The sequence below is a fragment of the Noviherbaspirillum humi genome (genome assembly GCF_900188095.1).
Taxonomy (GTDB): Bacteria; Pseudomonadota; Gammaproteobacteria; order Burkholderiales; family Burkholderiaceae_D; genus Noviherbaspirillum; species Noviherbaspirillum humi.
Map to the genome: position 1 here is coordinate 559,375 of NZ_FZOT01000001.1, position 113,445 is coordinate 672,819.

A 113,445-nucleotide genomic window follows, 5' to 3' on the forward strand; every position below is an offset into this window, starting at 1 on the left:
ACCCTTTTCGCGCCGCATGAAGTGCCGCTGCGAAACTTGCGCGACTGGGGCTTATCGAACGTCTATGAAATCTATCCCGTCTGGCGCCATCGCTATGCGCCCGGCGTCACGCGCAATACCGAGCATGTGTTCGGCCTGCAAGTGCCGCGCGGCATTCCTGTCACGCTGGCGCCGCGGGAACACCTGAACCATGTCTGGCTGCCCTGGCGCGAGGCGGCGGACCGCTGCTTCTCGCCGTCGAACGCGGAGGCCATCCTGCAGCTGCCGCGCCATGCCGGGAAGGAACCATGCGCGGTAAAACCGGCCCAAGCAGCAGGTGATGATGCATCCAGAGCAAGGATAGAAAACTAGATGAAGATCCGGATCGCGACTTACAACATCCATAAAGGCGTTACCAGCTTCCGCGCCCAGCCGCGGGTGCATGCGCTGAAGCAGGCGATCAGCACACTCAAGGCCGACATTCTTTTCCTGCAGGAAGTGCAGGGCCGGCACGACCTGTATGCCACCAAGCATGCGATGAAGTGGCCGGATCAGCCGCAGCATGACTTCCTCGCCGGCGAGGAACTCAACTCGGTGTACGGCATGAATGCGATGTATGACCACGGCCATCATGGCAATGCCCTGCTGAGCGGCTTTCCCATCCTTTCCTGGCGCAACCAGGACGTGTCGGACCATGCCTACGAATCGCGCGGCATCCTGCACTGCGTGGTGCAGGCGCCGGCGGCGCAGATCCACTGCTATGTCATCCATCTCGGCCTGTTCGCCCGCAGCCGCAAGCGCCAGACCGAGGCGCTGGTGGAGGCGGTGACCGGTTCCTCGCCGCCGGACGCGCCGGTGATCATCGCCGGCGACTTCAACGACTGGACCAACCAGCTCAGCGACCGCCTGCGCGAAGGGCTCGGCGTGAAGGAAGTGTTCGACGAGGATTTGAGCGCGCGCGGCTTCGGCACCTACCTGCGCCGCATGGCGGGACGCGGCCCGCAGATGAAGCCGGCGCGCACCTTCCCGGCGGCGCTGCCCTGGCTGCGGCTGGACCGCATCTATGTGCGGGGTTTCCAGGTGGAGTCGGCCAAGGTCATGCACGGCGGCGTCTGGACCAAGCTGTCCGACCATGCCCCCATCGTGGCCGATCTGGTGCTGGAACCGGAGATGGTCACGGCCTGAGAGGCTTGCCGGCGTTCAAGGCGGGCGCGTCCCGACGGCGGGTAGAATAGCCGGCAACGATCGTCCGCCGCCAAGGCACTTCCAACCCTATGCGTTCCGTCAGCTTCACCGCCCGAAACGACATCCAGTTGCTCTACTGCGGCGCCGAGTTCTTTCCGGCGCTGATCGCCGCCATCGACGAGGCGCGGCAGGAAATCTATCTCGAAACCTACATCTTCATGCTGGACTCGACCGGTTCCCGGGTGGCGCAGGCGCTGTCCGGCGCCGCCGCCCGCGGCGTTTCGGTCAATGTCGTCAACGACTGGCTCGGCACCGGCCGCCAGGAATCGCTCGCGCTCCATCGAACCCTGCGCGAAACGGGCGTGAATCACCGCGTCTTCAATGCATGGTTCCGGCGCGGCATCGCCCGCAACCATCGCAAGATCTGTGTCGTTGATGGCCGCGTGGCCCTGCTCGGCGGCCTGAACATCAATGACGACATGGTCTCCGACGACGGGCTCAACATACCGCTGCCGGCGCCGCGCTGGGACTTCGCGGTGCGGGTGGTCGGGCCGCTGGTGGCTGCCATTCATGCGGAGGTGCAGGCGCAGTGGCTGCTGATCGGCGATGCTGCCTTGCGCTACCGCTGGGAGCGGTTCCGCGACCGCTATCAAGTGGTGCCGGCCGACGTGGAAGGCCCGGCGATGGCCGGGCTGGTGGTGCGCGACAACCTGCGCAACCGCCGCACCATCCAGAAGGCCTACCTGCGCGCGCTCGGCACGGCGCGGCGCCGGGCACTGCTGGCCAACCCCTATTTCGCGCCGGGGCGCAAGCTGCGCGACGGGCTGGCGGCGGCGGCGCGGCGCGGCGTGGAAGTGACGCTGCTGATCGGCGTCGGCCAGTTCCGCATGCAGGACGCGGTGGCGCATTCCTTCTATCCGAGGTTGCTGAAGGCGGGCGTCAAGGTGGTCGAGTACCGCAAGACCCAGCTGCATGGCAAGGTGGCGGTGATCGACGATGAATGGGCCACCGTCGGCTCCAGCAACTGGGATGGCTTGAGCCTGTTCGTCAACCATGAAGCCAACATCGTGGTGCGCAACCACAAGTTCGCGCTCAAGCTGCGCAGGCATATCGAACAGGCGGTGGCAGAAGGCGTGCCGATCCGGCTGCAGGATTATGTCTCCATTCCCTGGTACCGCCGCTTCGCCTACGGCGCGGCCTATGTGTTCTACAAGGCCGTGCTGCGGGTGCTGACGCTGGGCCGCTATACCGAATAGCAGCGCGAATAGCAGCGCCGTATCTGTCCTGGACAATGAACTTTGGATCATGCCTGCCGTCACTGCCTGCATGGGCATGCGGTCGGGCCCGTGACGTTCGACCGGCCATTTCAAGGAGCAGCCATGGATGTACAGGAACAGGAAAACGATGACCTCGGGAAAGTGGCGGAGCTGGTGCAGGAAATCAAGTTCGCCATGATGACCACCGAGGAAGCTGACGGCACGCTGCGTAGCCGCCCGATGTCCACCATGCAGCTGGATGCCACCGGCAACCTGTGGTTCTTCACCGGCATGGATTCCGGCAAGGTGGAGGAGGCGGAGCAGCACCGGCAGGTCAACCTCAGCTATGCCCGCACCGACAAGCAGGACTACCTCTCCATCTCCGGCACCTGCAGCGTGGTGCGCGACAAGCAGAAGATGCAGGAGTTGTGGACGCCGTGGATCAAGCCCTGGTTTCCGCAGGGACTGGACGATCCCAACCTGGTGCTGCTGAAGGTATCCATCGAGCGCGCCGAATATTGGGATGCGCCGGGCAGCACGCTCAAGCGCCTGTATGGCTTGGCCAAGGGCATCGCCACCGGCAACACCGACGCGCTCGGCGAGAACCGCACGGTGCACAATTGATGATCCCGCCGGGCGGCGCTGCCCGCCGCGTCAGTCGACTGCCGCCGTCAGACTGATTTCCACCGCCGCATTTTTCGGCAGCCTGAACACGCCGACCGAGGTGCGGGCATGGATGCCGGCCTCGCCCAGCACATGGTGCAGCACCGCCGAAGCGGCATCGGCCACCTCGCTCTGCTGGGTGAAGCCCTCCGCCGATTGCACATAAACCGTCATGTGCAAGGCGCGCGAGACCCGGTCCAGCGAGCCGAGCGCCTGCCTCAGCAGGGCCAGGGCACGGATGATGCCGATCTTCGCCGCATGGCGGGCGGCTTCGAGCGTCGCCTCATCGCCGACTCGGCCCGTCACCGCCACGACATCCCCGATGCGCGGAATCTGGCCGCTCACATGCGCCTGCCCGTCGTGGACGATGATGGGCGCATAATCGCCGCCCACCTTGATCGGCGCGGAAAGGTCGAATCCCAGTTCGGCTACCACGGCCACCAATCGGCTTTCCCGTTCCATGCCTATCTCCTGTGATGGTGATTTCGTCATCATGGTAAGCGAGACCGCGCCTTGCCGCCAGGAAGCGGGTATGGGGCCGGGCTTGCGCGCGCCATGCGCAAGCCCGGCCCCAAGCGCCTACAATGGCCTTTTGCGCCATTCGTTTTCACATGACCGACACCGTACGCATCGACAAGTGGCTCTGGGCCGCCCGCTTCTTCAAGACCCGTTCGCTCGCCACCGATGCGGTGGAGCGCGGCAAGGTGCAGCTTGACGGCGATCGCATCAAGCCCGCCCGCAACGTCAAGGCGGGCGACAAGCTCGACATCGACAACGGCTCGACCGAATGGCAGGTGATCGTGAAGGACGTCTCCGACAAGCGCGGGCCGGCGCCGGTCGCCCAGGCGCTGTATGAGGAAACCGAGGAAAGTGTACGCCGCCGCGAACAGGCGGCCGAGCAGCGCCGCTATTTCCGCGAACCCGCATCCCACCTCAAGGGACGTCCCACCAAGCGCGACCGCCGGCTGATCGACAAGTCCGGCGCATGAAACCTGCGCCGCCAGGGTACGCAGCCGTGCCCGGTTGTCGCCGCTAGAAGACTATCTCTAAGTTCCGGTTTGACTTTTGCCCCCCGGTAGATAATAGTACGATCGTTCGTATCAATCGATCGCGGGCCGGCATGCGAGTTCGCTCGATCGCCGCTCCGCAATCGCCGGTATTTTCAGCCATCCATTAACTGATTCATTATGCGCAAAGGCGAACTGACCCGAGCCGCCATTCTCGACGTCGCACTCGATCTCGCGAGCCGCGACGGTCTTGAAGGGCTGACCATCGGCCTGCTGGCCGACAAGATGAACATGAGCAAATCCGGCGTGTTCGCCCATTTCGGCTCGCGTGAAGATTTGCAGATCGAAGTGTTGAAGCTTTACCACCGCCATTTCGAGCAGGACGTGTTCTACCCCAGCATGAAGCAGCCGCGCGGCCTGCCGCGCCTGGAGGCGATGTTCGCCAACTGGGTGCGGCGCGTCTCGGTCGAAATCGCCTCCGGCTGCATCTATATCAGCGGCGCGGTGGAGTACGACGACCGGCCCGGGGCGATACGCGAGGAGCTGGCGGAAATGGTCGGCATCTGGCAGGCGGCGCTGCGGCGCTGCGTGCAGCAGGCCATCGATGCCCGCCATCTGCGTCCGAATACCGATCCCGACCAGCTGGTGTACGAGATGTATGGATTGATACTGGCGCTGCATCACGACGCCCGCTTCCTGAAGAAGCCGGGCAGCGTGCACCGCGCCGAAGCCGGATTCGAACGCCTGATTTCCACCTATCGCAATCCCGACGCGCTGCCGCTGGCCGAGGCCGGCGCCGAATCCCAAACCACCGTCGGCAAGCCATCGTAATCGTCAGACCAGGAGACCACCATGCCCCAATACAATCCGCCCCTGCGCGACATGCAATTCGTGCTGCACGAGCTCTTGAAGGTCGAAGACGAGCTGAAGCAGCTCCCCGTGCATGCCGAGGTCGACACCGACATCATCAACCAAGTGCTGGATGAGGGCGGCAAGTTTGCCGCCGAAGTCGTGTTTCCGCTGAACCGCGTCGGCGACCACGAAGGCTGCCGCCTGAACAAGGAAACCCGCGTGGTGCAGACGCCGACGGGCTTTCGCGAGGCGTACCAGAAATACGTCGAGGCCGGCTGGCCCTCGCTGTCCTGCGATCCGGAATTCGGCGGCCAGGGCTTGCCGATCGTGATCAACAACTCCTTCTACGAGATGCTGAATTCGGCCAACCAGGCCTGGACCATGTATCCCGGCCTGTCCCACGGCGCCTATGAATGCCTGCACGAGCACGGGACGCCGGAACAGAAGGCGCTGTACCTGCCCAAGCTGGTGTCGGGCGAATGGACCGGCACCATGTGCCTGACCGAGTCGCACTGCGGCACCGACCTCGGCCTGCTGCGCACCAAGGCCGAGCCGCAGGGCGACGGCTCCTACCGCATCACCGGCGGCAAGATCTTCATCTCCGCTGGCGAGCACGAGATGTCGGCCAACATCATCCATCTGGTGCTGGCGCGCCTGCCGGATGCGCCGGCGGGAACCAAGGGCATCTCGCTGTTCCTGGTGCCGAAATACCTGCCCGACGCCGCCGGCAATCCCGGCGAGCGCAACCCAATCTTCTGCGGCGCGCTGGAAGAGAAGATGGGCATCCACGGCAACTCCACCTGCCAGATGAACCTGGACGGCGCCACCGGCTGGCTGATCGGCGAGCCGAACAAGGGCTTGAACGCAATGTTCGTGATGATGAACGCCGCCCGTCTCGGCGTCGGCATGCAGTCGCTCGGCTTGACCGAGGTCGCCTACCAGAATGCGGTGGCCTACGCGAAGGATCGGGTACAGATGCGCAGCCTGTCCGGTGCGAAGGCGCCCGACAAGCCGGCCGACCCGATCATCGTGCATCCCGACGTGCGCCGCATGCTGCTCACCGCCCGCGCCTTCGCCGAGGGCGGCCGCGCCTTCAGCTCCTACGTGGCGCTGCAGATCGACCGCGAGTTGAACCATCCGGACGAGCAGGTGCGCAAGGACGCCGCCGACGAAGTGGCGCTGCTGACCCCGATCATCAAGGCCTTCCTCACCGACAACGGCTGGATCGCCACTTCGGAAGCGATGCAGGTCTACGGCGGCCATGGCTTCATCGCCGAATGGGGCATGGAGCAGTTCGTGCGCGACGCCCGCATCAACATGATCTACGAAGGCACCAACACCATCCAGTCGCTCGACCTGCTGGGCCGAAAGATCCTGATGGACAACGGCGCCAAGCTGCGCAAGTTCGGCGCCAAGGTGCAGGCCTTCGTCGAAGAGAACGGCACCGACGAGGCGATGTCCGAGTTCGTCACGCCGCTGGCCGACCTGGGCGAGAAGCTCACCAAGCTGACCATGGAAATCGGCATGAAGGCCTTCCAGAATCAGGACGAGGTCGGCGCCGCCGCCGTGCCCTACCTGCGCGTGGCCGGTCATCTGGTGTTCGCTTTCCTGTTCGCGCAGATGGCGAAGATCGCGCTCGAGAAGCAGGACTCCGGTGACGATTTCTACAAGGCCAAGCTGGCGACGGCGCGCTTCTATTTCGCGCGCCTGCTGCCGGAGACGGCGATGCTGATCCGCCAGGCGCGGTCCGGCGCGGCGAATGAGATGGGGATGGCGGAGGCGTGGTTTTGAGCCGCTGCAACTTGAACACTTATTTAAAATTGTAAAGAAAGTCCCCTCCCTTTCAAGCGGAGGGTTAGGGGCGTAGCAGGGGTTTCGCGGAGCACTGCTCCGCGCCTGCGCAGCCAGCAGCGCTTGCAAGCGCTGACGGCTTCGCAGGCGGACAGCATGCTGTCCGGATTACCTGCTGCGCCCCAACCCTCCCCCTGAGGGGGAGGGAGCTTCCTTGATGGGTAAGCGCTAATTCGGTGCCTGCAAACGGAACAATGTTGTAGGTACAGCACGCAGCCCACAAATTCCCTGCTTCGCCCTCAACAAGTGCGAACCAGACAAAGAGGAGATTCCATGTCCAATTTCATCGTCAAGAAAGTCGCCGTGCTCGGCGCCGGCGTGATGGGGGCGCAGATTGCCGCCCATTGCGTCAATGCCCGGGTGCCGGTGGTGCTGTTCGACCTGCCGGCCAGGGAAGGCGCCAAGAACGGCATCGTCCAGCGCGCCATCGATAACCTGAAGAAGCTCAATCCCGCGCCGCTCGGCAACAAGGACGATGCCGCGCTGATCGAGGCTGCCAATTACGAGGACAACCTCGACCTGCTGAAGGGCTGCGACCTGATCATCGAGGCCATCGCCGAGCGCATGGATTGGAAGCACGACCTGTACAAGAAGGTCGCGCCGCACATCGGCCCGAACGCCATCTTCGCGTCGAACACCTCCGGCCTGTCGATCACCGCGCTGTCGGAAGGCTTCGATGCCGACCTGAAATCCCGCTTCTGCGGCGTGCATTTCTTCAATCCGCCGCGCTACATGCACCTGGTGGAGCTGATCCCGACCGCCGCCACCCGCCCCGACATCCTCGACCAGCTGGAAGGCTTCCTCACCACCACGCTCGGCAAGGGGGTGGTGCGGGCCAAGGACACGCCCAACTTCATCGCCAACCGCGTCGGCATCTTCGGCATGCTGGCCACCATCCATGAGGCGGAGAAATTCGGTCTGTCCTACGACGTGGTCGACGACCTGACCGGCGCCCGCCTCGGCCGCGCCAAGTCCGGCACCTTCCGCACCGCCGACGTGGTCGGCCTGGACACCATGGGCCACGTCATCAAGACCATGCAGGACAACCTGGCCGACGACCCCTTCTTCGCGGTCTACAAGACGCCCGATACCCTGGCCAAGCTGATCGGCGCCGGCGCGCTCGGGCAAAAGACCGGCGCCGGCTTCTACAAGAAGGTGGGCAAGGATATCCAGCGCTTCGATCCGGCCAGCGGCAACTACGTCCCGGGCGGCAAGAAGGCGGATGACCTGGTCGGCCGCATCCTGAAGGAAAAGGATCCGGCCAAGCGCATGAAGGCGCTGCACGACTCCACCAATCCGCAGGCGCAATTCCTCTGGTCCATCTTCCGCGACGCCTTCCACTACATCGCGGTCCATCTGGACACCATCGCCGACAATGCGCGCGACGTCGACTTCGCGCTGCGCTGGGGCTTCGGCTGGAAGACCGGCCCCTTCGAGAACTGGCAGGCGGCCGGCTGGCAGCAGGTGGCGACCTGGGTGAAGGAAGACATCGACGCCGGCAAAGCCCTTTGCAACACGCCGCTGCCGGCCTGGGTTTTCGACGGCCGCGACGGCGTGCATACGCCGGAAGGCTCCTGGTCGCCGTCGCGCCAGGCCTACGTGCCGCGCCTGCAGCTGCCGGTGTACCAGCGCCAGGCTTTCCGCGCGCCGCTGCTGGGCGAGGGCGCCGTGGACGGCAGCAAGGGCGGCACCACGGTATTCGAGGATGAATCGGTGCGCATCTGGCACCAGGATGACGGCGTGCTGATCCTGTCGCTCAAGACCAAGATGCACGTGATCGGCCAGGGCGTGATCAATGGCCTGGCAAAGGCGGTGGAGGAAGCGGAGCGCGGCTACCAGGGCCTGGTGATCTGGAGCGCCGATGCGGCCGAAGGGGGCGCCTTCTCAGCCGGCGCCGACCTGCAGTCCATGCTGCCGGTGTTCATGTCGGGCGGCCTGAAGGCGATCGAGCCGGAAGTCGCCAAGCTGCAGCAGGCGCATCAGAACCTGAAGTATGCGAACGTCCCGGTGGTGGCCGCGGTCGCCGGCCTGGCGCTGGGCGGCGGCGCCGAGCTGATGATGCATGCGGCGCGCCGGGTCGCGTCGATCGAGTCCTACATCGGCCTGGTGGAAGTCGGCGTCGGCCTGGTGCCGGCGGGCGGCGGCCTGAAGGAAGCGGCGGTGCGCGCCGCGGCCGATGCCAAGGGCAACGACATCCTGCAGTTCCTGAAGGATTACTTCACCCATGCCGCCACCGCGGCGGTGTCGAAGTCGGCCCTGGAAGCGCAGAAGATGGGCTACCTGAAGCCGGACGACGTCATCGTGTTCAACCCGTACGAGCTGCTGCACGTGGCCAAGAGCCAGGTGCGGGCGCTGGCCGACGCCGGCTATCGTCCGCCGCGCCGCGCGCTGGTGCCGGTGGTGGGCCGCTACGGTCTCGCCACGATCAAGGCCCAACTCGTGAACATGCGCGACGGCGGCTTCATCTCCGCCCACGACTTCAAGCTCGGCAGCATGATCGCCGAGATCGTCAGCGGCGGCGACGTGGATGCCGGCAGCCTGGTGAGCGAGCAGTGGCTGCTCGACCTGGAGCGCAAGGCTTTCATGGAGTTGCTCGGCCATCCCAAGACCCAGGAACGGATCATGGGCATGATGCAGACGGGGAAGCCGGTGCGTAACTAACGTTCGTTCACTCGAAAACGATCTCCCTCCCCTTCAAGGGGAGGGTTGGGGTGGGGATGGGTTTCTGTCGCGAGTAAAGAAAGTTCTCGACGTGCGGAAGAAACCCACCCTCACCCTAGCCCTCCCCCTGAGGGGGAGGGGAAGACAAGGAGCAAGACCATGACTACCCAACTTCAAGACGCCTACATCGTCGCCGCCACCCGCACCCCGATCGGCAAGGCGCCGCGCGGCATGTTCCGCAACGTGCGCCCGGATGATCTGCTGGTGCGCGCCATCCAGTCGGCCGTGGCTCAGGTGCCCAACCTCGATCCGAAGCTGATCGAGGATGCGATCGTCGGCTGCTCGTTCCCCGAGGGGCCGCAGGGACTGAACCTCGGCCGCATGGCGGTGCTGCTGGCAGGCCTGCCGAACAGCGTGGGCGGCGTCACCGTCAACCGCTACTGCGCATCCGGCATCACCGCCGTCGCCATGGCGGCCGACCGTATCCGCGTCGGCCAGGCCGACGTGATGATCGCCGCCGGCGCCGAATCCATGTCCATGGTGCCGATGATGGGCTTCCATCCGTCGATGAACATGGAGATCTTCAAGGATGAGAACATCGGCATGGCTTACGGCATGGGCCTCACCGCCGAGAAGGTGGCGCAGCAGTGGAAGGTGACGCGCGAGGCTCAGGATGCCTTCGCGCTGGAGTCGCATCGCCGCGCCATCGCCGCCCAGCAGGCGGGCGAATTCAAGGATGAGATGACGCCGATCGAGATCATCGAGCGTTCGCCCAACCTGCAGAGCGGCGAGATCGACACGCGCCGCCGCACGGTGGAACTGGACGAAGGCCCGCGCGCCGACAGCAGCATCGAGGCGCTGGCGAAGCTCAAGCCAGTGTTCGCCGCCAAGGGCAGCGTCACCGCCGGCAACAGCTCCCAGACCTCGGACGGCGCCGGCGCGCTGATCCTGGTCAGCGAGCGCATCCTGAAGCAGTTCAATCTGACGCCGCTGGCCCGCTTCGCCTCCTTCGCGGTGCGCGGCGTGCCGCCGGAGATCATGGGCATCGGGCCGAAGGAAGCGATTCCCGCCGCCTGCCGTGCCGCCGGCATCACCCAGGACCAGATCGACTGGTACGAGCTCAATGAAGCCTTCGCCGCGCAGTCGCTGGCGGTGATCAACGACCTCGGCCTCGATCCGGCCAAGGTCAACCCGATGGGCGGCGCCATCGCCCTCGGCCATCCGCTCGGCGCCACCGGCGCGATCCGCTCCGCCACCGTGGTGCATGCGCTGCGCCGCAAGAACCTGAAGTACGGCATGGTGACCATGTGCGTCGGCACCGGCATGGGCGCCGCCGGCATTTTCGAGCGCGTCTGACCATGGCCTGAGCCGCATCCAAGCCGCATGGTTAGCGTCATGCGGCTTTTTTATTCGCGTTCCAGCAGGCACCCAACCATCGACCAAGCATTCAAGAGGAGACAGCATGGACATTCTCAGCAGCCGCAACGGCGGCATCGCCACCATCGAATTCAACCGCCCGGCGAAGAAGAACGCCATCACCGCCAGCATGTACCAGCTGCTGGCCGACGCGGTAACCGAAGCCGAGCGCGACAGTGCGGTGCGCGTGCTGGTCATCACCGGCAAGCCGGAGATCTTCACCGCCGGCAACGACCTGGAAGACTTTCTCAACAACCCGCCCACCATCGGCGGCGACAGCTCGGTGGGCCGCTTCATGCGCGCGCTGAGCGGCTGCACCAAGCCGGTGGTGGCGGCCGTGTCCGGCGCGGCCATCGGCATCGGCACCACGCTGCTGATGCATTGCGACCTGGTCTATGCTGCCGAGAACGCGAAGTTCTCCATGCCCTTTACCCAGCTCGGCCTGTGCCCGGAATTCGCTTCCAGCCTGCTGTTCCCGCAGATCGTCGGCTATCCGCGCGCGGCGGAAAAGCTGATGCTGGGCGAAGCCTTCGGCGCCCGCGAGGCCTACGAGATGGGCTTCGTCAGCCGCGTCCTGCCGGCGGAAGAACTGCCTAGCTTCGCGCAGGCGCAGGCCGCCAGGCTGGCGGCGCTGCCGGCCTCTTCGCTGCGCGCCACCAAGCGCCTGATGCGCGGCGCCGTGCGCGAGGCGATCGATGCCCGCATGGATCAGGAGAGCGCGCATTTCGCGCAAATGCTGGGCGCGCCGGAAGCCAAGGAAGCGTTCCAGGCCTTCTTCGAGAAGCGCAAGCCGGATTTCACCAAATTTGCCTGATGATCAATCCTCGGGCGGCGGCGGAAATAAAAACCGCTGCTATCCGGTGCGATCCGCCCCGCTGGGCTACAATGCCGCCTCGAAGCAAGCCAGACAGCCGCTGGCCATCGTTGATGGCGGGAGGAAGGTCCGGACTCCACAGAGCAGGGTGACGGCTAACGGCCGTCCGCCGAAAGTCCGCAAGGATACAAGGCGAGGAACAGGGCCACAGAGACGAGCGTATTCAGTTACGGTGAAACGCGGTAACCTCCACCTGGAGCAATCTCAAATAGGCACGCGATGATGTTGCTCGCGGAGCGTGCGGGTAGAGAGCTTGAGCCGTGGAGCAATTCACGGCCTAGAGGAATGGCTGTCATAGCGGCCGGGCGCAAGCCCGTCCGCCGTAACAGAATCCGGCCTATCGGCTTGCTTCACCTCATTCCCTTCACATCGTCGATGACGGCTCCGGCCGTCTGATCCGGCGCACCGCATGCCTCTGCGGGGCGAGCGCCGACACGAGCACTTGCAATGCCTCATCCGGTTGCGAATCTCCGCACATGAAGATGTCGAGCGCCGCGTAGCCCAGCTCCGGCCAGGTATGAGCGGAGATGTGCGATTCCGCCAGCAGCAGCACGCCGGTGATGCCGAGCCCGGGGCCGAAGCCATGGAAATGGCTGTGGAGTATCGTTGCGCCGGCCGCCGTGGCGGCTTGCCGAAGCAGGCCGTCGAGCAGTTCCGCGTCGGACAGCTTCTCGGCCGCCACGCCATGCAGGTCTGCCAGAAGATGCATGCCGCAGCCGGTTCCTGTCTGCAGCCCGGATGCCTCTTGCAAGCGGGTTGCCGGATTCATTTGTGGCCGCTCCCGCCCGAACTGCTGCCATAGCCGCCCGTGGAAGACGATGAACTCCAGGCGCTGCCGCCCCGGCTGGCGCTGCCCGGCGTGCCCTTGAGCAGTTCCTGCCAGCTGGCCACCGACGAGACCAGCGAAATCATCAGCGCGTAGATCACGAACTTGACATTCATTCTTTACCCGCCCCGGCCTTGTCGATGACCCATGCCGGCAGGTAGAGCGCCAGGCTCGTGATCAGCAGATAAGCGCTTACCTTGCCGAACGACATCAGCAGCGGAATCAGGTTGACGATCAGGAGCCCGACGATGAAGTATTTCGCGACTCGCCGGGTCGACGACTTGGCCGGCGCCAGCTTGCCTTTGAACTTGTCGCCGAACCATGCCCGCATCTGGAACGCCGGCGCAGGCACCGAGAGGGACCAGGTCAGTTCGTTCGGGCCCAGTTCGGCGGCCAGCGCCTTGCCGGAAAGATTGAATTCGACAATGCGGTCCGTATCGCCCGCCTTCACCTTCCAGTTGAAGGCGCCAGCGGCAAATACCGTCTTTGCGCGGTAATCGGATGCCTTGCGAAAGCGCTGGCCGTTGAGAACGGCCGTGTCGCCGCCGTCCCAGATCGGCCACTCATCCAGCACCCGCGTCTGGAACCAGCCTTCATCGGTTTCGACCAGCCACAGAAAGCCGCGCTGCGGGTTGAACAGAAGATACTCGGTCCACACGACGCCCTCGTCGTCGCTGCGGCGGAGCAGGCCTATCGTTTCGAAGGTCTTGCCGCTGATGCTTGCCTGCTGCCCGAGTTCGATGGCGGTGGTGGCATCGACGGCCGCCATGCGCGTGGCGGTATCGATCACCTCAGCGGTTCTGCTCGTGGTGTCCACCAGCGACCGGCAACTCGGGCAGACCAGCTGGCGGGTAATCCCCGGCACGAACCGGACGCTGCTGCCGCAGGACGGGCAATCCAGCGGCCGCACCCCGCCTTTCAGCTTGCCGGCGCTATCGCGTATGTCGTCCTCGGCGCGCAGCAGCTGGCAGTGGAGGTCGTCCAGGGTGACAGCCTGGCCCGCATAGACCATAGGGATATCGGCATCGGAATAATCGAGCGTCAGAAAGCGGGAGCCGCTGCGGAAATCCGCCACTCTGGCTTGCCAGCCCGCGCCGACGCGGAAAGGAAGCTCGCCTTCGCCCCCGGTGCAGGCGGCGCTTCGTATGTCGGCCGCCAGATACGCCTGTCCGTGGATGATGAAGGTTTTGCCGGGAATCAGTTCATCGAACGCGGGCAGGGCGCCCGCGCCGGCGGTCTCGAAAGTGAGCGTGAACTGGTTCGAGGCATCCGACAGCCAGCCGCAGCGGCCGTCGTTGAACATCACATGCCACTCGTTCCACAGTCCGCCGTCATAGCGCAGCTGGATCCGGCCGATGACGGTGAATTCCGCGCCCTTGAATACGCCGGAGGTGCCGATCTGGATGGGCGAGTAGTCTTCAAGGACGCTGGCCATGCGGCCCATGTCCCTGACCGCATCACCTTCCCGGTGAACGGTTGCCTTGCAGTATTCGCAAACCGCGATCACCGACGCGGCCGAGCGGAACGACAGCGGAGCGCCGCAAGCGGGACAGGAGGCGTTGAACATGGAGCTGCGGCGATTGACCGGCTAGCCGATCAATTGCTGCAGTACCTTCTGCTTCGCAGCATCGTAGTCGCTTTGCGAGATCAGTCCCTTGTCGAGCAGGGCTTTCAGCTTTTCCAGCCTGGCTTCGGGCGGCTCCTGCGCCGCGGGGGCGGCCGGTGCGGCAGGTGCGGCCGGTGCCGCTCCGCCCATGCCCTGCGTCATGGCTTGCCCGATCGCCATGCCGGCGCTGAGCCCGGCGCCGATGCCGGCCACGCCGCCTTCATTCTGGGCGGCAAGCGGAATCGCTTCGGCCGTCTGGAACTTGGTGAAGCCTTCCATCTTGCCGGCGCTCAGGCCGCCCTTCATGCCGGCGCCGATGCGCGCATCCAGCGCCTGCTGCAATTCATCGGGCAGGCTCACCGTGCCGACATTGAATTCGTCGAGCGCCAGCCCGTAGCGGGAAAACGCCAGGCTCAGGTCGCCCTTGACCTGCTGCGCCATGAGGCTCTGGTTGGCCGCCATGTCCAGGAACGGGATGCTCGACGCGCCGAGCGAATTGGCCATGGTGGCGAGCATGATGCCCTGCAGCTGGGCTTCGACCTCGTCGCGGGTGTAGATCTCGCGGGTGCCGCTGACCTCGGTGTAAAAAGCCCTCGGATCGGCGATGCGATAGGAGAACATGCCGAAGGCGCGCAGCCGGATCGCATCGAAATCCTTGTCGCGGATGGTGATCGGCTGCGGCGTGCCCCATTTGCGGCCGGTCTGGATGCGGGTGCTGAAAAAATAGACATCGGCCTTGAAGGGCGACTCGAACAGCCGGCTCCAGTTCTTCAGGTCGGTCAGCAGCGGCAGGGTCCGGGTCGTCAGCGTGTAAGTGCCGGCGCTGAAGACGTCGGCCAGCTTGCCTTCGCTGACGAAGATGGCGACCTGGGAGTCGCGCACGACCAGCGTGGCGCCGTTCTGGATCTCCATGTCCTGCATCGGAAAGCGCCAGGCCAGCACGCCTTCGCTGTCCTCGGTCCATTGGATGACGTCGATGAACTGCTTCTTGATGAAAGAAAAGATGCTCATGGAGATTTCCTTTGGCTTCGGTTCAGGAGATGCAGGCGGCGTTGATGGCGCCGACGGCAAGGGAAGTGACGCCCAGCATGGCGCCGAAGGCCACGTTGTTCGACTCGATATGGTCCTTGGACATGGACAGCATGCGGGCGGCCACGATATACGTCATCAACTGCACCAGCAGCGCCGCGATGGACCAGGCGATGAAGCCTGGTATTGCCGAGGTGTGGAGGATGCAGGAGGCAATGGTGAGGGAAAAGCCGAGCAACGCGCCGCCGAAGGAAAGCGCGGCGGCCACATTGCCTTCGCGAATGAGCTGGATCTCATCGAAGGGCGTCACGCGCGTGTACACCGCAAAGAACAGCACGAGCAGCAGGCCGGAAAGCAGCAGATAGACGATGTAGTTTGCGAATCCAGCCAAGGCTCACCCCCTTGATGAGGCAGGAAACTAGATGGCAATATACAAATGGCAAGGGTCTTTGTCCACCCAACTCATGCGCCATGTGGTTTTCGACGGCGCGGTATGTTGCATGTCGCCAGTTCCGGGGCAGGGGCGGTTGGCACGAAGCTTGGTACCGGCGGCATGCCGGCAATAACAGCTTGTGAGGGCGCAACTGCATGGCCAGGCATATTCTCATCTTCTCCGTCTTCGTCGTTGCCTCCTGCGGCCTTGCCTATGAGCTGATCGCCGGCGCCCTCTCCAGTTATCTCCTGGGCGACTCCATCTTCCAGTTTTCCACCATCATCGGCTGCTACCTGTTTGCCATGGGCATGGGAGCGCACTTTTCGAGGCATGTGCGGGACCAGGATGTGCTGTCGCGCTTCGTCGATCTGGAATTGGCCATCGGACTGATCGGCGGCTTGTCGGCGGCGCTGCTGTTTCTGACCTTCGCCTGGAACGGCGCGCCTTTCCGCATCATGCTGTATCTGCTGGTGTTCTCCATCGGCGCTCTGGTCGGGATGGAAGTGCCGCTGGTGATGCGGGCCCTGAATGCGCGGCAGACGGCTTTCAGCGAGCTGGTCAGCCGGGTGCTCACTTTCGATTATCTCGGCGCCCTGGCGGTCTCGCTGCTCTTTCCGCTGGTGCTGGCGCCGCGGCTGGGCCTGGTGCGTACCGCCTTTCTGTTCGGCATGCTGAATGTCGGCGTGGCGCTCTGGACCATGCGGGTGTTTCGCGCCGAGCTGTCCGGCGTCGTCGGCCGCATGCTGAGGGCAGGGGCGACGGGTTTCGTCCTGCTGCTGGGTTTCGTGCTTTCGGACCGCATGGTGCACTGGGGCGAACGCGGCATGTTCGGCGACGAGATCGTGTACGCCACGTCCACGCCCTACCAGCGCCTGGTCCTCACGCGCTGGAAGGACGATCTGCGGCTCTACATCAACGGCAACCTGCAGTTCTCCTCCCGCGACGAATACCGCTATCACGAAGCGCTGGTGCATCCGGCGCTGGAGCGATTGCCCTGGGCGCGCTCGGCGCTGATCCTGGGCGGCGGCGACGGCCTGGCGCTGCGCGAGGCGCTCAAATACCCGAACATCAAGTCGGCGACGCTGGTGGACCTGGATCCGGCCATGACCGACGCCTTCCGCAACCGCGAGGAACTGGCCGCGCTGAATCAGGGTTCATTGCGCGATCCGCGCGTGACGGTGGTGAATGCCGATGCGGCGCAATGGCTGCAGCAAAACGACACGGTGTTCGATGCCGTCATCGTCGACTTTCCCGATCCATCCAGTTTCGCGCTCGGCAAGCTGTACTCGGTGCCTTTCTATCGCCTGCTGCTCAGGCATGTCGCGGCGAACGGGCTGGTGGTGGTGCAATCCACCTCGCCATTCTTCGCGCCGCATGCCTACTGGACCGTCGATGCCACCCTGCGCGAAGCCGGCCTGCGCACCACGCCCTACCATGCTTATGTGCCTTCCTTCGGCGAGTGGGGATTCATCATCGGCGCGCCGGAGACCGGCCGCGACGCCTACACGCCGCCATCCGGCTACCGCCTGCCGCTGCGCTTCCTGAACGCGGACACCACGCGCGAGATGTTCACCTTCCCGCCCGACATGAAGCGGATCGAAATGCCGCCGAACCGGCTCAACACGCAATCGCTGGTCCATGAGTTCGAGCAGGATTGGCGCAGGTTCATCCGGTGATCAACCGTCGCGTCTTCATGCTCGGCATGGGCGCCGCCGCGGCCGCCAGCGCCGGCGGCTATTGGCGGCTGCGGGAGGCGCCGACCGTGGTGCATGCGCCGGGCAAGTCGGAAGGCCATGCATTGCGCGATCGACGCCGCCTGCCGCCAGCCTCGGAGGTCATCGAAACCGATGTGGTCATCCTCGGTTCCGGCATCGCTGCATTGACGGCGGCATGGAAGCTGAACCGGGAAGGCTGGCGCAACTTCCTGATGATCGACGGGCCGCAGCCTTACGGCAATGCCGCCGCCCTGGATGCGCATGCAGTGCCTTGTCCGACCGGCGCGCATTATCTGCCCCTGCCGGGACCGGAATTGATCCATGTGCGGGAAATCCTGCGCGACCTCGGCGTGCTGCTGCACGGGATGGCCAACGAGCAGCCGGTCTACGACGAACGCTACCTTCTCCATGCGCCCGAGGAGCGCCTGCTGTTCAATGGACGCTGGCAGGAAGGCATCCTGCCGAAGGAAGGCGTGCCGCAAGCCGAACTGGAAGAGCATGCGCGCTTTTTCCGGCTGGTCGAGCAGGGGAAGGCGGCGAAGGGAATGGATGGCAGGCCGGCCTTCGCCTTCCCGATGGCGAATTCATCGATGGATGCTTCCTGGCGCGCGCTCGACCGGTTGAGCATGAAGGCATGGCTCGACGAGCGCGGCTTCCGTTCGCCGACCCTGCACTGGTATGTGGACTACTGCTGCCGCGACGATTACGGGGCGGCCTACGGACAGGTATCCGCCTGGGCCGGCATGCATTATTTCTGCAGCCGGCATGGCCGCGCGCAAAATGCCGCCGACGGGGCATGGCTGACCTGGCCCGAGGGTCTGCATTTCCTTGCTGCCGGGCTCGATCGCGCTGCCGGAGCGCGCCGGCGGCCCGGCATGGCCTGGGAACTGTCCGAGCGCGGCCGCGGCGTCGAGGTGCTGTGCGCGGAATTGGCCGATGGCCGGCCGAAAAGCTTTCTGATCAAGGCAAGGAGGGCGATTTGCGCCATGCCCCTGCATGTCGCCGCCGGCATCATGCCAGGCCTGCAAAGCTACGGCTTCGATGCGGCGCTGCATCTGCCGAGCCATGCGCCATGGATGGTGGCGAATTTTTTGATGAACCAGTTTCCCGAGGAGTTGCCGGCCGCGCCGCTATCCTGGGACAACGTCGTGTTCGGCGGCCGCGGCCTGGGATATGTGGTGTCCACCCATCAAGACATTCGGGTGTCGCCGCCGGCGAAATTCGTCTTCAGCGCCTATCACGCTTTCGGCGGTCAGCCCCCCGGACAGGTCAGGCGCTGGATGGAAAGCGCTGCGGCTGCCGAATTGCTGGACGTGGCCGGAGCCGATCTGCGCGCCGCCTATGGTTCGCGGCTCGCCGGGTGCGTGGAAAGGGTGGATATCACCTTGCGCGGCCATGCCATGGCTTGTCCAGGCGTCGGCTTTTTGGGCAATGCCGGCTTGCGGGCGTTGCGCGCTGCGGACGGCCCGGTGCTTTTCGCCCATGCCGACCTCAGCGGCTTTTCCGTCTTCGAGGAGGCATCCTGGTGGGGGTACCAGGCTGCCGTGCGCCTGCTTGCCGCATAGAAGAAATTGCCGGCCGGCACGGCCGTCCGGCTGGCCGGCGCGCAAGCGGGTTTGCTTGCGGCGGCTCAAGCGCTCCGATTCCCCACGCAGTAAAGTGAAGTCCCTCGAGCCTGCTGGCCGTGGGAAGGAACAGGCGCAGCGATGGATAGCCGTTCCGAAATAGCGGCCTTACGGCGGCCGCCACTTCGGCCGGTAATTCGGAACAGCCCTCGGCTGCGGGCATTCCTTCCCACGACCAGCCGGCTTGAACCCGGACACCGCAAACGAAAACGCCACCCTCGGGTGGCGTTTTTCATTTCAGCTGCCTCAGCCTTTCGGCTGGCCCGATCAGGCCGGGTACAGGCGGGCTTTTTCCTGGTCTTCGCTGGCATTGCCGCGGGCGGCACGGGTGGCCTTGCCTGCCTTGGCGGGAGCAGTCACGGCATGGGTAGCTTCGCCGCTGTTGGCGGACAGTTCCGCGGGGTTGCTGGCATAGGCCTCGTTCAGCTCGGCGCGCACTTCGGCGCGGGTCTTGCCGAAGGGGACGTTCGACGCCGCGGCGGGGAATTCACCACTCAGGGCACCGATCGCTGCCGGGTTCTGGGCGTAGGTCTGGGCCAGTTCGGCGCGCACTTCGTCACGGGTCTTGGCTTGGCCGGCATCTGCGGCAACGGCGGAACCAGCAAGGGCAAACAGGGCAACGGTGGCAAGGGCACGGAGTTTCATGTTGTTCTTCCTTTACTCAACGGTTTTAGGGATGCCGGGATGTCGGCTTCGCGGGCGGTTGCGCCTCATCGATGAAGCACAGTGTAGTGTTTCTCCCGCCGGTGAAAAACCGCGTCTTTGGAAATGCATTATTCCTAAAAGTGGAAATATATGCGTTTTTGGCAAGGCTGACCGGCAGCGATGCCTGTTGGGCATGTCGTTCTCGAGGGGCGCTTGCCCGGGCACTGAACGCTTTCGCGCAAATCCAACGGCCCTTACCTGACCGAAGTCATGCCTCGTGATTTATCGAAGGAAACAAAACACATGTGTATATCTCAGAGGAAACCTTCAGAATGTTTCCTAAGTGCTTAATAATTCACGGAAATCATGTTTTGTGTTGCACTAACGAAATCTCCTAAGTCATTGACTTCATTGGAAAAAATAGCATTTTTCCCATGGGATATTACTTGACCGCAAAAGGTGCATCCTCTAAAGTGGGTGGCGGTGTGAAAAAGTGTGGTTTTGTGGGAAAAATTACCACGCAAAGCCGCAAGCAAACCAACCATAACCTACGTCAGGGCAGGGTTCTCCAAAGTGTTCCAGGGCGCGTCAGCACTGAATCTCGATGCCAAAGGGCGGATGACCATCCCGTCCAAGCATCGTGACGCCCTGACCGTCCAATGTGAAGGCCGCATCACCTTGACCAAGCATCCGCATGGCTGCCTGCTGTTCTTCCCGCGCCCGGTATGGGAAGTGCATCGCGAGCAGATCGCCGCGTGGCCGATGTCGGCACGCGCCTGGCAGCGGATTTTCCTGGGCAATGCCTGCGATGTCGAAATGGATTCCGCCGGCCGCATCCTGATCGCTCCCGAACTGCGCAGCGCAGTCGGTCTGAAGCGCGATGTGATGCTGCTCGGCATGGGGAGCCATTTCGAGATCTGGGATGCGGACAAGCTGGCCGAGAACGAAGCTGCAGCCGTGGCCAACGGCATGCCCGACGTACTGAACGATTTTTCCTTCTGACGCACGAGATGAGCAACCAGGAAGCGGTGCCCGCAGGTCAGCACCGGACAGTGCTGTTGGAAGAGGCGGTGGATGCGCTGGCGATCGAAGGCGCGCGCGCCGACGGCGTCTACGTCGACGGCACTTTCGGCCGGGGCGGCCACAGCCGCCTGCTCCTGCAGCGGCTCGGGCCGCGCGGACGGCTGATCGCCTTCGACAAGGACCCGCAGGCGATCGCCACCGCCCAGGAAGTGAAGGATGCGCGTTTCGAGATCGTGCACGACAGCTTCGCCACCATGGCGCAGGCCTTGTCGGCGCGGGGCGTGACGCAGGTGGACGGCGTGCTGCTCGACCTCGGCATTTCATCGCCGCAGGTGGACGACCCGGCGCGGGGCTTCAGCTTCCGCCATGACGGTCCGCTCGACATGCGCATGGACACCACGCGCGGCCTGTCGGCGGCGGAGTGGCTGGCAACGGAAACTGTTGAAAACATCGGAAAGGTGATCAGGGACTATGGGGAAGAACGGTTTGCTTTTCAGATTGCAAAGGCGATTGCAGCTCGCAGGGCAGTCGAGCCAATTTCAACCACACGACAGCTTGCCGATCTCGTGGCAGGCGCCGTCAAAACCCGTGAAAAAAACAAGGATCCGGCCACTCGCACCTTTCAGGCTGTCCGTATTCACATCAATCAGGAACTTGAAGCACTCGAGATAGGGCTCGACGCCGCCGTGGAGCGCCTGGCCATGCACGGGAGGTTGGCTGTGATCAGCTTTCACTCGCTGGAAGACCGCATCGTCAAGCGTTTCCTGGCTGCCCGCGCCACCGTGCAGCAGCCGGACCGCCGCCTGCCCATCCGAGCCGCCGACCTGCCGCAACCCGATCTCAAGCTGATCAGCAAGATGAAACCTTCAGACGCCGAAATCGCCGCCAATCCGCGCGCCCGCTCCGCCATCATGCGCGTGGCGGAACGCATCGGCGCGCGCGCCAACGGAGGCGCGCGATGAGCGGCAAGCTGAGCTTCCTGCTGACGGCCGGCGTGGTCGGCTGCGCCCTGTCGCTGGTGAATGCCCAATACCAGGCGCGCCAGCTGTTCATCGAGCTGGAGCGCGCCCAGGCTGCCGCCAAGCAGCTCGACCTGGAATGGGCGCAGCTGCAGCTGGACCAATCCACCCTGGGCAAAAATGCGCGCATCGAGGCCAGCGCCCGGCGCGATCTGACCATGGTGCCGGTAACGCCCGCCCGCACCCAGTACCTGACCCTGGGAGAGGTCAAATAATGCGCCCCACCTCCCGCACCGCCGCCGGCCGCGGCGTCCAGTTCAGCGCCAGCCCGGTGCTGGCCCTCAAGCTGCCGGTATGGCGCTCGCGCCTGGTGCTGTTTGCCCTGTTCAGCGCTTTCGTGGCGCTGATCGGCCGTGCCCTCTGGCTGCAGGGCTTGTCCAAGGAATTCCTGCAGAAGCAGGGCGCCTCGCGCTATGCCCGCACCCTGGAGCTGCCCGCCACCCGCGGCCGCATCACCGACCGCAACGGCCAGGTCCTGGCTTCCTCCCTGCCGGTGAAGGCGATCTGGGCCATTCCGGAAGACGTGCTGGAGGCGCCGGCGGAAAAGATCCGGGCGCTCGCCAAGCTGCTGGAGATGAGCGAAGCCGACCTGCGCAAGAAGCTGGATTCTGACCGCACCTTCGTCTACCTCAAGCGCCAGGTGGAGCAGGAGACGGTCGATGCCATCCTCAAGCTCGGCATCGCCGGCATCGAGACCCGCAAGGAGTACAAGCGCTTCTATCCCGAAGGCGAAGCCATGGCGCACATCGTCGGCTTCACCAACGTGGAGGACGCCGGCCAGGAAGGCATGGAGCTGGCGTTTCAAAAGGATCTGGCCGGCACCGTCGGCAGCCGCCGCGTCATCAAGGACCGCCTCGGCCGCATCGTCGAGGACATCGGCTCCATCCGCGAGCCGCGCGACGGCAAGGACCTGACCCTGTCCATCGACAGCAAGCTGCAATACATCGCATTCAGCCATCTGAAGGAAGCGGTGGAGAAGCACAAGGCCAAGGCGGCCGGCGCGGTGGTGCTGGACGTGAAGACCGGCGAAGTGCTGGCCCTGGTGAACCTGCCGACCTACAACCCGAACAACCGCTCCATCCTGACCGGCGCCCAGCTGCGCAACCGGGTGCTGACCGATACCTTCGAGCCCGGCTCGACGCTCAAGCCCTTCACCGTCGCTTTGGCGATGGAGACCAAGCGGGTCACGCCCAATACGGTGATCCAGACCGCGCCCGGCAAGATGACCATCGGCACCGCCACCATCGGCGACGCCCATCCGCACGGCGCGCTCACGGTGGCCCAGGTGATCGAGAAATCCTCCAACGTCGGCACTGCCAAGATGGCGCTGCAGATGCAGCCGCAGGAAATGTGGGATCTGTTCACCACCGTCGGTTTCGGCCAGCAGCCCAAGCTCGGCTTCCCGGGCGCAGTCGCGGGCCGGGTGCGTCCGGCGAAGTCCTGGCGTCCCATCGAGCAGGCGACCATGAGCTACGGCCACGGCATTTCCGTGTCGCTGATCCAGCTGGCGCATTCCTACATGATCTTCGCCCGCGACGGCGACATCATTCCGCTCTCCTTCAGGAAGCTGAACGAGCCGCCGGTCGGGCAGCGGGTGATCAGCCCGAAAACCGCGCAGGACATGCGCGCCATGCTCGAAACCGTCACCGGCCCGGGCGGCACCGCGCCCAAGGCGCAGATTCCGGGCTACCGCGTCGGCGGCAAGACCGGCACCGCCTACAAGCTGGTCAACGGCCGCTACGCCAGCAAGTACGTCGCTTCCTTCGTCGGCCTGGCGCCGGTGTCGAACCCGCGCATCATCGTCGCCGTCATGGTCGACGAGCCGACCGGCGCCCACTACGGCGGCGAAGTGGCGGCCCCGGTGTTCGCCTCGGTCTCCGCCAACGTGCTGCGGGCGATGAACGTGACCCCGGATTCCTCCGTCACCAACATCATCATCCCCAAGGATGCGGTGCAGGAGAGCCTGTGACCAACGACGCCATGGACCTCGCCGACATCCTCGACTGGCTGCGCCGCGAAGCGCCGAACGCCCAGCTGGCGTCCGATTCGCGCGCGGTGAAGCCGGGCGATGCCTTCCTTGCCTATCCCGGCGACAGCGCCGATGGCCGCGCCTACATCGCCGGCGCCATCGAGCGCGGCGCCGCCGTGGTGGTGCACGAGTCCGCCGGCTTTGCGTGGGATGCGGCATGGAACGTGCCGCATCTGGCGATTGCCGACCTCAAGCGCCGCGCCGGCGACATCGCCGCCGCCTACTACGGCCGACCGGATGCGCAGATGCTGACCATCGGCGTCACCGGCACCAACGGCAAGACTTCCTGCACCCAGTGGCTGGGCAAGGCGCTGTCGGCGCTCGGCCAGCCGGTGGCGGTGATCGGCACCCTCGGCGTCGGCCTGTACAAGAAAGGCGCGGCCGGACAGTTTCAGAGCACCGGCTACACCACGCCGGACGCGGTACTGCTGCAGCGCCAGCTGGCGCAATTGAAGGACGCCGGCGCGCAGGCGCTGGCGATCGAGGCGTCCTCGATCGGCCTGCACCAGGGCCGCCTGAACGGCATGCATTTCGATATCGCGCTGTTCACCAATTTCACCCGCGACCATCTCGATTACCACGGCGACATGGCGGCCTATGAGGATGCCAAGCGCATGCTGTTCGACTGGCCCGGCCTGAAGCATGCGGTGCTGAACCTGGACGACGCGATGGGCCTGCGCCTGGCCGATTACCTGAAGCGGGCGCGGTCTGAAGTCAACCTGATCGGCTATGCCGCCAACGAGGTGAAATTCGACGGCATGCTGCTGCGCGCCGCCGACATCCGGGCCGCGCACGAGGGTACGGTGTTCCACCTGCATACCCCGGCCGGCACGGCCCAGGTCAAGCTCAATCTGGTCGGCGCCTTCAATGTCAGCAATGTGCTCGGCATCGTCGGCGTCATGCTCGCCAACGAGATCGGATTGCCGGCGGCGATCAATGCGGTCGAAAGCCTGACCCCGGTGCCGGGACGCATGCAGCAGCTCGGCGGCAAGGATGCGCCGCTGGTGGTGATCGATTACGCCCACACGCCGGATGCGCTGGAAAAGACGTTGTCCGCGCTGCGCCAGGTGGCGCGCGACCGCAACGGCAAGCTGTGGTGCCTGTTCGGCTGCGGCGGCGACCGCGATCCCGGCAAGCGGCCGCAGATGGGTGCCACCGCCGAAGCCGCTGACGAAATCGTGCTGACCAGCGACAACCCGCGCAGCGAGGAGCCGAACGCCATCCTGGCCCAGATCAGGGATGGCATCGCCGCGGAACGCCGGCCGGCGGTGCAGGTGATCGAGGACCGCGCCACCGCCATCCTGTGGACGGTGCGCCATGCGGCCCGCGCCGACGTGGTGCTGCTGGCGGGGAAGGGCCATGAAACCTATCAGGAGATCAAGGGCAAGAAGCTGCCCTTCCTGGATGCCGACCATGCCGCGCTGGCGCTGGCTTCGCGTGCAACGATGAAAGGATCGAGCTGATGAAATCATCGCTTGCCGAACTGCAGCCCCATATCGCCGGCGCCGCCATGACGGCCGATGCCGCCTTCGAGGGCGTGTCCACCGACAGCCGCACGGCGGCCGCCGGCAGCCTGTTCGTCGCCCTGCGCGGCGAGCGCTTCGATGCCCACGACTTCCTCGACGAGGTGGTGGCGCGCGGCGTCGCCGCGGTGGTGGTCGACCGCCCCATGCCCGGCCTGAAGGCGCCGGCCCTGGTGGTGCCCGACACCCGCGCCGCGCTGGGCCGCATCGCCGCCTTCTGGCGCGGCCGCTTCGACCTGCCGGTGATCGGCGTCACCGGCAGCAACGGCAAGACCACGGTCAAGGAAATGATCGCTTCCATCCTGGCGGCGCATTTCGGCGCCGACCATTGTCTCGCCACCCGCGGCAACCTGAACAACGACATCGGCGTGCCGCTCACGCTGTTCCGCCTGCAGCCCGCGTGCCGCGCCGCCGTCATCGAGCTCGGCATGAATCATCCGGGCGAGATCGCGCAGCTGGCGGCGATGGCTTGGCCGACCGTCGGCCTGGTCAACAATGCGCAGCGCGAGCACCAGGAATTCATGGCCAGCGTGGAAGCGGTGGCCGAGGAAAACGGCGCGGTGATCCGCGCGCTCGGCAGTCAAGGCGTGGCGGTCTATCCGGCGGATGACACCTATGCAAGCCTGTGGCGCGGCTATGCCGCCGAGCGCGGCTGCCGCAGCCTGACCTTCGGACTGAGCCCCGATGCCGACATCAATTGCACCTACGCAGCGAACGATTTCGGCAGCGACCTGTCCATCACGGCCAACGGTGTGCGCTTCGGCGTAAGGCTGTCGGCGGCGGGCGAGCACAACGTGCGCAACGCCCTTGCCGCAACGGCATGCACGCTTGCCATCGGCGTGCCGACACAGTCCATCGTGCGCGGCCTGGAAGCCTTCGCCCCGGTGAACGGCCGGCTGCAGCGCAAGCAGGCCAGGAGCGGCGCCCTGGTGATCGACGATACCTACAACGCCAATCCGGATTCGGTGCGGGCGGCCATCGACGTCCTTGCCAGGGCGATCACGCCGCGGCAGCTGGTGCTCGGCGACATGGGCGAAGTCGGCGACCAGGGCCCGCAGTTCCACCGCGAGATCGGCGCCTATGCGAAAGCGCAGGGCATCGAGCGGCTGCTGACCCTAGGCGAGCTGGCCGCCGATGCGGCTGACGCCTTCGGCGCGGGCGCAGAACATTTCGCCGATATCGATGCGATCGGCAAGGCGGCGGAGCAGTTCGCCGTCGCAGGAACCACGACCCTGGTGAAGGGCTCGCGCTTCATGAAAATGGAGCGCGTGGTCAAGCGCCTGGTCGAGGAAGCAACACCCCAACACGTACAGGAAGTTCATTAAATGCTGCTCTGGCTGGCACAATATTTTCAACAGGACGTCGGAGCGCTGCGGGTGTTCGGCTTCATCACCTTCCGCGCCGTCTTCGCCACCCTGACCGCGCTTGCCATCGGCCTGATCTTCGGGCCGGCAGTGATCCGCATGCTGACCCGGCTGAAGGTCGGCCAGGCGGTCCGCACCAACGGTCCGCAGACCCATCTCGTCAAGACCGGCACCCCGACCATGGGTGGCGCGCTGATCCTGCTTGCCATCGCCATTTCGACTTTGCTCTGGGCCGACTGGAGCAACCGCTTCACCTGGGTGGTGCTGATGGTGACGCTCGGCTTCGGCGCCATCGGCTGGGTGGATGACTACCGCAAGGTGGTGTATAAGAACCCGGACGGCATGTCTTCCCGCGAGAAGTACTTCTGGCAGTCGCTGATCGGCATCGTCGCTGCGATCTACCTGGCGTTCTCGGTGTCGGCGCCGACCAACACCAAGGTCTGGCAGCTGTTCCTGGCCTGGGTGCAGTCGGGCTTCAACATCGACCTGCCGCCGAAGGCCGACCTGATCGTGCCCTTCTTCAAGACGATTTCCTATCCGCTCGGCGTGTGGGGCTTCATCGGCCTGACCTACCTCGTCATCGTCGGCTCCAGCAACGCGGTGAACCTGACCGACGGCCTGGACGGCCTGGCGATCATGCCGACCGTGCTGGTCGGCAGCGCCCTCGGCCTGATCGCCTACCTCACCGGCAGCACGGTGTACGCGAAATACCTGTTCATCCCCTACATCCCGGGCGCGGCGGAACTGATCGTGTTCTGCGGCGCGCTGGCCGGCGCCGGACTCGCCTTCCTCTGGTTCAATGCCCATCCGGCCCAGGTCTTCATGGGCGACGTCGGCGCCCTGGCGCTGGGCGGCGCGCTCGGCACCATCGCAGTCATCGTGCGCCAGGAGATCGTGCTGTTCATCATGGGCGGCATCTTTGTGGTGGAAACCCTGTCGGTGATGCTGCAGGTGAGCTACTTCAAGTACACCAAGAAGCGCTATGGCGTCGGCCGCCGCATCCTGCTGATGGCGCCGCTGCACCACCATTTCGAACAAAAGGGCTGGAAGGAAACGCAGGTGGTCGTGCGTTTCTGGATCGTCACCATGATGCTGGTCTTGTTTGGACTCTCGACCCTGAAGCTGCGCTGATGAACTACCAAGGCAAACACGTTCTCGTCCTCGGGCTCGGCGAATCCGGCCTGGCGATGGCGCTCTGGCTGGCCCGTTGCGGCGCCGGCCTGCGCGTGGCCGACACGCGCGAGGCGCCGCAGCGCCTGGACGCGCTGAAGGCTGCCGTGCCGCAGGCGGAGTTCCGCGCCGGCGCATTCGACGCCGCGCTGCTCGACGGGATCGATTTCATCGCCGTCAGCCCGGGCCTGGCGCCGGAGCGCGAACTGGCGGAGCTGTTGCCGGCCGCCCGCGAGAAGGGCATCCCGGTATGGGGCGAGATCGAATTGTTTGCCCAGGCGCTGAGCGCGCTGCGCGAAGCGCAGGGCTATCAGCCGAAAGTGATCGCCATCACCGGCACCAACGGCAAGACCACCGTCACCAGCCTGACCGGCCTGCTGTGCCGCCGCGCCGGCCTGACGGTGCAGGTGGCGGGCAACATCAGTCCGGCGGCGCTGGACGTGCTGCGCGCCGCGCTTGACGAAGGCAGCCTGCCCCAGGTCTGGGTGCTGGAACTTTCCAGCTTCCAGCTGTTCGCTACCGACAGCCTGCAGGCCGACGCCGCCACCGTGCTCAACCTTACCCAGGATCACCTCGACTGGCATGGCGACATGAAGGCCTATGCCGACGCCAAGGCCCGCATCTTCGGCAAGGACACAGTGCGGGTGCTGAACCGCGACGATGCCCTGGTCATGGCCATGGCCGCATCGGGCGCGCGCCAGATCACCTTCGGCGCCGGCGAACCGGGCCAGCCCGACTGCTTCGGCCTGGCGGAAGAAAACGAGATGCACTGGCTGTCGCTGGCAGTGCCGCTGGAAGAGGGCGAGAAGCGCCGCCGCCGCAAGGACAGCAGCAACGAAGTGGCGGTGATGGTCAATCGCCTGATGCCGGCCGACGCGCTGAAGATTCGCGGCCGCCACAATGCGCTCAATGCGCTGGCGGCGCTGGCCCTGTGCCGCGCCGTCGGCCTGCCGCTGGCGCCGCTGTTGCATGGCTTGCGCGAGTACCAGGGCGAGCCGCACCGGGTGGAATTGGTGGCCAACGTCGGCGGCGTCGATTACTACGATGACAGCAAGGGCACCAACGTCGGCGCCACCGTCGCCGCCCTGGTCGGGCTCGGTTCCATGCAGCATGGCGGCAGCCGGCTGCTGCTGATCGCCGGCGGCGACGGCAAGGGCCAGGATTTTGCGCCGCTGGCGGAGCCGGTCGCCCGCCATGCCCGCGCCGTGCTGTTGATCGGCCGCGACGCCGGCGCCATCCGCGCCGCGGTGCAGGATGCCGGTGTCGAGCTCATCGATTGTCCGACGCTGGAAGCGGCGGTGGAGAAAGCAGCCGCCCTGGCCCAGCCGGGCGACGCGGTTCTGCTGTCCCCGGCCTGCGCCAGCCTCGACATGTTCCGCAACTACGCCCATCGCGCCGAAGTGTTCGTTGCAGCGGTGCGCGAGGCGGCCCTGGCCCGCGGCGAGGTGATCGCATGAAATTCGCCCTGCCATTCTTTTCATCCGATGCCGCGCCGCGCCCGGCGCAGGTGCAGCGTTCGCGCATGATGGAGTACGACCAGCCGCTGGTGTGGGTCGTGGTGCTGCTCATGCTGTTCGGCATGGTGATGGTGTATTCGGCCTCGATCGCGCTGCCGGATTCGCCGAAGTATGCCGCCTACCGGAATTCTCATTTCCTGGTGCGGCAGGCGGCATTCATCGGCACCTCGCTGGTGGCCGGGCTGGTGGCTTTCCGCATTCCGGTGAAGACCTGGCAGCGCTGGGCTCCCTATCTGTTCGTCGGCACCCTGGTGCTGCTGGTGCTGGTGCTGGTGCCCGGCATCGGCAAGGGCGTCAACGGCGCCAAGCGCTGGCTGTCGTTCAAGGTGTTCAACCTGCAGCCGTCCGAGATGATGAAATTGTTCGTGGTGCTGTACGCCGCCGACTACACCGTGCGCAAGCAGCAGTACATGCACAAGCTCACCAAGGGCTTCATGCCGATGACGGCGGCGATCGGCTTCGTCGGCCTGCTGCTGCTGCTCGAACCCGACCTCGGCGCCTTCGGCGTCATCGTCTGCATCGCCATGGGCATCCTGTTCCTCGGCGGGATCAACGGCATCTGGTTCGGCGGCATCGGCGCCACCCTGGTCGGCATCTTCACCCTGGTGATCGTGCTGTCGCCCTGGCGCCGCGAGCGCATCTTCGCCTATCTCAATCCCTGGGAAGAACAGAACGCGCTCGGCAAGGCATACCAGCTGTCGCATTCGCTGATCGCCTTCGGCCGCGGCGAGCTGTTTGGCGTCGGCCTCGGCGCCAGCGTGGAAAAGCTGCACTACCTGCCGGAGGCCCATACCGACTTCCTGCTGGCGGTGATCGGCGAGGAACTCGGCTTCGTCGGCGTGTTCGTGGTGATCCTCATGTTCTACTGGATCGTCAAGCGCGCCTTCGAAATCGGCCGCCAGGCGATCGCCATCGACCAGACCTTCGCCGGCCTGGCCGCCAAGGGCATCGGCATCTGGATCGGCGTGCAGACCTTCATCAACATGGGCGTGAACCTCGGCCTGCTGCCGACCAAGGGCCTGACCCTGCCGCTGATGAGCTATGGCGGCTCGGGGGTGCTGCTTAATTGCGTCGGACTGGCGATGTTGCTAAGAATTGACTACGAAAATCGTGTGCTCATGCGCGGAGGCCGCGTATGAAAAGGCTGCTCATCATGGCGGCCGGCACCGGCGGGCATATCTTCCCCGGGCTGGCGATCGCCCGCACCATGCAGGAGCGCGGCTGGGAAGTGTCCTGGCTCGGTACCCAGCATGGCATGGAGCAAGACATCGTGCCGAAGCACGGCGTGCCGATGGATGCGATCGACTTCGCCGGCCTGCGCGGCAAAGGCATGGCGCATACCGTGCGCGGCGTGTTCCGCATGGCAGGCGGCCTGGCGAAGTGCTTTTCCATCATCGGCCGGCGCCGGCCGGACGTGGTGCTCGGCATGGGCGGCTACGTCACCGTTCCTGGCGGGCTGATGGCGCGCCTGCGCGGCAAACCGCTGGTGCTGGTGAATGCCGACGCCGGCCTGCTGCTGTCCAACAAGACCCTGGCGCCGCTGGCGAGCAAGGTGCTGTTTGGATTCCCGGCCGATTTCGGCGCCGCTGCCGGCAAGGCGGTGGTATCGGGCAACCCGGTGCGTGCCGAGATCCTGGCCTTGCCGGAACCGGCGCAGCGCTATGCCGGCCGCAGCGGTCCGCTGCGCCTGCTGGTGGTCGGCGGCAGCCTCGGTGCCAAGGTGCTCAACGAATCGGTGCCGGCGGCGCTGGCATTGCTGCCGAAGGAAGCGCGGCCGGTGGTCACCCACCAGTCCGGCAAGCAGCACATCGACGCGCTGCGCGCCGCCTATGCGCAGGCCGGCGTGGACGCGGAAGTGGTCGACTTCATCAATGACATGCCGCGCCGCTATGCCGAGGCCGACCTGGTGATCTGCCGCTCCGGCGCCATCACCGTGTCCGAGCTCACCGCAGCGGGCGTGGCGAGCGTGCTGGTGCCTTTCATCGCCTCCACCACCTCGCACCAGCGCGACAATGCGCAATGGATGGCGGCGCAGCAGGCGGGCATCCACCTGCCGCAGGGCGAGCTGAGCGCGCAGCGCCTGGCGCAGCTCCTGCAAACCATGACGCGCGAATCCTGCCGCGCCATGGCCGAAGCGGCTTACCGCCTCGGCCGGCGCCAGGCCAACGACGCGATTGCAACCGTTCTGGAAGAAGTCAGCAACACATGAAACACAAGGTCAAGAACATCCATTTCGTCGGCATCGGCGGCTCGGGCATGAGCGGCATCGCGGAGGTGCTGCTCAACCTCGGCTACAAGGTGTCCGGCTCCGACCTCGGCAGCAATGCCGCCACCCTGCGCCTGCGCGAGCTCGGCGCCAAGGTGACCGTCGGTCATGCCGCCGCAAACATCGAAGGCGCGGATGCCATCGTCACCTCCACCGCGGTGCGCGGCGACAATCCGGAAGTGGTGGCGGCGCGCGCCAAGCGCATTCCCATCGTGCCGCGCGCCATGATGCTGGCCGAGCTGATGCGCCTGAAGCAGGGCATCGCCATCGCCGGCACCCACGGCAAGACCACCACCACCAGCCTGGTTTCCTGCGTGCTGGCCCAGGGCGGGCTGGACCCGACCTTCGTCATCGGCGGACGCCTCAACAGCGCCGGCGCCAATGCCAAGCTCGGCGCCGGCGACTTCATCGTCGCCGAGGCGGACGAGTCGGACGCTTCCTTTCTCAACCTGTCGCCGGTGATCGAGGTCATCACCAACATCGACGCCGACCACATGGACACCTATGACCACAGCTTCGCCAAGCTGAAGCAGGCGTTCATCGAGTTCACCCAGCGCCTGCCCTTCTACGGCGTGGCCATCATCTGCATCGACGATGCCAACGTGCGCGAGATCATGCCCTTCATCTCCAAGCCGATCATCACCTACGGCTTCCATGCCGAAGCCCAGGTGCGGGCGGTGGATGCGAGGGCAGTCGACAGCCACATGCATTTCACCGTGCTGCAGGAAGGCTATGCGCCGCTCGAGGTGAAACTGCACCAGCCGGGCATGCACAACGTGCAGAACGCCTGCGCGGCCATTGCCATCGCGCGCGAGCTCGGCATCGACGACTGCGCCACCCAGAAGGCGCTGGATGAATTCACCGGCGTCGGCCGCCGCTTCAGCCGCTACGGCGAGGTGGCGCTCAAGGATGGCGGCTCCTTCACCCTGGTGGACGACTACGGCCACCACCCGGTGGAGACCGCCGCCACCCTGGCCGCCGCCCGCGGCGCCTTCCCGGGCCGCCGCATCGTGCTGGCCTTCCAGCCGCACCGCTATACCCGCACCCGCGACCTGTTCGAGGATTTCGTGAAGGTGCTGTCGAGCGCCGACGCGCTGGTGCTGGCCGAGGTGTATGCCGCCGGCGAGCAGCCCATCGTCGCCGCCGATGGCCGCGCGCTGGCGCATGCGCTGCGCGTTGTCGGCAAAGTGGAGCCGATCTTCGTTGAAGACATCAACGACATGCCGCAGACCATCCTCGACATGGCGCGCGACGGCGATGTCGTCATCACCATGGGCGCCGGCTCGATCAGCGGCGTTCCCGGCAAGCTGGCAGGAAAGCATTGAGAAGCGAATGACCATGAAAAACCAATTCGGAAAAGTCGGTGTGCTGTTCGGCGGTCGTTCCGCCGAGCGCGAGGTATCGCTGATGTCGGGCAAGGGCGTGCTGCAGGCGCTGCGCGCCAAGGGCATCGACGCCCACGGCTTCGATCCGGCCGAGCGCAGCCTGGGCGACCTGGCGGCGGAGAAGTTCGACCGCGTGTTCATCGCGCTGCATGGCCGATACGGCGAGGACGGCACCCTGCAGGGCGTGCTGGAACAGCTCGGCGTGCCCTACACCGGCTCCGGCGTGATGGCGTCGTCGATCGGCATGGACAAGGTCATGACGAAGCGCATCTGGAGCAGCCACGATCTGCCGACGCCGCGCTTCGAAGTGCTGGATGCGGCCGGCACCTCGGCCGACGACCTGCGCCGCGTCGCCGCCGAACTCGGGCTGCCGCTGATGCTGAAGGCGCCGCACGAGGGCTCCACCATCGGCATCAGCAAGGTCACCGCGCCGGCGGAGCTGGGCGACGGCTTCTCGCTGTGCGCCCGCTACGACGACGTGGTGCTGGCGGAGGAATTCATCACCGGGCGCGAGCTGACGGTGCCGGTGCTCGGCGCCGGTCGCCAGGCCCGCGCGCTGCCGATCGTCGAGATCCGCGCGCCGCAGGGCAACTACGACTACGAGCACAAGTACTTCAGCGACGACACCCAGTACCTGTGCCCGGCGCCGCTCGATGCCGAACTGACCCAGCGCATCCAGTCGCTGGCGGTGCGCGCCTTCAATGCGGTCGGTGCCGCCGGCTGGGCCCGCGTCGACTTCATGCTGCGCGCCTCGGACAACGAGCCGTTCCTGCTGGAGATCAACACCTCGCCCGGCATGACCGGCCATTCGCTGGTGCCGATGGCGGCCAAGGCGGCCGGCGTGAGCTATGAAGACCTGTGCGTGGAAATCCTGGCGTCGGCGGATCTCGATCTGAAGCCGACCGCCGACTGGAAACCGGTTTGACGGAAGGGGAAAGCGACCACCATGTGGCATGACGTCCGGATGATGAATGCAACCACCAATGCCTTGCTCGGCCTGCTGGCGCTGTGCCTGCTCGCCTCCGGCGCCTGGTGGCTGGCGCAGCGTCCGATGTTCACGCTGCGCGCAATCCAGATCGATGCGGTGGAGGTGGAAGGCCTGCGCCACGTCAGCGCGTCGACGGTCAGGAACACGGCGCTGCCGCGCATTCGCGGCAACTTCTTCACCGCCAACCTGGACCAGGTGCGGCAGGCGTTCGAGTCGGTGCCCTGGGTGCGCAAGGCGGCGGTGCGGCGGGAATGGCCGAACAAGCTGATCGTCACGCTGGAAGAGCATCAGGCGCTGGGCACCTGGGGCGAGGACGGCAAGCTGCTGTCGGTGAAGGGCGATGTCTTCACCGCCAACTTGGCGGAAGCGGAGGACGATGGCGACCTGCCGGAGTTCGCCGGCCCGGACGGCAGTGAAAAGGATGTGGTGGCGCGCTACCGCGACTTCGCGAACTGGTTCGGCGGCATCAAGCTGGCGCCGGAAGCGGTGCGCCTGTCGGGACGCTATGCCTGGTCGGTGCGGCTGGACAACGGCATGACGGTGGAGCTGGGGCGGGAACAGAGCAAGTCGACGCTGAAGGACAGGGTGGACCGCCTGGTGGCGATCTATCCGCAGCTGGCGGCGCGGCTGGCGGACAGTATTGAAAACGTGGATATGCGGTATCCGAACGGGCTGGCGCTGAAGGCGCGCGGCCTGAAGCTCGGCGCCGAGGGAAAGAAAAAATAAGCGGAAGAACATGACAAAAGACGCAAAGAACCTGATCGTCGGCCTGGATATCGGCACCTCCAAGGTGGTGGCCGTGGTGGCCGAAGTGATGCCGGACGGCCGGCATGAAGTCATCGGCCTCGGCCAGCACGAGTCCAAGGGGCTCAAAAAGGGCGTGGTGGTGAACATCGAAGCCACCGTCGAGTCCATCCAGCGCGCGCTGGAGGAGGCCGAGCTGATGGCCGACTGCAAGATCAAGAACGTCTACACCGGCATCGCCGGCAGCCACATCCGCAGCTTCAATTCCAGCGGCATGGTGGCGATCAAGGACAAGGAAGTCACCGCCACCGACGTCGCCCGGGTGATCGAGACGGCCAAGGCGGTGAACATCCCGACCGACCAGCAGCTGCTGCATACGGTGCCGCAGGAGTTCATCGTCGACAACCAGGAAGACGTGCGCGAGCCGATCGGCATGAGCGGCATCCGCCTGGAAGTGAAGGTGCACATCGTCACCGGCGCTGTGTCGGCGGTGCAGAACATCGTCAAGTGCGTGCGCCGCTGCGGCCTGGAAGTGTCGGACCTGATCCTGCAGCCGATGGCCTCGGCCGACGCGGTGCTGACGCCGGATGAAAAGGAACTCGGCGTGGTGCTGATCGACATCGGCGGCGGCACCACCGACGTGGCCATCTTCACCGAAGGCGCGATCCGGCACACGGCGGTGATCCCGATCGCCGGCGACCAGATCACCAACGACATCGCCATGGCGGTGCGCACGCCGACGGCGGAAGCGGAAGAGATCAAGCTGCGCTTCGGCGTGGCCAAGCAGGTGCTGGCCGATCCGGGCGAGTCGCTGGAAGTGCCGGGCCTGGGCGATCGCGGCTCCCGCACCCTGTCGCGCCAGGCGCTGGCGGCGGTGATCGAGCCGCGCGTGGAAGAGCTGTTCGCCCTGGTGCATCAGGTGGTGCGCGAATCGGGTTACGAGGAAGTGCTGTCGTCCGGCATCGTCCTCACCGGCGGCACCGCGATGATGCCGGGCATGGTGGAACTGGCGGAAGACATCTTCCTCAAGCCGGCGCGCCTCGGCGTGCCGGAGTACAGCGGGCAGCTGGCGGACGTGGTGCGCAGCCCGCGCTACTCCACCGTTCTGGGTTTGTTGTTGGAAGCAAAGAAGCAGTACCTGCGCGGCCATATCGTCACTCGCCAGGATGGATCGGTGAAGGCGGTGTGGCAGCGCATGAAGGAGTGGTTCCTGGGCAATTTCTGAGTCTTCGTTTTACCGTCGTTTTACAGCCGTATCAAAAACTTTAAGCCATCAAGAACTGCAGTTTCTAGTTGTTAGTCGCCACACCGCGTGGTGACTATCGACTAAGAACTGCGCAACTGAAAAATAGGGAGTGAGTCAACATGGAAATCGACATGATCGATAATGCAACCCTCGGCACCGTGATCAAGGTGGTCGGGGTCGGCGGCGCAGGCGGCAACGCGGTGCAGCACATGATCAACAAGGGCGTGTCCGGCGTGGAGTTCATCGCCGCCAACACCGACGCCCAGGCGCTCAAGCAGTCGAACGCCAACAACGTCATCCAGATCGGCGAATCCGGCCTCGGCGCCGGCATGAAGCCGGAAGTCGGCCGCCAGCTGGCCGAAGACTCGCGTGCCCGCATCGAGGATGCGCTGCGCGGCGCGCATATGGTCTTCATCGCCGCCGGCATGGGCGGCGGCACCGGCACCGGCGCCGCGCCCATCGTGGCCGAAGTCGCCAAGTCGCTCGGCGCCCTGACCGTGGCGGTGGTGTCCAAGCCCTTCTCCTACGAAGGCGCGAAATGCATGGAGATCGCCGAGCAGGGCCTGGAAGAGCTGAGCCAGCACGTCGACTCGCTGATCGTCATCCTCAACGAGAAGCTGGAAGAGATCTACGAAGACGACAGCATGATGGAGTGGCTGCAGCATGCCGACGACGTGCTGAACAATGCCGTGGCCGGCATCGCCGAGATCATCAACGTCCCGGGCCACATCAACGTCGACTTCAACGACGTCAAGACCATCATGGGCGAGCAGGGCAAGGCGATGATGGGTACCGCCACCGCTTCCGGCGTGGACCGCGCCCGCATCGCCGCCGAGCAGGCGGTGGCCTCGCCGCTGCTGGACGGCATCGACCTGTCCGGCGCCCGCGGCGTGCTGGTCAACGTCACCGCCAGCCGCAGCCTGAAGGGCAAGGAAATCAAGGAAGTCATGGCCACCGTCCGCGCCTTCGCCGCGCCGGACGCGTCCATCGCCCAGGGCATCGCCTACGATGACGGCATGGGCGACGAGCTGCGCGTGACCGTGGTCGCCACCGGCCTGGGCCGCGGCCGCAAGAACGTGCAGCTGGTCCAGACCCCGATGCTGCGCACCGGCACCCACAACGAGCCGATGATGGCCAATGCCCACGCCCAGCAGGGCATGAACATGGGCGCGGCCTCTTCCTCGATGAGCACGCTCAAGCAGCCGGCCGTCTGGCGCCGTGAATCGGCGTCGGAAACCGTGCGCGCGCTCGAGAAGAACGGGATGGAAACCTACGACATCCCGGCTTTCCTGCGCAAGCAGGCGGACTGACAAGCCGATTTCCGCCTTGCTGGAAGCATCGCGTGATGCTTCCAGCAAGAAAAAAGGGAAACAGGCATACTGCGGCTAAGCCGCGCCCTCGCGGCGCGGCTTTTTCTTTGCGCCCGCGCGCATCATCCACCAGTCAATATTCGAGAGGACCGCATCATGACCATCAAAGTCGGAGACCGCCTGCCGGAAGGACGCCTGTCCGAGTTCATCGACGTCGAAACCGAAGGCTGCTCGCTCGGCCCCAACCATTTCAACGTCGCCGATCTCGTCAAAGGCAAGAAGATCGCCATCTTCGGCCTGCCCGGCGCCTACACCCCGACCTGCTCGGCCAAGCATGTGCCCGGCTACGTCGCCAACGCCGACGCGCTCAAGGCCAAGGGCGTGGACGAGATCTGGTGCATCTCGGTGAACGATCCCTTCGTCATGGGCGCCTGGGGCCGAGATCAGAAGGCCACCGGCATCGTGCGCATGATGGCCGACGGCAATGCCGACTTCACCAAGGCGCTCGGCCTGGATGCCGACTTCAGCAAGAACGGCATGGGCACCCGCTCGAAGCGCTATTCCATGCTGGTGGATGACGGCGTGGTGAAGCAGCTCAATCTGGAAGAGATTGGCAAGTTCGAAGTGTCGAATGCGGAGACCCTGCTCGGCCAACTGGGCTGAAAACGCCAACTGGCATCACAGTGAAACGGCGCTGCGGCGCCGTTTTTCGCATCCGCGCCCGCCATTGCATCGAGCCGCCGATTGAGCCAACTTAAGGGCGCCGCATCCAGAGCCTTGCCCGCCAAGCCGAACTGTCAAAATGGCGGTTCGGCGGACCAGGGCAAAACCAGGACAAGAGCGGGGCGGGCGTCGGGCCGGCGCCGCATGGGGCGGGGCGACAGATGAAGCAGATGGATTTTCCGGATCGATTTCCAGGGGCCAACCCGATGCGCGAGCAAGCAGGAGATCTTCAGTGCGACATGCTGATCGTGGGCGGCGGCGTCAACGGCGCAGGCATCGCCCGCGACGCCGCCGGACGCGGCCTCTCCGTGGTGCTGTGCGAGAAAGACGACCTTGCCGCCCATACCTCGTCCGCCTCCACCAAGCTCATCCACGGCGGCCTGCGCTATCTCGAGACGTATGAATTCGGCCTGGTGCGCAAGGCGCTGGCCGAGCGCGAGGTGCTGCTGCGCAGCGCGCCGCACATCATGTGGCCGCTGCAGTTCGTCATGCCGCACGACGCCGGACAGCGGCCGGCCTGGCTGATACGCGCCGGCCTGTTCCTCTACGATCATCTCGCCCGGCGCGAACTGCTGCCTGCCTCCGGCGCCATCGACCTGCGCCGCCATGAAGCCGGCGCGCCGCTCAAGCCGGCGTTCGAACGCGGCTTCATCTATGCCGACGGTTGGGTGGACGATGCCCGGCTGGTGGCGCTCAATGCCGTGGATGCCTCGGAGAAGGGGGCAGTCATCCTGACCCGCACCCGCTGCGAACGGCTGCAGCGCGAGGGCGGTCTCTGGCGGGCGCAGCTCGCGCGGGCCGACGGCAGCCGCATCGAAGTGGCGGCCCGCAGCGTGGTGAACGCGGCCGGCCCGTGGGCCGCCGACCTGCTGCAGCAAGCCAGGCCGCAGGGAGCGCAAAGCGCGCTGCGGCTGGTGAAGGGCAGCCACATCATCGTGCCCAAGCTGTTCGATCATCCGCATGCCTACCTGTTCCAGCACCCGGATGGCCGCATCGTCTTCGCCATTCCCTACGAACACGCGTTCACGCTGATCGGCACCACCGACATCGAGTACCGCGGCGATCCGAATCAGGTGTGCATCAGCGAGGAAGAGGTCGGCTACCTGTGCGGCCTGGCGCAGCGCTACTTCCGCCAGCCGGTGCGCGCCGAGGACGTCGTCGCCACCTATTCCGGCGTGCGTCCCCTGCTGGACGATGCGTCGGCGAATGCCTCGGCGGTGACGCGCGACTATCGGCTGCAACTGGATCGCGACGGCGCGCCGCTGCTCTCGGTCCTCGGCGGCAAGATCACCACCTTCCGCAAGCTGGCGGAGCAAGCGGTGGACACGCTCGCGCCCCTGCTCGGCTGCGCGCGGCCGGCATGGACGGAAAAGGCTTGCCTGCCGGGCGGCGACATCTTCGGCCCCGTGCCGAACAACCGCGCGGTGCAGGAGTTCGACGGCTACCTGCGCAGCCTGCAGCGCCGCTATGCCTGGCTGCCGCCGGCGCTGGTGGCGCGCTATGCCCGCGCCTACGGACGCCGCATCGAACTGCTGATGGAAGGGCGCGCCGAACCGGCGCAGATGGGCGAGGAAATCCTGCCCGGCTTGTATGCCGCCGAAGTGGATTACCTCATGCGGCGCGAGTTCGCCGGCTGCGCCGATGATATCCTGTGGCGGCGCTCCAAGCTCGGCCTGCATCTGCCGGCCGATGCGGGGTCCAGACTGGATGCCTGGATCGCGGCGCGCGCCGGCGCCACCGTGCTGGCGCCCGCCGCCAACGCCGTGCGCTGAGCGCTTCGCTTCACGGGGGAGACCATGAACAAATACATCCTGGCGCTGGACCAGGGCACCACCAGTTCGCGCGCCATCCTGTTCGGCCATGACGGGCGCGTGCGTGCCATCGCGCAGCAGGAGTTCCCGCAGATATTTCCCCAGCCCGGCTGGGTGGAGCACGACGCCGGCGACATCTGGCGCAGCCAGCTCGCGGTGGCGCAGGAAGTGCTCCGGGAGTCGGGCGCCGACGCCGCCGACATCGCCGCCATCGGCATCGCCAACCAGCGCGAGACCACGCTGCTGTGGGACCGCAGCACCGGCAAACCGGTCGCGAATGCGATTGTCTGGCAGGACCGCCGCACCGCCGGCATCTGCGACGCGCTGCGCGAAGCCGGCCATGCGGAGCGCATCCGCCAGAAGACCGGCCTGGTGATCGACGCCTATTTTTCCGGCACTAAGCTGAAATGGCTGCTCGACAACGTGCCCGGCGTCCGCGCCCGCGCCGAACGCGGCGAACTGGCCTTCGGCACCGTCGATGCCTGGCTGGTGTGGAAGCTGTGCGGCAGGCATGTCACCGATGTCAGCAATGCCTCCCGCACCATGCTGTTCGACATTCATGCGCTGGCCTGGGATGAGGAACTGCTGCAATGCCTGGACATCCCGCCTTCGGTGCTGCCGGCGGTGGTGCCGAGCAGCGGCGAAGTCGGCCGCAGCGACCCGCAATGGTTCGGCGCTTCGATTCCGATCGCCGGCATCGCCGGCGACCAGCAGGCCGCCACCTTCGGCCAGGCCTGCCACCAGCCCGGCATGGCGAAGAACACCTACGGCACCGGTTGCTTCATGCTGATGCATACCGGCGATCGCGCGAAAGCCTCTCACAACAACCTGCTGACCACGGTCGGCTGGAACCGCAGCGGCGTGCCCGGCGCAGAGTATATGCTGGAGGGCAGCGTCTTCATGGCCGGCGCGGCGGTGCAATGGCTGCGCGACGGCCTGGGCATCATCCGCAGCGCCGAAGAGGTGGAGGAACTCGCCGCCAGCGTGCCGGATACGGGCGGCGTGGTGATGGTGCCGGCCTTCGCCGGCCTCGGCGCGCCTTACTGGGATGCCTATGCGCGCGGCACCATCGTCGGACTGACGCGCGGCAGCACCAAGGCCCACATCGCCCGGGCGACGCTGGCGGCCATCGCCTACCAGACCGCCGACGTGCTGGAAGCGATGCAGAAGGATGCGGAAATCGGCTTGACCGAACTCCGCGTGGACGGGGGAGCCGCCCGAAACAATCTGCTGATGCAGTTCCAGGCCGATGTGCTCGGCGTACCGGTGGTCCGTCCCAAGGTCACGGAAACGACGGCGCTCGGCGCGGCTTATCTGGCGGGACTGGCAGTCGGTTTCTGGTCTTCCCGGGAAGAAATCGCCGCCCAGTGGCAGGTCGACCGGCGCTTCGAACCGGCCATGGCGGCGGCGGAGGCGCGGCAGCGCCTGGCGACTTGGCGGCGCGCGGTCGACAGATCGCGGGAATGGGCCGTCCCCGAGTGACGGCCTATCGGTGAGCTTTCCGGATTGGCGTTGTTTGAGTTTTGAATCGGCGATTTTTTGCCGTCGCCTAATCCCAACAGGGAAGAGCAGTCTTACTTCCGGTAACAAATGACCCGCGGGTTGGTTGTTATAATCGGCCAATGCTCAAACAACGTACCGTCAAACAACTTGTCAAGACGACAGGCGTCGGGCTCCATTCCGGCACCCGGGTCGACCTGACCTTGCGTCCCGCCGCGCCCGATACCGGCATCGTCTTCCGGCGCGTCGACCTCAACCCGCCGGTGGAACTGCCGGCCAATGCGGTCGACGTCGGCGACACCCGCATGGCATCAACCCTCGACAAGAGCGGCGCCAAGGTGTCCACCGTGGAGCACCTGATGTCGGCCTGCGCCGGCCTCGGTATCGATAACCTCTACATCGATCTGACGGCCGAAGAAATCCCGATCATGGACGGTTCGGCTTCCACCTTCGTCTTCCTGCTGCAGCAGGCCGGCGTCGAAGAACAGAATGCGCCGAAAAAATTCATTCGTGTCAAGAAGCCGGTCGAAGTTCGGGAAGGCAAGGGCGCCCAGGAAAAATGGGCGCGCCTGGAGCCGTACAACGGTTTTCGCCTGAAGTTTTTCATCGAGTTCAATCATCCGGCGGTGGACAGCACCGGCCAGATCGCCGAGATCGATTTCGCCGAGGATTCCTACGTGCGCGAAATCGCCCGCGCCCGCACCTTCGGCTTCATGCAGGACGTCGAAACCCTGCGCGGCATGGGGCTGGCCCGTGGCGGCTCGCTGGAGAATGCGATCGTGATGGACGAATACCGCATCCTGAATCCGGACGGCCTGCGCTACGAGAACGAATTCGTGCGCCACAAGATCCTGGACGCCATCGGCGATCTTTACCTTGTCGGCATGCCGCTGCTGGCCAGCTATACCGCCCACAAGTCGGGGCATGGCTTGAACAATCAGCTGCTGCGCGCGCTGCTGGCGCAGCCGGATGCTTATGAAATCGTCACTTTCGAGAACGAAGCCAAGGCGCCGCACGGCTATATTCGTGCTGCTGCACCGGAGTGGGCGCTTACCTGACGGCATCCTGATCGATTGCACCTGCGGGCGCCGAGTCAGGCGCCCGTTTTTCTTTGGGCTGCCGCGCTACTTGTTGCCGATGTGACGCATCAGCATGGCTTCCAGCGCCGCCTTGAGCTGCTGGTTCTGCGGCGTATCTTCCAGCGAACCATGCAGGTCCGCCAGTGCCGATACCGCCTGCTCCGGCAGCGCCAGGGTTTTGCGGGGCGGGGCTGGCGGCCGGAAGTTTTTCCCGAACTGAACCTTCAGCCGAATCACCTCGACGCGCCAGCCGCGCCGCGTCAGGTCTTCCTGCAGCTTGGGCAGCATTTGCCGCAGCCGCGCGGAGAGGGAGGCGTTCGGCACAGCCAGCACCAGTTCGCCGCGGTCGAAATGGATGACCGAACAAGCCTCGAACGCCGGCGGCAGCAGGCTGCCGATGTCGCGCTGCATTTCCGCCATGCGCGACGCGGCGGGCAGCAGGGTGGCCAGCTTGTTGTCGGCATTCAGGAATTCGGTGACGCCCTTGTAGGTGGGGGAAGCCTTGTAACGCACGGTGTGGTCGCCTGCAAAATCGGTAGACAGCATTATCGCAGCAGTGGCTGGCCGGCGGCAAAACGCTTGCGCCGAGCCATGCCGGAAAGAACCGCCCGAAATCAGGAATGACCCACGCAAATCTTTCGTCCGGTCAAATCCCGCCCTGGCCTAGGCTGCCATACCACCATGATAGAATCGGCGATTTGGCTGGCGCTGTTTTTCTGGCATGTGCCATGAGAGGCAGACCGACCGGCCCGAGGCGCATCGGCGCCGATAACCAACTCAATTGAGATAGGCTTTAGATCCAAGCATGTCCTTACTGACCCAGATTTTCGGCAGCCGCAACCAGCGACTGATCAAGCAGTACCAGAAAACCGTGCGCGAGATCAACGCGCTCGAACCGGCGATGGAAAAGCTATCCGATGCGGAGCTGCAGGCCAAGACGCCGCAGCTCAAGGAGCGTGTCGCCCAGGGCGCTTCCCTCGACGACATCCTGCCGGAAGCTTTCGCCGTCTGCCGCGAGGCCAGCCGCCGGGTGCTGAAGATGCGCCACTTCGACGTGCAGCTGATCGGCGGCATGGTCATCCATTACGGCAAGATCGCCGAGATGGGCACCGGCGAGGGCAAGACCCTGATGGCGACCCTGGCCGCCTATCTGAACGCACTGTCCGGCAAGGGCGTGCACGTGGTGACGGTCAACGATTACCTCGCCCAGCGCGACGCCGAATGGATGGGGCGCCTGTACGGCTGGCTCGGCCTCACCACCGGCATCAACCTGTCGCAGATGGACCATGCCGCCAAGCAGGCCGCCTATGCCGCCGACATTACCTACGGCACCAACAATGAATACGGCTTCGATTATCTGCGCGACAACATGGTCTATGATGTGCGCGACCGGGTGCAGCGCGGCCTGAATTTCGCCATCGTCGATGAAGTTGATTCCATCCTGATCGACGAAGCCCGCACGCCGCTGATCATTTCCGGCCAGGCGGAAGACCATACCGAGCTGTACGTCAAGATGAATGCCTTGCCGCCGCTGCTGACGCTGCAGATCGGCGAGGAAACGCCGGACGGCAAGGGCAAGATTGAGGTCCCGGGCGACTACACCAAGGACGAGAAGTCGCACCAGGTGCTGCTGACCGAAGCCGGCCACGAGAAGGCGGAGCAGATCCTGACCCGCATGGGCCTGCTGCCGGAAGGGGCTTCGCTGTACGACCCGGCCAACATCACCCTGATCCACCACCTGTACGCCGCGCTGCGCGCCCACACGCTCTATCACCGCGACCAGCACTACGTGGTGCAGAACAATGAAGTCATCATCGTCGACGAATTCACCGGCCGCCTGATGGTCGGCCGCCGCTGGTCGGAAGGCCTGCACCAGGCGGTGGAAGCCAAGGAAGGCGTGAAGATCCAGAACGAGAACCAGACCCTGGCCTCGATCACCTTCCAGAATTATTTCCGCATGTACGCCAAGCTGGCGGGCATGACCGGCACCGCCGACACCGAAGCCTACGAGTTCCAGGAGATCTACGCCCTGGAAACCGTGGTGATTCCGCCGAACCGTCCGAGCCAGCGCAAGGACCGCCAGGACCAGGTCTACAAGACCGCCCAGGAACGCTACAACGCGGTGGTGGCGGATATTCAGGATTGCTACGAGCGCGGCCAGCCGGTGCTGGTCGGCACCACCTCGATCGAGAATTCCGAACTGCTGTCGAAGATCCTGACCCAGGCGAAGCTGCCGCACAACGTGCTCAACGCCAAGCAGCATGCGCGCGAGGCGGAGATCGTGGCCCAGGCCGGTCGGCCGAAGATGGTCACCATCGCCACCAACATGGCGGGCCGCGGCACCGACATCGTCCTCGGCGGCAATGTCGACAAGCAGATCCAGCTGATCGAGGCCGACGAAAGCCTGTCCGACGCCGACAAGCAGCAGCAGGCGCAAAAGCTGCGCGATGAATGGCAGTCGCTGCACGACCATGTGGTGTCGGCCGGCGGCCTGCACATCATCGGCACCGAGCGTCACGAGTCGCGCCGCATCGACAACCAGCTGCGCGGACGCGCCGGCCGCCAGGGCGACCCGGGTTCTTCCCGTTTCTACCTGTCGCTGGACGACCCCCTGCTGCGCATCTTCGCCGGCGACCGCGTGCGCGCCATCATGGACCGCCTGAAGATGCCCGAAGGCGAGCCGATCGAGGCCGGCATCGTGACCCGTTCCATCGAGTCGGCGCAGCGCAAGGTCGAGGCCCGCAACTTCGACATCCGCAAGCAGCTGCTCGAATACGACGACGTCGCCAACGATCAGCGCAAGGTGATCTACCAGCAGCGCAATGAACTGCTGGAAGCGAACGACATCACCGACATGATCGCTTCGCTGCGCGCCGGCGTCTTCACCGACCTGTTCCGCAGCTTCGTGCCGGCGGAATCGATGGAAGAGCAGTGGGACATCAAGGGTCTGGAAGCGGCGCTGGCAGCCGACTGGCAGCTCGAGGTGCCGCTCACCAAGATGCTGGAGGCGGAGCCCGACCTGACTGACGAGGAACTGCTGGAGCGGGTGCTGAAGGCGGCCAACGATACCTACGAAGCCAAGCTGGCGGTGGTGGGGAAGGAAGCTTTCGCCGGCTTCGAGCGCAGCGTCATGCTGCAGAGCATCGACACTCACTGGCGCGAGCATCTCGCCGCGCTCGACCACCTGCGCCAGGGCATCCACCTGCGCGGCTATGCCCAGAAGAACCCGAAGCAGGAGTACAAGCGCGAAGCCTTCGAACTGTTCGGCCAGATGCTGGATCTGATCAAGAACGAAGTGGTGCGCATCATCATGACGGTGCGCATCCAGTCGCGCGAGGAGATCGACGCCGCCGAGGAGCAGCTGTCGCAATCCCATCTCGCCAACGTGCACTACCAGCATGCCGACTTCGACCCCAACGCCGCGCCGGAAGAACTGCTGGCGCCGGTGGCGGAAGCCGGCGAGGGCGCTGCCGGCCAGACCATGGTCAACATGCTGCCCAAGGTCGGCCGCAACGATCCCTGCCCTTGCGGCAGCGGCAAGAAGTACAAGCAGTGCCACGGCAAGCTGGCCTGAAGTCAGCCTTCTGGCAATGTGGAAGGGCAGGGCGACCTGCCCTTTTTCTTTGCCGCGCCTGTTTGCGGCAGACGTGCTTGAATTAACCAATCCGCCAAGCGCGATTACAATAGCGCTCTCGTTTTCCATTTACCTTACCCGCCATGGCCGTCAATCTTCCCCTTCCCGAAGCTGCTGAACTGAAACCCGTTGCCGGCATCGAGCTTGGCCATGCGGAAGCCGGCGTGCGCAAACCCGGCCGCAAGGATCTGCTGGTGATGAAGCTGGCGCCGGAAGCCACCGTCGCCGGCGTGTTCACCGCCAACCGCTTCTGCGCCGCCCCGGTCCAGGTGTGCAAGGCGCATCTGGAAGGCATGCGCCTGTCGGGCGCGCCGATCCGGGCGCTGGTGATCAACACCGGCAATGCCAATGCCGGCACCGGCGAAGCCGGCCTGGCAGCCGCCAACGAGACTTGCACGGCGCTGGCCGGCCTGCTCGGTTGCGAGCCGGCGCAGATCCTGCCGTTTTCCACCGGCGTGATCCTGGAGCCGCTGCCGGTCGACCGCATCAAGGCTGGCCTGCCGCAGGCCATCGCCAATCTCCAGGGCGACAACTGGCTCAACGCCGCGCATGCCATCATGACCACCGATACCCAGCCGAAGGCGGCTTCGGCCAGCGTGGTCATCAATGGCAAGACGGTGACGCTCACCGGCATCAGCAAGGGCGCCGGCATGATCAAGCCGAACATGGCGACCATGCTCGGCTTCCTCGCCTTCGACGCCAAGGTGGCGCAGCCGGTGCTGGACCGTCTGGTCAAGCAGGCGGCGGACAAGTCCTTCAACTGCATCACCATCGACGGCGATACCTCGACCAACGATTCCTTCATCATCATGGCCACCGGCGCCGCCGGCGTCGAGGTCAACGACATCGACAGCCCCGAGTATGCGCAGCTGGCCGAGGCGGTGATCGCGCTGTCGCAGAAGCTGGCGCAGATGATCGTGCGCGACGGCGAAGGCGCCACCAAGTTCATGACGGTGCAGGTGGAGCAGGGACGCAGTGCCGATGAATGCCGCAAGATCGCCTATGCCATCGGCCATTCGCCGCTGGTGAAGACCGCATTCTACGCCTCCGATCCCAACCTCGGCCGCATCCTGGCCGCCATCGGCTACGCCGGCGTGGACGACCTCGACGTCTCGAAACTGGATCTGTACCTGGACGACGTCTGGGTCGCCAAGTCGGGCGGCCGCAACCCGGATTACCAGGAAGCCGATGGCCAGCGGGTGATGAAGCAGAGCGAGATCACCATCCGCGTCAAGCTGGCGCGCGGCGATGCCTCCGCCACCATCTGGACCTGCGACCTGTCCCATGACTACGTCAGCATCAACGCCGACTATCGTTCCTGATCCGCTTTCCATCACGGTCCCCGGCGCGAAGCCGGGACCGATCGACGACTCCATCATGACCCAACTCGACCAATTCCTGGCGCGCGCCGAAGCGCTGCTGGCCCGCATCGAAACCATCCTGCCGCAATCCGTCGCCGAGCCCGACTGGACCGCCTCGGTCGCCTTCCGCTGGCGCCGGCCGAACGGTTCCGCGCGCGGCTACCTGCAGCCGGTGGCGCATGTGGCTCGCATCGCTCTGCAGGACCTGCACAACATCGACGCCCAGAAGCAGCAGATCGAACAGAACACCCGCCAGTTCGTGCACGGCAAGCCGGCCAACAATGTGCTGCTCACCGGTGCGCGCGGCACCGGCAAGTCTTCGCTGATCAAGGCTTGCCTGAACCAGTTCGCCGATCAAGGTTTGCGCCTGATCGAGGTCGACAAGGACGACCTGGCCGACCTGCCCGACATCGTCGATCTCGTCGCCAATCGTCCGGAACGCTTCGTCATCTTTTGCGACGACCTGTCGTTCGAGGAAGGCGAGGGCGGCTACAAGGCGCTGAAGGTGGCGCTGGACGGCAGCATCACCGCGCAGTCGGACAACGTGCTGATCTACGCAACGTCGAACCGGCGTCATCTGATGCCAGAAAAGATGTCGGACAACGCCGGTTACACCCACACCGAGGACGGCGACCTGCATCCGGGCGAGACGGTGGAGGAAAAGATTTCCCTGTCGGAGCGCTTCGGCCTGTGGGTGTCGTTCTACCCCTTCCGCCAGGACGACTATCTCGACATCGTCGCCCACTGGCTGCGCCACTTCGGCTGCGCCGAGGATGATATCGAGGCCTCCAAGCCGGAAGCCCTGCGCTGGGCGCTGCAGCGCGGTTCCCGTTCCGGACGGGTGGCCTGGCAATTCGCCAAGGACCATGCCGGCAAGATCGCCGAAGCCGGGCGCTGAGCGGAAGCGTGATGGCTGCCGAAAAGACAAAGCCGGTCGACGTCGCCGTCGGCATTCTGATGCAGCCGAACGGCGATGTGCTGCTCGGTCAGCGCCCGCCGGGCAAGCCCTATCCCGGCTATTGGGAATTTCCTGGCGGGAAGGTGGAGGTGGAGGAGTCCATCCTCGAGGCGCTGAAGCGGGAATTCATGGAGGAACTGGGCATCGAGGTGTTGTCGGCCCAGCCATGGTGCTGCGTCGAGCATGTGTATCCGCATGCCCATGTGCGGCTGCATTTCTACATCAGCCGCGAGTGGCGCGGCGAGCCGCAAAGCCTGGAAGGTCAGGCGTTCGCCTGGCAGGGCAGCCTCGGCGTCGAGCCGCTGCTGCCGGCGACGATTCCGCTGATCGAATGGCTGGATCGCCTGCGTTATCCCTCCGCCTGATCAGTCCTGCCGTTCAACGCGGCGGCAGGCCGTCGTCTTCGAAATCCTTGGGTGGATTCACCGCCGGGATGGTGTACTTCTCCTCGGCCCAGGCGCCGAGATCGATCTGCTTGCATCGCTCCGAACAAAAGGGCCGGTACTTGCTCTTCTCCGACCACTCGACCTTGTTGCCGCAGGTCGGACAATCCACCATGGTTGGCATGTAACACCTCCGAAATCGCGCGCTGAAAACGCTGCTGTTTGAGGGGCGTTATTTTATCCGGTTCAGAAATTGCAGAGCGTGAGTTCGAACGGCACGTCGCTCTCAACGGGCTTGGCCTTGAGATCGGTGCCCTGGGAGGTGAAGCGCACCCAGAGCATGTACTTGTTGGCCGAAATCTCCGGCGTGGCGCCGAGGCTTTCGTCGATGGCCAGACGCAGCATCTGGTAGCTTTTTCCCTGCAGCATCTGCTGGTAGCTGCCTGCCTGCGCCACGATGCCGACCGAGCGGCCGGACTCGCGCAGCAGGCGCAGCACGAGGCCGATCGCATCGAACAGCGGCGCCATCGGCGAGAACCAACCGGTGATGTCTTCGAAGCGCTGGCGCGGCGGACGCTGCTGCCAGGCATAGTAGGAGGGCAAGTCGAATTCGCAGGCGCCGCCGGGAATGATAGTGCGGCCGCGTATGCTCATCAGCCATTCATTGTCGCGGATGTTCTGGCCGGTCTTGCCCTGCGCCGCGACCAGCGCCGCTGTGGCGCGGTCGAGGTCGGACAGCACGGCGTCGAGCCGTTCGGTTTGGACGTTGGGATTGGAGCGGAAGCCGAGCAGGGTCTGGCGCTGGCGCTCCAGTTCCTGCAGCAGATCGGACTTGAGATCGGCGCGGCCGGCCACCTCAAGCATCTCGAAGATGGTGGAGAGGGCAATGTGATGCTGATACGGATGTTCCTGCTGAAGGAAGAAGACGAACTTTTCGTACAGGTCTTCCAGCCGCAGCAGCGTGCGAATACGCTCGTTGAAAGGGTATTCGTAGACGATCAAAATGGCTTCTCTCTGTAATTTGCCCGGCGATAATTATGTGATTCTGAACGAAGCAATGAAAAATTACAAATAAGTGCTAGGCCGATTTCCCAGATAAAGAAACATACTGCGCATGCAGCCTGTCGACCTCGTTTTCGAGCCTGCCCGGGTCGCCATCATTGACGATGACATCATCGGCCGCCGCCAGCCGCTGCGCGCGCGACGCCTGGGCCGCCATGATGGCGCGCACCTCCGCCTCGCTCAAGCCGCTGCGCTGCATCACGCGTTCGACCTGCAGACTTTCCGGACAATCCACCACCAGCACCCGCGATACCCGCTGCCGCCACGAACCGGATTCGACCAGCAGCGGCACGACGAAGATGGCATAAACGCCCCGTGCTTCCCTTGCCTGGCGCTCGGTCTCCGAGCGGATCAGCGGATGCAGGATGGCTTCCAGGCGGGACTTCTCAGCTGGGTTGGCAAAGACATGGCTGCGCATGCGTGCCCGATCCAGCGCGCCAGTCGCGGTGAGGAACTGCGGACCAAAGGCATCGCGGATGGCGGGGATCGCCAGGCCATCCGGCTGCGTCAGCCGATGGGCGATCAGGTCGGTATCGATGAGTGCTGCACCGCGCGCTGCGAACAGATTGGCCACGGTGGTCTTGCCGCTGCCGATGCCGCCGGTGAGGCCGATGGAAAACCGGGATGCGAGAACGGACGTTTCGGATGGGGAAGTCAAAGCGGAAGGCCGAGATAGGCTTGAGCGATGGATTTCCCGAAGAATAACGCAATCATGCCGGCGGCGGCCAGATAGGGACCGAAGGGAATCGGGTTTTCGCGGCCATGCTTGGCGAACAGGATCAGCGCGATGCCGACCAGGGCGCCAACGAGGGATGAAAGCAGAATGATCGCCGGCAGCATCTTCCAGCCCAGCCAGGCGCCGAGCGCGGCGAGGAGCTTGAAGTCGCCATAGCCCATGCCTTCCTTGCCGGTGACGAGCTTGAACAGCCAGTAGATGCTCCACAAGACGAGATAACCGGCGGCAGCGCCGATCACTGCCTCGGACAATGGCACGAAGAAGCCGTTGAGGTTGACCAGCAGGCCTGCCCACAGCAGGGGCAGGGTGAGGTCGTCCGGCAACAGCTGGGTGTCGGCATCGATGAAGGTCAGGGCGATCAGCAGGTAGGTGAACAGCAGCGCCGCCAGTCCGGTGTAGCCGGTGCCGAAATGCCAGGCGACGGCAGCCGACAGCACGCCGGTCAGCGCTTCCACCATCGGGTAGCGCAGCGAGATCGGCGCCTTGCACTCGGCGCATTTGCCGCGCAGGATGGCGTAGCTCAGCACCGGGATGTTTTCCAGCGCGCCGATCTTGTGGCCGCAGTGCGGGCAGGACGAGCGCGGCGTCATCAGGTTGTAGCGGTCGGCGTGCGGCAGGGGCTGTCCGCTTTCCTGGGCAACGTAGTTCTCCGACTCGCGCTGCATCATGCGTGGCAAGCGATGGATGACGACATTCAGGAAGCTGCCGATCAGCAGGCCGAAGACGCCGATGAAGATGGCGGCTGGCACGCTCGCCGGCGCCTGGAACAGGAAAATATCGAACATCAGACCACCGATCCCAGCTTGAAGATGGGAAGATACATCGCCACCACCAGCCCGCCGATGAGCACGCCCAGCACCACCATGATGATCGGCTCCATCAGGCTGGAGAGCGACTTCACCGCCTCGTCCACTTCCTCTTCATAGAAGTCGGCCACCTTGCCGAGCATCTGGTCGAGCGCGCCGGATTCCTCGCCGATCGCCACCATCTGCGTCACCATATTGGGGAAGACATTGGCGTTCTGCATGGCCGTCGTCAGGCTGGTGCCGGTGCTGACCTCGGTCTGGATCTTTCGCGTGGCCTCCGAGTACACCGCGTTGCCGGAGGCGCCGCCGACCGAGTCGAGCGATTCCACCAGCGGCACGCCGGCGGCGAACATGGTGGAAAGGGTGCGGGTCCAGCGGGCGATGGTTGCCTTGCGGATCACGGCGCCGAAGATGGGCGCCTGCAGCAGCGCGCGGTCCATGAAGTGCTGCACCGGCACCGAGCGCTTCCAGGCCTGGAAGAACAGATAGAGCGCGCCGCCGACGGCACCGAAAATCAGGTACCAGTAGCGAACGAAGAAGTCCGAGACTGCCATCACGAACAGCGTCGGCGCCGGCAGGTCGGCGCCGAAGCTCTTGAACACTTCCTTGAATGCCGGGACCACCCAGATCATAATCACCGAGGTGACGATGAAGGCCACCACCATGATGGAAATCGGATAGAACAGCGCCGACTTGATCTTGCCCTTGATGGCGAGCGTCTTTTCCTTATAGGTGGCCAGCCGTCCGAGCAGATCTTCCAGGATGCCGGCCTGCTCGCCGGCGGAGACCAGGTTGCAGAACAGGCTGTCGAAGTACAGCGGGAACTTGCGGAAAGCCTGATTCAGGCTGCTGCCGGTTTCGACGTCGGCCCGGATGTCCTGGATCAGCTTGGATACCGAAGGATTGGCGCTGCCCTTGGACAGAATGTCGAAGGCCTGCAGCAGCGGCACGCCGGACTTCATCATGGTCGCCAGCTGGCGCGAGAACAGGGTGATGTCTTTCTCGGTAATCTTCTTGCCGCTGCGGAAGGTCTTCTTTTTGATCTTCGTGACAAGGATGCCTTGCCGGCGCAGCGTGGCATTCACCACCGCTTCACCCTGGGCGCGCAATTCGCCGCTGACGCGCTTGCCGGCCTTGTCCTTGCCTTCCCAGGCGAAGACGCTTTCCTTTACGCCGCCAGCGCCGGCGATCTTCCGACTTGCCGTAGCCATTGTTGCCCTCTTTTCTATTCGTTGGTGCAGCCCAGAATTTCCTCCAGGCTGGTCAATCCCTGCTTCACCTTCACCAGTCCGGCTTCGCGCAGCGTCTTCACGCCGTCGCGCCGGGCCTGTTCCTCGATCTCCAGCGCCGTGCCATGGGCGAGGATGATGCGTTCGATGTTTTCGCTGATCGGCATGATCTGGTAGATGCCGACCCGGCCCTTATAGCCAGTGCCGTTGCAGCGTTCGCAGCCGACCGCCTTGTAAGGCGTCCAGCCGTCATCGATGTCGGCTTCCCGGAAGCCGGCTTCCAGCAGGGTTTCCTGCGGAATGATGGTGGGCTGCTTGCAGCTGCATAGCCGGCGCGCGAGGCGCTGGGCGGTGATCATGATCACCGAGGAGGCGATGTTGAATGGCGCCACGCCCATGTTCATCAAGCGCGTCAGCGTCGATGGCGCGTCGTTGGTATGCAGGGTGGAAAACACCATGTGGCCGGTCTGCGCCGCCTTGATCGCGATGTCGGCGGTTTCGAGATCGCGGATCTCGCCCACCATGATAATGTCCGGATCCTGGCGCAGGAAGGCCTTCAGCGCGACGGCGAAGCTCAGGCCGGCCTTGTCGTTGACGTTCACCTGGTTCACGCCGGGCAGATTGATCTCGGCCGGATCTTCCGCCGTGGAGATGTTGATGCCGGGCTTGTTCAGGATGTTGAGGCAGGTGTACAGGGACACCGTCTTGCCGGATCCGGTGGGGCCGGTCACCAGCACCATGCCATAGGGACGCTGGATTGCGTCGAGCAGCAATGCCTTCTGGTCGGCATCGTAGCCAAGTGCGTCGATGCCCATCTGCGCCTGGCTCGGGTCCAGGATACGCATGACGATCTTTTCGCCGAACAGGGTAGGCAGCGTGCTGACGCGGAAGTCGATGGCCCGGCTCTTCGACAAGGCAAGCTTCATGCGCCCGTCCTGCGGCACGCGCTTTTCGGAAATGTCGAGCTTGGAGATGACCTTGATGCGCGAGGCGAGCTTCTCCTTGATGGCCAGCGGCGGCTGGGCGACTTCGCGCAGCACGCCATCGACCCGGAAGCGAATGCGGTAGAACTTCTCGAAGGGTTCGAAATGCAGGTCGGAGGCGCCCATGTTGATGGCGTCCATCAGGATCTTCTGCAGGAAGCGCACCACCGGCGCATCGTCGACGTCGGCATTGGCTGCATCGACGGGCGCGGCGGCCTCGTCGTCGATCTCGACCTCGAACTCCTCGCCGACCAATTCGTTCAAACTTTGCTCGGCGGTTTGCGTCAGCTTTTCAATCAGGCTGACGAGCACGTTGTGCTCGACGATGACCGGCTCCACCGTCATCTCGGTCTGAAACTTGATCTGGTCCAGCGTCTGCGTGTTGGTGGGATCGGAAATCGCCACCGCCACCTTATTCCCCCGCTTCGACAGCGCGACCACGCGCTGCTTCTGCATCAGCTTCGGGTCGATGATTTCCTTCGGCAGATAGGCCGGGTCCAGTACGCTCAGGTCGAGGAGCGGATAGCCGAAGGTCTCGGCGCAAAAGCTGGCCAGAGAACGGGCATCCAGGCTTTGGGACGCGAGCAGGGCATCGATGAACGTTGTCTTGTCAGCGACTGCCTTCTTGTTGATGGTTTCCGCCTGGCTCGCAGATAAGCGGTTTGCCTGAACGAGTGCTCGGGCCAAACCCGAGACCGGGCTGCTGGTGGCGGAAGGTGATAGCATTGCTGCAATGAAATGATGTGAACTGTCTTTACGGCATGAGGTGCATCAGATCATGCCTACAGGCATCTGATTTGTAAAGATTTTGCAGCTTCCTCTAGGGAAACTATTCAAGCATGCCAACGAATTGTCTGATTTGCGCAGCGCAGACGGGGCAGGGTTGCACGATGGACATTGCACCCAAGAAATTGCATGCCGCTGATCAAAGAGCCCGTAGTGACACGCCTCGGCAACTCATGCAGAGCAATGCAAAGAGTCAGCATGCATGCGAGTCAAGCGACTTCATTTGATGATTGGAAATTTCTTCAAGACCGTGGCTCACGTCGTCGACACGAGCCAGGAAGTGATTGGTCGGGGTGAGAGGATTCGAACCTCCGGCCTCTACGTCCCGAACGTAGCGCTCTACCAGGCTAAGCTACACCCCGATTTCGGTAACTGAAACCCCTTGTTGCTGCTAGTGGTTTCGGTCGACTGCGAAAGCGCACAATTGTATCAGGGAATCCTTGAATTTGCTACCGCTGATTTGGTCAATCGATGCGGCTGCAAGCTGGGCCGCGCGCTCCGCCTGCTGCTTGGTGTAGTCCAGCGCGCCGGAGGAAGTGATGGCGGCAAGGATTTCGGGGAAGCGTTCCTGATCGCCATGCTGGATGCAGTAACGTACCAAGTCGCGCTGAGCCTGTTCGCCGTGCTGCATCAGATAGATCAGGGGCAGAGTGGGTTTGCCTTCACGCAGATCGTCGCCGACGTTCTTGCCGATATCGCCGGCATTGCCCGAGTAGTCGAGCACGTCGTCGATCAGCTGGAAGGCGGTCCCGAGCGAGCGCCCATATTCGGCGGCGGCTTCAATGCCGGCATCGTCGGCGCCGCCGATCAGCGCGCCGAGCTGCGCGGCGGCTTCGAACAGCTTGGCGGTCTTGGAGCGAATCACCTGCAGATAGCGTTCTTCGGTCACGTCCGGGTCGTGCATATTGAGCAGCTGCAGCACTTCGCCTTCGGCAATCACGTTGGTGGCATCGGCGAGGATTTGCATCACCCGCATATTGCCCACCGCCACCATCATCTGGAAGGCGCGCGAGTAGACGAAGTCGCCGACCAGCACCGAAGCGGCGTTGCCGAACATGGCATTGGCCGTCTGGCGCCCGCGGCGCAGCGAGGATTCGTCCACGACGTCGTCGTGCAGCAAAGTGGCGGTATGAATGAATTCCACCACGGCCGCCAAGTCATGATGATGCGTGCCCTTGTATTGGTAGGCATTCGCCATCAGCAGCACGAGAACGGGGCGGATGCGCTTGCCGCCGGCGCTGATGATGTACTCGGAAATCTGGCTCACCAGGGGGACATCGGAGTGGAGCTGCCGGCGGATGACCTGATTCACCGCTTCCATGTCTGCCGCAATGGGCTGGATGATCGGGTTTGAGTTGGCGGACTGTGCTGCGGACAAAATGGATCCTGCGAGATTCGTCGAAAAGTGGGGGGATTATACGATGACATGCCGGATGCCAAGCATGGCAGGCAATCTATCCAGCATGACAAGCATCTACACCATTCGGAAACTGCTCTATCGCGGATTTTGACCTGCCATCTAAGTGCATGTATAATTTGAGGTTTTCCCGAATTGGCGCCAACAAGGGCTGGTCAGGGAGAAAAGTTTCTTTAATCATATTGACGAGGTTTCACATGTACGCGGTCATAAAAACCGGCGGCAAGCAATACAAGGTTGCTGCTGGCGAAAAACTCAAAGTAGAACAGATACCGGCTGACATTGGTTCCGAAATCACTCTCGATCAAGTTCTCGCAGTGGGCGCTGGCGACAGCATCCGCTTCGGTGCGCCGCTGGTCGAAGGTGCCAAGGTCCAGGCTACGGTAGTGGCGCACGGTCGCCACGACAAGGTGAAAATTTTCAAGATGCGCCGCCGCAAGCACTACCAGAAGCGCCAGGGCCATCGCCAAAATTACACCGAACTGCAAATTGTCTCGATCAACGCCTAAGCGCTGATCGAAATTAACCGGATACCAAGGAGTCTTACATGGCACACAAAAAAGGCGGCGGCACTACGCGCAACGGCCGCGATTCCGAGTCGAAACGACTGGGCGTCAAGGTCTATGGCGGTCAGGCCATCAATGCCGGCGGCATCATCATTCGTCAGCGCGGCACCCGCGTTCACCCGGGCGAGAATGTCGGCATCGGCAAGGATCACACCCTGTTCGCGCTGGTCGATGGCAAGGTTCAGTTCAAGACCACCGGCCCGATGAAGCGTCACACCGCGGTTGTCGTCCCGGCCTAAGCCAGCACGATCGCATCAAGGCGCAAGCCTTCCCTCAAAAGGCTCTGCCGACGGTAGGGCCTTTTTAATTTTTGGCGGTAGAAAATGAAGTTCATCGACGAAGCAAAAATTGAAGTGATTGCTGGAGACGGCGGCAACGGCGTCGCGTCGTTCTGCCGCGAAAAATTCCGGCCGTTCGGCGGCCCTGACGGCGGCGACGGCGGCAAGGGCGGCAGCATCTGGGCCGAGGCCGACCGCAACATCAACACCCTGGTGGATTTCCGCTACTCCAAGCTGCACAAGGCGAAGGATGGCGAGAACGGCCGCGGCTCCGACTGCTACGGCAAGGGCGCGGACGACATCACACTGCGCATGCCGGTCGGCACGCTGATCACCGACATCAATAGCGGCGAAGTCATCGCCGACCTGACGGAGCATGGCCAGACCGTGCTGCTGGCCAAGGGAGGCGAGGGCGGCTGGGGCAATATCCATTTCAAGACCTCGACCAACCGCGCGCCGCGCCAGAAGACCGATGGGAAGCCGGGCGAGCGGCGCGAGCTGCGTCTCGAGCTGAAGCTGCTGGCCGATGTGGGCTTGCTCGGCATGCCGAATGCCGGCAAGTCGACCTTCATCACGGCGGTTTCCAACGCCAAGCCGAAGATCGCCGACTACCCGTTCACCACCCTGCATCCGAATCTCGGCGTGGTCCGCGTCAGCCACGAGAAGAGCTTCGTCATCGCCGACATTCCCGGCCTGATCGAGGGCGCGGCCGAAGGTGCAGGTCTCGGCCACCAGTTTCTCCGCCATCTGCAGCGTACCCGCCTGCTGCTGCATATCGTCGATCTGGCGCCGTTCGACGAGGCCGTCGATCCGGTCAAGGAAGCGAAAGCCATCGTCAAGGAACTGAAGAAGTACGATGAATCGCTATTCGACAAGCCGCGCTGGCTGGTGCTGAACAAGCTCGACGTGGTGCCGGAAGACGAGCGCAAGAAGCGGGTCAAGGATTTCATCAAGCGCTTTGGCTGGAAGGGCCCGGTGTTCGAGATTTCGGCGCTGACGCGCGAAGGCTGCGAAGAGCTGATCATCGCCATCTACGAGCATCTCGCCGAGCAGCGCCAGCAGGAGCAGCGTGCCGAGGAAACCCAGATGGCCGAGGAGGCGCGCGGCATCGTTTCGATCGACCCCGACGATCCCCGCTTCAAGATGATCGATTAAGAAGCATCAGGCAGCATTCCCGACCAGGCGCCAGGGAGGGCGGCTGGATCGGTTGACGCAGCGGCACGCAAGCAAAATCATAACAACGCTATGAATTCAGTCATTCAACACGCCAAGCGCCTCATCATCAAGGTTGGCTCGTCCCTCGTCACCAACGATGGCAAGGGCTTGGACATCCAGGCCATCGCGCGCTGGGCGGAACAGATCGCCCACTTGCGCCAGCTCGGCAAGCAGGTGGTGCTGGTCAGTTCCGGCGCGATCGCCGAAGGCATGCAGCGCCTCGGCTTCGACAAGCGGCCGACCGGCGTGCATGAGCTGCAGGCCTGCGCCGCTGTCGGCCAGATGGGCTTGGCGCAGATCTATGAAACCAGCTTCCGCAAACACGGCTTGCACACCGCCCAAGTGCTGCTTACCCATGCCGACCTCGCCGACCGCGAGCGCTATCTGAATGCCCGCTCCACACTGTTCACCCTGCTGAATCTTGGCGTCGTGCCGATCATCAACGAGAACGACACCGTGGTCACGGATGAAATCAAGTTTGGCGACAACGACACGCTGGGCGCGCTGGTGGCCAACCTGATCGAGGGCGATGTTTTGGTAATCCTCACTGATCAGAAGGGCCTGTACACCGCCGATCCGCGGCGCGATCCGGCAGCAGCGTTCGTGCATGAAGCGAAGGCGGGTGATCCGGCGCTGGAGACAATGGCCGGCGGCGCCGGAACGGGCATCGGCAAGGGCGGCATGCTCACGAAAATCCTGGCGGCCAAGCGCGCCGCCACCTCAGGCGCGCATACCGTGATCGCGTGGGGACGGGAAAAGGACGTGTTGACCCGCCTCGCTTCCGGAGAAGCAATCGGCACTCAGCTCACCGCGCAGACGGCGCTGCTGACGGCACGCAAGCAATGGATGGCCGACCACCTGCAGACCGCCGGCAGCGTGACGCTGGATGCGGGCGCAGTACAGAAGCTGACGGCTGAAGGCAAGTCGCTGCTGCCCATCGGCGTGGTTGAAGTCAAGGGGGAGTTCGGTCGCGGCGACGTGATTACCTGCACCGACGACCATGGCCGGGCGATCGCGCGCGGCATGTCGAACTACACCAGCTCCGAGGCGCGACGCATCATGCGCAAGCCGTCATCGGAAATCCTGTCCATTCTCGGTTTTGTCGAGGAGCCGGAACTGATTCATCGCGACAATCTGGTCCTGCTATGACATGGTGCCGCCCACAGGCGGCACAGCGTGTCAGCGCTGAGCGCGCAGACGTTGCACCATTCTCTCCGGCGTACCGGCGATAAGCGAGCCGTCACAGAAGAAATCCCGGGCCAGGGATGCGTGCTGGCGGTTGATGCCGTTGAGGGAAATCTTGTCCCACTGGTCGCGGCGAGATTTCGCCCAGGAACCGTCAGGCCGGCCGATCGCCAGAATCTTTTTCTCGAACGAGCTGCAGCGAATCCCCTCGAAACTGACGTTGGTGGCGCCGGCGGCGCTGCGGCTGACCAAGGTGTAGCGCACCACGCCATCACTGCCGACGGAAATCGATTTGGGATCGACCAGAAAGGTTTGCGTGGCGGTCGCACCGGCGTCGAAAGGAATGAGTTCCGCGGCGACGGGCGGAGCAGGCGGGGCGACCTCCAGTTCGCGCCATACCTTGCCGCCTTCGTCGTCGCCGTCTTCGCCTTCGTTTGGCTGCTGTCCGTGCGCCAGGGCTGCCATGAGCGTCAGGCCGCATACCATGGTGGCAAGCGCCATTCCCTTGCGGCGCGAAGCGGCGAGCGCCGCAGCACCATTAGTGCTCTGTTGAGTCTTGTTTTCTGTCATTCTGGCTTGCTGTTTCCATGCGCGGCCGGTTGCTTTTCCAGGCTTTCGCCCGAGTGGCGGCTGATATGGTTGTGCCTCAGGTAACGAGCGTTCTGGCGCGGCGCGCTCTGTCCGCCGGGGCGAGAAAGAAAGCGCGACAACTCCTGCAGCGCTCTCTGGTAGACTTCGCGCTTGAATTCGATGACCACGTCGAGCGGCACCCAGTAGTCGTGCCAGCGCCAGGCGTCGAATTCAGGATGATCCGTCAGGCGAAGATTGACGTCGCTGTCGCGGCCCACCAGGCGCAGCAGGAACCAGATCTGCTTCTGACCGCGATAATGGCCACGCACCTCGCGCTTGATGAATCGATCCGGCACTTCGTAGCGCAGCCAGTCGCGGGTGCGACCGATGATCTTGACATGCTCGGCCTTGAGGCCGATCTCTTCCTCCAGCTCACGATACATGGCCTGTTCCGGCGTCTCGCCGTACTTGATGCCGCCTTGCGGAAACTGCCACGAATGCTCGCGTACCCGCTTTCCCCACCATACCTCGTTCCGGGTATTGAGCAGGATGATGCCGACGTTAGGGCGGAAGCCTTCACGGTCCAGCATGTTGCACCTCAAAACTTTCTGCGGCTAGACGGCCCCCGTTACATTCATGCCATTTCAGCCGCGCGCGGGCAGCCGGGCAGCCCGGCGGTGCAAGCCCTGCGCGCGAAGTTGATCAATTCTGGAAGTAATGGGGTGCATCAGCCAGCTAATCCTTTAAAATTGAGTCGATTATAACTCTCTCTTTTTAAAAAGAATTCATCGAAATGCGCGCATCACGATTTTTTATTTCCACTCTTAAAGAAGCCCCTTCCGACGCCGAAATCATCAGCCACAAGCTGATGCTGCGCGCCGGCATGATCAAGCGCCTCGGCTCGGGCATCTACAACTACATGCCGATGGGCTTGCGCGTGATCCGCAAGGTGGAAAACATCGTGCGCGAGGAAATGAACCGCGCCGGCGCCATCGAACTGCTGATGCCGGTGGTGCAACCCGCCGAACTGTGGCAGGAAACGGGCCGTTGGGACAAGATGGGTCCCGAGCTGATGCGGGTGAAGGATCGCCACGGTCGCGACTACGCCATCCAGCCGACGTCGGAAGAAGTCGTGACTGACCTGGTGCGCACCGAAATCAAGTCCTACCGCCAGCTGCCGGTCAACTTCTATCACATCCAGACCAAGTTCCGCGACGAGCGCCGGCCCCGCTTCGGTCTGATGCGCGGCCGCGAGTTCACCATGAAGGACGCCTATTCCTTCGACCGCGACGTCGAAGGCATGCAGCGTTCCTATCAGATCATGTACGACGCTTACGTCCGCATCTTCAACCGCTTCGGCCTGCAGTTCCGCGCCGTGGCGGCGGACAACGGCGCCATCGGCGGCTCCGGTTCGCACGAGTTCCACGTGATCGCCGATACCGGCGAGGACGCGCTGGTGTATTGCCCGACTTCTTCCTATGCCGCCAACATCGAGGCGGCCGAGGCGCTGCCGCTGGCGACTTCCCGTCCCGCCGCAACCGAGGCGCTGGTCAAGGCGTCGACTCCCGGCAAGGCGAAATGCGCAGACGTCGCCGAACTGCTCGGCTTGCCGCTGGCGCGCACGGTGAAATCGATCGTGCTCGCCGTGGACGACGAGGAAAAAGGCCCGGCCGGCACTCAGTTGTGGCTGCTGATGCTGCGCGGCGATCATGATCTGAACGAAGTGAAGGCTGGCAAGGTGCCCGGCCTGGCCAACTACCGCTTCGCCAGCGAAGCCGAGATCGTCGACTGGTTCGGCACCGAGCCCGGTTATCTCGGCCCGATTGGCACCCGCAAGCCGGTCAAGGTGGTGGCCGACCGCACCGTGGCCAACATGAGCGACTTCGTCTGCGGCGCCAATGAGGCCGATTTTCACTACACCGGCGCCAACTGGGGCCGCGACGTGCCGGAACCGCTGGTGGCCGACCTGCGCAATGTGGTCGAAGGCGATCCGTCGCCCGACGGCCAAGGCGTGCTCGCCATCCAGCGCGGCATCGAAGTGGGCCATGTGTTCCAGCTCGGCACCCGCTATTCTCAGGACATGAAGGCGACCTATCTGGACGAGACCGGCAAGCCGCAGCTGATGCAAATGGGCTGCTACGGCATCGGCGTGACCCGCATTCTCGGCGCCGCCATCGAGCAGAATTTCGACGACAAGGGCATCATCTGGCCAGCGTCCATCGCGCCGTTCGAAGTGGTGCTGTGCCCGATGGGCTACGACCGCAACGAGCAGGTGCGCGCCGAGGCCGACCGCCTCTACGCCGAACTGCAGGCGGCCGGTATCGACGTCATCCTGGACGACCGCGGCGAACGCCCCGGCGTCATGTTCGCCGACTGGGAGCTGATCGGCGTGCCGCACCGCATCGTCATCGGCGATCGCGGCTTGAAGGAAGGACGCCTGGAGTACCAGGGCCGCCGCGATGCCGCCGCAACGCCGGTCGCCGTGCCGGAGATGGCTGCCTTCATCCAGACCAGGCTGGCGAACGCCTGAGCATGGCGTATGGTTTGACCCGCCTGCGGACGCTGGCCGCGGTGGCCTTGCTGGCGGCCAGCACCCTGGCTTGCGCCGGCAACCAGCGCGAAGAGGCGCTGTCGGATTCCGTCCGGCTCGCTCTGGCCCGCGCCATCAGCGATGCCCGGCCGCCGCAGCCGGCGTTTTCCAACATCGCCGACCGCATCCAGTATCTGAACTGGCTCGGCACCATGTCGGACCGGCTTCGAAAGAAGCTGCCCGACATGCAGGTGCGCCGGGAATTCCTGGAAACCGCCTGGTACGAATCGAAGCGCGCCGGCCTGGAGCCTTCAATGGTGCTGGGGCTGATCCAGGTCGAGTCCGCGTTTCGGAAGTACGCCGTTTCGCCGGTCGGCGCCCATGGCTACATGCAGGTGATGCCGTTCTGGACCCGCGTGATCGGCGACGGCGACCGGCGCAAGCTGTTCCACATGCAGACCAACCTGCGCTACGGCTGCGCCATCCTGCGCATGTATCTCGACATGGAGGGGGGCGATCTATATCTGGCGCTGGGGCGCTACAACGGCAGCCGGGGCCGGCCGGAATATCCGAATGCGGTGCTGGCGGCGAAGCGGCTGTGGGAATTCCCGAGTTGAGGTACCGCGTCGTAACAAGTACGGACGCCGAAAACAAAAACGCCCGCGCGATGCGGGCGTTTTTGTTTGGCCTCTGGAAAGAGGAGGATTATTGCAGGTGGGCCGAAATGAGCTTGGTCATCTCGAACATCGATACCTGCTTCTTTCCGCCAAACACGGCTTTCAGCTTGTCGTCTGCATTGATCATGCGCTTGTTGGCTTCATCCTGCAGCTTGTTCTTCTTGATGTAATCCCACACCTTCTTGGTGACTTCGGTACGCGGCAGGGGATTGGCGCCGATGACTGCACCCAAGGTTTCCGACGGGGTCAGCGGCTTCATGAAGGCGGCGTTGGGCTGGCGCGCGGTTTTCGGCTTGGCGGCCTTTTTCGCTACCGGCTTGGCGGCTGCCTTCTTGGCGGGCGCGGCTTTCTTCGCCGGCGCTGCCTTCTTTGCTACGGGCTTGGCTGCTGCCTTTTTAGCCGGAGCGGCTTTCTTGGCAGGGGCTGCTTTTTTTGCTGCGGGTTTCGCTGCGGCCTTCTTTGCAGCGGGCTTCTTGGCGGCGGTTTTCGCCGCGGTCTTCTTGGCTGTTGCCATCTTAAGCCTCCTTCACAAAGTGTGTGGAATATGCGTCCTATCACGCACCGCTAATAGTGGTGTGGTTTTTATGGCTATGCAAGTGTTTTTTATACGTTTAGACATCATTTTGTCTGCTGCCTGCCACGAGATCTTCAGAGGGAAAACGCGCGTTTTGAAAGCAAAGCGCGGTCCGTCATCAAAAGCGCTCGGCGGCATTGAAGCGGATGCTCATGCAAGGGGCGGGTATTTCTGATCTGGCGCAAGCGCGGAACGCTCGGCGGCGTTGAAGCCAAGGCGGACCGTGGAACAGCCGGGAAGGAGGCACCGGACTTATTGCCGGCGCCGGTCGAGAGGGGGAGATGCGGCCGCCGCTGAAGACGGCCGAGGCGGGAGCGGCTGGCTAGCGCATGCCGCCGTTGGGCATCATGCCCTTCAGGCTGCGCATCATCTTCATCATGCCGCCGCCCTTGAGCTTCTTCATCATCGACTGCATCTGCTCGAACTGGGACAGCATGCGATTGACCTCCTGCACCTGGACGCCGGCGCCGGCGGCGATGCGCCGCTTGCGCGAGGCCTTGATCAGTTCCGGCTTGGCGCGCTCGGCCGGGGTCATGGCATTGATGATGCCTTCCATGCGCCGCACCTGCTTTTCCGCCTGATCCATGCTGGCGCCGCTGGCGGCCTGCTGGAACTGCGCCGGCAGCTTGTCCACCAGGCCGGACAAACCGCCCATCTTCTTCATCTGCGACAGCTGGGCCTTGAAGTCATTCAAGTCGAACTTGCCGCCGCCCTTGATCTTCTGCGCCAGGTCCTGGGCCGCCGCCACGTCGACGCCCTTGCGCGCCTCTTCCACCAGCGCCAGGATGTCGCCCATGCCGAGGATGCGGTTGGCCATGCGGGTCGGATCGAAGGCTTCCAGGCCATCCAGCTTCTCCGCCACGCCGGTGAACTTGATCGGCTTGCCGGTGACGTGGCGCACCGAGAGCGCCGCGCCGCCGCGGGCGTCGCCGTCGAGCTTGGTCAGCACCACGCCGGTCAGCGGCAGGGCATCGTTGAAGGCCTTGGCGGTGTTGATCGCATCCTGGCCGAGCATGGCGTCGACCACGAACAGGGTTTCGATCGGCTTCACCGCCGCATGCAAGGCGGCAATCTCCTGCATCATCGCTTCGTCGATGCCGAGGCGGCCGGCGGTGTCGATGATGAGTACGTCGTGATAATGCTTGCGAGCGTAGTCGAGGGCCGCCAGCGCGATGTCCACCGGCTTGTCGGTCGGCTGGGAAGGGAAGAAGTCGGCGCCGACCTGGCCGGTCACGGTCTGCAACTGGCCGATCGCGGCCGGGCGGTAGACGTCTGCGGATACCGTCAGCACCTTCTTGCGCTGCTGTTCGCGCAGATACTTGGCCAGCTTGCCGACGGTGGTGGTCTTGCCGGCGCCCTGCAGGCCGGCCATCAGGATCACCGCCGGCGGCTGGGTGGCGAAGTTCAACTGCGAGGCATCCGGCCCGAGGTCGGCGCCCATGATGTCCGCCAGCTCCCGCTGGACCACGCCGACCAGCGCCTGGCCGGGCGTGAGGGAGCCGATGACTTCCTCGCCGACAGCCTTTTCCTTCACCTTGGCGATGAATTCGCGCACGGCCGGCAGTGCCACGTCTGCTTCCAGCAGCGCCAAGCGCACTTCACGCAGCATCTCGGCGGTATTGGATTCGGTCAGGCGGGCCTCGCCACGCATGGTCTTGACGACTTTGGCAAGGCGTTGGGTGAGATTGTCGAGCATGGATGTGGATATGGTGAAATGACAAGCGATGCGCCGCGCGGCGATCGGAAAGAGGGCCATTTTACCCGATGAAGCCTGCGCGGTCCGCGCACAGGGCATGCGCGGGCCGGCCTTTCGCCCGGGTATGGAAAGCCCCCGCGCCGCGCCGCCGCTTGAAACCGGAATCGGGTCCCGGGCAGGGATGATGACAGCCGGACATGGTGTAAACTCGAATTCTTTCCCCACCCTCCGGCGCAATGCAAACGATCTTCTTCATCATGGCGGCGTTGCTGTATGCGGTCTGCGCGTTCCTGCCGGCCCGCTTCAAGACGGCGATCTCGCTCGGAACGGCGTTCGGCTGGCTGCTGCATGGCGCGGCGCTCGGTGCCGACGTCATCGTTCCCGGCGCCGTCAGAATCGGCTTCGCGGTCGTGCTGTCGGCGACGCTGTGGGTTTCGGTCGCGGCCTACTGGCTGGAGAACCGGAATTTCTCCCTCGACGGCTTGCGCGTGCTGGTGTTGCCCTGCGCAGCCCTCGCGGTGCTGCTGCCGGCCATCTTCCCGGGCAGCGTGGTGCCCCTGTCGGCCAAGTCCTCGCTTTTCCCCTGGCATATCGCCATCGCCATCCTTGCCTACAGTTCCCTGACCATCGCCGCCTTCCACGCAGTGCTGATGGCGCTGCAGGAGTCGCGCCTGCACGGCCGTCAGGGCGCCGGCAAGGACAGCTGGCTGGATGCGGCGATCGATCGCCTGCCGGCCCTGCTGACCATGGAAAAGCTGCTGTTTCGCCTCATCGGATTCGGCTTCTTCCTTCTCAGCCTGACGGTGCTTTCCGGCATCGTCTTCTCCGAACAGCTGTTCGGCATTCCCTTCCAGTGGGATCACAAGACCGTCTTCACGCTGCTGTCCTGGGCGCTCTTCGGCTTGCTGCTTGCCGGCCGCTATCTGCGCGGCTGGCGCGGCAAGACGGCGCTCAGCTTCACGCTTTCCGGATTCGCCACGCTGCTGCTGGCTTACGTCGGCAGCCGATTCGTGCTGGAAGTCGTTCTGCACCGGAGCCTGGCATGAAGCTGCTGTTCTGGCTGTTGATCGCGGCCCTGGTGGTCGCCTGGTATATGCGGGGCAAATCGCTGGCGAGCCATTCCGGCGGCCGGGGCCGGGGCGCGGCCGGCGCTCAGGCTGACCGGCTCGGCCGGCCCGAGGAAATGCTGGCCTGCGCCCGATGCCAGCTTCATGTGCCGGCATCGGAAGCCCTGTTCGACCTGGCCGGACGGCCCTATTGCTGCGAACAGCATTTCCGCCTCGGAGCCGGGGGCTGATGTCCCTGCTCAGCGGCCTGGGCACCGCCGAAACCCGCGCCGCCTTCTGGCGCCCGCTCCAGACCTTCGGCTTCACCCGCATCGTCATCGTTGCGGTGCTGCTGCTCTTCCTGGCCTTCAACGGCCGCCCGCTGCTCGGCAACGACCAGCCATTCGGGCGTGATACCTACCTGCTATATCTGGCGGCCGCCATTGGCTTCTGGCTGCTGAGCGTTTACCAGCGCCGCTATTTTCTGCTGCAGCTGCTGTTGCAACTGGCCATCGACATCGCCTGCATCACGCTGCTCTACGTCGCCGCCGGCGGCGTGCAGAGCGGGCTCGCCATCCTCTATCTGTTTCCGCTGTGCGGCGGAGCGATTCTGACGCCGCTCGTGCCGGCGCTGTTCCTGGTGTCGGTGGTGACGCTGATCATGCTCGGCGAAAGCGGCTACCAGGTGCTGCTATCGGCCAATGACGTTTCCACTTCCCGCGCCGGCCTGTTCGGCGCCGCTTTCTTTGCCGCCGTCTTCCTCATCAACCGCCTCGCCGGCAAGCTCATCAAGCAGGAAGACCTGGCAGCGCAGCGCGGCCGCGACCTGAGAGTGCAGGAAGCCATCAACCAGCTCATCATCGCCGACATGGAAGACGGCATCCTGGTGACCGGTCCCGAACTGGCGATCTTCGCCTGCAATCCCGCGGCGGAGCGCATGCTCGGTTTGAAGCCCGGCATGGCGCCCGAGTGGAATCTCGACGAAGTGCCCGCGCTGCAACCCATCGCCGATGCCTTCCTCGGCTGGATGAAGCGCGCGGCGGATGGCGAGGACGCCGACGCATCCGCCTTCGTGGTGGTCAAGCCGAGCGAAGAGCAGCCGAACCTGCAGCGCACGACTGTTATGGGGCAGGGCGGGCGACTAGAAATGGCGGCGCACCTGAGGTTGCGCTTCGCCCGGGTTCGTTCCAGTGCCGTGGCGGACGACCGCGCCGTCATTTTTCTGCAGGACATGACCCGCATCGAGAGCCAGGCGCAGGAATTGAAGCTGGCATCCATGGGCCGTCTCACCGCCAGTATCGCCCACGAGGTGCGAAATCCGCTGTCGGCGATCGGCCATGCCGCCTCGCTGCTGAAGGAAGACCTGGTGCTCCCCACTCAGCAGCGACTGCTGAAGATCATCGGCGACAACGTGAGCCGCCTGAACCGCATGATCGAAGACATCCTCAAGCTGTCGCGCAAGGCCCAGATGAATGACGAGGAGCTGCCGCTCGCTTCCTTCCTGCCCCGGCTGCTCGGCGAGTTCGGCGAAACCCAGTCGCTGCCGCCGACGCTGATCGGACTCGGTCCAGTCGGCGGCCATACGGTACGCTTCGACCCGCTGCACCTGGAAGAAGTGCTGGTCAACCTGCTCACCAATGCGCTGCGCTACGCCAGCAAGCGCGACGGCAGCATCCGCATCTGGGCGGTCGCTCAGAAGTCGGGCCGGCTCGAACTGCACGTCCAGGACGACGGCCCAGGCATCGAGCCGAAAGTCAGGGCGCACCTGTTCGAGCCTTTCTACACCACCTCCAGCAAGGGCACCGGGCTCGGCCTCTACCTGGCGCGCGAACTGTGCCTGAACAACGGCGCCATGCTGGATTATGAATATCGCCATGAAAAGCCGGAGGGGCGAGGCGATCATCTGAGCGGCCGCTTCGTCATCACCCTGGTCGCGTCGCAGCCGGCGCTGTCCGGCCACCCATCCCCATGAACATGGTGTGGCGCGCAGCGCAGCGCGCCTACTTTTCCCTCGCTTCGCCTGTTTACATTGGGTAAGCTTGGGGATTGATCGATCCGGGGCCGGCTCCCGGGCTGGATGATTCTTCTATTAATATGAGTTCCCCGCGTATCCTGATTGTTGACGACGAAGCAGACCTGCGCGAGCTGCTGGAAATCACGCTGCTTAAGATGGGCCTCGACGTGGACAGCGCCGACTGTCTCGCCGCCGCCCGCGACAGCCTGGCCTGCCGCGATTACGCGCTGGTGCTGACCGACATGCGCCTGCCGGACGGTTTCGGCATCGACCTGGTGCGCGAGATCGCCCGCATGCCGCGCCATACGCCGGTGGCCGTGATCACCGCCTTTGGCAGCGCCGACAATGCGGTCGCCGCCCTCAAGGCCGGCGCCTTCGATTACCTGTCCAAGCCGGTCGGCCTGGACCAGCTCAGGCAAATGGTGCAATCGGCGCTGCGCATGGATGGCCTGTCGGGCTCATCCGCCGGTTCGTCGCCTTCGGCTTCCGGGAAGTCGCCTCTGCTCGGCGAATCGCCCGTCATGCAGGATCTGCGCGTCCAGATCGCGCGCCTGGCGCGCAGCATGGCGCCGGTTTCCATCCACGGCGAATCCGGCAGCGGCAAGGAACTCGCGGCGCGCGCCATCCATGTACACAGCAACCGCGCCGACAAGCCTTTCATCGCCGTCAACTGCGGCGCCATTCCCGAGACCCTGATGGAAGCCGAATTCTTCGGCTATCGAAAGGGGGCGTTCACCGGCGCCAACGACGACCGCGATGGCTTCTTCCAGGCGGCCAACGGCGGCACGCTGATGCTCGACGAAGTCGCCGAACTGCCCTTGCCGATGCAGGTGAAGCTGCTGCGCGCCATCCAGGAGCGGCGGGTGCGCAAGGTCGGCGCCACGGTGGAGGAGCCGGTCGATGTGCGCCTCATCAGCGCGACCCACCAGGATCTGGAAAAGTGCGTCGCCGACGGCAAGTTCCGCCAGGACCTCTACTACCGGCTCAATGTCATCGAGTTGCGCCTGCCGCCGCTGCGCGAGCGTCTCGACGATCTCGGCATGCTGTCGGAAGCCATCCTGAACCGGCTGGCGCCGGCCGGCATGCGCGCCCGCCTGGCGCCGGAAGCGCTCGACGCGCTGCGCCAGCATGCCTTCCCCGGCAATGTGCGAGAGCTGGAAAACATTCTCGAGCGCGCACTGGCGTTCGCCAACGACGGCATCATCCAGGTCATCGACCTGGGGCTGAAGCCGGTCAGCCAGTCCCTCGCGCCTGTCGTGGCCGAGGCGCGGGAAGTGCCGCAGCCGGCCGTCGCCGCGCCCGTCGAGGCGGCTCCACCGGCGGCGCCCCGGACACCGACGGCATCGGCCGCGCCAGCGCAGGAGGAATTGCCGAACTGCCTGCCCCAGCATCTCGATGAGATCGAGCGCCAGGTGATCCTGAGGGCGCTGCAGCGCACCCGCTTCAACCGTACCCAGGCCGCCGAACTGCTCGGCATCAGCTTTCGCCAGCTGCGCTATCGCATGCAGCGCTTGTCCATCCGCGAGCCGGAATGACGTCCGGCCTGCATGTCGGCGCGGACGGCTGGTGCGCCGGCGCTCTCCACGAACCGTCCCCCAATTTCGACGACCGGGCCGATGGCATGCCCATCGATCTGCTGGTGATTCACAACATCAGCCTGCCGCCCGGCGAGTTCGGCGGTCCCTATATCGCGGACCTGTTCTGCAATCGCCTCGATTGCGACTTGCATCCTTACTTCGATCAGCTGCGCGCGTTGAAGGTGTCGGCGCACTTCCTCGTCCGGCGCGATGGCGCCATCATCCAATTCGTCTCGGCCAATCAGCGCGCATGGCATGCCGGGGCCTCCCGCTTCGGCGACCGGGAGCGCTGCAACGATTTCTCGATCGGCATCGAAGTCGAGGGCACCGATTTCGAACCCTTCGAGCCGGTGCAGTATGCGCGTCTGGCGGAGCTGACCGAGGCGCTTTGCCGGCGCTATGCGCTTGCCGATGTCACAGGCCATGAGCATGTGGCTCCTGGGCGCAAGACCGATCCCGGCCCCTTCTTCGATTGGCAGCGTTATCGGGCACTGGTCAGTGCGACGGCACCGAATGCATCCGCCGCGTTGCAGTTCCCCAAGAGTAACGAATGCTGATTCTGTCAAGCCGACGCAACGCAAATTTGCTGTAAAAAACTTATTGCACACTACGCATCGACCTACTAGAATTAGTTTCACCAGCCCGCCAAACCACTAGATGTAGTACCAAAAACCTGGTATTGCGGCGGCGGCAAGATGCAGAAAGTCAATAATTTCAAGGGTTTCCCTTGCTGAATTAAAGTCGTTCGGCAGTGTCGGCGGGCATACCGTCCACTAGCATCCCCGATTCAGACCCTGCATCCCTGGCTTGCGCCCGTGCGCGAGGCGGCACCCAATTGGCGAACGGCCCACCCTAGGGCTGCTCACAACGACAAACACCCAGCCGAAAAGCTGAGCACAACACAACTAAAGGAGGCTCGATGCACTCTACTCAGGAAGTTTCCGTCAAATCCGCAAACGAACTCGGCATGATCGCTCCCCGCAATCCCGCAGCGCCCGCGACGACGACCAACCTGTCGGTCAATCTCGGCGACTACAAGATCATCCGCCGCAACGGCACGGTGGTCGGCTTCGAGCCGTCCAAGATTTCCATCGCGATGACCAAGGCCTTCCTCGCCGTGAACGGCGGGCAGGGTGCGGCATCGGTGCGGGTGCGCGAGCTGGTCGAGCAGCTGACCGCCAGCGTGGTTTCCGCCCTGGTGCGCCGCCAGCCGGCCGGCGGCACTTTTCACATCGAAGACATTCAGGACCAGGTCGAGCTCTCCCTGATGCGCTCCGGCGAGCATGACGTCGCCCGCGCCTATGTGCTGTACCGCGCCAAGCGCATGGAAGAGCGCGCACAGCAGTCCAAGACCGCTGCCGACACGCCGCAGGTGCATGTGGTGGAAAACGGCGAGCGCCGTCCGCTGGACGTGGCCCAGGTGCGCGACCTGATCACCGCCGCCTGCATCGGACTGGAAAAGCATGTCGATGCCGAAGCCATCCTGGCCGAGACGCTGAAGAACCTGTACGACGGCGTGCCGGTTGAAGAGCTGCACAAGTCCGCCATCCTGGCCGCGCGCGCGCTGATGGAAAAGGATCCGGCCTACAGCAAGGTCACTTCCCGCCTGCTGATGCACACCATCCGCAAGGAGGTGTTCGGCCAGGAAGTAGCGCAGCAGGATGCCGCCGCCGCCTACATCGATTACTTCCCGCGCTTCATCAAGAAGGGCATCGAAGCCGACCTGCTCGATGCCAAGCTGGCTCAGTTTGACCTGCAGAAACTGGCCGAGGCGCTCAAGCCCGAGCACGACCTGAAGTTCGGCTACCTCGGCCTGCAGACGCTGTACGACCGCTACTTCCTGCACATCAACGGCACTCGCATCGAGATGCCGCAAGCCTTCTTCATGCGCGTGGCGATGGGCCTGTCGCTGAATGAGATCGACCGCGAGGCGCGCGCCATCGAGTTCTACAATCTGCTGTCGAGCTTCGACTTCATGAGCTCCACGCCGACCCTGTTCAACTCCGGCACCCAGCGTTCGCAGCTGTCCTCCTGCTACCTGACCACCGTCTCCGACGACCTCGACGGCATCTACGAAGCCATCAAGGAAAACGCGCTGCTGGCCAAGTACGCCGGCGGACTCGGCAACGACTGGACCCCGGTGCGCGCGCTCGGCTCCCATATCAAGGGGACCAACGGCAAGTCGCAGGGCGTGGTGCCCTTCCTGAAGGTGGTGAACGACACCGCCGTCGCCGTCAACCAGGGCGGCAAGCGCAAGGGCGCCGTCTGCGCCTACCTGGAAACCTGGCACATGGACATCGAGGAATTCCTCGACCTGCGCAAGAACACCGGCGACGACCGCCGCCGCACCCACGACATGAACACCGCGAACTGGATTCCCGACCTGTTCATGAAGCGCGTGATGGAAAAGGGCGAGTGGACCCTGTTCTCCCCGAGCGACGTGCCGGACCTGCACGACAAGTACGGCCGCGCCTTCGAGGAAGCCTACCTCGGCTACGAAGCCAAGGCCGCCCGCGGCGAGCTGAAGCTGTTCAAGAAGGTGCAGGCGCTCGACCTGTGGCGCAAGATGCTGTCGATGCTGTTCGAGACCGGCCATCCCTGGATCACCTTCAAGGATCCATGCAATATCCGCTCGCCGCAGCAGCATGTCGGCGTGGTGCACAGCTCCAACCTTTGCACCGAGATCACGCTCAACACCAATGACAGCGAAATCGCCGTCTGCAACCTCGGCTCGGTCAACCTGCCGGCGCACATGGTGGACGGCAAGCTCGATCACGCCAAGCTGCAGAAGACGATCCGCACGGCAATGCGCATGCTCGACAACGTGGTCGACATCAACTACTACGCGGTGAAGAAGGCGCGCGACTCCAACCTGCGCCATCGCCCGGTCGGCATGGGCATCATGGGCTTCCAGGACTGCCTGCACATGATGCGCGTGCCGTACGCCTCCGCCGATGCGGTGGAGTTCGCCGACCGCTCCATGGAAGCAGTGTGCTACTACGCCTACTGGGCCTCGACCGAGCTGGCCGAAGAGCGCGGCCGCTACAGCTCCTACCGCGGCTCGCTGTGGGATCGCGGCATCCTGCCGCAGGACTCCCTCAAGCTGCTGGCGGAAGAGCGCGGCGGCTACCTGGAAGTCGACACCACCGAGAGCATGGACTGGGATGCCCTGCGCAGCCGCATCAAGCAGCACGGCATGCGCAATTCGAACTGCGTGGCGATCGCCCCGACGGCGACCATCTCGAACATCATCGACGTCTCCGCCTGCATCGAGCCGACTTACCAGAATCTGTATGTGAAGTCGAACCTGTCGGGCGAATTTACCGAGATCAACGAGAACCTGGTGCGCGATCTGAAGGCCCGCGGCCTGTGGGATGAAGTCATGGTCGCCGACCTCAAGTACTTCGACGGCAGTCTGGCCAAGATCGACCGCATCCCGCAGGACCTGCGCGACCTCTACGCCACCGCGTTCGAAGTCGAACCGAAGTGGCTGGTCGAAGCGGCTTCCCGCCGCCAGAAGTGGATCGACCAGGCGCAGTCGCTGAACATCTACATGGCGGGCGCCTCCGGCAAGAAGCTCGACGAGACCTACAAGCTGGCCTGGCTGCGCGGTCTGAAAACGACCTACTACCTGCGCACCATCGGCGCCACTCACGCAGAGAAGTCGACCACCCGCGCCGGCGCCCTCAACGCGGTCTCCGCCAACGGTGCGCTGAACGGCGCAGCAGGCGCGGCAGCCGCGCCGGCGGAAGTGCCCGCCGAGGACATCGCCGGTCCGGCATGCATGCTGCGCCCCGGCGACCCCGGCTTCGAGGAATGCGAAGCCTGCCAGTAACCCCGTCGTTGTGACATAGCGCAGGACATGTTCCTGCGCTTACTTGAAGATAACGATCGACTCACTACAATATTCAGCAAGGAAAAATCACATGCTCAGCTGGGATGACGATATCGCTCCTGCCGCACCCGCCGCTCCGCTTCCCAAGCCGGGGCTGAACTCGGTCGCCTCTGCCGTTCCCAATGCGTTCGACCGCCAGGCCGTCAATGTGCAGACGATGCACGGCGCACTGGCGCCCGCCTCCAAGCCCGCCGCGTCGGCCGATGCCGGCGGCCGCGTCAATGCCGTCGACAAGCGCGTCATCAACGGCCAGACCGACGTGAATCAGCTGGTGCCGTTCAAGTACAAATGGGCCTGGGACAAATACCTCGCCGGCTGCGCCAACCACTGGATGCCGCAGGAAATCAACATGCAGCGCGACATCGAGCTGTGGAAGAATCCGAACGGCCTGACCGAGGACGAGCGCCGGCTGGTGAAGCGCAATCTCGGCTTCTTCGTCACCGCCGACTCGCTGGCGGCGAACAACATCGTGCTCGGCACCTATCGCCACATCACCGCGCCGGAATGCCGCCAGTACCTGCTGCGCCAGGCGTTCGAGGAGGCGATTCACACGCACGCCTACCAGTACATCGTCGAGTCGCTCGGCCTCGATGAAGGCGAGATCTTCAACGCCTATCACGAGGTCGCTTCGATCCGTGACAAGGATGAGTTCCTGATCCCGTTCATCGACACGCTGACCAACCCGGAATTTACGACGGGCACGACCGAGAATGACCAGAAGCTGCTGAAGTCGCTCATCGTCTTCGCCTGCCTGATGGAAGGTCTCTTCTTCTATGTCGGCTTCACGCAGATCCTCGCACTCGGACGCCAGAACAAGATGATGGGCGCGGCGGAGCAGTATCAGTACATCCTGCGCGACGAGTCGATGCACTGCAATTTCGGTATCGACCTCATCAACACCATCAAGCTCGAGAACCCGCATCTGTGGACTGCAGAGTTCCGCGAGGAGATCAAAGCGTTGTTTTTACGCGCGGTAGAGTTGGAATATCGTTATGCAGAAGATACAATGCCGCGTGGAGTGCTTGGACTGAATGCACCGATGTTCAAGTCGTATTTGAGATTCATCGCGAATCGTCGTGCACAGCAGATCGGACTCGATCTGCTGTATCCGCAGGAAGAGAATCCCTTCCCCTGGATGAGCGAGATGATCGATCTCAAAAAAGAACGCAACTTCTTTGAGACTCGCGTGATCGAATACCAGACCGGCGGCGCATTGAGCTGGGAATAAAAATCCAATCGCCGATGGCGAGATCAGCAGTAAGTCAGCATCACCGTTTCACCCATATGCAAGTGGAGAGACAAAGGGCCGGAAGCTTCGATCGAAGCGCCGGCCACAAACCGAGAGGCCGCAAACAACTTGATGGACAGTAGACGAGCGACTCGATCCAGTACGCGCAAGCCGCCCAGCCCGCTTATCCCGGGCTCGGCGGCTTTGTCTCTGAAAAAATTCGGTGGCTTCTCCGAAGGACTATCCCAGCGCCGGCCGTAAGGCTGGCGTTTTTTTTGGCTGCATTCGCGGTATAGCTTCCGTTAAGGCGACAACGTCGGGAAGTCGGTGACGCGGGCAGTCAAATGAGGCTGAAGTGCTGCATAGACGAGGGGATGCAGCAGTTCAGCTGGTGCCGAATTCATTAGCGCAAACGCTTTTCATGCTTGTGCCGATGAATAATCCGCAGGAATCATCGCGATGATTAATGCGGGTTTCAACCTTGTAGCTTGATTTTTTCCATCACGTGAAGGAGAAACAAATGGCAACAGCCGCAAAGAAAACCGCCGCCAAGAAAGCTGCGCCGGCCAAGAAGGCCGCCGCCAAGAAGGCGCCGGTAGCCAAGAAAGCCGCCGCCGCCAAGAAAGCTGCACCGGCCAAGAAAGCCACCGCAGCCAAGAAGGCGCCCGTAGCGAAGAAGGCCGCCGCCAAGAAAGCTGCACCGGCCAAGAAAGCCACCGCAGCCAAGAAGGCGCCCGTAGCGAAGAAGGCCGCCGCCAAGAAAGCTGCACCGGCCAAGAAAGCCGCCGCAGCCAAGAAGGCGCCCGTAGCGAAGAAGGCCGCCGCCAAGAAAGCTGCACCGGCCAAGAAAGCCACCGCAGCCAAAAAGGCGCCCGTAGCGAAGAAGGCCGCCGCCAAGAAAGCTGCACCGGCCAAGAAAGCCGCCGCAGCCAAAAAGGCGCCCGTAGCGAAGAAGGCCGCCGCCAAGAAAGCTGCACCGGCCAAGAAGGCCACCGCAGCCAAAAAGGCAGCACCGGCCAAGAAAGCCGCACCGGCCAAGAAGGCCGCCGCAGCCAAGCCGGCAGCTGCTCCCGCAGCGAAGACCGTGCTGAATCCGGCAGCAGCCTGGCCTTTCCCGACCGGCAGCCGTCCGTAACCGGACCTTGCTTGGTGGCCTGATTAACTTCAGGCACAATCCCGTCGTGTGGTGTTACGCTGCACGACGGGATTTTTATTTAGGGAGCTGATGTGCTGCAGAGCATTCTTACCTTGATCGTCGATACCATCGCCGGCGTCCTCGGCGGCGTGCTGCTGCTGCGGTTCTGGATGCAGGTCGTGCGGGTCCGGCCGCCTTCATCCCTGGGTCAGTTCGTCTACCAGCTGACCGACTGGCTGGTGAAGCCGCTGCGCCGGATTTTTCCCGGCGTGGCCGGTTACGACTGGGCCAGCCTGGTCGGCGCCATTCTCGTGATCGTCGCTTCCATCGCCATCGATCTCGCCATCCTCAATCGATTTTCGCCGAGCGGATTGCTGCTGCTGTCTCTGTTGCGCCTGGCGGAGTGGGTGTTCTACGGCTTCATGGGACTGATCCTGATCGAAGCGGTGTTCAGCTGGGTCAATCCCTACGCGCCGATGGCGCCGTTCGTCCGCGCCCTGAATGATCCGTTGATGCGGCCGCTGCGCCGGGTGGTGCCGCCTATCGCCAACATCGACCTGTCGCCGCTGGTGGCGCTCCTGCTGCTGAACATCGGCCTGAAGCTCATCACCTACCTCGTCGTCACGCTGGCCTGAGCAGATGTCATCCTGATGGACCGAAGCGGATGACGTTCTCTGCCTGACGCTGCACATCATGTCCAACGCGAAGCTGACCGGCCTGGCCGGCCTGTCTGACAGTGCCTACAAGCTTCGGCTGCAGCCGCCCCGATCGATGGCAAGGCGAACGATGCCCTGGTGCGTTGCTTGGCAAAGCAGCCCGGATTTCCACGCGCTTCGATCATCGTTGCCCATGGCCATGCGGCAAGACGGAATCTGATCGAGACAAGCGCTTGAGGATTGAACGCTGCCGAGATGGAGAAGCGGCTGCTCGGCAACCCTCGTGAATGAATGGCCGGTGGCTTCCGCCGGTCAGCGAGTGACCTGGCTGATGCCGTTGCGGGTGACGATGCGTACCGGATCGCCGACCCGGAAAACCTCTCCGGATGTCACGCTGTAGGTGCGCAGTTCGCCGCTGTCGAGCTGTACCGTGACCTGAGTCTCGGTGCGGGTATTGGCCGATTTTTCCATCGCGTTGCCGGCCACGCCGCCGGCGATGCTGCCGCCCACCGAGGCCGCCGTGCTGCCATAACCGCTGCCGATGGTGCTGCCCAGCACCGCGCCGACCACTGTGCCCACCATGGCGCCGACACCCCGCGCCGGGTCGGCGATGGTCCTGTCGCGCACCTCGGTGATCCGGCCGACCTGAACCAGGGTGGTGCCCTGCGTCGAGCCGATGACGGCAGGCGGCGCCTCCTGCGTGGCGCATCCGGAGAGTGCCAGCAGCAGCGCCGCCAGGCCGAGTGCATGTCGCATGAATACTCCTCGAACGAATGCCGCGGCCGGCGCGGCGTTTAGAAGCGGTAGCCGAAGTGGCGGTGGAAGCGCTCGTCGATCTCGCCAACCTCGACGCGATGGTTCTGGCCGCCGCGGGACGCGATCTTGATGGAGCCGAGCAGGCTGGACAGGCGGCCGATGGTCGACCAGTCCATGTCGCGCGTCAGGCCATAGAGCATGCCGGCGCGGAAGGCATCGCCGCAGCCGGTCGGATCGATGATGGCATCGGCCGGCACGCAGGGAATGTCGAGGCGTTCCTGGCCGGTGTAGATTTCGGCGCCGCGTTCGCCGCGCGTCACCACCAGCGCCTTCACCCGCTGCGCGATCTGTTCCAGGCTGAGCCCGGTGCGCTCCATCAACAGTTCGGCTTCGTAATCATTGACCGCCACGTAGGTGGCGAGTTCAATGAAGTGCGTCAACTCGGTGCCGCTGAACATCGGCAGGCCCTGGCCCGGATCGAAGATGAAGGGCACGCCGCCCGATGCGCAGTCTTCCGCATGCTGCACCATGCCTTCGCGGCCATCCGGCGCAATGATGGCGATGCTGACCTTGCCGGCGTCGGCGATGCGGTTCAGATGCGACTGTCCCATCGCGCCCGGATGGAAGGCGGTGATCTGGTTGCTGTCGGCATCGGTGGTGATGAAGGCCTGGGCGGTGTAGGCATCGTCGATGACGCGAATGCAGCGGCGGTCGATGCCAAGCTTGTCGAGCCGGTCGGCATAGGATGCGCCGTCCTGGCCGAGCGTCGCCATGATGAGCGGCTCGCCGCCGAGCAGCTTCAGGTTGTAGGCGATATTGCCGGCGCAGCCGCCGAACTCGCGGCGCATCTCCGGCACCAGGAAGGCGACATTGATTTTATGAAGCTGGTCCGCGAGCAGGGCTTCGGAGAAGCGGCCCTGGAAGGACATGATGGAGTCGTAGGCGAGTGAGCCGCAAATGAGGGAGGTCATGGGTCAGCGTGTCGGGTTGGTGGTTGAATCGCGGCTGCGTGATGGCCGCGGGGTCAGGGGTAGAACAGGTAAACCTGGTAGCCGGAAGGCTGCAGCTGCGAGACTTCGAACACCAGCCGCACCGCCTGCTCCGAGCGCGCGGCGAAGCCGTTTTCCGCGCCCTGGCCCCGCGGCAGATATTCCCTGGGACCGAAAACCCGGCGGGCGACCGGCTTGCCATCCGCATCGCTCAGGTTCAGCTCGAGATGCGGCCAGGCTTGCGGCGTACCGCTCTGGTTGCGCAGCATGCCTGTAAAAACATAGGCATGGCTGTCGGCATTCTGTGTCTGCAGTTCGCCCGATTCGATGACGAGGGCATCGATCTGCGCCGGCAGCTCGATGCGGCAGCCGAGCAGCGCGCAGGCGCCCGACAGTGCCGGCGCCATCTGCGGCATGCGAGCGGCAAGCTGATTGCGGAACAGGGCGATGAGCTGCGCGGCGAGGGCCAGCAGCAGCAGCAGGCTGCCTAGCCAAAGTATGACCCGGGTCAGCCGGCCGAAGCGCTGCTTGCGCCGCGCCTGCACGACGAAGCTGGGTTCGTCGTAGCCCGGTTCCGCATTGGCTGCGGTATCGGTCGCCGCCGGCGCCGCCAGCGGTGCTCGTTCCCGGTCGGCCCCGGGCGACGGCCGACCCACGCTCTCATCGGCGGTGGCTGCTAGATCGCCGAATGTATTCTCTTCCCGCTGTTCGACGATATCCGTCGGCGGATCCGTTTCCCGGAAGGGTTCGAGGTTGAGTTCGATGGGCTCGTCTTCAGGCGCGGCAAGTGCCTGCGGCAGATCGTCTTCCAGCGGAGGCAAGGGGGCTGCCGGGCGGATGTCGAGTACGGTGCGTCCGGGCGGCTCCTGCGGGGCGGCGACAGGATCAGGATGAGCGTCATGCGTCTCGCTGGGCGAGATGAGGAGTGAAGAAAGATCCGGCGCATCCGCCGCCATTTCACGGCCGGCTTGCGCGGCGGAGGTGGATGGACTGCCATCCGTCGTGGATTGCGCCGGCGCCTTCTCCGGCGCTTCGGCGGCTTCGGCATCTGGCGCTGCTTGCATGGCGGGTTGCGACGCCTCGGGCGCGGGAGGCGCCGCATCCATCGAAGGCGCAATCGGAGAGGCATCTTTGACCGCTGCCTCTTCCGGCCGGAGCAAGTTCTCGATGCCGTTGAAGATCTGCTTGCACGTGCCGCACCGTACCAGGCCGGCGCGCAGCTTCAACTGGTCATGGGCGACCCTGAATGTCGTATGGCAATGCGGACACCGGGTTGCGAGCGCCATGCCTGGTTATTGGGAAGATGAGCGCTGGCCGCTCAGCGCGACCCAGCCGTCATGCTCGGCCCAGACCGACAGGGCGATGAAGGGCGCATAGGCTGCCGCCACCTCGTCCGCCTGACGCGAAAGGATGCCTGACAGAACCAGCCGGCCGCCAGGTGCGACGCGCGACGACAGCATCGGCGCCATCAGCTTGAGCGGGCTGGACAGGATGTTGGCCACCACCACGTCATAGGTTTCCGGCTGCGCGCCGCCGCCGAATTCCTCCGGCAGGAAGTAAGCGATGTCGCAGCCGTTGCGTTCGCTGTTGTAGCGCGCCGATTCGATCGCCTGCGGGTCGATGTCCACCCCATACACAGGAGAGGCGCCCAGCTTCTTCGCCACCATGGCGAGGATGCCGGAGCCGCAGCCATAGTCCAGCACCGACAGGCCTTGCGGCGCGTTGGCCTCGAGCCATTCCATGCAGAGGCGGGTGGTGGGATGGCTGCCGGTGCCAAATGCCAAGCCGGGGTCCAGTTCCAGAATCAGCCCCGCAGGATCGGGCGCATCGTGCCAGCTCGGCACCACCCAGATGTTCTTGCCGATATGGATGGGCTCGAACTGGGATTGCGTCAGGCGCACCCAGTCCTGCTCCTCGACCTTGCGCAGCACGAAGTCCGGCACCTGCGCCAGGCCGATGGCCTCGGCAGCCTCTGCCACCAGCGCCGCATGCTCGGCGTCTTCCGCCGCCAGCGCGATGACCCGGCTGTGGTCCCACGCTGCCTCGGTCGGCTCCATGCCGGGTTCGCCGAACAGCGGCCGCTCGGCGTCGGTGCCTTCATCGGCATCCTCAACCGATACCGACAGGGCGCCGCTCTCCATCAGCGCATCGGAAAGGGCCTCGGCCTGTTCGCGGGCGACGTTGATGACGATTTCTGTCCAGCTCATGAAGGATGCCTCGTGACGAGCGTTGATAATGCTGCGACCGGGCGCATCAGGCTTTGTTCGCCAGCTTCTGTTCCAGATAATGGATGTTGGTGCCGCCTTCGATGAAGCGGGCGTCCACCATCAGCTCGCGATGCAGCGGGATGTTGGTCAGGATGCCTTCGACCACCATTTCCGACAGCGCGATCTGCATGCGGCGGATCGCCTGGTCGCGGTTGGCGCCGTAGGCGATGACCTTGCCTACCATGGAATCGTAGGTCGGCGGCACGAAGTAGCCGGCATAGGCATGCGAATCGACGCGGATGCCGGGGCCGCCGGGCGGATGCCAGGAAACAATGCGGCCGGGCGACGGCGTGAACTTGAATGGATCCTCGGCGTTGATGCGGCACTCGATCGCGTGGCCGGTCAGCTCGATGTCGCGCTGCTTGAAGCGCAGCTTCTCGCCGGCGGCGACGCGGATCTGTTCCTGCACCAGGTCGACGCCGGTGATCATCTCGGTCACCGGATGCTCCACCTGGATGCGGGTATTCATCTCGATGAAGTAGAACTCGCCGTTCTCATAGAGGAATTCGAAGGTGCCGGCGCCGCGATAGCCGATCTTGCGGCAGGCTTCGGCGCAGCGCTCGCCGATGCGCTCGATGAGCTTGCGCGGGATGCCGGGCGCGGGCGCTTCCTCGATCACCTTCTGGTGGCGGCGCTGCATGGAGCAGTCGCGCTCGCCGAGCCAGATGGCGTTCTTGAATTCGTCGGCCAGCACCTGGATCTCCACGTGACGCGGATTCTCCAGGTACTTCTCCATGTAAACCTCGGGATTGCCGAAAGCGGTGCCGGCCTCGGTCCGGGTCATGGTCACCGCATTGAGCAGCGCGGCTTCGGTATGGACCACGCGCATGCCGCGTCCCCCGCCGCCGCCGGCCGCCTTGATGATGACGGGATAGCCGATCTTGCGCGCAATGCGCACGATTTCCTTCGGATCTTCCGGTAGGGCGCCCTCGGAGCCAGGAACGCAGGGCACGCCGGCCTTGATCATCGCCTGCTTGGCCGAGACCTTGTCGCCCATCAGGCGGATCGATTCGGGACGCGGGCCGATGAAGACGAAGCCGGATTTTTCGACGCGCTCGCCGAAGTCGGCATTCTCGGAGAGGAAACCGTAGCCCGGGTGGATGGCTTCGGCATCGGTGACTTCGGCGGCGCTGATGATGGCCGGCATGTTCAGATAGCTGAGCGCCGACGGAGCGGGTCCGATGCAGACCGATTCATCGGCCAGCTTGACATACTTGGCTTCGCGATCCGCTTCCGAGTGGACGACCACGGTCTTGATGCCCATCTCGCGGCAGGCGCGCTGGATGCGCAGGGCGATTTCACCGCGATTGGCAATGAGAATTTTTTCAAACATAAGTGATGAGTACGGCAGGCTGAAACGTTAAGGGGCCGCGGAGGCGCGCCCAAGGAAGCGCTCAAAGGCGCCACGGCGGGCGCGAACGGGATCGCGCGCCGGTTTAGCCAATGATGAACAGCGGCTGGCCGAACTCGACCGGCTGTCCGTTTTCCACCAGGATTTCCTTGATCACGCCAGAGGCGTCGGCGTCGATTTCATTCAGCAGCTTCATCGCCTCGATGATGCACAGGGTGTCGCCTTCCTTGACGGTGCTGCCGACCTCGACGAACGCCGGGCTGCCCGGAGCGGAAGCGCGGTAGAAGGTGCCGACCATTGGCGACTTGACGACATGGCCTTGCGGTTCGGCGGGCGCGGCGGGTGCCGGCGCCGCGATGGCGGCTGGCGCCACAGGAGCAGAAGCAGCCTGCGGCAGCGCTTGCGGCTGCATCATGACAACCTGACCCGCTGCGCCAGCGGAGGATTTGACGATCCTGACCTTGCTTTCGCCTTCCGTGACTTCCAGCTCAGCGATATCCGATTCGGCGACCAAGTCGATCAAGGTCTTGAGTTTGCGTAAATCCATGAAAGATCCTCAGAAATGAGTGGTGATGCAATCGATTCGATTGCCGCAATTATATGCGGTTGCCAAACCGACCAGAAAATTACAGTTTCTTCAATGCGTATTCGATGCCGAGGCGGTAACCTTCGACGCCAAGGCCGCAGATCACGCCGGTCGCAATGCCCGACAGGTAGGAGTGGTGCCGAAATGCCTCGCGCTGATGCACGTTCGAGATATGCACTTCGATGAACGGGATGGCGACCCCGGCCAAGGCATCGCGCAAGGCGACGCTGGTATGGGTGAGCCCAGCCGGGTTGATGACGATGGCATCCACGCCTTCCGTGCGGGCGGCGTGAATACGATCGATCAAGGCACCTTCGTGGTTGCTTTGGAAGAAGTCGAGCTCGGCGCCTGCCGCTTTTGCCTGAGCAATGGCCGCCTGTTCGACGTCAGCCAGCGTCGTGGAGCCGTAGACGTGCGGCTCACGCGTTCCTAGCAGATTGAGATTGGGACCATTCAGCAAAAGCAGTTTTTTTGCCATGGAGATAAAACTCCGTTTGACGACGATGGCGCATTTTGCCGTCAAATGATGATGATTGGCAAGAAAAAATGACCTTTTTATGAAAGCTTCTGCAAATCCCGGCGGAGTTCGTCAAGTTTCAGCCGTCCGAGGTAGCTCTTCTTGACGGTGCCATCGCGGCCTATCAGGACGGTGTAAGGCAGGCCGCCCGCCTTGTTGCCGAACTGGCGGGACAGCTCCGTGCCGGTCATGCCGGCGACATAGAGAGGATAACCGATCCGGTACTTTTCGGAAAACTGGGCGATATTGGTTGGCGAATCGATGCCGATGCCGATGATCTCGAACCGGTTCTTGTCGAGCTCCTGGTGCAGCGCTGAAAGCTCCGGCATTTCATCGACGCAGGGCACGCACCACGTTGCCCAGAAATTCACCACCACGGCCTTGCCTTTCAGGCCAGCCAATGCCTGCTGCTGTCCCTTCGGGTCCGGCATGGACTGGGCATACAGGTTGGCCACGGCACTGTCGGCCGCGGCGGCAGGCTCGGTATGGCGGCTGGCCAGCAGGGCGCCGCCGCCCGCGAACAGCAGCCCGACGAACAGAAAGGCGAGGGTGTTTTTCTTCATGGTGTTCCGGGAGCCTCCGACTCCTGTATCAGCTTGCGCACACTGTCGATGCCCGCGCGCTCCTGGCGACCGCCGGCCTGCTGCCTGACCGCGCCGCGCAGATCGTCGGCGGCATAGACGGAGAGATGCACGCCTTCGTTGTGCCAGAGGAAACTGATGGTTTCCACCGGCTCCGCATGCCCCTTGAAATGGGCGCGCTCCGAGACTTCGAAATCGACGTTCTTGTTCAGCAAAAATATTTCGACATCCTTGGCGCTGTCGGTGAACAGCTGCAGATGAATGTCGGAATGGTCGCCCGCCGTGCCGTTGAGGACGGCGCCGGTCAGATAAGGGGAGAACTGGGCCATGTCTTCCATGATGCGCAGCGCCGCCCTGCGCAAAGCCAGCAGGCGCGCCGGCTGCGTGTCGCCGAAGAACAGCTCCTGGTAGGCGCGGACCTCGTCCTCGATCTGGGCGTTGTCCGGCATGACGTTGCCGCGCACCTTGGCGTTGCCGAGGATCTGCTTCACCGCCTTGCGCTTGGCGGTGGCATAGTCGGCGCCGTCTTCCGCGATCAGGCGGGCTGCCGCAGCGGCTATCTCGGCGCGCAACAGTTCGGTGTCAGAAGAATAATGACTCATGGCATTCATCATACCTTGTAAGGCGCGGCGACGCGGCTCGGGTAAAATCGCGCTATCTCGTTTCGACTCAGCACAATGCACATCCACATTCTCGGCATTTGCGGTACCTTCATGGGCGGCCTTGCCGTCCTGGCGAAGGAAGCAGGCCACCGCGTCACCGGCTGCGATGCCAACGTCTACCCGCCCATGAGCACCCAGCTGCAGGCCCAGGGCATCGAGCTGATCGAAGGCTTCAGCCCGGACCAGGTCGCACTCAAGCCGGACCTCTTCGTCATCGGCAACGTGGTGTCGCGCGGCAATCCGCTGATGGAGGAAATCCTCAACCGCGGCCTGCCCTACGTCTCCGGACCGCAATGGATAGGCGAGCACATCCTGCAGGACAAGTGGGTGATGGCGGTGGCCGGCACCCATGGCAAGACGACCACTTCCTCCATGCTGGCCTGGATACTGGAAGAGTGCGGTTACGCGCCAGGGTTCCTGATCGGCGGCGTGCCGATGAACTTCGGCATTTCCGCGCGCCTGTCCGGCGGCAACGGCGACTCGCCTTTCTTCGTCATCGAAGCCGACGAGTACGACACCGCCTTCTTCGACAAGCGCAGCAAGTTCGTGCATTACCGGACCAAGACCGCGATCCTGAACAATCTCGAGTACGACCATGCCGACATCTTTCCCGATCTCGGCGCCATCGAGACCCAGTTCCATCATCTCGTGCGCACCGTGCCAGGCGTCGGCCGGCTGATCGTCAACGGCCGCGAGCCGGCGCTGCAGCGGGTGCTCGCGCGCGGCTGCTGGAGCGAGAAAGAGTTCTTCGGCGCCGCCGATTCCGGCTGGACGCTGAACGAGCGTGCCGACGGCAGCTTCGACGTCATCTTCAATGGCCAATCCCAGGGCCGGGTCGAATGGAGCCTGACCGGCGAGCACAACCGGCTCAACGCCCTGGCCGCCATAGCCGCCGTGCGCCATGCCGGCGTGGCGCCGGCGCAGGCGATTGCGGCGCTGGGCAAGTTCGAGAACGTGAAGCGGCGCATGGAAGTGCGCGGCGTGGTCAAGGGCATCACCGTTTATGACGACTTCGCCCATCATCCCACTGCCATCGCCACGACCGTCGCCGGTCTGCGGCGCAAGGTTGGCTCCGCCCGCATCGTCGCCGTGCTGGAGCCGCGCTCCAACACCATGAAGCTTGGCACCATGAAGGAAGCGCTGCCGGCCAGCCTGACGGATGCCGATGTGGTGTTCGGCTATGGCGCCCGCGAAGGCAAGGATGCGCTCGGCTGGGATCTCGGCCAGGCGCTGGCGCCGCTCGGCGAGCGCGCCGCCGCCTTCGATGACATCGGCTCGCTGGTGGCGGCGATCGCCGCCCAGGCCCGCAGCGGCGACCACATTCTCGTGATGAGCAATGGCGGCTTCGGCGGCGTGCACCAGAAGATACTCGACGCGCTGGCGCGATGATTGTTTACCTGCACGGCTTCCGGTCATCGCCGCAATCCTTCAAGGCGCGGCTGATCGGCCAGCGCCTGGCGGAAATCGGCCTGGCGAACAGCTATGCCTGCCCGCAGCTGCCGGCTTCGCCGCAAGCGGCGATCGCCCTGGCGCGGGAGTGCATGACCGGCAAGCCGGCGCAGGAAGTCACGCTGATCGGCTCCTCGCTCGGCGGCTATTACGCCACCTGGCTGGCGGAACAGACGGGGTGCCGCGCTGTCCTATTGAACCCCGCAGTGCGGCCGCCGCGCGACCTGGAAAAATACGTCGGCGTCACCACCGCCTATCATTCCGGCGAGCCGTTCGAATTCAAGCGCGAGCATGTGGATGAACTGAAGGCGCTGGCGGTCGAGCGCATCACCCGGCCGGAACGCTATTTCCTGATCGCCGCCACCGGCGACGAAGTGCTCGACTGGCGCGAGATGACGGCGCATTACCCGGGCGCGCGCCAGCAGGTTATCCAGGGCAGCGACCACGGCCTGTCCGACTTCGCCGCCTACCAGGACGACGTCCTCGCATTCTGCGGCATCCGCCTGCCGCAGTCCTGACGGCTGCCAGCGGCTGCTGCTGCCATCCATCAACAAGTGATTTATCGATGAACCTATTCTTTGAAGAGTCCGGCGATTTCAAGGCCGGCGCCGTCCTTTCCCAGCAGGGCGAGGCGTACCAGGTGGAGACGCATACCGGCAAGCGCACCAAGGTCAAGGCCAAGGACGTGCTGCTGCAGTTCTCCGCGCCGGAGCCGGCCGAGCTGCTGGCCCAGGCACAGGTGGTGGCAGAGGAGATCGACCTCGACTTCCTGTGGGAAGTGGCGGGTCAGGAGGAATTCGGGTTCAACGAACTCGGCACCGAGTATTTCGGCCATGCGCCGCAGCCGCAGGAAGCCGCCGGCCTGGTGCTGCGCCTGCATGGCGCGCCGATGTACTTCTACCGCAAGGGCAAGGGCCGCTACAAGGCGGCGCCGGAAGATTCGCTGAAGGCGGCGCTGGCCGGCATCGAGAAGAAGAAGCAGCAGGCGCTGATCCAGGCGCAGTATGTCGACGAGCTGAAAGCCGGACGCCTGCCGGAGCCAATGCGCGCCATCGCCCTGCAGCTGCTGTTCCGTCCTGACAAGAGCAGCATCGAATACAAGGCGCTGGAAGCGGCCTGCGCCGAACTCCATACCAGTGCGCAGCAGCTGATGCTGGCCACCGGCGGCATCAAGTCGCCGAAGGAGCTGCACCTTTCCCGGTTCCTGTTCGAGCATTTCCCGCGCGGCACCGGCTTTCCCGCCGTCGCGCTGCCGTCCGCGCCGGCGTTGCCGGTGGCCGAGGTGCAAGCCTTCTCGATCGACGACGTCACCACCACCGAAATCGACGATGCTTTCTCGGTGCAGGCGCTGGAGGGCGGCAAGTTCCGCATCGGCATCCACATCGCCGCGCCGGCCCTGGGCATTCAGCGCGGCGATGCCATCGACGCCATTGCCCGCCAGCGGCTGTCCACCGTCTACATGCCAGGCGACAAGATCACAATGCTGCCGGATGCGCTGGTGGAGAAATTCACACTGGGCGAAGGCCGCGACTGTCCGGCCTTGTCCCTGTACGCCACCATCGACAGCGCCGACTGGTCGGTGCTCTCCACCGAGACCCGGGCCGAGGCGGTGCCCATCGCCGCCAACCTGCGCCACAACGACCTCGACGAACTGGTGACCGAGGAAGCGCTGGCCGCCGGCGCGGGCGAATATGCGCACAAGGCCGATATCGCCGTGCTGTGGCAATGGGCGCAGGTACTGGAGAAGGGGCGCATGGCCAAGCGCGAAGCCTTCGGCCTGAAACCGGAGCAGAACAACCGGGTCGACTTCAACTTCTACGTCGAGGATGACGTCGTCACCATCACCCGCCGCAAGCGCGGCGCGCCGCTCGACAAGATCGTGGCCGAGCTGATGATCTTCGCCAACAGCACCTGGGGCAAGCTGATGCATGACCAGGGCGTGCCCGGCATCTACCGCGCCCAGGGCGGCGGAGGCGGCTGGGCCAACCGCATGCAGGTGCGCATGCTGACCCACGCCGCGCCGCATCAGGGCCTGGGCGTGGACCAGTACGCCTGGAGCACCTCGCCGCTGCGGCGCTACACCGACCTGGTGAACCAATGGCAGATCCTGGCCTGCGTGCAGCACGGCGTGACTGCGCCGCTGGCGGCGCCTTTCAAGCCCAAGGATGCCGACCTGTTCGCCATCGTCTCCGCCTTCGATGCCGCTTATGCCGCCTATGCCGATTTCCAGTCGAACATGGAGCGCTACTGGTGCCTGCGCTGGCTGGCCCAGGAAAACGCGCGCCAGGTGGAAGCGGTGGTGCTGAAGGAAGAGATCCTGCGCCTGGTCGACATACCGCTGGTGATCAAGCTGGCCGGCATGCCGACGCTGGCGCGCGGCACGCCGGTGCGGCTGGATCTGATCCGCTGGGACGAGGTGGAGCTCGGCGTCGAGGCGCGCCTGCTGGAAGTGGTGCAGGCAGCAGCGCCGCCCGAAGCGGAAGCCGCTGCCGCCGATAGCGAACCCGATGCGGAAGTGGTATCGGAGTGACACGCGGCGGGGCAGGCGCTGGATGGCGCGTCCGCCTGGCGTAAAATGCCCTTGCCATCCACCGCCAACTTCCTGTTGTTGACATCTTGACCTTCATGCAGCAAAACCGCGGCCTCACCATTGCCATCGCCATCTCGGTGCTGTTGCACGGCGCCCTGCTGGCGGTGCGCTTCGCCGCCCCCGAGGCCTTCAAGTTCAAGCCGGCCGATCCCGGCCTGGAAGTCATCCTGGTCAATGCCAAGCATGACCGCAAGCCGGCCAAGGCGGAGGCGCTCGCCCAGTCCAACCTGGATGGCGGCGGCAATGCGGATGCCGGCCGCGCCAAGTCTCCGCTGCCCGACATGCGCAAGCACGAGAATGGCGAAGGCATGAAAGCCATGCAGCGCCGCATCCAGGAACTGGAGCAGCGGCAGCGGCAGCTGGCGCAGGCGGCACGCAAGACGCCGATGAAGACGCCGCCGGCCGGCGAAGCCGCGCCGCCGCGCGAGGCGCCGCGTCCCGAAGCGCGCGACATGGTCGACAGCGCCAGCGAAATCGCGCGCCGCGAAGCCGAGATCGCCAAGCAGCTGGAGGACTACAACAAGCGTCCGCGCAAGACCATGATCTCGCCGAGCACGCGCGAGGTGGGCTACGCCATGTATTACAACGCGCTGCGGGAACGCATCGAAAAGGTCGGCACGCTAAATTTCCCGCAGCAGGATGGCCGCAAGCTCTACGGCGAACTGGTGCTGTCCATCCCGATCTTCCAGGACGGCAGCATCTACGAGAAGGAAGGCGGCATCACGGTCGACAAGTCGTCCGGCAATCCGGCGCTGGACGAGGCCGCCAAGCGCATCGTGCGCCGCTCCGCGCCCTTCGGGAAATTCCCGCCCAACATGCGCTCCAGCGACAAGGATGACGTCTGGGTGCTGGTGACGAATTTCAAATTCACCCGCGAAGGCGCGCTCGAAGCCAACCTGAAGGGCGGCGGCTGAGCGTCCTGCAGCCCAGTGCCCAAGCGCATGAAGCGTGACAGGCGTTGAGCGCATGCATTATATTGACGCGTCCCGGCAGCGCCGCTGCCGGGTTCGACAGCATCCCGCGCCGCATCCGCGCTTATTCGATTCCGAGTCATGCCAGATCGTTACGTCGTCATCGGTCATCCGATCGCCCACAGCAAGTCCCCCGAAATCCACGCCAGCTTTGCCCGGCAGACCGGCCAGGACATCGTGTATGAACGCCTGCTTGCGCCGCTGGATGGCTTCGCCGCCACCGTGCGCGCTTTCATCGGCGAAGGCGGGCGCGGCGCCAATGTCACGGTGCCGTTCAAGCTGGAGGCGCATGCCCTGGCCGACCGCCTGACCGAACGCGCCCGCGCCGCCGGCGCGGTCAACACCCTGGCCTTCGATGCCGACGGCATCCTCGGCGACAACACCGACGGCATCGGCCTCGTGACCGACATCGTGCGCAATGCCGGCATGTCGCTGCGGGGCGCGCGGGTGCTGCTGCTCGGCGCCGGCGGGGCGGCGCGGGGCGCCCTCCTGCCGCTGCTGCAGGAGGCGCCGGCGGAACTGGTCATCGCCAATCGCACGGTGGACAGGGCGCATGCCCTGGCACAGTCGTTCGCCGGTCACGGCCCGATCAAAGGCTGCGGCTTCGGGGAGGCGAAAGGGCGCTTCGATGTCGTCATCAATGCAACCGCCTCCAGCCTGGCGGACGACCTGCCGCCGATCGCTCCGGAGGTTTTCGAGGAAGGCACCCTGGCCTACGACATGATGTATGGCAGGCAGCCGACGCGCTTCATGCAGTTTGCCTCCGCCCAGGGCGCGCTCAGCCGCGACGGCCTCGGCATGCTGGCGGAGCAGGCGGCCGAAGCCTTCGCTCTCTGGCGCGGCTTGCGTCCCGCTACCGCGCCGGTGCTGGCGCAACTGCGCGCCGGCATGGCGGCATGAAGCTTTTCAAGCGCCTGCTGCTGTGGCTGCTGCTGGCGCCGGTGATCGCGGTGCTGCTGATGCAGCTGTATTTCTTTGCCCTGATCTGGTGGTGGGTCGACCACAATCCCGGCTCCACCAGCTTCATGCGCCAGCAGCTGGCGGTGCTGCAGGAAAAGAATCCGGGCGCGAAGCTGCGGCACAAATGGGTGCCCTACGACCGCATCTCGAATCATCTCAAGCGCGCCATCATCGCCGCCGAGGACTCCAACTTTTCCGAGCACGAGGGCGTGGACTGGCAGGCGATGCAGAAGGCCTTCGAAAAGAATTCGCAGAAAGGCAAGGTGGTCGCCGGCGGCTCCACCATCACCCAGCAGCTGGCGAAGAACCTGTTCCTGTCCGGCGAGCGCAGCTATCTGCGCAAGGCGCAGGAAGTGGTCATCACCTACATGCTCGAATTCTGGATGGACAAGGAGCGGATCTTCGAGATCTACCTCAATGTCGTGGAATGGGGCAACGGCGTGTTCGGCGCCGAGGCCGCCGCCAATTACTATTACGGCATTCCGGCGGCCAGCCTGGGCCCGGCCCAGGCGGCGCGCCTGGCGGTGATGCTGCCCAAGCCGCGCTTCTATGACAAGAACCGCAATTCCCCTTATCTTGCGCGCCGCACCGATCTGATCCTGCGCCGCATGAGCGCGGCGGAGCTGCCCTGACCCTTCCGAACGCGGCGGCATGACCGAAGTCACGGCCTCCGGTCATTTTGCCGCAATGCAGCGATCAACCCTTGCTTGCCCCTGTCTAAGTCAGTACACTTGCGCTGTTTTCATTTCCGGAGACCCGTCTTGGGGAGTCCCAGTAGAACTCGTTTGCTGTCAGCCAACGGCTATCCGGCAAGAGTGCGCTAACCCAGGCTTGTCCTCCAGCGCCGCTTGCCAGACCCTGGTAGGTGGGCGCATCCCGGCCGGCATTCTTCGGCCCGCGTTCCCCTGATTTTCATGTCATTGCAGGTCGCAGCGCCTGCGATATGGCCATGCGTCCGCCGGCGCCATGGCCGGGAGAACCTATGATCAATGTATTCGTCTTGCAGAACGGCCGCCTGAGCCAGGTGAATGTGGAGAGCCGCGATGATCTGCTGAACATCGCGCCGGTATGGGTGGACCTGACCGACCCGACCGAGGAAGAACGGGCCCTGGTGAAAAGCGCGTACGACGTGATCCTGCCGGGCGAAGACGAAGTCAAGGACATCGAAGCCTCAGCCCGCTACTACGAGGCGGAGAACGGCGACCTGCACCTGCGCACCGATTTCCTGATCGAGGAAGAGGACGGCCCGTCGCGGGTGGTGACGGTGGCCTTCATCCTGGCCAAGGACATCCTGTTCTCCATGCATGCGGAGGACCTGCCGGTGTTCCGCCTGGTGCGCCTGCGCGCCCGTTCGCGGCCGGGCTCCATCACCGACCACAAGGATGTGCTGCTGGATCTCTACGCCACTGACGCCGAGTATTCGGCCGATGCGCTCGAGACTATGTACAACACCCTGGAAGAAGTCAGCCGGCGCGTGCTGCAGAAAGAGCTGACCGACCAGGACGCGGCCGATGCGCTCAATGCCATCGCCCAGGAAGAAGACTTGAACGGCCGCATCCGCCGCAACATGATGGATACGCGGCGCGCGGTCAGCTTCCTGATGCGCGGCCGGCTGCTGAATTCCGAGCAGTTCGAGGAAGGCCGGCAGATCCTGCGCGACATCGAATCGCTCGACGGCCACACCGCCTTCCTGTTCGACAAGATCAACTTCCTGATGGATGCCACGGTCGGCTTCATCAACATCAACCAGAACAAGATCATCAAGATCTTTTCGGTGGCCAGCGTCGCCTTCCTGCCGCCGACGCTCATCGCCAGCATCTACGGCATGAACTTCAAGTTCCTGCCGGAGCTGGACTGGCATTTCGGCTATCCCTTCTCGCTCAGCCTGATGGTGGCAAGCGCCATCGCGCCGTTCTGGTATTTCCGCCGCCGCGGCTGGCTGAAGTAAGCAGGCGTCCTCCTGATACGGAAAGCAAAATGCCCGGCACTGCCGGGCATTTTTCATGGAGACCTGCCTTGAAGCCTTCAGCCTGCAACCTTGCCGAAGGCGCCAGCGGCGGCGCGTATCGTTTCCGCGATCACCGCATCATCGTGCCGGGCCGAGACGAAACCGGCCTCGAAGGCGGAGGGCGCGAGATAGACGCCCGCATCCAGCATCGCATGGAAGAAGGCATTGAAGCGCGCCTTGTCGCACGCCATCATCTGCGCATAGTCCTGCGGCACTTCGGCGGCGAAGTAGAGGCCGAACATGCCGCCAACGGAATCGGCGCAGAAGGCGACGCCGGCTTCCTTCGCCTGCTGCGTCAAGCCATCCGCCAGCTTGCGGGTCTGGGCCGCGAGGCGGTCATAGAAACCCGGCTCCTGGATCAGCGCAAGCGTGGTCATGCCGGCGGCCACCGCCACCGGATTGCCGGACAGGGTGCCCGCCTGGTACACCGGACCGAGCGGCGCCAGATGCTTCATGATGTCGGCGCGGCCGCCGAAGGCCGCCACCGGCAGGCCGCCGCCAATGACCTTGCCCAGCACCGTGAGGTCCGGCGTGATGCCGTACAACGACTGGGCGCCGCCGAGCGCCACGCGGAAGCCGGACATCACTTCGTCGAAGATCAGCAGCGCGCCATGCTGGCTGCAGAGGCGGCGCATGGCTTGCAGGAACTCCGGCGTGGCGCGCAGCAGATTCATGTTGCCCGCCACCGGCTCGACGATCACGCAGGCGATGCTGTCGCCCATCTTCGCGAACACGTCTTCCAGCTGCTGCGGATCGTTATAGTCGAGCACCAGGGTGTGCTTGGCGAAGTCTTCCGGCACGCCGGCCGAGGTCGGGTTGCCGAAGGTGAGCAGGCCGCTGCCGGCCTTCACCAGCATGGAGTCGGCGTGGCCGTGGTAGCAGCCTTCGAACTTGATCACCTTGTCGCGGCGGGTGGCGCCGCGCGCCAGGCGCAGGGCGCTCATCGCCGCCTCGGTGCCGCTCGACACCAGGCGCACCTGCTCCACCGACGGCACCAGGCGGCAGATGGCTTCTGCCATCTCGATCTCGCCCTCGGTCGGCGCGCCGAAGGACAGGCCGCGGGCGGCCGCTTCCTGCACTGCCCGGATCACTTCCGGATGGGCATGGCCGACGATGGCGGGACCCCAGGAACCGATGTAGTCGATGTAGCGCTTGCCGTCGGCATCCCAGAAATACGGCCCTTCGGCGCGGGTGATGAAGCGCGGCGTGCCGCCGACCGAGCGGAAGGCGCGTACCGGAGAGTTGACGCCGCCGGGCGTGGAGCGCTGGGCCCGGGCGAAAAGGGTATCGTTGTTGGAAGTCATGCTGGAGATGGAATCAGAGAGGGGGATCTTCCTGGCGGGCGTCGTTTTCACGCGTCCAGAAATAGCGGTCGGGAAGCAGCCGGCCCATGCCGAGGCGCTGCGCGGCCGCCAGGGAGGCATGGGTGAACTCCTGCGCTTCGAGGACGGCGTCGGGCACGTCCATGCCGTTGGCCAGCATGGCGGCGATGGTGGCCGACAGCGTCGTGCCGGCGCCGCTGAACGGGCCGGCCATGCGCTGCCAGCTGTCGGCGCGTACCTGCCCGGATTCGTCGAACAGGCTGTTGCTCACCTCCTGCACTTCGCCCGGCGTGCCGGTCACAAATACATATTCGCAGCCCATGTCGATCAGGCGCATGGCATCGGCAGCGAGCAGATCGTCGCGCGAGGCCTCGCGCCAGGTTTCGGCCAGGCGCGACAGTTCCACCGCCGAGATCAGCAGCAGCGTCGCCTGCGGAATGAGCAGTTCGCGTACCGCCACCAGCAGGTCCTCGCCTTCCTGGCCCTGGTCGGGCAAGGCGGAAAGAAAGGGGTCGAGGATGAGCGGCACGTCGGGGTAGTCGGAGACCACTTCGGCGATGGCCGACACCGACTCGATACTGCCCGGCATGCCGATCTTGAAGGCGGCCACCGGCATGTCCTCCAGGACCACGCGCGCCTGGTCCGCCACCCAGTCGGCATCGATGGCTTGCATGTCTTCGATGCGGGTGGTGTCGCTGATGAGGATGGATGTCACGACCGACACGCCCTGGCAACCCATGGCGGCGAAGCAGCCCAGGTCAGCCTGGATGCCTACCGCGCCCGTCGGGTCCGCAGGACCGAAGGTCATGATGAGCGGGGGAAGTTGGTTTTGCACGGCTGGTAGATTAAGATAAGCGACTTTGCATTTTACTTGATTGAAGGGCGCGCTACCGTGACCAATAACGAAACATCGAACCAGCCATTTCAGACCTGGATGTGCCTGATTTGCGGGTGGGTCTACGACGAGGAAGCCGGCCTCCCCGAGGAAGGTATCGCGCCGGGTACGCGCTGGGCGGATGTGCCGATGAACTGGACTTGCCCGGAATGCGGCGCGCGCAAGGAAGACTTCGAAATGGTGCCGGTCTGATCGACCGCTTCATGTCCGGCGGCAGCCCTCCCTTGCCGGCGCCGGGCTCATTGCATGAAGACCATCGACCGTGCCACTCTCGCAAGGCCTCGCGTCGAAGTGATGAGCAAACCATAAGCATTTGACGCAAAAACCACGGCGGCTGCGGCAAATCGCGCTACCCATTGCCCCAAAGCATCATGCTTTATGTTACCGTTCACCGGGTTTAGGGCTCGCGACTTCCGAGATGACGTCATGACAACAGCACGAGACAACGCCACGCTCAAGATCATGGTGATCGACGACAGCAGCACCATTCGTCGTTCCGCTGAAATTTTCCTCGGCCAGGCCGGCTACCAGGTCGTCCTTGCCGACGACGGCTTCGACGCGCTGGCCAAGCTGCACGACCACAAGCCGGCGCTGATCTTCTGCGACATCCTGATGCCGCGCCTGGACGGTTACCAGACCTGCGCGCTCATCAAGAAGAGCAGCCGCTTCCATGCCACCCCGGTGGTGATGCTGTCTTCCAAGGATGGCCTCTTCGATCGCGCGCGCGGCGCCATGGTCGGTTCCGACGCCTACCTCACCAAGCCCTTTACCAAAGACAGTCTCATCAAGATCGTGCGCGAGCATACCGAACGCATGCTCGCCGAATAACTCCGTAACAGACATTCCATGGCCATCCAAAAAGTCCTCATCGTCGACGACTCGCCGACCGAGCGTTACTTCCTGACCGACATCCTGGTGAAGAGCGGCTTCTCCGTCTCCACCGCCGAGAACGGCGAAGAAGCGCTGCTGAAGATCAAGGCTGACAAGCCCCATCTGATTCTGATGGACGTGGTCATGCCCGGCCAGAACGGCTTCCAGGTAACGCGCTCGCTGGCGCGCGACCCGGCGACCCAGGACGTGCCCATCATCATCTGCACCAGCAAGGGCCAGGAGACCGACCGCATCTGGGGCATGCGCCAGGGCGCCCGCGACTACATCGTCAAGCCGGTCGATCCCAAGGAACTGCTGGCGAAGATCGGCGCGATCGCCTGACGCGCGACCAAGCATGGCCAACGGCGAATCCGATATCGATACCGGCCGGCGCGGTCTGGCGCCGGAAGGCGGCGCTCGCCGCACCCGCCTGCGCGAATTCCAGGCCGAGCTGATGGAGCGCATGCAGGCGGCCAGCACCGGCCTGCCGCATGCGACGCGCCGCCTCGGTCTCATCGCCGGCGGCCGGCGGTGGCTGCTGAACCTGCAGCAGGCGGGCGAAATCGTTGCGGCCGAGGCCATCACCGAAGTGCCGCTGACCCAGGACTGGTACCTCGGGCTAGTCAACATCCGCGGCAACCTGACCGGCGTCGTTGACCTCGGCCGCTATCTCGGCCTGGAGGCGGTCACGCCAGACAAGCAAAGCCGCATCATCGCTTTTGCGCCCGGCCTGTCATTTCCCTGCGGCCTGCTGGCTTCGCGCGTCACCGGCCTGCGCGACGTGGCCGAGATGACGCCGCAGGACCGCGACCCCATGCTCGATCCGTCATGGGTGGCGCGGCATTACACCGACCGGCTGGAACAGCGCTGGACCGAAATCGACCTGCTGCCCCTGCTGCAGGATCCGCGCTTTCTGCAGATAGGCCGGTAGCGCCCATGCAGCGCACCTTTCCCACCAGCCTCGGCCTGGCATGCGCATCGCGCTGCCGGCGTATGAGTGCTGCGCAAACAGCAACGGCCTGCGCCGACACGCCGCAGGACAATCGCAATCAGGAGACCTGAGATGGCATTCAAACTACCGTTCTTCACCAGGAGCAAGGCGCAGGCGGGCGTGGCGGAAGCGACGGACTTCGCTGCCGACGCCGGCATCGATGCCGGCGGAAGCGCGGTCCTGCAATCGGCGGACGCACCGGCGCAGCCGGCGCGCAAGCGTAAGAAGAAGCAGCGCACGGACGAGTCGGGCCAGAATTCGACCTTCATCGCGGAAGCCCTGGAAAAAACCGGCGACATCCGGCTGCCCCTGATCGGCGCCATGCCCCTGGAGAGCCAGGTGCGGGTGCTGCTCATGGCGCTCGGCATCTCCCTGGTCAGCGGCGCGCTCTCGGTGGCGGTCAATTCGAGCCGGTCCACCCAGGCGTCCACGCTGACCCAGATCGCCGGCGACGCGCTGATGCATTCGCAGCGCGTCGGCAAGGCGGCGCCGAACGCGATCCAGGGCAACGCCGAAGCCTTCAAGCAGCTCGAGGACAGCCGCAAGGAGCTGAACCACGACCTGTCGGTGCTGCTCCAGGGCGGCCTCTACCAGGGCCGCGAGATCGCGCCCGCCGCGGAGTCGCTGGCGCCGGTGCTGACCAATGCCCGCAAGCTGTGGAGCAGCTCCGACAAGGCGGCGGATACCATCTCCAAGATGCGCAAGGAACTCACCGGCTTCGGCGACACGCTGCAAAAGCTCAACGCCCTGTCGCCGGCGCTGCTGGAACTGACCGAGCAGATCGCCACCCTGAAAGCGCAGAGCCAGGCGTCGCCGCGCGAGATTTCCGCTGCCGGCCAGCTGCTGATGCTCACCCAGCGCTTGGGACGCAGCGCCAATGAATTTCTCACCAGCGAAGGCGTGAACAACGAAACCGCCTTCCTGCTCGGCAAGGACACCAACACCTTCCGCGACATCACCGAAGGCTTCCTCAATGGCAGCGACATGCTGCGCCTGAGCGCGGCGAAGGATCCGGATACGCGCGAGAAACTGCAGGAGCTGCAGACCGCCTTCGGCGAGTACCAGAAGCTGGTGGCGAGCATCCTCGGCAACCTGCAGAACTTCAACGCCGCCAAGCAGTCGGAGCAGCTGATCTTTGCCGAGAACGAGAAGCTCAAGCAAAGCTTGGCCGACCTGCAGAAAGCCTTCCGCGACGCCGAGGATTCGATCGGCTGGCCGGTGTGGCTGATGCTGGTCAGCGCCTTCTGCGCGCTGATGGCGGCGGTCGGCATCGCGCTGGTGCTGCTGCAGGACAGCCGCCACCGGGCGCGCGAAGCCGAACTGCGCCGGCGCGAGGCGGACGAGCAGCGCCTGCAGGCACTGCTCAAGGAAGAGGAAGCGAAAGCCACCAACGACCAGACCCAGTCGGCGATTCTGCGCCTCATGAACGAATTGCAGGAAGTGGCCGACGGCGACCTCACGGTGCAGGCGACGGTGTCGGAAGACATCACCGGCGCCATCGCCGACTCGGTGAACTACACGGTGGAAGAGCTGCGCGGCCTGGTCGGCCGCGTGACCCGCACCGCCGAGCAGGTGACCGCCGCGTCCGACCAGGCGCAGGACATTTCCAGCGCGCTGCTGGCCGCATCCCAGAAGCAGTCGCGCGAGATCCAGGAAACCGGCCAGGCGGTGCTCGAGATGGCGGTGCAGATCACCGACGTCTCCCGTTCGGCGAATGAATCGGCGGAAGTGGCGCAGCAGTCGGTGGCCGCGGCGGAAGAGGGCGCCAAGGCGGTGGAAGACGCGATCAAGGGCATGAACGAGATCCGCGAGCAGATTCAGGAAACCTCCAAGCGCATCAAGCGGCTGGGCGAATCCTCCCAGGAGATCGGCGAGATCACCGAGCTGATTTCCGACATTACCGAGCAGACCAACGTGCTGGCGCTGAACGCCGCGATCCAGGCCGCTTCCGCCGGCGAGGCCGGCCGCGGCTTCTCGGTGGTGGCGGAAGAGGTGCAGCGGCTGGCGGAACGTTCGGCCGAGGCGACCAAGCAGATCGGCGCGCTGGTGCGCACCATTCAGACCGATACCCACGACGCGGTGGCGGCGATGGAAAAATCCACCCAGGGCGTGGTCGAGGGCGCCAAGCTGTCGGACGCCGCCGGCGCGGCGCTGCTGGAGATCCGGCGCATTTCGAACCGGCTGGCCGACCTGATCCGCGACATTTCCTCCGCCACCGAGCATCAGGCCACCTCGGCCAACAGCGTGGCGCGCAACATCCAGAACATTCTGACCGTGACCGAACAGGCTCAGGAAGGCACGCAGCAGACGGCGCATTCGATCCGCGAACTGTCGACGCTGGCCGAGGAGCTGAAGAACTCGGTGTCGCGCTTCCGCATCAGCGACTGAGTCGAGCCATGAGCGATGCCGCCGCCCCGGCCCGAGCCGGGCGGCATCCGAATCTTCGAAGAGGTAGTGATGACGCCCCCTAATTCCACTGCATCGCCCATCGATACCGGGCCGCTGTCCTGGGTGCTGGGCGAGATCCGCGAATCGCTGTCGCGCTCCGCCGCGGCGCTGCGCGAGGCCTTGCCGCAGGATGCGGATGCCCGCGCCACCCTGATGCGTCATGCCAAGAACTTCCTGCACCAGGCGCATGGCGCGCTGCAGATCGTCGACATCGACGGCATCGCGGTCATCTCCGAAGCGGTCGAGAGCCTGCTGCAGAAAGTGGAGGGCGGCCAGCTCGGGCTGGACGAGGCGCTGGTCAACGACATCGCCACCGCCTTCCAGGCGCTGACCGAGTATCTCGAAGAGCTGCGCTCCGGCATGCCGCACCAGCCGGTTCGCCTGTTCCCTTATTACCAGGCGCTGATGAATGGCCGCGGCGCCGAATCCCCCCATCCGGGCGACCTGTTCTTCCCCGACCTTTCCACCGCGTTTGCCCCTGAGCCGGCCCGAGGCGGCACGCCGCCCGCCGATCTGTCCAGCCTGCGCGGCCGCTTCGAGCTTGCGCTGCTGGGGTTGATGAAGGCAGACGCCGCAGCGGCGCGCACGCATGGCGCCGCCATGCGCGACGTCATCGCCGACGTCGTGCACGGCCAGTCCGGCGCTAGGGCGCGCGCCTTCTGGCGCGTCATGCAGGGCATGGCCGAAGCGGTCGGCGGCGGGCATGTCGGCGTCGACATCGAGATCAAGCGCCTGTTCGGCCGCATCAACCTGCAGCTGCGCCGGCTGAGCGAAGGATCGGCCAGCCTGGCCGAGCGCCTGCAGCGCGACGCGCTGTTCTTCATCGCGCAGATCGACGATGCACCGCCCGCCATCCGCGAGTTGCAGCAGGCTTACCGGCTGGACGGCATGGTGCCGCGCGACTACGCCGAGCGGCGCTATGGGCGCATCGATCTCGAGGCGCAGCTCAAGGCCAAGGAAAGGCTGGCGCATGCGAAGAGCACCTGGACGCGCATTGCCGGCGGCGAAGCGGCGCTCGCGCCCGCCTTCGAGGCGGACATGCAGGCACTGGCCGAAGCCGGCGCCGGCCTGGGTTCCGAACCGCTGGCCAAGCTGCTGCGCGAGATGTCCGGCATCGCCCGGCATGCCGCCCATGGGATCATCGCCGACAGCATCGGCCTGGAAATGGCGACCGGCCTGCTGTTTCTGGAAAACGCGCTGAACAGCCTGAACCGGCTGCCGGCCGACTTTGCCGAGCAGGCGCAAACCCTCACCCTGCGGCTGCTGTCGCTGGTGGAAGGCCAGCCGGCGGAACAGGCGGCGCCCTGGCTCAACGACATGTCGCAGCAGGCGCAGCACCGGCAAACCATGGCGGTGCTCGGCAATGAAATGCAGTCCAATCTGCGCCAGGTGGAAAAGCAGCTCGATGAATATTTCCGCGAGCCGGCCGCCCAGCACGGTACGCTGCCCGACATCGACCGCATGCTGGGGCAGCTGCAAGGCGTGCTGGCCGTGCTCGACCAGCCCGATGCCGTCGACGCGATCGCCCATGCGCGCAGCCACCTGCGCGCCTTCATCGATGCGCCGGCCTCGACCGAGCCGCCGCTGCATGCCTGCCAGCAGGTGGCGCGCAATGTCGGCGCCCTCGGATTCTTCATCGATGCGATGCAGCAGGATGCGGACGAGGCAAGATCGCGCTTCGTGTTCGATCCGGAAAGCGGCAGCTTCCAGTCGCGCCTGCTCGACCGGCGGGCGCCGGTGCAACCCGTTGCCGCTTTCGAATCCGCCATGCCGGCGGCGCCGCACGATGCAGCACCGGCCGAACCGGCCAGTGCCGAGGAAGACCTGACGCGCTTCCAGCAGCAGTCCGCCACCCTGGCGCGGGCGCTGGGCGAACAGCCCGACGACGCCGATCTGCAGCAGCAGTTGCGCGAATCGCTGGAGCAGATGCGGGTGAACGCGACGCTGGTGGCCGACACCGGGGCGGCAGAACGCGCCAAGGCCGGCATCCGCCTGCTGGATGAGCCCAATGCGGCGCCGGACATGCTGACCGCCATCGTCTCGGCTGAAGAGGCCGGCGCGCCGGAAGCGCGCGCGCCGCTGCCTGCGCCCAGTCTGCCCGAGAGCGAGGATGCGATCGATGCCGAGCTGCTGGAAATCTTCATCGGCGAGGCCGACGAGGTATTGCAGACGGTGCGCGCCGTGCTGCCGCAATCGCGCCATGCGCCGCGCAGCGAGGAACATCTGACCACGCTGCGGCGCGGCTTCCATACCCTGAAGGGCAGCGGCCGCATGGTCGGCCTGACGGCCTTTGGCGAGGCGGCCTGGAGCATAGAACAAGTCCTCAACCTCCGGCTGGCTGACGCCGCCGGCGGCGACGAGGCGCTGTTCCATCTGCTGGAGCAGGCGGAGCAGCTGATGCAGGCCTGGGTCGCCGACCTGCGCGAGACCGGCGCCTCATCCCGTGACGGTGCTGCGCTGATCGAAGACGCGCGCCGCCTGCGCGAAGGCTTGCCGCCCGCATCGCAGGCTGCGGCGCCGGTGGCGCAGGAACTGCCGGCGCTCGAGCTGGGAAATGCCGCCGAGCCGGAACCGGACTTCGCCGCAGCCGAAGAAGACGGCGCCTTGCCGCCGCTGCCGGATGCGCCGACTGAAGCCACGCTGGACGAACTGCCGGTCGAGTTCGGCTTCTCGGCGGATGCGGATGACGTGCCGCTACCGCCGCAAGCGGTCGAGACGACCGCCGAGCCGGTCGACCTGTCGGATGCGCTTGACGCCGACGCCTTCGAGGATGCCCCTGCTGACGTTCCTGCCGGGGTTGCTGCCGAGATTTCTGCACAGATTTCTGCAGAGGAGGCCATCCAGGCCCCCGTTGCAGCGCCCATTGAAGAGCCGGCCGAGGCCGCCCCTGGCACGGTGATCGACTTCCCGCTGCCAGGCGCTTCCACCGCCAGCCAGGATGAAAACATCCGGCGCATCGGCACGCTGGAAATCAGCCTGCCGCTGCATAACATTTATCTGGCCGAGACCGACGAACTGGTGCGGCGCCTGTCGCAGGACATTGCCGAGTGGCGGCATGAGCCGGAGCGGGCGGTGCTGGTGCAGTCGGTGCACGCGGCGCATTCGCTCGCCGGCAGTTCTTCCACCGTCGGCTTCAGCGCCTTGCATGAAGTGGCCTTTGCCTTCGAGATGGTGATGCAGCAGCTGCTGCGCAAGCCGGTGGCGCTGCACGATGCCGACTTCGACCTGCTGGATGCGAACGTCGAGGTGTTCCGCGCCATGCTGCAGAAGTTCAATACCGGCATCATGCCGGAGCGAGAACCGGGCCAGATTCTCCTGCTGCAAAGGCTGAAGGCGGATCTGGAGCAGCGGGCCGCCATGGAGCCGTCCGAACCTGCACGCGAAGCCGACCTGGAGGCGGCGGGGATCGCACCCGATGCCGGCGATGGCGATGACGCCGATCCGGTGCTGCGCCAGGGCATGCATGCGCCGGTGCTGGCGCACGTGGCGGTCGAGGAGCCGGGGGCCGAATCGCCAGGAAGCGATGCGGCGGAGCCGGTGCCGCAGGATGAGCTGGATGCCGACCTGCTGCCGGTCTTCCTGGAAGAAGGCGAGGACATGCTGCGTCAGGTCGGACAGCTGCTGGCTTCCTGGCCGGCCCAGTCCGATGGCGCGGCGGTGCCGCAAGGCTTGCTGCGACTGTTCCATACCCTGAAGGGCAGCGCCCGCATGGCCGGCGCCATGGCGCTCGGCCACCATTTTCACCAGCTCGAAACCCGCATCGAAGCCCTGATGCGCAAGGGTGCGCCGTCGCCGCAGGCCATCGAGGACCTGCAGCAGGCGCACGACTTGGCAATGCAGATGTTCGAGGCGCTGCGCCATCCGGCGCCCGCCGTGATGCCGCAGGCGCCACAAGCACAAGCGCCACAGGTGCCGGCCATGCCTGCGCAAACCCTGCCCGCCGTCCCCACCGCGCCGCCAGCGATTCCGGCGGTCCAGCAGCAGGAAGCCGCCGTCGCCAGAGCAGCCGGCGGCGCCGTGATGCGGGTGCAGGCGGAGGCGCTGGACCGGCTGCTGAACCAGGCCGGCGAGGTTTCCATTTCCCGCGCCCGCCTGGAAAACCAGATCGGCAACCTGCAGCAGTCGCTGTCGGAGCTGACCGAGAACGTCGGCCGGCTGCGCCAGCAATTGCGGGAAATCGAAATCCAGGCCGAAAGCCAGATCGCCTCCAGCAAGGCGAATGCGGCCGACCGCGAATTTGATCCGCTGGAATTCGACCGCTTCACCCGCCTGCAGGAACTGACCCGCATGATGGCCGAGACGGTGAACGACGTCGGCTCGGTGCAGCAGAGCATCAACCGTACCGTCGACCTGGCAACCGGCGACCTGCTGCAGCAGGCGCGCCTCACGCGCGACCTGCAGCAGGACCTGATGCGGGTGCGCATGGTGCAGTTTGCCAGCATCTCCGACCGCCTCTACCGGGTGGCGCGCCAGACGGCGAAGGAGGTCGACAAGCGCGTCAACCTCGACATCCGAGGCGGCACGGTGGAAATGGACCGCGGCGTTCTCGAGCACATGACCGGACCGTTCGAGCACCTGCTGCGCAATGCCATCGTGCATGGCATCGAGTCGCGCGCGCAGCGCCAGGCGCGGGGCAAGGCCGAGACCGGGGAGTTGCTGATCGAGGTGCGGCAGGAAGGCAACGAGGTCGTGATCCGCTTCTCCGACGACGGCCGCGGCCTGGACCTGGCGCGCATCCGCAGCAAGGCCGGCGAGCTCGGGCTGCTGGCCCTGGATGCGCCGGCGGGCGATGCCGAGGTGGCGGACATGATCTTCCACCCCGGCTTCTCCACCGCCGAGCAGGTCACCGAACTGGCCGGCCGCGGCGTCGGCATGGACGTGGTGCGTTCGGAAGCGGTGGCCCTCGGCGGCCGCATCGCCACCACTTCCCGGCCGGGCCAGGGCGTGACCTTCGAAATCCATCTGCCGCTGACCCTGGCGGTGACCCAGGTGGTGCTGCTCTCGTCCGCCGGCAAGACCTATGCGGTGCCGTCAGTACTGGTGCAGCAGGTGCAGCAGCTCCGGGGGCAGGCGCTGGCTTCGGCCTACAACGACGGCGCGCTGCCCTGGCAGGAGCGCCAGGTGCCGCTGCATTACCTGCCGGCCCTGCTCGGCGACGCCGAGTCGGCGCCCCTGGCGCAGCAGTATTCGCCCTGCCTGATCCTCAGCAGCGGCGGCGAGCAGATCGCCATCCATGTGGACAAGGTATTGGGCAACCGGGAAGCGGTGATCAAGAACGTCGGCCCGCAGCTGGCGCGTCTGCCCGGCATCGCCGGCGCCACGGTGCTCGGCTCCGGCGAGATCGTGCTCATCCTCGATCCGGTCCAGCTGGCGCAGCGCGCGCACAAGCAGGCGCTGCGGCCGGCCCAGTCGGAGGCGGGCGCCATCGGCGCCATCGCCGAGCTCAGCGTGTCGCCCGAGACCGCCCAGGAACCGGTGCAGGGTTTGCGCACCCAGCACATCGTGATGGTGGTGGATGATTCGGTGACGGTGCGCCGGGTGACCCAGCGCCTGCTGCTGCGCGAGGGCTATCAGGTGGTGCTGGCCAAGGATGGGGTGGATGCGCTGGAGAAGCTGCAGTCGATCACGCCGAGCGTGATGCTGGTGGATATCGAAATGCCGCGCATGGATGGCTTCGACCTGACCCGCAACGTGCGCGACGACGAGCGCACCCGGCACATCCCGATCGTGATGATCACGTCCCGCACCGCCGCCAAGCATCGCAACTATGCGATGGAACTGGGCGTGAACGCCTATCTCGGCAAGCCCTACCAGGAAGCGCAGCTGCTGCAGCTCATCGCCGGCTACGTCGCCGACGCAAAGATGAATTGATTCGTCCCGCCGGGGCGCCCGCCCCGGCGATTCCATGCGCGGTCAATCCGCGGTTTCCGGCTGCACCTTCTTCACCACCGCATAGCGCGCCAGCGTCCGCTGGCGCGCCTCGTCATGCTGCATCACCGGCAGCGCATAATCCCGCCCGAGCGCGATGCCGGCCGCCTCGAGTTGCGCCGGCTTGGCCAGCCAGGGCGCATGGATCGCCTTGTTCGGCAGCCGCGCCAGTTGCGGCAGGTAGCGGCGGATGAACTTGCCCTCCGGGTCGAATTTTTCCGATTGGGTGACGGGATTGAAGATGCGGAAGTAGGGCTGGGCGTCGCAGCCGCTGGAGGCGGCCCATTGCCAGCCGCCGTTGTTGGACGACAGCTCGAAGTCGTTCAGGTGGAGGGCGAAATACGCTTCGCCCCAGCGCCAGTCCAGTCCCAGGTCCTTGGTGAGGAAGGAGGCCGTCACCATGCGCAGGCGGTTGTGCATGTAGCCGGTCTGGTTCAGCTGGGCCATGGCCGCGTCCACCAAAGGGTAGCCGGTGCGGGCTTCGCACCAGGCGGCGAACAGCTCCCGCGCCGCTTCGCCGTCTTCCCAGCGGATGCGGTCGTACTCCGGCTTGAAGGCCTGGGTGGCCACACGAGGATGATGGTGCAGGATCATGAAATAGAAGTCGCGCCAGATCAGCTCCGACAGCCAGGTGGCGGCGCCGCTGCTGCCGGGCAGGTGCATGGCTTCCAGCGCCCGCCGCGCCAGGGTGCGGATCGATACCGTGCCGAAGCGCAGATGCGTGGAGAGATAGGACGGCCCCTTCACTGCCGGAAAATCGCGCGTCTCGTGGTAGCGGCCGATGCGAGGCAGGAAGTCTTCCAGTAACTTGGCGCCGCCGGACGCGCCGGTGGGCATGCCGAGCGCATTCAGGTTGGTCGGCTCGAAGCCGAGCGCCGCCAGCGAGGGCAAACCGGTCGCCCGCCTTCCCGGCGACGCCAGGCGGTCGGCGTAAGCATCGACCGGATAGGGCTTGACGAAGAAATCGCCGCCTTCATGCAGCTTGCGCAGCCAGGCATTCTTGTAGGGAGTGAACACCGAGAACGGCCGGGCCGACTGCGACAGCACCTCGTCCTTCTCGAAGATGGCCTGGTCCTTGAAGGCTAGCAGGCGCCGTCCGGCTTCCTTCAGCGCGCTGGCCACCGCAGTGTCACGGGCGATGGCTTGCGGCTCGTAGTCATGGTTGACGAAGACGGCGTCCACGCCGAGTTCGCTCGCCAGCTTGGGAATTTCCTGCGCCGCCGCCGCATGGCGCACGATCAGGCTGCCGCCGAGCCGTTCCAGATCGCGGCCCAGTTCCGCCAGCGCGGCCAGGATGAACTCCACCCGGCGGTCGCGGCGCGGCAGCGCATCCAGTATCTCGGTATCGAAGATGAAAGCGCAGTACACCGACCGGCTCTGCTTCAGGGCATGGTAGAGCGCAGCATGGTCGAATGCGCGCAGGTCGCGGCGGAACCAGACGAGCGATTTGTCGAACGATGGCACGGGCTTTCCTCCCTGGAAAGCATGGCGTTCCCGGCCGAAGCGGGCAAGGACGCATGCTGCAATGTTAGAATGGGCATTATGGTAAAGCATGATGTCCGCACGCCGCATACCGGCGAGCCGCCAGGACCGCACCGCTTGCCGCCATCCACTGTTTTCGAATTCCTCTTATCGTGGCCAACGCCGAGCTCAACCTGTCGGATCACTTCCTGATCGCCATGCCGTCCATGCTGGACCCGGTCTTCGGCGGGACGGTGATCTATATCTGCGAGCACAGCGAAAGCGGCGCCCTGGGCGTGATCATCAACAAGCCGACCGACATGACGATGGAAGTCTTGCTCGAGCGTATCGACCTGAAGCTGGAAATCAGCCCCAGCCAGATCGGCGATGCCAAGCCGGTGATGTTCGGCGGGCCGGTGCAGGTGGAGCGCGGCTTCGTGCTGCACGTCCCGCACGGCACCTACTCTTCCACCATGAAGGTGAGCGAGGACGTGGCCCTGACCACGTCCAAGGATGTGCTGGAGGCGGTGGCGTCCGGCCGCGGCCCGGAGCGCATCCTGGTGACGCTCGGCTGCGCCGGCTGGAGCGGCGGGCAGCTGGAGGAAGAGATCAAGCGCAACGGCTGGCTGACGGTGCGCGCCGATCCGGCCATCATCTTCGACCTGCCGGTGGAGGAGCGGTTTTCCGCCGCCATGCATCTGCTCGGCATCGATCCCCTGATGCTGACCGGCGACGCCGGCCACGCCTGACTCGACGGCGGACGGCGGGTGTCAACCGTACTCGGCTTCGATTTCGGCCTGAAGCGCGTCGGCGTGGCGGTCGGCAATACCCTGATGAAGCAGGCCAGTCCGCTGCAGGTGATCCATGCCGCCGGCAACGACGCCAAGTTCGCCGCCATCGCCGCCCTCATCGAGGAATGGCAGCCGGCGCTGTGCGTGGTAGGCCTGCCGATGCATCCGGATGGCGCGGAACACGAGATGACGGTACGATGCCGGCGTTTCGCCAATCAGCTCAACGGCCGCTTCGGCGTCGCCACCGCGCTGGTCGACGAACGCTATTCCTCGGCGGTCCTGTCGCAGCGGCGCGGCGACGTGATCGATGCCGAGGCGGCCGCAATCATTTTGCAACAATACTTCGACGAGCATGACCCATCCCCAACTTGATGCCGAGGCCCTATACCAGGCCCTGGCGCAACGCGTGAAGACCGGACTGGCGTCCGCCTCCGATCCCGCCATCGTCGGCATCCACTCCGGCGGCGCCTGGCTGGCGCAGCGGCTGGCGACCGACCTCGGCCTCGAATCCCGCCTCGGCTTCATCGACGTTTCCTTCTATCGCGACGACTACGCCGAGCGCGGCCTGCATCCGGAAGTGCGTCCGACCCATATCCCGTTCGAGGTGGACGGCGCCACCATCCTGCTGGTGGACGACGTGCTGTACACCGGCCGCACCACCCGCGCCGCCATCAACGAGCTGTTCGACTATGGCCGCCCGGCCAGGGTGCAGCTGGCGGCCCTGGTGGACCGCGGCGGCCGCGAGCTGCCGATCGCCGCCGACTACGTCGCCGAAACCGTCAGCCTGGCCGACGGCCAGCAACTCGTCCTGCAGCAGGCCGACGACGGCCGCCTTTCCCTCACGGTAGATCATGCATAACCCGCAATTGAACAAGAACGGCGAGCTGCAGCACCTGCTCACCATCGAAGGCCTGCCCAAGGCCGTCGTCAACCATATCCTCGATACCGCCTCTTCCTTCGTCGGCATCAGCGACCGCGAAGTGAAGAAGGTGCCGCTGATGCGCGGCAAGAGCGTGTTCAACCTCTTCTTCGAGAATTCGACGCGCACCCGCACCACCTTCGAGATCGCCGCCAAGCGGCTGTCGGCGGACGTGATCAATCTCAACATCGCCGCCTCCAGCACCTCTAAGGGCGAGTCGCTGCTCGACACCATCGACAACCTGGCGGCGATGCATGCCGACATGTTCGTGGTGCGCCATGCCCAGTCCGGCGCGCCGTACCTGATCGCCAAGCACCTGACCCAGACCGGGCAAAACCATGTGCACGTCGTCAATGCCGGCGACGGCCGCCATGCGCACCCGACCCAGGGCCTGCTCGACATGTACACCATCCGCCACTACAAGAAGGATTTCAGCAACCTGACGGTGGCCATCGTCGGCGACATCCTGCACAGCCGGGTGGCGCGCTCCGACATCCATGCGCTCACCACCCTGGGCGTGCCGGAAGTGCGCGCCATCGGCCCGCAGACGCTGCTGCCGGGCGGCCTGGAGCAGCTCGGCGTGCGCGTCTTCACCGACATGAACGAAGGCCTGAAGGGCGTGGACGTGATCATCATGCTGCGCCTGCAGAACGAGCGCATGTCCGGCGCGCTGCTGCCCTCGGCGCAGGAATTCTTCAAGAGCTACGGCCTGACGCCGGAGCGCCTCGCCCTGGCCAGGCCGGATGCGATCGTGATGCACCCGGGGCCGATGAACCGCGGCGTGGAGATCGATTCGGCGGTGGCCGACGGCGCGCAGGCGGTGATCCTGCCCCAGGTGACCTTCGGCATCGCGGTGCGGATGGCGGTGATGAGCATTTTGGCGGGAAACTGAGCAATGAAACTGCATATCAAGAATGGCCGCGTGATCGATCCGGCCAACGGAATCGACGCCCGGCGCGACCTCGCCATCGAGAACGGCAAGATCGTTGCCGTCGGCGCGGCCCCGGCCGGCTTCGTCGCCGACGAGACGATCGACGCCGCCGGCCTGGTGGTGATTCCCGGCCTGGTGGACCTGAGCGCCCGCCTGCGCGAACCGGGCTACGAATACAAGGCGACGCTGGAGTCGGAGATGCAGGCGGCGATCCAGGGCGGCGTGACCAGCCTGGTGTGCCCGCCGGACACCGACCCGGTGCTGGACGAACCCGGCCTGGTGGAAATGCTGAAGCACCGGGCGCGCGGCCTGAATCAGGCCAACGTCTATCCGCTCGGCGCGCTCACCGTCGGCCTGAAGGGCCAGGCGCTGACCGAAATGGCCGAGCTGACCGAAGCCGGCTGCATCGGCTTTTCCCAGGCCGAGTGCCCGATCGTCGACACCACCGTGCTGCTGCGCGCGATGCAGTATGCCAAGACCTTCGGCTACACCGTCTGGCTGCGGCCCCAGGACCCGCACCTCGGCAGGGGCGGCATCGCCCACAGCGGCCCGATCGCCTCCCGCCTTGGCCTGTCCGGCGTGCCGGTGATGGCCGAGACCATCGCCCTGCATACCATCTTCGAACTGGTGCGCACCACCGGCGCCCGGGTGCACCTGTGCCGCATCTCGTCCGCCGCCGGCATCGAGCTGGTGCGGGCGGCCAAGAAGGAAGGCCTGCCGGTCAGCTGCGATGTCGGCGTGCACCATGTGCACCTGACCGACGCCGACATCGGCTTCTTCGACTCCAATGCCCGCGTGGTGCCGCCGTTCCGCTCGCAGCGCGACCGCGACGCCATCCGCCAGGGCCTGGCCGACGGCGCCATCGACGCCATCTGCTCCGACCACACCCCGGTGGACGACGACGAGAAGCTGCTGCCCTTCGGCGAAGCCTCGCCGGGCGCCACCGGCCTGGAGCTGCTGCTCTCGCTCACGCTGAAGTGGGCGCAGGAAGGCAGCGACCGTTCCGACGCTATGCTGGCCAAGGCCATCGGCCGCATCACCCATGATGCCGCGCGCATCATCGGCAAGCCGGCCGGCACGCTGTCCGCCGGCGCCGCCGCCGACATTTGCATCTTCGATCCGGCGGCGCGCTGGAAGGTGGAAGCGGCCAACCTGGCCAGCCAGGGCAAGCACACGCCGCTGCTCGGCTACGAACTCCCCGGCAAGGTGCGCTACACCGTGGTCGGCGGCCATGTCGCGCTGAGGACGGCAGCGCAGCCGGCATGAACGCCGGCGGATTGCGGCGGCGGCTGCGCCTGGCGCGGCTGGCGCTGCACCTCCTGCAAGGATTGCTGACCTGCGCGCTGGTGTTTCCGCTTGCCGGGCAGGCGCAGCGGCGGCGCCTGATCCAGCGCTGGTCGGCCCGGCTGGTGGCGATCTGCGGGCTGGCGGTGTCGCTGCCGGCGACCGCCCATGCCGGCGAGAAGGCGCTGATCGTTTCCAACCATGTGTCCTGGCTGGACATCTTCGTCATCAACGCCCGGGTGCCGTGCCGCTTCGTCGCCAAGTCGGACATCCGCGGCTGGCCGGTGCTCGGCTGGCTCTGCGCCCGCGCCGGCACCATCTTCATTGCCCGCGGCAGGGTGCGCGACGTGCGCCGCATCTTCCAGGATCTCGTGCACAGCCTGCATGCCGGAGACCATGTGGCCTTCTTTCCCGAGGGAACCACGTCGCCGCCGGGCGGGCTGCTGCCCTTCCACGCCAACCTGTTCGAAGCGGCGATCGATGCCGGCGTGCCGGTGCATCCGTACGCGCTGCGCTATCTCGATGGAGAGGGGAATTACCATCCGGCGGTCGACTTCAGCGGCGACACCGGCTTCATGGAAAGCCTGATGCGGGTGCTGGAAGCGCCCGGCATCCGGGTCGAGCTGGTGGATCTGCCGCCGCTCGACACCCGCGGCGCGCATCGCCGCGAGCTGGCGGAGGCGGCGCACCGTGAAGTCGCCTCGGCACTCGGCCTCCAGCCCCGGCAGGCCAGGGCCGGCTAGATCGATCCCGGCACCTGATACTGCGGGCAATCCACCTGCACCACCGACCGGTCTTCCAGGCATACCGCCGTCAGCTTCCCGCCCCACAGGCAACCGGTGTCCAGCGCAATGAGATCGGGGCGCAGCACCAGCCCCAGCGTCGACCAGTGTCCGATCACCACCGGCACCTCCCGCGTGCGGCGGCCCGGCATGTCGAACCACGGCATCAATCCCTCCAGCGGCTGACCATCCTTGTGCACCATGTCCATGCTGCCGTCGGCATGGCAATAGCGGATGCGGGTGAGCGCATTGACGATGCAGCGCAGCCGATCATGGCCCTGCAGGCCGTCATCCCAGCGCGCCGGCGCATTGCCATACATGTGGCGCAGGAAATCCACCCAGTCCGGCCCGCGCAGCATCGCTTCCACTTCCGCCGCCAGATGCAATGTCTGCGGCAGGGTCCATTGCGGCGCCACGCCGGCATGCACGATCAGGTGCCCCTGCTCGTGGATCGCCAGCGACTGGTGCCGCAGCCAGTCCATCAGCTCGTCCCGGTCCGGCGCGTCCAGCACCTCGTGCAGGGTATCGCCCCGGTGCTGGAGCCGGATGCCCTGGGTGACGGCCAGCAGGTGCAGATCGTGGTTGCCGAGCACCACCCGGGCGTCCGGCCCGAGGGCGCGGATGCGGCGTAGCGTTTGCAGCGAATCCGGCCCCCGATTCACCAGGTCGCCGACAAAGATCAAATGCGGCTTTACGGCCGCGGCGTACAACTGGGTGATCAATTCATCGAGCTTGCCTAGGCAGCCCTGTACATCGCCGATTACGTAAGTGGTCATGAAAGCTGGGTGAGTTGATGGGCGGCACGTTTCCTTGTCAGACCACAAGGAGCCGTGAGGCAACGTGCTCTATAAAGAAGTTGTGGCAACGATTGGCATTCCAAACCAAACGCATCCATCATGTTAACCCCGATTATCCTTTCCGGCGGCGCCGGTACGCGGCTGTGGCCGGTGTCGCGCGAAGCGCATCCGAAGCCCTTCATGCGCATCGGCGGCGGCAAATGCCTGCTGCTGCAGACCTTCGAGCGGGCGCAGGCGGTGGCGCCGCAGCGCTCGCCGCTGATCGTCACCAACCGCGAATACCACCTGCGCTCGCGCGACGAGCTGCCGGCCAAGGGCACGCTGCCGCACTACCTGCTGGAGCCGGCCGGCCGCAATACCGCCCCGGCAATCGCCCTGGCCGCGCTGTGGGCGCAGCAGGAGGATCCTGACGCCTGCCTGCTGGTGATGCCGGCCGATCACCTGATCACGAACGTCGCCGCCTTCCGCGACGCCGCCGTGCAGGCCGAGGCGCTGGCGCGCGACGGCTTCCTGGTGCTGTTCGGCATCCGTCCCACGGCGCCGGAGACCGGCTATGGCTATGTCGAGATGGGCGATCCGGTCCGGCAGCAGGCGCAGGCGCATGCGGTGAAGGCTTTCCACGAGAAGCCGGACGCCGCCACCGCCGCCGGCTACCTGGCGCAGGGCAATTTCGTCTGGAACAGCGGCATCTTCTGCTTCCGCGCCGACGTCATCCTGCAGGCGCTGGAGACCTGGCAGCCGCCGCTGATGCAGGCGGCGCGCAGCGTATGGGAAGCCGCCGGCACCAGCGGCGACAAGACAGAGCTGCCGGAAGCCTTCGAGCAGCTCGACAACATCTCCATCGACTACGCCGTGATGGAGAAGGCGCAGAACATCGCGGTGGTGCCGGGCGACTTCGGCTGGAGCGACATGGGCGCCTGGAGCGCCGTCGCCGACACCGTGCCGGCGGATGCCGACGGCAACAACACCAACCGCCCGGACGCCATCCTGATCGACACCCGCCACACCTACATCGATTCCAAGGACCGGCTGGTGGCGGCGATCGGCCTCGACAACATCCTCATCGTCGACACGCCGGACGCGCTGCTTGTCGCAGATCGTGCCAAGAGCCAGGAAGTGAAGCAGGTGGTGAGCCAACTCAAGGCGCGCAATCATGAAGCGCACAAAATCCACCGCACTGCCGTGCGTCCCTGGGGCACCTACACCGTGCTGGGGGAAGGGCAGGGCTTCAAGATCAAGCGCGTGGTGGTCAAGCCCGGCCATTCGCTGTCGCTGCAGATGCATCACCACCGCAGCGAGCACTGGGTGGTGGTGTTCGGCACCGCCAGCATCACCGTCGGCGAGACCACGCGCCTGATGACCCAGAACCAGTCAACCTACATCGCCATCGGCGAAAGGCACCGGCTGGCCAATCCGGGCATCACCGACCTGGTGCTGATCGAAGTCCAGTGCGGAAGCTATCTCGGGGAGGATGACATCGTCCGCTTCTCCGACGTGTATGGGAGGGCCTGACCGGCAAAGGGAAAAGGGCAGGGAAGCCGGTCTCGCAGATCATTTCGAAACAACCAAGGAAATCCGAAACATGCTGATGAAATCCAAACCAAGCAAGGTCGCTCTCATTACCGGCGTCACGGGGCAGGACGGCGCCTACCTGGCCGAACTGCTGCTCAACAAGGGCTACGAGGTGCATGGCATCAAGCGCCGCAGCTCCCTGTTCAACACCGACCGCATCGACCACCTGTACCAGGACCCGCATGAGCCGGAAGTGCGCTTCAAGCTGCACCACGGCGATCTGACCGATTCCACCAGCCTGATCCGCATC

At 64.8% G+C, this 113,445-nt stretch carries 103 protein-coding genes, 1 tRNA gene, 1 other RNA gene and 2 pseudogenes (2 of these 107 cut by a window edge); 73 read left to right on the forward strand and 34 right to left on the reverse strand.

Features of this window, described 5'->3' with window-relative positions; all coding sequences use genetic code 11:
- From nudB to CHB88_RS02720, 4 genes are all read left to right on the forward strand, one after another.
- Positions 1-351, forward strand: the 3' portion of a protein-coding gene (nudB, locus tag CHB88_RS02705; RefSeq protein ID WP_089397723.1) for a dihydroneopterin triphosphate diphosphatase. 216 nt of this gene lie to the left of the window's left edge; 351 of the gene's 567 nt are visible here — the last part of the coding sequence; its start codon lies off the left edge, out of view; its stop codon occupies positions 349-351.
- Complete coding sequence (locus CHB88_RS02710) at positions 352-1,164, forward strand: endonuclease/exonuclease/phosphatase family protein (protein ID WP_089397724.1); 813 nt, start codon at positions 352-354, stop codon at positions 1,162-1,164.
- Between the two features lie 89 nt (positions 1,165-1,253).
- A complete protein-coding gene (locus tag CHB88_RS02715; RefSeq protein ID WP_089397725.1) occupies positions 1,254-2,420 on the forward strand; it encodes a phospholipase D-like domain-containing protein in 1,167 nt (388 codons plus the stop codon).
- 123 nt (positions 2,421-2,543) lie between these two features.
- Positions 2,544-3,044: a pyridoxamine 5'-phosphate oxidase family protein gene (locus CHB88_RS02720; RefSeq protein WP_089397726.1), complete on the forward strand. Its 501-nt coding sequence runs from the start codon at positions 2,544-2,546 to the stop codon at positions 3,042-3,044.
- Positions 3,045-3,074: 30 nt separating this feature from the next.
- Here CHB88_RS02720 and CHB88_RS02725 read toward each other — a convergent pair whose 3' ends face one another.
- A complete protein-coding gene (locus tag CHB88_RS02725; RefSeq protein WP_089397727.1) occupies positions 3,075-3,545 on the reverse strand; it encodes a RidA family protein in 471 nt (156 codons plus the stop codon).
- Positions 3,546-3,694: 149 nt separating this feature from the next.
- Between CHB88_RS02725 and CHB88_RS02730 the strand changes: the two genes are divergently transcribed.
- The 7 genes from CHB88_RS02730 (at position 3,695) to rnpB (ending at position 12,100) form a co-directional block, all read left to right on the forward strand.
- Positions 3,695-4,072, forward strand: coding sequence for an RNA-binding S4 domain-containing protein (locus CHB88_RS02730; RefSeq protein WP_089397728.1), 378 nt, complete (start codon positions 3,695-3,697; stop codon positions 4,070-4,072).
- Positions 4,073-4,270: 198 nt separating this feature from the next.
- Positions 4,271-4,921, forward strand: a complete 651-nt coding sequence (locus CHB88_RS02735; protein WP_089397729.1) for a TetR/AcrR family transcriptional regulator — start codon at positions 4,271-4,273, stop codon at positions 4,919-4,921.
- A 21-nt stretch (positions 4,922-4,942) separates the two neighbouring features.
- Positions 4,943-6,733 (forward strand): acyl-CoA dehydrogenase C-terminal domain-containing protein, encoded by a 1,791-nt coding sequence (locus CHB88_RS02740; RefSeq protein ID WP_089397730.1) that lies wholly within the window; start codon positions 4,943-4,945, stop codon positions 6,731-6,733.
- Positions 6,734-7,066: 333 nt separating this feature from the next.
- Positions 7,067-9,454, forward strand: coding sequence for a 3-hydroxyacyl-CoA dehydrogenase/enoyl-CoA hydratase family protein (locus CHB88_RS02745; RefSeq protein ID WP_089397731.1), 2,388 nt, complete (start codon positions 7,067-7,069; stop codon positions 9,452-9,454).
- Between the two features lie 159 nt (positions 9,455-9,613).
- Positions 9,614-10,810, forward strand: a complete 1,197-nt coding sequence (locus CHB88_RS02750; protein ID WP_089397732.1) for an acetyl-CoA C-acyltransferase — start codon at positions 9,614-9,616, stop codon at positions 10,808-10,810.
- Between the two features lie 106 nt (positions 10,811-10,916).
- On the forward strand, positions 10,917-11,684 hold the full coding sequence (locus CHB88_RS02755; RefSeq protein WP_089397733.1) for an enoyl-CoA hydratase: 768 nt from the start codon (positions 10,917-10,919) through the stop codon (positions 11,682-11,684).
- 81 nt (positions 11,685-11,765) lie between these two features.
- Positions 11,766-12,100: RNase P RNA component class A (rnpB, locus tag CHB88_RS02760), an RNA gene on the forward strand.
- 8 nt (positions 12,101-12,108) lie between these two features.
- On the opposite strand, the gene speD is transcribed toward rnpB, so the two are convergent.
- The 5 genes from speD to CHB88_RS02780 are packed head-to-tail and all read right to left on the reverse strand — an operon-like array spanning position 12,109 to position 15,596.
- A complete protein-coding gene (gene speD / locus CHB88_RS02765; protein ID WP_342745478.1) occupies positions 12,109-12,453 on the reverse strand; it encodes an adenosylmethionine decarboxylase in 345 nt (114 codons plus the stop codon).
- Positions 12,454-12,509: 56 nt separating this feature from the next.
- Positions 12,510-12,686: a hypothetical protein gene (locus CHB88_RS25010; RefSeq protein ID WP_176442291.1), complete on the reverse strand. Its 177-nt coding sequence runs from the start codon at positions 12,684-12,686 to the stop codon at positions 12,510-12,512.
- Positions 12,683-14,137, reverse strand: coding sequence for a DUF4178 domain-containing protein (locus CHB88_RS02770; protein ID WP_089397735.1), 1,455 nt, complete (start codon positions 14,135-14,137; stop codon positions 12,683-12,685). The genes CHB88_RS25010 and CHB88_RS02770 overlap by 4 nt, the downstream gene beginning before the upstream one ends.
- A gap of 21 nt (positions 14,138-14,158) precedes the next feature.
- Complete coding sequence (locus CHB88_RS02775; RefSeq protein WP_089397736.1) at positions 14,159-15,187, reverse strand: SPFH domain-containing protein; 1,029 nt, start codon at positions 15,185-15,187, stop codon at positions 14,159-14,161.
- A 22-nt stretch (positions 15,188-15,209) separates the two neighbouring features.
- Positions 15,210-15,596 carry a DUF350 domain-containing protein gene (locus CHB88_RS02780; protein WP_245844680.1) on the reverse strand — a complete coding sequence of 129 codons (387 nt, stop codon included), beginning with the start codon at positions 15,594-15,596 and terminating at the stop codon, positions 15,210-15,212.
- A 197-nt stretch (positions 15,597-15,793) separates the two neighbouring features.
- On the opposite strand from CHB88_RS02780, the gene CHB88_RS02785 reads away from it, so the two are divergent.
- Positions 15,794-17,314 carry a polyamine aminopropyltransferase gene (locus CHB88_RS02785; RefSeq protein WP_089397737.1) on the forward strand — a complete coding sequence of 507 codons (1,521 nt, stop codon included), beginning with the start codon at positions 15,794-15,796 and terminating at the stop codon, positions 17,312-17,314.
- Positions 17,314-18,918, forward strand: a complete 1,605-nt coding sequence (locus CHB88_RS02790) for an NAD(P)-binding protein (RefSeq protein ID WP_089397888.1) — start codon at positions 17,314-17,316, stop codon at positions 18,916-18,918. Before CHB88_RS02785 ends, CHB88_RS02790 begins: the two co-directional genes overlap by 1 nt.
- Positions 18,919-19,245: 327 nt before the next feature.
- On the opposite strand, the gene CHB88_RS02795 is transcribed toward CHB88_RS02790, so the two are convergent.
- Positions 19,246-19,623, reverse strand: coding sequence for a DUF4148 domain-containing protein (locus tag CHB88_RS02795; protein ID WP_089397738.1), 378 nt, complete (start codon positions 19,621-19,623; stop codon positions 19,246-19,248).
- 573 nt (positions 19,624-20,196) lie between these two features.
- Between CHB88_RS02795 and mraZ the strand changes: the two genes are divergently transcribed.
- The 19 genes from mraZ to lpxC all read left to right on the forward strand — a co-directional run bounded on the left by mraZ (position 20,197) and on the right by lpxC (position 42,299).
- A complete protein-coding gene (mraZ, locus tag CHB88_RS02800; RefSeq protein WP_089397739.1) occupies positions 20,197-20,625 on the forward strand; it encodes a division/cell wall cluster transcriptional repressor MraZ in 429 nt (142 codons plus the stop codon).
- 8 nt (positions 20,626-20,633) lie between these two features.
- Positions 20,634-21,608 (forward strand): 16S rRNA (cytosine(1402)-N(4))-methyltransferase RsmH, encoded by a 975-nt coding sequence (gene rsmH / locus CHB88_RS02805; RefSeq protein WP_089397740.1) that lies wholly within the window; start codon positions 20,634-20,636, stop codon positions 21,606-21,608.
- Positions 21,605-21,880: a cell division protein FtsL gene (ftsL, locus tag CHB88_RS02810; RefSeq protein ID WP_089397741.1), complete on the forward strand. Its 276-nt coding sequence runs from the start codon at positions 21,605-21,607 to the stop codon at positions 21,878-21,880. Before rsmH ends, ftsL begins: the two co-directional genes overlap by 4 nt.
- Complete coding sequence (locus CHB88_RS02815; protein WP_089397742.1) at positions 21,880-23,634, forward strand: peptidoglycan D,D-transpeptidase FtsI family protein; 1,755 nt, start codon at positions 21,880-21,882, stop codon at positions 23,632-23,634. The genes ftsL and CHB88_RS02815 overlap by 1 nt, the downstream gene beginning before the upstream one ends.
- Before the next feature lie 11 nt (positions 23,635-23,645).
- Entirely contained in the window at positions 23,646-25,157 is a 1,512-nt protein-coding gene (locus tag CHB88_RS02820) for a UDP-N-acetylmuramoyl-L-alanyl-D-glutamate--2,6-diaminopimelate ligase (RefSeq protein ID WP_089397889.1), read from the forward strand.
- Positions 25,157-26,542 carry a UDP-N-acetylmuramoyl-tripeptide--D-alanyl-D-alanine ligase gene (locus tag CHB88_RS02825; RefSeq protein WP_089397743.1) on the forward strand — a complete coding sequence of 462 codons (1,386 nt, stop codon included), beginning with the start codon at positions 25,157-25,159 and terminating at the stop codon, positions 26,540-26,542. The genes CHB88_RS02820 and CHB88_RS02825 overlap by 1 nt, the downstream gene beginning before the upstream one ends.
- Complete coding sequence (gene mraY / locus CHB88_RS02830; protein WP_089397744.1) at positions 26,543-27,712, forward strand: phospho-N-acetylmuramoyl-pentapeptide-transferase; 1,170 nt, start codon at positions 26,543-26,545, stop codon at positions 27,710-27,712.
- Positions 27,712-29,208 (forward strand): UDP-N-acetylmuramoyl-L-alanine--D-glutamate ligase, encoded by a 1,497-nt coding sequence (gene murD / locus CHB88_RS02835; protein ID WP_089397745.1) that lies wholly within the window; start codon positions 27,712-27,714, stop codon positions 29,206-29,208. The genes mraY and murD overlap by 1 nt, the downstream gene beginning before the upstream one ends.
- Positions 29,205-30,407: a putative lipid II flippase FtsW gene (gene ftsW, locus CHB88_RS02840; RefSeq protein WP_089397746.1), complete on the forward strand. Its 1,203-nt coding sequence runs from the start codon at positions 29,205-29,207 to the stop codon at positions 30,405-30,407. Before murD ends, ftsW begins: the two co-directional genes overlap by 4 nt.
- Positions 30,404-31,477, forward strand: coding sequence for an undecaprenyldiphospho-muramoylpentapeptide beta-N-acetylglucosaminyltransferase (gene murG / locus CHB88_RS02845; protein WP_089397747.1), 1,074 nt, complete (start codon positions 30,404-30,406; stop codon positions 31,475-31,477). Before ftsW ends, murG begins: the two co-directional genes overlap by 4 nt.
- Entirely contained in the window at positions 31,474-32,859 is a 1,386-nt protein-coding gene (gene murC, locus CHB88_RS02850; RefSeq protein ID WP_089397748.1) for a UDP-N-acetylmuramate--L-alanine ligase, read from the forward strand. The genes murG and murC overlap by 4 nt, the downstream gene beginning before the upstream one ends.
- A 13-nt stretch (positions 32,860-32,872) precedes the next feature.
- Positions 32,873-33,844, forward strand: coding sequence for a D-alanine--D-alanine ligase (locus tag CHB88_RS02855; protein WP_425436047.1), 972 nt, complete (start codon positions 32,873-32,875; stop codon positions 33,842-33,844).
- 21 nt (positions 33,845-33,865) lie between these two features.
- Positions 33,866-34,633, forward strand: coding sequence for a cell division protein FtsQ/DivIB (locus tag CHB88_RS02860; protein WP_089397750.1), 768 nt, complete (start codon positions 33,866-33,868; stop codon positions 34,631-34,633).
- Between the two features lie 10 nt (positions 34,634-34,643).
- Positions 34,644-35,876 carry a cell division protein FtsA gene (ftsA, locus tag CHB88_RS02865; RefSeq protein WP_089397751.1) on the forward strand — a complete coding sequence of 411 codons (1,233 nt, stop codon included), beginning with the start codon at positions 34,644-34,646 and terminating at the stop codon, positions 35,874-35,876.
- Positions 35,877-36,016: 140 nt separating this feature from the next.
- A complete protein-coding gene (ftsZ, locus tag CHB88_RS02870) occupies positions 36,017-37,207 on the forward strand; it encodes a cell division protein FtsZ (protein ID WP_089397752.1) in 1,191 nt (396 codons plus the stop codon).
- Between the two features lie 156 nt (positions 37,208-37,363).
- On the forward strand, positions 37,364-37,870 hold the full coding sequence (locus CHB88_RS02875) for a peroxiredoxin (RefSeq protein WP_089397753.1): 507 nt from the start codon (positions 37,364-37,366) through the stop codon (positions 37,868-37,870).
- A 299-nt stretch (positions 37,871-38,169) separates the two neighbouring features.
- The gene (glpD, locus tag CHB88_RS02880) at positions 38,170-39,702 is read left to right on the forward strand and encodes a glycerol-3-phosphate dehydrogenase (RefSeq protein ID WP_245844681.1); all 1,533 of its coding nucleotides are present in this window, start codon (positions 38,170-38,172) and stop codon (positions 39,700-39,702) included.
- A gap of 24 nt (positions 39,703-39,726) precedes the next feature.
- Positions 39,727-41,223 (forward strand): glycerol kinase GlpK, encoded by a 1,497-nt coding sequence (gene glpK / locus CHB88_RS02885; RefSeq protein WP_089397754.1) that lies wholly within the window; start codon positions 39,727-39,729, stop codon positions 41,221-41,223.
- 140 nt (positions 41,224-41,363) lie between these two features.
- Positions 41,364-42,299, forward strand: coding sequence for a UDP-3-O-acyl-N-acetylglucosamine deacetylase (gene lpxC / locus CHB88_RS02890; RefSeq protein WP_089397755.1), 936 nt, complete (start codon positions 41,364-41,366; stop codon positions 42,297-42,299).
- 66 nt (positions 42,300-42,365) lie between these two features.
- Here lpxC and CHB88_RS02895 read toward each other — a convergent pair whose 3' ends face one another.
- Complete coding sequence (locus CHB88_RS02895) at positions 42,366-42,833, reverse strand: DciA family protein (RefSeq protein ID WP_245844684.1); 468 nt, start codon at positions 42,831-42,833, stop codon at positions 42,366-42,368.
- A 292-nt stretch (positions 42,834-43,125) separates the two neighbouring features.
- Here CHB88_RS02895 and secA point away from each other — a divergent pair, with 292 nt between their 5' ends.
- The 4 genes from secA to CHB88_RS02915 all read left to right on the forward strand — a co-directional run bounded on the left by secA (position 43,126) and on the right by CHB88_RS02915 (position 48,638).
- Positions 43,126-45,894 carry a preprotein translocase subunit SecA gene (gene secA / locus CHB88_RS02900; protein WP_089397757.1) on the forward strand — a complete coding sequence of 923 codons (2,769 nt, stop codon included), beginning with the start codon at positions 43,126-43,128 and terminating at the stop codon, positions 45,892-45,894.
- A gap of 143 nt (positions 45,895-46,037) precedes the next feature.
- Entirely contained in the window at positions 46,038-47,276 is a 1,239-nt protein-coding gene (gene argJ, locus CHB88_RS02905; RefSeq protein ID WP_089397758.1) for a bifunctional glutamate N-acetyltransferase/amino-acid acetyltransferase ArgJ, read from the forward strand.
- Positions 47,277-47,331: 55 nt separating this feature from the next.
- A complete protein-coding gene (locus CHB88_RS02910; RefSeq protein ID WP_089397759.1) occupies positions 47,332-48,213 on the forward strand; it encodes an ATP-binding protein in 882 nt (293 codons plus the stop codon).
- Between the two features lie 11 nt (positions 48,214-48,224).
- Positions 48,225-48,638: an NUDIX domain-containing protein gene (locus CHB88_RS02915; RefSeq protein ID WP_089397760.1), complete on the forward strand. Its 414-nt coding sequence runs from the start codon at positions 48,225-48,227 to the stop codon at positions 48,636-48,638.
- 13 nt (positions 48,639-48,651) lie between these two features.
- On the opposite strand, the gene yacG is transcribed toward CHB88_RS02915, so the two are convergent.
- The 8 genes from yacG to ispB all read right to left on the reverse strand — a co-directional run bounded on the left by yacG (position 48,652) and on the right by ispB (position 55,636).
- A complete protein-coding gene (gene yacG, locus CHB88_RS02920) occupies positions 48,652-48,840 on the reverse strand; it encodes a DNA gyrase inhibitor YacG (RefSeq protein ID WP_089397761.1) in 189 nt (62 codons plus the stop codon).
- A 62-nt stretch (positions 48,841-48,902) separates the two neighbouring features.
- The gene (gene zapD, locus CHB88_RS02925; protein ID WP_089397762.1) at positions 48,903-49,658 is read right to left on the reverse strand and encodes a cell division protein ZapD; all 756 of its coding nucleotides are present in this window, start codon (positions 49,656-49,658) and stop codon (positions 48,903-48,905) included.
- Between the two features lie 76 nt (positions 49,659-49,734).
- Positions 49,735-50,376, reverse strand: a complete 642-nt coding sequence (gene coaE, locus CHB88_RS02930; RefSeq protein ID WP_089397763.1) for a dephospho-CoA kinase — start codon at positions 50,374-50,376, stop codon at positions 49,735-49,737.
- The gene (locus tag CHB88_RS02935) at positions 50,373-51,239 is read right to left on the reverse strand and encodes a prepilin peptidase (RefSeq protein ID WP_089397764.1); all 867 of its coding nucleotides are present in this window, start codon (positions 51,237-51,239) and stop codon (positions 50,373-50,375) included. The genes coaE and CHB88_RS02935 overlap by 4 nt, the downstream gene beginning before the upstream one ends.
- The gene (locus tag CHB88_RS02940) at positions 51,239-52,471 is read right to left on the reverse strand and encodes a type II secretion system F family protein (RefSeq protein WP_089397765.1); all 1,233 of its coding nucleotides are present in this window, start codon (positions 52,469-52,471) and stop codon (positions 51,239-51,241) included. Before CHB88_RS02940 ends, CHB88_RS02935 begins: the two co-directional genes overlap by 1 nt.
- A 14-nt stretch (positions 52,472-52,485) precedes the next feature.
- Positions 52,486-54,198 carry a type IV-A pilus assembly ATPase PilB gene (pilB, locus tag CHB88_RS02945; protein WP_176442292.1) on the reverse strand — a complete coding sequence of 571 codons (1,713 nt, stop codon included), beginning with the start codon at positions 54,196-54,198 and terminating at the stop codon, positions 52,486-52,488.
- Between the two features lie 345 nt (positions 54,199-54,543).
- A tRNA-Pro gene (locus CHB88_RS02950) sits at positions 54,544-54,620 on the reverse strand.
- 29 nt (positions 54,621-54,649) lie between these two features.
- Entirely contained in the window at positions 54,650-55,636 is a 987-nt protein-coding gene (gene ispB / locus CHB88_RS02955; RefSeq protein ID WP_089397767.1) for an octaprenyl diphosphate synthase, read from the reverse strand.
- Between the two features lie 236 nt (positions 55,637-55,872).
- Between ispB and rplU the strand changes: the two genes are divergently transcribed.
- The 4 genes from rplU to proB all read left to right on the forward strand — a co-directional run bounded on the left by rplU (position 55,873) and on the right by proB (position 58,883).
- The gene (rplU, locus tag CHB88_RS02960) at positions 55,873-56,184 is read left to right on the forward strand and encodes a 50S ribosomal protein L21 (RefSeq protein WP_089397768.1); all 312 of its coding nucleotides are present in this window, start codon (positions 55,873-55,875) and stop codon (positions 56,182-56,184) included.
- A 38-nt stretch (positions 56,185-56,222) separates the two neighbouring features.
- Positions 56,223-56,480, forward strand: a complete 258-nt coding sequence (gene rpmA, locus CHB88_RS02965) for a 50S ribosomal protein L27 (protein ID WP_089397769.1) — start codon at positions 56,223-56,225, stop codon at positions 56,478-56,480.
- An 84-nt stretch (positions 56,481-56,564) separates the two neighbouring features.
- Positions 56,565-57,674, forward strand: coding sequence for a GTPase ObgE (gene obgE, locus CHB88_RS02970; protein WP_089397770.1), 1,110 nt, complete (start codon positions 56,565-56,567; stop codon positions 57,672-57,674).
- A gap of 90 nt (positions 57,675-57,764) precedes the next feature.
- Positions 57,765-58,883: a glutamate 5-kinase gene (proB, locus tag CHB88_RS02975; RefSeq protein WP_089397771.1), complete on the forward strand. Its 1,119-nt coding sequence runs from the start codon at positions 57,765-57,767 to the stop codon at positions 58,881-58,883.
- A gap of 30 nt (positions 58,884-58,913) precedes the next feature.
- Here the strand turns inward: proB and CHB88_RS02980 are convergent, their stop codons facing one another.
- On the reverse strand, positions 58,914-59,489 hold the full coding sequence (locus CHB88_RS02980; protein WP_089397772.1) for a CNP1-like family protein: 576 nt from the start codon (positions 59,487-59,489) through the stop codon (positions 58,914-58,916).
- Positions 59,486-60,079, reverse strand: coding sequence for an RNA pyrophosphohydrolase (locus CHB88_RS02985; RefSeq protein ID WP_089397773.1), 594 nt, complete (start codon positions 60,077-60,079; stop codon positions 59,486-59,488). The genes CHB88_RS02980 and CHB88_RS02985 overlap by 4 nt, the downstream gene beginning before the upstream one ends.
- 203 nt (positions 60,080-60,282) lie before the next feature.
- Here CHB88_RS02985 and CHB88_RS02990 point away from each other — a divergent pair, with 203 nt between their 5' ends.
- Positions 60,283-62,019, forward strand: coding sequence for a proline--tRNA ligase (locus CHB88_RS02990; RefSeq protein ID WP_089397774.1), 1,737 nt, complete (start codon positions 60,283-60,285; stop codon positions 62,017-62,019).
- A gap of 2 nt (positions 62,020-62,021) precedes the next feature.
- Positions 62,022-62,636 (forward strand): lytic transglycosylase domain-containing protein, encoded by a 615-nt coding sequence (locus tag CHB88_RS02995; RefSeq protein WP_089397775.1) that lies wholly within the window; start codon positions 62,022-62,024, stop codon positions 62,634-62,636.
- A gap of 88 nt (positions 62,637-62,724) precedes the next feature.
- Here CHB88_RS02995 and CHB88_RS03000 read toward each other — a convergent pair whose 3' ends face one another.
- Positions 62,725-63,210, reverse strand: a complete 486-nt coding sequence (locus tag CHB88_RS03000) for an SWIB/MDM2 domain-containing protein (protein ID WP_089397776.1) — start codon at positions 63,208-63,210, stop codon at positions 62,725-62,727.
- Positions 63,211-63,592: 382 nt separating this feature from the next.
- Positions 63,593-64,966, reverse strand: a complete 1,374-nt coding sequence (gene ffh, locus CHB88_RS03005; protein ID WP_089397891.1) for a signal recognition particle protein — start codon at positions 64,964-64,966, stop codon at positions 63,593-63,595.
- Positions 64,967-65,202: 236 nt separating this feature from the next.
- On the opposite strand from ffh, the gene CHB88_RS03010 reads away from it, so the two are divergent.
- The 10 genes and pseudogenes from CHB88_RS03010 to CHB88_RS25970 all read left to right on the forward strand — a co-directional run.
- Entirely contained in the window at positions 65,203-66,012 is an 810-nt protein-coding gene (locus CHB88_RS03010; RefSeq protein ID WP_089397777.1) for a cytochrome C assembly family protein, read from the forward strand.
- Positions 66,009-66,263 (forward strand): PP0621 family protein, encoded by a 255-nt coding sequence (locus tag CHB88_RS03015; RefSeq protein ID WP_176442293.1) that lies wholly within the window; start codon positions 66,009-66,011, stop codon positions 66,261-66,263. The genes CHB88_RS03010 and CHB88_RS03015 overlap by 4 nt, the downstream gene beginning before the upstream one ends.
- Entirely contained in the window at positions 66,263-67,984 is a 1,722-nt protein-coding gene (locus CHB88_RS03020; protein WP_089397778.1) for a sensor histidine kinase, read from the forward strand. Before CHB88_RS03015 ends, CHB88_RS03020 begins: the two co-directional genes overlap by 1 nt.
- A 122-nt stretch (positions 67,985-68,106) precedes the next feature.
- Positions 68,107-69,561, forward strand: coding sequence for a sigma-54-dependent transcriptional regulator (locus CHB88_RS03025; protein ID WP_089397779.1), 1,455 nt, complete (start codon positions 68,107-68,109; stop codon positions 69,559-69,561).
- Positions 69,558-70,160 (forward strand): 1,6-anhydro-N-acetylmuramyl-L-alanine amidase AmpD, encoded by a 603-nt coding sequence (gene ampD, locus CHB88_RS03030; RefSeq protein ID WP_089397780.1) that lies wholly within the window; start codon positions 69,558-69,560, stop codon positions 70,158-70,160. Before CHB88_RS03025 ends, ampD begins: the two co-directional genes overlap by 4 nt.
- A gap of 410 nt (positions 70,161-70,570) precedes the next feature.
- Complete coding sequence (locus CHB88_RS03035; RefSeq protein ID WP_425436049.1) at positions 70,571-73,438, forward strand: ribonucleoside-diphosphate reductase subunit alpha; 2,868 nt, start codon at positions 70,571-70,573, stop codon at positions 73,436-73,438.
- A gap of 91 nt (positions 73,439-73,529) precedes the next feature.
- A complete protein-coding gene (locus CHB88_RS03040; RefSeq protein WP_089397782.1) occupies positions 73,530-74,726 on the forward strand; it encodes a ribonucleotide-diphosphate reductase subunit beta in 1,197 nt (398 codons plus the stop codon).
- Positions 74,727-75,246: 520 nt separating this feature from the next.
- Positions 75,247-75,861: a histone H1-like DNA-binding protein gene (locus CHB88_RS03045; protein ID WP_089397783.1), complete on the forward strand. Its 615-nt coding sequence runs from the start codon at positions 75,247-75,249 to the stop codon at positions 75,859-75,861.
- Positions 75,862-75,953: 92 nt separating this feature from the next.
- Positions 75,954-76,496 carry a YggT family protein gene (locus CHB88_RS03050; protein ID WP_089397784.1) on the forward strand — a complete coding sequence of 181 codons (543 nt, stop codon included), beginning with the start codon at positions 75,954-75,956 and terminating at the stop codon, positions 76,494-76,496.
- Between the two features lie 117 nt (positions 76,497-76,613).
- Positions 76,614-76,754: pseudogene (locus tag CHB88_RS25970) on the forward strand (DUF167 domain-containing protein); the annotation flags it as partial.
- Positions 76,755-76,829: 75 nt separating this feature from the next.
- Here the strand turns inward: CHB88_RS25970 and CHB88_RS03060 are convergent.
- From CHB88_RS03060 to CHB88_RS03100, 10 genes and pseudogenes are all read right to left on the reverse strand, one after another.
- Positions 76,830-77,273 (reverse strand): outer membrane lipoprotein, encoded by a 444-nt coding sequence (locus tag CHB88_RS03060; protein WP_089397786.1) that lies wholly within the window; start codon positions 77,271-77,273, stop codon positions 76,830-76,832.
- Positions 77,274-77,311: 38 nt separating this feature from the next.
- Complete coding sequence (locus tag CHB88_RS03065) at positions 77,312-78,244, reverse strand: carbohydrate kinase family protein (protein WP_089397787.1); 933 nt, start codon at positions 78,242-78,244, stop codon at positions 77,312-77,314.
- Positions 78,245-78,297: 53 nt separating this feature from the next.
- The gene (locus CHB88_RS03070; RefSeq protein ID WP_176442267.1) at positions 78,298-79,326 is read right to left on the reverse strand and encodes a DUF3426 domain-containing protein; all 1,029 of its coding nucleotides are present in this window, start codon (positions 79,324-79,326) and stop codon (positions 78,298-78,300) included.
- A 117-nt stretch (positions 79,327-79,443) separates the two neighbouring features.
- Positions 79,444-79,548: pseudogene (locus CHB88_RS25975) on the reverse strand (MJ0042-type zinc finger domain-containing protein); the annotation flags it as partial.
- A 6-nt stretch (positions 79,549-79,554) separates the two neighbouring features.
- Entirely contained in the window at positions 79,555-80,469 is a 915-nt protein-coding gene (prmA, locus tag CHB88_RS03075) for a 50S ribosomal protein L11 methyltransferase (protein WP_089397789.1), read from the reverse strand.
- A 46-nt stretch (positions 80,470-80,515) separates the two neighbouring features.
- Positions 80,516-81,862, reverse strand: a complete 1,347-nt coding sequence (gene accC, locus CHB88_RS03080; protein ID WP_089397790.1) for an acetyl-CoA carboxylase biotin carboxylase subunit — start codon at positions 81,860-81,862, stop codon at positions 80,516-80,518.
- Positions 81,863-81,965: 103 nt separating this feature from the next.
- Entirely contained in the window at positions 81,966-82,427 is a 462-nt protein-coding gene (gene accB / locus CHB88_RS03085; protein ID WP_089397791.1) for an acetyl-CoA carboxylase biotin carboxyl carrier protein, read from the reverse strand.
- A gap of 79 nt (positions 82,428-82,506) precedes the next feature.
- Positions 82,507-82,944, reverse strand: a complete 438-nt coding sequence (gene aroQ / locus CHB88_RS03090; protein ID WP_089397792.1) for a type II 3-dehydroquinate dehydratase — start codon at positions 82,942-82,944, stop codon at positions 82,507-82,509.
- Between the two features lie 77 nt (positions 82,945-83,021).
- Positions 83,022-83,546: a TlpA disulfide reductase family protein gene (locus CHB88_RS03095; protein WP_089397793.1), complete on the reverse strand. Its 525-nt coding sequence runs from the start codon at positions 83,544-83,546 to the stop codon at positions 83,022-83,024.
- Positions 83,543-84,175 carry a hypothetical protein gene (locus CHB88_RS03100; protein WP_089397892.1) on the reverse strand — a complete coding sequence of 211 codons (633 nt, stop codon included), beginning with the start codon at positions 84,173-84,175 and terminating at the stop codon, positions 83,543-83,545. Before CHB88_RS03100 ends, CHB88_RS03095 begins: the two co-directional genes overlap by 4 nt.
- A 66-nt stretch (positions 84,176-84,241) precedes the next feature.
- On the opposite strand from CHB88_RS03100, the gene mpl reads away from it, so the two are divergent.
- The 7 genes from mpl (at position 84,242) to corA (ending at position 92,144) form a co-directional block, all read left to right on the forward strand.
- Entirely contained in the window at positions 84,242-85,615 is a 1,374-nt protein-coding gene (mpl, locus tag CHB88_RS03105; protein ID WP_089397794.1) for a UDP-N-acetylmuramate:L-alanyl-gamma-D-glutamyl-meso-diaminopimelate ligase, read from the forward strand.
- A complete protein-coding gene (locus tag CHB88_RS03110; protein ID WP_089397795.1) occupies positions 85,612-86,193 on the forward strand; it encodes a YqiA/YcfP family alpha/beta fold hydrolase in 582 nt (193 codons plus the stop codon). The genes mpl and CHB88_RS03110 overlap by 4 nt, the downstream gene beginning before the upstream one ends.
- Positions 86,194-86,240: 47 nt before the next feature.
- Positions 86,241-88,205: a ribonuclease catalytic domain-containing protein gene (locus CHB88_RS03115; RefSeq protein ID WP_089397796.1), complete on the forward strand. Its 1,965-nt coding sequence runs from the start codon at positions 86,241-86,243 to the stop codon at positions 88,203-88,205.
- A gap of 95 nt (positions 88,206-88,300) precedes the next feature.
- The gene (locus CHB88_RS03120; protein WP_089397893.1) at positions 88,301-89,179 is read left to right on the forward strand and encodes a TonB C-terminal domain-containing protein; all 879 of its coding nucleotides are present in this window, start codon (positions 88,301-88,303) and stop codon (positions 89,177-89,179) included.
- Between the two features lie 138 nt (positions 89,180-89,317).
- Positions 89,318-90,136 (forward strand): shikimate dehydrogenase, encoded by an 819-nt coding sequence (gene aroE / locus CHB88_RS03125; RefSeq protein ID WP_089397797.1) that lies wholly within the window; start codon positions 89,318-89,320, stop codon positions 90,134-90,136.
- Positions 90,133-90,828 (forward strand): monofunctional biosynthetic peptidoglycan transglycosylase, encoded by a 696-nt coding sequence (gene mtgA, locus CHB88_RS03130; protein ID WP_089397798.1) that lies wholly within the window; start codon positions 90,133-90,135, stop codon positions 90,826-90,828. The genes aroE and mtgA overlap by 4 nt, the downstream gene beginning before the upstream one ends.
- Positions 90,829-91,178: 350 nt before the next feature.
- Complete coding sequence (corA, locus tag CHB88_RS03135; RefSeq protein ID WP_089397799.1) at positions 91,179-92,144, forward strand: magnesium/cobalt transporter CorA; 966 nt, start codon at positions 91,179-91,181, stop codon at positions 92,142-92,144.
- A 77-nt stretch (positions 92,145-92,221) separates the two neighbouring features.
- On the opposite strand, the gene hemL is transcribed toward corA, so the two are convergent.
- Entirely contained in the window at positions 92,222-93,508 is a 1,287-nt protein-coding gene (gene hemL, locus CHB88_RS03140) for a glutamate-1-semialdehyde 2,1-aminomutase (protein ID WP_089397800.1), read from the reverse strand.
- Between the two features lie 13 nt (positions 93,509-93,521).
- Positions 93,522-94,361: a bifunctional hydroxymethylpyrimidine kinase/phosphomethylpyrimidine kinase gene (thiD, locus tag CHB88_RS03145; RefSeq protein ID WP_089397801.1), complete on the reverse strand. Its 840-nt coding sequence runs from the start codon at positions 94,359-94,361 to the stop codon at positions 93,522-93,524.
- 99 nt (positions 94,362-94,460) lie between these two features.
- Between thiD and CHB88_RS03150 the strand changes: the two genes are divergently transcribed.
- From CHB88_RS03150 to CHB88_RS03175, 6 genes are all read left to right on the forward strand, one after another.
- Positions 94,461-94,613: a rubredoxin gene (locus tag CHB88_RS03150; RefSeq protein ID WP_089397802.1), complete on the forward strand. Its 153-nt coding sequence runs from the start codon at positions 94,461-94,463 to the stop codon at positions 94,611-94,613.
- A 234-nt stretch (positions 94,614-94,847) separates the two neighbouring features.
- Positions 94,848-95,249 (forward strand): response regulator, encoded by a 402-nt coding sequence (locus tag CHB88_RS03155; protein ID WP_089397803.1) that lies wholly within the window; start codon positions 94,848-94,850, stop codon positions 95,247-95,249.
- A gap of 18 nt (positions 95,250-95,267) precedes the next feature.
- The gene (locus tag CHB88_RS03160; RefSeq protein WP_089397804.1) at positions 95,268-95,633 is read left to right on the forward strand and encodes a response regulator transcription factor; all 366 of its coding nucleotides are present in this window, start codon (positions 95,268-95,270) and stop codon (positions 95,631-95,633) included.
- Positions 95,634-95,646: 13 nt separating this feature from the next.
- On the forward strand, positions 95,647-96,222 hold the full coding sequence (locus CHB88_RS03165) for a chemotaxis protein CheW (RefSeq protein ID WP_089397805.1): 576 nt from the start codon (positions 95,647-95,649) through the stop codon (positions 96,220-96,222).
- 132 nt (positions 96,223-96,354) lie between these two features.
- Positions 96,355-98,670, forward strand: a complete 2,316-nt coding sequence (locus tag CHB88_RS03170; protein WP_089397806.1) for a methyl-accepting chemotaxis protein — start codon at positions 96,355-96,357, stop codon at positions 98,668-98,670.
- A gap of 69 nt (positions 98,671-98,739) precedes the next feature.
- Positions 98,740-104,601, forward strand: a complete 5,862-nt coding sequence (locus CHB88_RS03175) for a FimL-related protein (protein ID WP_089397894.1) — start codon at positions 98,740-98,742, stop codon at positions 104,599-104,601.
- Between the two features lie 42 nt (positions 104,602-104,643).
- Here the strand turns inward: CHB88_RS03175 and CHB88_RS03180 are convergent, their stop codons facing one another.
- Positions 104,644-106,122 (reverse strand): cryptochrome/photolyase family protein, encoded by a 1,479-nt coding sequence (locus tag CHB88_RS03180; protein WP_089397807.1) that lies wholly within the window; start codon positions 106,120-106,122, stop codon positions 104,644-104,646.
- A gap of 170 nt (positions 106,123-106,292) precedes the next feature.
- On the opposite strand from CHB88_RS03180, the gene CHB88_RS03185 reads away from it, so the two are divergent.
- From CHB88_RS03185 to CHB88_RS03210, 6 genes are read left to right on the forward strand one after another with little or no spacing between them, the layout of a single operon-like run.
- On the forward strand, positions 106,293-106,868 hold the full coding sequence (locus tag CHB88_RS03185; protein ID WP_281254975.1) for a YqgE/AlgH family protein: 576 nt from the start codon (positions 106,293-106,295) through the stop codon (positions 106,866-106,868).
- Between the two features lie 18 nt (positions 106,869-106,886).
- Positions 106,887-107,282, forward strand: a complete 396-nt coding sequence (gene ruvX / locus CHB88_RS03190; RefSeq protein WP_089397809.1) for a Holliday junction resolvase RuvX — start codon at positions 106,887-106,889, stop codon at positions 107,280-107,282.
- Positions 107,263-107,769, forward strand: coding sequence for a bifunctional pyr operon transcriptional regulator/uracil phosphoribosyltransferase PyrR (gene pyrR, locus CHB88_RS03195; protein ID WP_089397810.1), 507 nt, complete (start codon positions 107,263-107,265; stop codon positions 107,767-107,769). The genes ruvX and pyrR overlap by 20 nt, the downstream gene beginning before the upstream one ends.
- Positions 107,762-108,721, forward strand: coding sequence for an aspartate carbamoyltransferase catalytic subunit (locus tag CHB88_RS03200; RefSeq protein ID WP_089397811.1), 960 nt, complete (start codon positions 107,762-107,764; stop codon positions 108,719-108,721). Before pyrR ends, CHB88_RS03200 begins: the two co-directional genes overlap by 8 nt.
- Positions 108,722-108,724: 3 nt before the next feature.
- Positions 108,725-110,026: a dihydroorotase gene (locus CHB88_RS03205; protein ID WP_089397812.1), complete on the forward strand. Its 1,302-nt coding sequence runs from the start codon at positions 108,725-108,727 to the stop codon at positions 110,024-110,026.
- On the forward strand, positions 110,023-110,787 hold the full coding sequence (locus CHB88_RS03210; protein ID WP_089397813.1) for a lysophospholipid acyltransferase family protein: 765 nt from the start codon (positions 110,023-110,025) through the stop codon (positions 110,785-110,787). Before CHB88_RS03205 ends, CHB88_RS03210 begins: the two co-directional genes overlap by 4 nt.
- Here the strand turns inward: CHB88_RS03210 and CHB88_RS03215 are convergent.
- On the reverse strand, positions 110,784-111,602 hold the full coding sequence (locus CHB88_RS03215; RefSeq protein ID WP_089397814.1) for a symmetrical bis(5'-nucleosyl)-tetraphosphatase: 819 nt from the start codon (positions 111,600-111,602) through the stop codon (positions 110,784-110,786). The two genes, CHB88_RS03210 and CHB88_RS03215, sit on opposite strands and share 4 nt — an antisense overlap.
- Before the next feature lie 120 nt (positions 111,603-111,722).
- Here CHB88_RS03215 and CHB88_RS03220 point away from each other — a divergent pair, with 120 nt between their 5' ends.
- Complete coding sequence (locus CHB88_RS03220) at positions 111,723-113,135, forward strand: mannose-1-phosphate guanylyltransferase/mannose-6-phosphate isomerase (RefSeq protein ID WP_089397815.1); 1,413 nt, start codon at positions 111,723-111,725, stop codon at positions 113,133-113,135.
- A gap of 70 nt (positions 113,136-113,205) precedes the next feature.
- Positions 113,206-113,445 carry the 5' end (the start) of a GDP-mannose 4,6-dehydratase gene (gene gmd, locus CHB88_RS03225; protein ID WP_176442294.1) on the forward strand. The gene runs 864 nt beyond the window's last position, so 240 of the gene's 1,104 nt are visible here — the first part of the coding sequence; its start codon is at positions 113,206-113,208; its stop codon lies off the right edge, out of view.

Bases quoted from the DNA above. Each gene is read 5' to 3' on its own strand.
- CHB88_RS02710 (WP_089397724.1), top strand. From the start codon at position 352: ATGAAGATCCGGATCGCGACTTACAACATCCATAAAGGCGTTACCAGC.
- CHB88_RS02715 (WP_089397725.1), top strand. From the start codon at position 1,254: ATGCGTTCCGTCAGCTTCACCGCCCGAAACGACATCCAGTTGCTCTAC.
- CHB88_RS02720 (WP_089397726.1), top strand. From the start codon at position 2,544: ATGGATGTACAGGAACAGGAAAACGATGACCTCGGGAAAGTGGCGGAG.
- CHB88_RS02725 (WP_089397727.1), bottom strand. From the start codon at position 3,545: ATGGAACGGGAAAGCCGATTGGTGGCCGTGGTAGCCGAACTGGGATTC.
- CHB88_RS02730 (WP_089397728.1), top strand. From the start codon at position 3,695: ATGACCGACACCGTACGCATCGACAAGTGGCTCTGGGCCGCCCGCTTC.
- CHB88_RS02735 (WP_089397729.1), top strand. From the start codon at position 4,271: ATGCGCAAAGGCGAACTGACCCGAGCCGCCATTCTCGACGTCGCACTC.
- CHB88_RS02740 (WP_089397730.1), top strand. From the start codon at position 4,943: ATGCCCCAATACAATCCGCCCCTGCGCGACATGCAATTCGTGCTGCAC.
- CHB88_RS02745 (WP_089397731.1), top strand. From the start codon at position 7,067: ATGTCCAATTTCATCGTCAAGAAAGTCGCCGTGCTCGGCGCCGGCGTG.
- CHB88_RS02750 (WP_089397732.1), top strand. From the start codon at position 9,614: ATGACTACCCAACTTCAAGACGCCTACATCGTCGCCGCCACCCGCACC.
- CHB88_RS02755 (WP_089397733.1), top strand. From the start codon at position 10,917: ATGGACATTCTCAGCAGCCGCAACGGCGGCATCGCCACCATCGAATTC.
- speD (WP_342745478.1), bottom strand. From the start codon at position 12,453: ATGCATCTTCTGGCAGACCTGCATGGCGTGGCGGCCGAGAAGCTGTCC.
- CHB88_RS25010 (WP_176442291.1), bottom strand. From the start codon at position 12,686: ATGAATGTCAAGTTCGTGATCTACGCGCTGATGATTTCGCTGGTCTCG.
- CHB88_RS02770 (WP_089397735.1), bottom strand. From the start codon at position 14,137: ATGTTCAACGCCTCCTGTCCCGCTTGCGGCGCTCCGCTGTCGTTCCGC.
- CHB88_RS02775 (WP_089397736.1), bottom strand. From the start codon at position 15,187: ATGAGCATCTTTTCTTTCATCAAGAAGCAGTTCATCGACGTCATCCAA.
- CHB88_RS02785 (WP_089397737.1), top strand. From the start codon at position 15,794: ATGGCCAGGCATATTCTCATCTTCTCCGTCTTCGTCGTTGCCTCCTGC.
- CHB88_RS02795 (WP_089397738.1), bottom strand. From the start codon at position 19,623: ATGAAACTCCGTGCCCTTGCCACCGTTGCCCTGTTTGCCCTTGCTGGT.
- rsmH (WP_089397740.1), top strand. From the start codon at position 20,634: ATGAGCAACCAGGAAGCGGTGCCCGCAGGTCAGCACCGGACAGTGCTG.
- ftsL (WP_089397741.1), top strand. From the start codon at position 21,605: ATGAGCGGCAAGCTGAGCTTCCTGCTGACGGCCGGCGTGGTCGGCTGC.
- CHB88_RS02815 (WP_089397742.1), top strand. From the start codon at position 21,880: ATGCGCCCCACCTCCCGCACCGCCGCCGGCCGCGGCGTCCAGTTCAGC.
- CHB88_RS02820 (WP_089397889.1), top strand. From the start codon at position 23,646: ATGGACCTCGCCGACATCCTCGACTGGCTGCGCCGCGAAGCGCCGAAC.
- CHB88_RS02825 (WP_089397743.1), top strand. From the start codon at position 25,157: ATGAAATCATCGCTTGCCGAACTGCAGCCCCATATCGCCGGCGCCGCC.
- mraY (WP_089397744.1), top strand. From the start codon at position 26,543: ATGCTGCTCTGGCTGGCACAATATTTTCAACAGGACGTCGGAGCGCTG.
- murD (WP_089397745.1), top strand. From the start codon at position 27,712: ATGAACTACCAAGGCAAACACGTTCTCGTCCTCGGGCTCGGCGAATCC.
- ftsW (WP_089397746.1), top strand. From the start codon at position 29,205: ATGAAATTCGCCCTGCCATTCTTTTCATCCGATGCCGCGCCGCGCCCG.
- murG (WP_089397747.1), top strand. From the start codon at position 30,404: ATGAAAAGGCTGCTCATCATGGCGGCCGGCACCGGCGGGCATATCTTC.
- murC (WP_089397748.1), top strand. From the start codon at position 31,474: ATGAAACACAAGGTCAAGAACATCCATTTCGTCGGCATCGGCGGCTCG.
- CHB88_RS02855 (WP_425436047.1), top strand. From the start codon at position 32,873: ATGAAAAACCAATTCGGAAAAGTCGGTGTGCTGTTCGGCGGTCGTTCC.
- CHB88_RS02860 (WP_089397750.1), top strand. From the start codon at position 33,866: ATGTGGCATGACGTCCGGATGATGAATGCAACCACCAATGCCTTGCTC.
- ftsA (WP_089397751.1), top strand. From the start codon at position 34,644: ATGACAAAAGACGCAAAGAACCTGATCGTCGGCCTGGATATCGGCACC.
- ftsZ (WP_089397752.1), top strand. From the start codon at position 36,017: ATGGAAATCGACATGATCGATAATGCAACCCTCGGCACCGTGATCAAG.
- CHB88_RS02875 (WP_089397753.1), top strand. From the start codon at position 37,364: ATGACCATCAAAGTCGGAGACCGCCTGCCGGAAGGACGCCTGTCCGAG.
- glpD (WP_245844681.1), top strand. From the start codon at position 38,170: ATGCTGATCGTGGGCGGCGGCGTCAACGGCGCAGGCATCGCCCGCGAC.
- glpK (WP_089397754.1), top strand. From the start codon at position 39,727: ATGAACAAATACATCCTGGCGCTGGACCAGGGCACCACCAGTTCGCGC.
- lpxC (WP_089397755.1), top strand. From the start codon at position 41,364: ATGCTCAAACAACGTACCGTCAAACAACTTGTCAAGACGACAGGCGTC.
- secA (WP_089397757.1), top strand. From the start codon at position 43,126: ATGTCCTTACTGACCCAGATTTTCGGCAGCCGCAACCAGCGACTGATC.
- argJ (WP_089397758.1), top strand. From the start codon at position 46,038: ATGGCCGTCAATCTTCCCCTTCCCGAAGCTGCTGAACTGAAACCCGTT.
- CHB88_RS02910 (WP_089397759.1), top strand. From the start codon at position 47,332: ATGACCCAACTCGACCAATTCCTGGCGCGCGCCGAAGCGCTGCTGGCC.
- CHB88_RS02915 (WP_089397760.1), top strand. From the start codon at position 48,225: ATGGCTGCCGAAAAGACAAAGCCGGTCGACGTCGCCGTCGGCATTCTG.
- yacG (WP_089397761.1), bottom strand. From the start codon at position 48,840: ATGCCAACCATGGTGGATTGTCCGACCTGCGGCAACAAGGTCGAGTGG.
- CHB88_RS02935 (WP_089397764.1), bottom strand. From the start codon at position 51,239: ATGTTCGATATTTTCCTGTTCCAGGCGCCGGCGAGCGTGCCAGCCGCC.
- CHB88_RS02940 (WP_089397765.1), bottom strand. From the start codon at position 52,471: ATGGCTACGGCAAGTCGGAAGATCGCCGGCGCTGGCGGCGTAAAGGAA.
- pilB (WP_176442292.1), bottom strand. From the start codon at position 54,198: ATGCTATCACCTTCCGCCACCAGCAGCCCGGTCTCGGGTTTGGCCCGA.
- rplU (WP_089397768.1), top strand. From the start codon at position 55,873: ATGTACGCGGTCATAAAAACCGGCGGCAAGCAATACAAGGTTGCTGCT.
- rpmA (WP_089397769.1), top strand. From the start codon at position 56,223: ATGGCACACAAAAAAGGCGGCGGCACTACGCGCAACGGCCGCGATTCC.
- obgE (WP_089397770.1), top strand. From the start codon at position 56,565: ATGAAGTTCATCGACGAAGCAAAAATTGAAGTGATTGCTGGAGACGGC.
- proB (WP_089397771.1), top strand. From the start codon at position 57,765: ATGAATTCAGTCATTCAACACGCCAAGCGCCTCATCATCAAGGTTGGC.
- CHB88_RS02980 (WP_089397772.1), bottom strand. From the start codon at position 59,489: ATGACAGAAAACAAGACTCAACAGAGCACTAATGGTGCTGCGGCGCTC.
- CHB88_RS02985 (WP_089397773.1), bottom strand. From the start codon at position 60,079: ATGCTGGACCGTGAAGGCTTCCGCCCTAACGTCGGCATCATCCTGCTC.
- CHB88_RS02990 (WP_089397774.1), top strand. From the start codon at position 60,283: ATGCGCGCATCACGATTTTTTATTTCCACTCTTAAAGAAGCCCCTTCC.
- CHB88_RS02995 (WP_089397775.1), top strand. From the start codon at position 62,022: ATGGCGTATGGTTTGACCCGCCTGCGGACGCTGGCCGCGGTGGCCTTG.
- CHB88_RS03000 (WP_089397776.1), bottom strand. From the start codon at position 63,210: ATGGCAACAGCCAAGAAGACCGCGGCGAAAACCGCCGCCAAGAAGCCC.
- ffh (WP_089397891.1), bottom strand. From the start codon at position 64,966: ATGCTCGACAATCTCACCCAACGCCTTGCCAAAGTCGTCAAGACCATG.
- CHB88_RS03010 (WP_089397777.1), top strand. From the start codon at position 65,203: ATGCAAACGATCTTCTTCATCATGGCGGCGTTGCTGTATGCGGTCTGC.
- CHB88_RS03015 (WP_176442293.1), top strand. From the start codon at position 66,009: ATGAAGCTGCTGTTCTGGCTGTTGATCGCGGCCCTGGTGGTCGCCTGG.
- CHB88_RS03020 (WP_089397778.1), top strand. From the start codon at position 66,263: ATGTCCCTGCTCAGCGGCCTGGGCACCGCCGAAACCCGCGCCGCCTTC.
- CHB88_RS03025 (WP_089397779.1), top strand. From the start codon at position 68,107: ATGAGTTCCCCGCGTATCCTGATTGTTGACGACGAAGCAGACCTGCGC.
- ampD (WP_089397780.1), top strand. From the start codon at position 69,558: ATGACGTCCGGCCTGCATGTCGGCGCGGACGGCTGGTGCGCCGGCGCT.
- CHB88_RS03035 (WP_425436049.1), top strand. From the start codon at position 70,571: ATGATCGCTCCCCGCAATCCCGCAGCGCCCGCGACGACGACCAACCTG.
- CHB88_RS03040 (WP_089397782.1), top strand. From the start codon at position 73,530: ATGCTCAGCTGGGATGACGATATCGCTCCTGCCGCACCCGCCGCTCCG.
- CHB88_RS03045 (WP_089397783.1), top strand. From the start codon at position 75,247: ATGGCAACAGCCGCAAAGAAAACCGCCGCCAAGAAAGCTGCGCCGGCC.
- CHB88_RS03060 (WP_089397786.1), bottom strand. From the start codon at position 77,273: ATGCGACATGCACTCGGCCTGGCGGCGCTGCTGCTGGCACTCTCCGGA.
- CHB88_RS03065 (WP_089397787.1), bottom strand. From the start codon at position 78,244: ATGACCTCCCTCATTTGCGGCTCACTCGCCTACGACTCCATCATGTCC.
- CHB88_RS03070 (WP_176442267.1), bottom strand. From the start codon at position 79,326: ATGCAAGCAGCGCCAGATGCCGAAGCCGCCGAAGCGCCGGAGAAGGCG.
- prmA (WP_089397789.1), bottom strand. From the start codon at position 80,469: ATGAGCTGGACAGAAATCGTCATCAACGTCGCCCGCGAACAGGCCGAG.
- accC (WP_089397790.1), bottom strand. From the start codon at position 81,862: ATGTTTGAAAAAATTCTCATTGCCAATCGCGGTGAAATCGCCCTGCGC.
- accB (WP_089397791.1), bottom strand. From the start codon at position 82,427: ATGGATTTACGCAAACTCAAGACCTTGATCGACTTGGTCGCCGAATCG.
- aroQ (WP_089397792.1), bottom strand. From the start codon at position 82,944: ATGGCAAAAAAACTGCTTTTGCTGAATGGTCCCAATCTCAATCTGCTA.
- CHB88_RS03095 (WP_089397793.1), bottom strand. From the start codon at position 83,546: ATGAAGAAAAACACCCTCGCCTTTCTGTTCGTCGGGCTGCTGTTCGCG.
- CHB88_RS03100 (WP_089397892.1), bottom strand. From the start codon at position 84,175: ATGAATGCCATGAGTCATTATTCTTCTGACACCGAACTGTTGCGCGCC.
- mpl (WP_089397794.1), top strand. From the start codon at position 84,242: ATGCACATCCACATTCTCGGCATTTGCGGTACCTTCATGGGCGGCCTT.
- CHB88_RS03110 (WP_089397795.1), top strand. From the start codon at position 85,612: ATGATTGTTTACCTGCACGGCTTCCGGTCATCGCCGCAATCCTTCAAG.
- CHB88_RS03115 (WP_089397796.1), top strand. From the start codon at position 86,241: ATGAACCTATTCTTTGAAGAGTCCGGCGATTTCAAGGCCGGCGCCGTC.
- CHB88_RS03120 (WP_089397893.1), top strand. From the start codon at position 88,301: ATGCAGCAAAACCGCGGCCTCACCATTGCCATCGCCATCTCGGTGCTG.
- aroE (WP_089397797.1), top strand. From the start codon at position 89,318: ATGCCAGATCGTTACGTCGTCATCGGTCATCCGATCGCCCACAGCAAG.
- mtgA (WP_089397798.1), top strand. From the start codon at position 90,133: ATGAAGCTTTTCAAGCGCCTGCTGCTGTGGCTGCTGCTGGCGCCGGTG.
- corA (WP_089397799.1), top strand. From the start codon at position 91,179: ATGATCAATGTATTCGTCTTGCAGAACGGCCGCCTGAGCCAGGTGAAT.
- hemL (WP_089397800.1), bottom strand. From the start codon at position 93,508: ATGACTTCCAACAACGATACCCTTTTCGCCCGGGCCCAGCGCTCCACG.
- CHB88_RS03150 (WP_089397802.1), top strand. From the start codon at position 94,461: ATGTGCCTGATTTGCGGGTGGGTCTACGACGAGGAAGCCGGCCTCCCC.
- CHB88_RS03155 (WP_089397803.1), top strand. From the start codon at position 94,848: ATGACAACAGCACGAGACAACGCCACGCTCAAGATCATGGTGATCGAC.
- CHB88_RS03160 (WP_089397804.1), top strand. From the start codon at position 95,268: ATGGCCATCCAAAAAGTCCTCATCGTCGACGACTCGCCGACCGAGCGT.
- CHB88_RS03165 (WP_089397805.1), top strand. From the start codon at position 95,647: ATGGCCAACGGCGAATCCGATATCGATACCGGCCGGCGCGGTCTGGCG.
- CHB88_RS03170 (WP_089397806.1), top strand. From the start codon at position 96,355: ATGGCATTCAAACTACCGTTCTTCACCAGGAGCAAGGCGCAGGCGGGC.
- CHB88_RS03175 (WP_089397894.1), top strand. From the start codon at position 98,740: ATGACGCCCCCTAATTCCACTGCATCGCCCATCGATACCGGGCCGCTG.
- pyrR (WP_089397810.1), top strand. From the start codon at position 107,263: ATGACCCATCCCCAACTTGATGCCGAGGCCCTATACCAGGCCCTGGCG.
- CHB88_RS03200 (WP_089397811.1), top strand. From the start codon at position 107,762: ATGCATAACCCGCAATTGAACAAGAACGGCGAGCTGCAGCACCTGCTC.
- CHB88_RS03205 (WP_089397812.1), top strand. From the start codon at position 108,725: ATGAAACTGCATATCAAGAATGGCCGCGTGATCGATCCGGCCAACGGA.
- CHB88_RS03210 (WP_089397813.1), top strand. From the start codon at position 110,023: ATGAACGCCGGCGGATTGCGGCGGCGGCTGCGCCTGGCGCGGCTGGCG.
- CHB88_RS03215 (WP_089397814.1), bottom strand. From the start codon at position 111,602: ATGACCACTTACGTAATCGGCGATGTACAGGGCTGCCTAGGCAAGCTC.
- CHB88_RS03220 (WP_089397815.1), top strand. From the start codon at position 111,723: ATGTTAACCCCGATTATCCTTTCCGGCGGCGCCGGTACGCGGCTGTGG.